Source organism: Streptomyces himalayensis subsp. himalayensis (assembly GCF_013778455.1).
GTDB lineage: Bacteria > Actinomycetota > Actinomycetes > Streptomycetales > Streptomycetaceae > Streptomyces > Streptomyces himalayensis.
The window spans coordinates 228,461-343,476 of sequence record NZ_JACEHE010000004.1; the positions used below are offsets into that span (position 1 = coordinate 228,461).

The following is a 115,016-nucleotide window of genomic DNA, read 5'->3' on the forward strand; positions in this document are numbered from 1 at the left end:
CTGGGGCGGCGGCAGCATCAAGCCGTTCGTCGACGCGGGCCTCCTTCTGCCGCTCGACGACTTCATCGCCAAGGACTCGGGCCTGCAGTCGAACTTCCTGCCGTCGGTGTTCAACGCCGCCGTGGTCGACGGCAAGTCCTACGGCGTGCCCATGCGCGGCACCCAGCCGGTCATTTTGTTCAACAACGGAAATGTGCTCAAGGACGCGGGTGTCGAGCCGCCCAAGACCTGGGACGAGCTGCTGGACGTGGTCAAGACCCTGAAGGACAAGGGTGTGACGACCCCCATCGCCCTCGGCGGTGGCGACAAGTGGCCGACTCTGATGTGGTTCGAGTACGTCTACGACCGCGTCGCGGGCCCCGAGCTGTTCGAGAAGGCGCTGGGCGGCGACAAGGAGGCCTGGGCCAGCGCAGACAGCAAGAAGGCGCTGTCGATGCTCAAGGAGCTCGTCGACACCGGCGCGTTCGGCAAGAACTTCGACTCGGTCAAGTACACCGACCAAGGCTCCGTGACGCTGCTGGCAAAGGGCAAGGCCGCGTTCGAGCTGATGGGCTCGTGGGAGTACTCCCAGCACCAGACCGACAACCCTGAGTTCGCCAAGGACGGCCTCGGGTACACGACCTTCCCCACCATCGAGGGCGGCAAGGGTGACCCGGCCAACGTCGTCGGCAACACCAACAACTTCTACTCGGTGCTGAAGAAGACGAAGCACCCGGAGGCTGTCGCCGACTTCCTGAAGCTCATGTACTCGGACAAGTTCGTGAAGGCGCAGCTGGGCATCGGCAACCTGCCCACGACCACCAACACCGAGAAGTTCCTGGACACCTCCGCCAGCCCGGAGTACTCGAAGTTCCAGTTCGACCTGGTCAAGAAGGCCCCGTCGTTCCAGCTGTCGTGGGACCAGGCGTACCCGCAGTCCGCGGCCGATGCGATGCACACCGCCATCCAGCAGTTCTTCAACGGGCAGCTCGACGCGGACGGCTTCATCAAGGCCATGCAGGCCCTGCCGACGTCGTGAGCCGGACTTCCGAGATGACCACCATCACCACCGTGAAAACCGTGGAAAGGCGGCGGCCCGCGGGCCGGTCCGCCGCCAGGGTGGGCCGCCCGGGCATTGCCTGGGCGGCCCCCGCCGCCGTGTTCTTCGTCCTGTTCGCCATCGTCCCGCTCGTGCTGGTCGCGGTGCTGTCCTTCATGAGCTGGAACGGCATCGGATCACCGCAGTTCGTCGGCTCCGACAACTGGACCAAGCTGTTCGACGACCCCGTCCTGGTCAAGAGCCTCTGGCTGAGCGTGCTGATCACCGTGCTCGGCGTGCTCGTCCAGACCCCGCTCAGCATCGTGCTGGGAGCCTGGGCAGCCGGACAGCAGCGCAACCGTGCAGTGCTGTCGGCGATCTTCTTCGTCCCGCTGCTCCTGTCCGCGACGGCCGTGTCCGTCCTGTGGCGTGCCCTCCTCGACCCGAACTTCGGCGTGCCCGCACAGGCCAAGTGGCTGTTCGGCGACGGCAACCTGCTCGGCATGCAGAGCGGCGCCATCGGCGTACTGGTCTTCGTGGGCGCCTGGCAGTACGTGCCGTTCCACACCCTGATCTACCAGGGCGCGGCGCGGGCGATCCCGAAGGTGCTCTACCAGGCTGCCGAGATCGACGGCGCCGGCAGGGTCCGGCAGTTCTTCCACATCACCCTGCCGCAGCTGCGCAACACCATGATCACCTCCGGGATCATCATGGTCGTCGGCGGCCTCACGACCTTCGACACCGTCCTGATCCTCACCCAGGGCGGCCCCGGCACCGACACCACCATCAGCGCGTACTACATGTACCAAAAGGCCTTCAAGGGCTTCGACTTCGGCGTCGGATCGGCCGTCGCCCTCGTCCTGGTCGTCGTCGCGACCGTGATCTCGCTCGTCATGGTGCGCCTCTCGGGCTACGACAAGATGCGCAGCGCAATGGAGGGCCTGTGATGAAGCGCCGTCCCAACTACCTCGCGGGCCTCGGATCGCTGGTCTGGCTCGGCCTGGTGGCCCTGCCGCTGTACGTCATGCTGTCCGCCACCCTGCAGAGCCGCAGCGACTACACCGCGAACGGCCCGCTGGGCATTCCCGACAACCTCACCCTGGACAACTACACCAACGTCTTCTCCAGCGGCTTCGGGCAGTACTTCCTCAACACGCTGATCGTCACCGTGGCGGTGGTCGCCATCGTCCTGCTGCTGGTGCCGCCGCTGGCGTACGCCATCGTCAGGAGCCGCGGCCGGGTGACCACGGGGGTCTTCCGGCTCTTCCTGCTCGGCCTCGCCATCCCGGCGCAGGCGGTGATCGTGCCGATGTTCTATGTCATCAGCCAGGCCGGGCTGTACGACAACCTCATCGGCGTCATCCTGCCGACGGCGGCCTTCTCGCTGCCGATGTGCGCACTGATCCTCACCGGAGTGATGCGTGACATCACCTCGGATCTGTACGAGGCCATGGCCATGGACGGCGCCCCGACCTGGCGGGTCTTCTTCCAGCTGGTGCTTCCGCTGTCCAAGGGCGGGCTGTCGACCATCACGGTCTTCTCCGCCCTGCAGGCGTGGAACGGCTTCCTGTTCCCGCTGGTGCTGACCCAGTCCGAGTCGACCAAGGTGATCACCTTGGGCCTCTACAACTTCCAGACGCAGTACGGGATCAACATCCCCGGGCTGCTGGCGGCTGTGGTCGTGTCCATGCTTCCCATCCTGCTCGTCTACCTGTTCGCCCGGCGCACCCTGGTCCAGGGGCTCATGGGCGTCGGAGGAAAGTGATCGACAACGTGTCCGTAGAGACAGATTCCGCAACTCCCCTGTGGAGCGACCCCTCCCTCGACGCCGAGACCCGTGCCGACGCCCTCATCGCCGCGATGACCCTTCAGGAGAAGATCGCGCAGCTGTACGGCGTCTGGGTCGGAGCGTCCAACGAGGGCGGGGAGGTCGCGCCGCACCAGCACGACATGGAGGAGCCGGTCGACCTCGACGTCCTGCTGCCGCACGGACTCGGTCAGCTGACCCGGCCGTTCGGTACGGCTCCGGTCGATCCCGCTCTGGGAGCGCTCTCCCTGCTGCGGACCCAGCGCCGGATCGCCGAGGCGAACCGGTTCGGCATTCCGGCCCTGGCCCATGAGGAGTGCCTCGCGGGCTTCGCCACCTGGGGCGCCACCGCCTATCCGGTACCGGTGTCCTGGGGCGCCACCTTCAACCCGGCACTCGTCCGGCGCATGGCCGAGGCCATCGGACGGGACATGCGCTCGGTGGGCGTGCACCAGGGGCTCGCCCCCGTCCTCGACGTCGTACGCGACGCCCGGTGGGGCCGCGTCGAGGAGACGATCGGCGAGGACCCCTACCTGGTGGGAACGGTCGCCACCGCCTATATCCAGGGCCTGGAGTCCGCCGGAATCGTCGCCACGCTCAAGCACTTCGTCGGCTACTCGGCCTCCCGGGCCGGCCGCAACCTCGCACCGGTGAGCATGGGCGCCCGGGAGCGCGCCGACGTCATGCTCCCGCCGTTCGAGATGGCGGTGCGGGAGAGCGGCGTCCGGTCGGTCATGGCCTCGTACACCGACACCGACGGGGTGCCGTCCCACGCCGACGAGCAGCTGCTGACCGGACTGCTGCGGGACACCTGGGGCTTCGCCGGGACGGTCGTGGCCGACTACTTCGGCATCGCCTTCCTCAAGGCCCTGCACGGCGTGTCCGGCAACTGGGCCGAGGCGGCCGGCGCCGCCCTCGCCGCGGGCGTCGATGTGGAGCTGCCCAACGTCAAGGCCTTCGGCCAGCCGCTGCTTGAGGCGGTCACCTCCGGCCAGGTGCCGGAGGCGCTGGTGGACCGCGCCCTGCGGCGCGTACTCATCCAGAAGGCGGAACTGGGCCTCCTCGACCCGGACTGGAACCCGGTGCCCGAGGCGCTGGCGGACGCCGACCTGACGGACCTTGAGGCGCTGCGCGGATCGGTGGACCTGGACACGGCCGCCAACCGCGCCATCGCCCGGGAGATCGCGGAACAGGCCGTCGTCCTGCTCCGCAACGACGGCACCCTGCCCCTGGCGAGCCCGGCCAGGATCGCCCTCATCGGCCCCACCGCCGACACCCCGAACTCGGTCCTGGGCTGTTACTCCTTCCCCGCGCACGTCGGCGTCCACCACCCCGAGGTGCCGGCCGGCATCGAGCTTCCGACGCTGCGCGAGTCGCTTCTGGCCGAGTTCCCCGGCAGCGAGATCGTCACGGCGCCCGGCGCGAGCGTCGACTCCACGGACACCAGTGGCTTCGCCGTGGCCGCCGAACTGGCACGCGGTGCCGACGTCGTCGTGCTCGCGCTCGGTGACAGGGCGGGGCTGTTCGGCCGCGGCACCAGCGGCGAGGGTTGCGACGCGGAGTCCCTGGTGCTGCCCGGCGTACAGCAGCAGCTGCTCGACACGCTCCTTGACACCGGTACGCCGGTGGTCGTGACGCTGCTGGCCGGGCGGCCCTACGCGCTCGGCCGCGCCGTCGAGGAATCCGCCGCCATCGTCCAGTCCTTCTTCCCCGGCGAGGAGGGCACCGCGGCCGTCGCCGGTGTGCTCAGCGGACGGGTCACCCCGTCCGGCAGGCTCCCCGTCAGCATCCCGAGCCGGCCCGGAGTCCAGCCGTCCACCTACCTGGCGGCCCCGCTGGGCCAGATCAGCGATGTGTCCAACACCGACCCCACGCCGGCCTTCGGGTTCGGGCACGGCCTGACGTACACCACCTTCGAGTGGTCGGACCTGACCGTGGACGATGCGCAGGCCACGACGGACGCCGAGGTACGGCTCGCCCTCACGGTCCGCAACACCGGTGACCGCGAGGCCACCGAGGTCGTGCAGCTCTATCTGCACGACCCCGTCGCCTCGGTCGTGCAGCCCGTCCAGCGCCTGATCGGATATGTACGGGTGCCTCTCGCGGCCGGAGAGGCGAGCCGCGTCCATGTCACCGTGCCCGCGGACCTCGCGTCCTTCACCGGTCGCGGCGGGCGGCGGATCGTCGAGCCGGGTGAGCTGGAACTGCGGCTCAGCGCCTCCAGCGCCGAGACGCGGCTGACGGCCAGGGTGACCCTCACCGGACCGGTACGGCAGGTGGACCACACCCGCCGTCTGCACGCGACGTTCAGCGTCTCACCGCACCAGGACCGCTGAAGAAACCACAGGCCGCCGGTGAACTCGCAGGCCACCGGCCGTTGGCGTCAAGCCCATGTCCCGCATGGCGTCAGCGGCCGGGGGCCGTGCGTCGGCTGAACCGCAGGCGACCGGCTGTGGGGTCCGGGCAGCACTGCCACTTCAGTCAATTCCCCCACCCCCGTTGACCCTTCACTCATACGCCTCTAGCGTTCCGGACGCACTCTCGAAACTTTGCAGAAGCCTTCCGGAAACAGCAAGTCACGTGAAGCCATCAGGAGAGGGAAATCCATGAAGCTCCAGTGCTTACGAAGAGCCGCGTTCGGGGTGTCGGCCGCCGCCCTGCTGCTGATCGGAGGAGCTACCTCCGGTCATGCGGCCGAGGCCCCCGTGCTGCGGGACCTCGCCGCCGACAAGGGCATCTACTACGGAACCGCGGTCACCGCGTCCAAGCTCAACGGCACCTACGCGAGTGTCGCCGCCGAGCAGTTCGACTCGATCACTCCCGGCAACGAGATGAAATGGGGCTCGGTCGAGCCGACCCGCGGCAGCTACAACTGGTCCGGCGCCGACAGCGTCGTGAACTTCGCCGAGGCCAACAACCAGAAGGTCCGCGGACACACCCTGGTCTGGCACAGCCAGCTGCCCAGCTGGGTCGAGAACGGCACCTGGACGGCGGACAGCCTCCGCACGGTCATGACGGACCACATCGCCACCGAGGCGGGCCGCTACAAGGGCCGCATCGACCACTGGGACGTGGTCAACGAGCCGTTCAACGAGGACGGCACCCGCCGCCAGTCGGTCTTCCAGACCGCGATCGGCGACTCGTACATCGCCGACGCGTTCAGGGCCGCCCGCGCCGCCGACCCCGACGCCGAGCTGTACATCAACGACTACAACGTCGAGGGCATCAACGCGAAGAGCACCGCGATGTACAACCTCGTCAAGTCGCTGAAGGAACAGGGCGTCCCGGTCGACGGCGTCGGTCTGCAGGCCCACCTCATCCTCGGCCAGGTTCCCTCAAGCCTTCAGGCGAACATCCAGCGCTTCGCCGACCTCGGCGTCGACGTCGTGATCACCGAGCTCGACATCCGGATGACGGTTCCTCCGACAGAGGCCCAGCTCGCCCAGCAGAAGGCCGATTACAAGGCGGTCACCAGCGCCTGCGTCGCCGTCTCACGCTGCAAGGGCATCACCGTCTGGGGCTTCACCGACTCCGATTCCTGGATCCCGGACTTCTTCGACGGATACGGCGCGGCCACCCCGTACGACGAGAACTTCCAGCCCAAGCCCGCCTACTACGGCATCGCGGAGGCCCTCGGCTGGACCGGTGACACCACGCCGACGCCGACGGGCAGCTGCGCGGTCACGTACACCGTGCAGAACCAGTGGAGCACCGGCTTCACCGCCCAGGTGACCATCAAGAACACCGGGACGACCGCCGTGAACGGCTGGCAGCTGGCGTGGAGCTGGCCGTCGGGACAGGGCGTCACCCAGGCATGGAACGCCACCGTCAGCCAGTCCGGCACCGCGGTCACGGCGGCCGACGCCTCGTACAACGCGTCCATCGCGCCGGGCTCCACGGTGACCTTCGGCTTCAACGGTTCGCTCTCGGGCGCCAACACCGCGCCGGCCGCGTTCAAGCTGAACGGGACGGACTGCACCGTCTAGACACGGCTCTGTCCCGAGGCCCGCACGCATGGCCTCGGGACAGAAGCAGCCGAAGCCGCCCGCCGCCTCCCGTGCCGACATCAACCCCGGGAGGCGGCGTGGCCGACGCCGCGCCGGCCTTGTGGAAGGCCTACGTCAGGCCAGGTCCAGCAACGACGCCATGATCTCGTACAGCGTCGCCTCCGGGTCGGCGACAGCGCCCTCCGAACGCCAGGCCACATAGCCGTCGGGGCGGACAAGCACCGCGCCCTGTTCCGTCGTACCGTGCAGCGCGGCCCAGTCGCCGCCCTTCTCGGGGGCGAGATCGGCATCCGGTCCGCTGCCGATCCGGTAGGAGTCGAGGGGTACGGACAACCGCTCGGCGACCCGCTTCGCCGCCATGTGCCACGTACTCGCGGCGCCGCAGAGCAGCACGCAGGAACGCTCGTAGAGATCGAGGGTGGACGTACGAACGCCCGACCTGAGCAGCCACATGTGCGGAGCGCGGCTGCCCGGCTCGCCCGTCAGCTGCATGGTGTCCGGCACCACGGGCTGCGCGGGGTCGGCGCCGATGACGGCGCCGCGGGGGTAGCGGTAGCCCAGAGCCACCTTGAGCACACCGCCCTGCTGTCCGCCGCCCGTACCGGGGGGCGGGGCGAAGCCGGGGTGGCTGTGCTCCACGGAACGGGCCGAGGCACGCGCGCTGGTCACCTGGGCGACCGGCAGGCGCTCCGTCTCATAGGTCGCCAGCAGTCCGGGCCCCGCCCAGCCGTTCAGTACGGCGGCGAGTTTCCAGGCGAGGTTGTGGGCGTCCTGGATGCCCGTGTTGGACCCGAAGGCTCCGGTCGGCGACATCTCGTGGGCGGAGTCCCCGGCCAGGAAGACCCGGCCCGACGCATAGGACTCGGCGACGCGCTCCGCCGCGTGCCACGGTGCCCTGCCGGTGATCTCGACGTCGATGTCCGGCACACCGACGGCCTTGCGGATCTGGTCGATGCACCGCTCGTCGGTGAAGTCCTCCAGCGTCTCGCCCCGCCCCGGCTGCCACGGCGCGTGGAACACCCACTTCTCCACGTTGTCCACCGGCAGCAGCGCCCCGTCCGCCTCCGGGGTTGTCAGGTAGCAGGCGATGAAGCGCCGGTCGCCGACCACGTCGGCGAGCATCTTGGAGTTGAAGGTGATGCTGACGTTGTGGAACAGCTCGCCGGGCCCTGTCTGGCCGATGCCCAGCCGTTCCCGGACCGGACTCCGCGGCCCGTCTGCGGCGACGAGGTACTCCGCGTACACGGTGGTGTGCTCGCCGGTGTCACGATTCTTCACGACCGCGGTGACCCCGTCGGCGTCCTGCTCGAAGGACAGCATCTCCGTGGAGAAGCGGATGTCGCCCCCGAGTTCACGAGCGCACTGCAGCAGCACAGGCTCCAGGTCGTTCTGACTGCACAGACACCATCCGCTCGGGCTGAACCGGGCGAGCCCGCCACCCGGGTCCATCTCCTTGAACAGCCACTCGCCTTCCTCGGCGAGTGACGGTGTCTGCAGGATGCCGTGGTTGTCCGCGAGGATCGACGCGGCCTCCCGGATCCGCTGCTCCGCACCGGCCACCCGGAACAGCTCCATCGTGCGTACGTTGTTGCCGCGCCCACGCGGATGCATCGATGTGGCCGAGTGCTTCTCGACCACCATGTGCTCGATGCCCAGTCGGCCCAGGAACAGCGAGGCGGACAACCCCACCAGGGAGCCGCCCACGATGAGGACCGGTACGCGGTGGTCGACTTCTTCGTTCATCAATGCCTCCAGCTGGGGTCCCCCCACGTTCGGGGATGAAGGTTCCATGCCCTGACAGGGCTTGGGGGGACGGGTTCCTCCGCCCCATTCACCCGGCTGGTTCAGCCGGTTCGCCGCCCGCGTCCCCCGGGTGGTTCAGCCGGGCCCGTCAGGCGCTTCCCCCAGGTGGTTCAGCCGGTTCCTCAGGCGCTTCCCCCGGGCGGTTGAGCCCGGTGTGTCACCCGCTTCGCCGGGGCTGTCACCCACGTGGTTCACGCAACTCGCGCGCCTTCCGGGACCGACCAATGATCGGTTCCGTGCTGATCGTCGCCCTCGCTCTCGGGGGACGACCCTCGGAATCCGCGGGACAGCAACCCGGATTCCAAGCGGCCTGACGTCGCATCAGGAGATGTGGCGTCCTTGCTGTCTCGAAGGAGATGTGTGCTGGATGACGATGACAATCTCGGAACGCGTGTCGCAGTCCGCGTTCGACGGCTCCAGACTTCGGGTCGTCCTGCTGCTGGACCTCTATGACGGTGCCCAGAAGGAGTTCCTGGAGGCATACGAGCGCCTGCGCAACCATGTGGCCTCGGTGCCCGGGCACATCAGCGACCAATTGTGCCAGTCCATCGAGAACCCCTCGCAGTGGCTCATCACGAGCGAGTGGGAGAGCGCCCTGCCGTTCCTGGCCTGGGTGAACAGCGAAGAGCACGTGGAGACGGTGCAGCCCATGCACAGCTGCGTCCGTGACACGCGCTCGATGCGCTTCAGCATCCTGCGGGAGACCGGCAATGTCGCCGGACCCCTGCCCGAGTCGGCCAAGGGACATCTGCAGGTCTCGCCACGGCTGGGCGACGGCGTGGTGCGCCACGCTCTCACCTTCACCGTGAAGCCGGGCAGCGAGCCGATCGTCCGCGAGATCATGTCCGGCTACACCGCGCCGAACCCACACGTCGACGACACCACCAAGCTGCGCCGCACCTCCGTCTACATGCACGGAAACCGGCTGGTCAGGGCCATCGAGGTGGAGGGCGACCTGATGATCGCCCTGCGCTATGTGGCGCGCCAGCCCGAGGTCACGGCGATCGAGGAGGCCATCAACCCCTACCTCGAGCAGGACCGTGACCTCAGCAACCCCGGATCCGCCCGGCTCTTCTTCACACGCGCCGCGCTGCCGTCGGTGCACCATGTGTCGTTCGGCGGTCCGGTCCCCGAGGACGTGCAGCGGCACGCGCTCCTCTACCCCGCGAAGGAGGGGTGCGGTCTGCCCCTGGCACAGCTGCTCGCCCGCCAGGACGAGGCGGCCGCGGACGACCCCACCAGCCCCATTCACAGCAGCACCGTCTTCCAGCGCGACGACATCGTCGTCCGGCTGGTCGATGTGCGGGGTCCCATCGATGCCGATCCCGCCGCGGCCCTCGCTCTCAAGGGCGACCGCAAGGCAGCCGTCCTGGCGCGTCTGCTCGACGGCGATGCCCTCGGCGTGGACGGCGCGTCGGCGGACGAACAGGACATCCTGCGCTTCCTCCAACGCTCCGACATGCAACTGATCACCGACCGCCGCGCATCGGACGCCTGACCCGGACCGCCTCGGCCGTGTCACAGCCGGACGCGCGTACGCCGTCGGCACCCGTCATATGGAGGAAGCAAACATGACCATGCACCGCCCACGCATCGTGGACCTCAGCGAGACTCAGCCCAACACCAAGCGCGGAGGTGATCTGCGCGCCATGCTCACGCCCATGGCGGTGGGCGCCAAGAGCGGTTTCATGGGCCTGGCCATCGTCCAGCCCGGCGACCGCATCGGTGAGCACTACCACCCGTACTCGGAGGAATTCGTGTACGTCGTGTGCGGTGCGCTCGAAGTGGACCTCGATGGGGAGACGCATCCGATCAAGCCCGATCAGGCTCTGCTCATCCCCCCTTATATGCGGCACCGGTTCCGCAACGTGGGGGACGAGGAGGCCCGTCTGGTGTTCCATCTGGGCCCGCTGGCACCGCGCCCCGCGCTCGGGCATGTCGACACAGAGGAAACCGACGCCACGGAAGGAGCCGGACAGGCCAGGACGCCTCAGCGAACCGAGGCCCTGTCATGACCAGGCGCGTGGCGGTCACCGGTGTCGGCATCGTTGCCCCGGGCGGCGTCGGCGTACCGGCGTTCTGGGACCTCCTCGCGGGCGGACGTACCGCGACGCGGGGCATCACGCTCTTCAACCCGGAGGGGCTCCGCTCGCGCATCGCCGCCGAGTGCGACTTCGACCCGGCGGCACACGGAATCGACGTGGCGACGGCACAGCGCGCCGACCGGTACGTCCAGTTCGCCATGGTCGCCGCCCGCGAGGCGGTCCGGGACGCGGGTCTCGACCCCGAGCAGGAGAACCCCTGGCGCATGGGCGTGTCCCTGGGCACCGCGGTCGGTGGCACCACGCGCCTCGAACACGACTATGTCGCGGTGAGCGAGAAGGGCCGGCGGTGGGATGTCGACCACCGCGCGGCCGGCCCTCATCTGCACCGGGCGTTCTCGCCCAGCGCGCTCGCCTCCGAGGTGGCCGAGATGTTCGGCGCCCACGGACCCGTACAGACGGTCTCCACGGGCTGCACCTCCGGCCTCGACGCGATCGGCTACGCCTTCCACGCCATCGAGGACGGCCGGATGGACGTCGCCATCGCCGGAGCCTCCGACTCGCCGATCACGCCCATCACCATGGCGTGCTTCGACGCGATCAAGGCGACGTCCACGAACAACGACGACCCGGAGCACGCATCGCGGCCGTTCGACGCCCACCGCGACGGGTTCGTCATGGGCGAGGGCGGAGCCGTACTGGTGCTGGAGGAGCTCGAACACGCCCGCGCCCGCGGCGCGCACGTGTACTGCGAGATCAGCGGCTACGCCACCTACGGCAACGCCTACCACATGACCGGTCTCACCCGGGAGGGCCTGGAAATGGCCCACGCGATCGACGACGCGCTCGACCACGCCCGTATCGACGGCTCACTGATCGACTACGTCAACGCGCACGGCTCGGGCACCCAGCAGAACGACCGGCACGAGACGGCCGCGGTGAAACGCTCCCTGGGCGCGCACGCCTATGAAGCGCCGATGAGTTCGATCAAGTCCATGGTGGGCCACTCGCTGGGCGCCATCGGGGCGATCGAGGTCGTCGCGTGTGTGCTCGCCCTCGTCCACCAAGTGGTGCCTCCGACGGCGAACTACGAGACGCCCGACCCCGAATGCGACCTCGACTATGTGCCGCGCACCGCGCGCCCGCTCAAGCTCCGCAACGTGCTGTCGGTCGGCAGCGGGTTCGGCGGTTTCCAGTCCGCGGTGGTTCTGACCCGACCCGAAGGGGGCACACGATGAGCTCACAGCCCGGGCGCCGGTCCGTCATCACCGGCATCGGCGTCGTCGCGCCCAATGGAACGACCACCGAGACCTTCTGGAAGTCCACTCAGGCCGGCACCAGTGTCCTGGACAAGGTGACCCGCGAGGGCTGCGAGAACCTGCCGCTCCGCATCGCCGGCGAGGTCCGCGGATTCGAGCCGGCAGATCTGATCGAGGAGACCTTCCTCGTCCAGACCGACCGGTTCAGCCACTTCGCGATGGCCGCGGCCGACATGGCTCGGGAGGACGCCAGGCTCGGCCGCGCCGACACCGTCGACGACCCGTTCGCGGTGGGCGTGGTCACCGCGGCCGGGTCCGGCGGCGGCGAGTTCGGCCAGCGCGAACTGCAGAAACTGTGGGGACAGGGTTCCCGCTTCGTCGGCCCGTACCAGTCCATCGCATGGTTCTACGCCGCCAGCACCGGCCAGATCTCCATCCGGGGCGGCTTCAAGGGACCGTGTGGAGTAGTCGCCAGCGACGAGGCCGGTGGTCTCGACGCGCTGGCGCACGCCGCCGGAGCCATCCGGCGCGGCACCGACGCCGTCGTGGTCGGTGCCGCGGAGGCTCCGCTGGCCCCCTATTCGGTCGTCTGCCAACTCGGCTACGAAGAGCTGAGCGCGAGCGACGACCCCGCGCGCGCATACCGTCCCTTCACCACCGGCGCCAGCGGGTTCGTACCCGCCGAGGGCGGCGCCATGCTCGTGGTGGAGGAGGAGGCGGCGGCCCGGGACAGGGACGTCCGGGCGCGCGCGGTCATCGCCGGTCACGCCGCGACCTTCACGGGCGCCTCCCGCTGGGAGCAGTCCCGGGAGGGCCTCGCCCAGGCGATCCGCGGCGCACTCCAGGAGGCGCAGTGCGCCCCCGAGGAGATCGATGTCGTGTTCGCGGACGCGCTCGGCGTACCGGAGGCGGATCGCGCGGAGGCGCTGGCGATCGCCGACGTACTGGGCTCGGGCGCCACCCGCGTGCCGGTGACGGCGCCCAAGACCGGAATCGGCCGTGCTTACTGCGGTGCGCCCGTGCTGGACACGGCGACCGCCGTACTCGCCATGGAACACGGCCTCGTCCCGCCCACCCCGAACGTGTTCGACGTCTGCCATGACCTCGATCTGGTGACCTCCCGTGCCCGGCCCGCCGAGCTGCGTACGGCGCTGGTCCTCAGCCGGGGCCTCATGGGGTCGAACGCGGCGCTCGTGCTCCGGCACGGCACCGATGCCCTCTCGTGAGAAGGAGAAATCCTCATGAACAGCGAACTGACCGTCCAGGAGCTCACGGCTCTGATGAAGAAGGCCGCCGGCGTCACCGTCGACGCCAAGGACATGGAGCGCCGGCTCGACACCGGCTTCTCGGAGATCGGGCTGGACTCGCTCGGTCTGCTCGGCATCGTCGGCGAGCTGGAGAACAGCCACGGCCGCGCGCTGCCCACCGACGCGGAGCGGTGCAAGACACCGAGGGAGTTCCTCAACCTCGTCAACAGCAGCCTGATGGCGGGAGCCTGACGTGTCGGGACACACCGAGAACGAGATCACGATCGCCGCGCCCCTGGACCTCGTCTGGGACATGACCAACGACATCGAGAACTGGCCGCAGCTCTTCAGCGAGTACGCGTCCGTCGATGTCCTGGAGCGGGAGGGCGACAAGACGACCTTCCGGCTGACCATGCACCCGGACGAGAACGGCAAGGTCTGGAGCTGGGTCTCCGAGCGGGTTGCTGACCGGAACGCGTTGAAGGTCAGGGCCCGCCGGGTCGAGACAGGCCCCTTCGAGTACATGAACATCGAGTGGGTGTACTCGGAGACCTCCGACGGGGTCCGGATGCACTGGACGCAGGACTTCGCGATGAAGCCCGAGGCCCCGGTGGACGACGCGTGGATGACCGACAACATCAACCGCAACTCGGTCGTCCAGATGCAGCTCATCCGGGACAAGATCGAGCAGCGCGCGGCCCAGGCGCGTCCGACCGCCTCCGTCACCACCGACTGACCACATAGTCGCCAGTCGCCCTGCGGACCGTCTTCTGGGCGGTCCGCGCGGCTTGGCGCCACCGAAAGGAAGGAAGCCCCTTGACGCACCAAGCCCTGATCGTGGCCCGGATGGCACCGGGCGCGGCCCCCGACATCGCCAAGGTGTTCGCGGACTCCGACAGCGGCGAGCTGCCGCACCTGGTCGGGGTCACGCGCCGCACCCTCTGGCAGTTCGGTGACGTGTATATGCACCTTGTGGAGGCGGACCGGCCGCCCGGCCCGGCGATCGCCAAGGTGGCGGGCCACCCGGCCTTCCGGGACATCAGCGACCGGCTCTCCGCGTATGTGAGCGCGTACGACCCGGAGACGTGGCGCAGTCCCAAGGACGCGATGGCCCAGCAGTTCTACCTCTGGGAACGGGACGGCTCGGCCTGACGCCCGTACCCGCACGGAAGACACCGTCGCCGGCTCCGCGGACATTCCGCGGAGCCGGCGACGGTGTTCTCCGGTGCAGCGCCGGTCAGCTCGGGACGGTGCATTCGAAGGCGTGCAGATACGGGTTGACCTCCCGGATCTCACCCACCGTCAGACCGGCCTCCTTCATGCGGGTGACCAGGCTTTCCTTGGTGTGCTTGGCTCCGCCGACGTTGAGGAGCAGCAGCAGGTCCATGGACGTGGTGAACTTCATCGACGGGGTGTCGTCGACGATGTTCTCGATGATCACCACCCTGGCGCCGGGTCTGGCCGCCGCCATGACGTTCCGCAGGGTCCTGCGGGTGCTGTCGTCGTCCCACTCGAGGATGTTCTTGATGATGTAGAGATCGGCCTCGACCGGGATGTCCTCCCGGCAGTCGCCGCCGACGATGACAGCCCGGTCCGCGAGGGGACCGCCCTCGCGCAGCCGCGCATCCGCCTTCTCCACCACGCGCGGCAGATCGAGCAGGGTGCCCCGCATGTGCGGGTACTTCTCAAGGAGTCCCGCCACGACGTGCCCCTGGCCGCCGCCGATGTCGGCGACTGTCGACACCCCTGTCATGTCGAGCAGTTCGACGAGGTCCCGCGCCGACTGCATGCTGGATGTGGTCATGGCCCGGTTGAACACATGGGCCGATTCGTGCGCGTCCTCGTGCAGGTAGTCGAAGAACCCCTTGCCGAACAGGTCGTGGAAGACGCTGCCGCCCGACCGCACCGCCTCGTCGAGCCGCGGCCAGGCGGCCCAGGTCCAGGGTTCCGTGCACCACAGGGAGATGAAGCGCAGGCTGTTCGGATCGTCGTCCCGCAGCAGTCGCGACATGGGGGTGTGGACGAACCTGCCGTCCTCGGTCTCGGCGAAGATGCCGTAGCAGGACACAGCCCGCATCAGCCGCCTCAGCGGCCGTGGTTCGACACCCAGCGCGGCCGCCAGTTCCTCCGCGGTGGCGGGCTCGTCCCCCAGCGCGTCGGCGACGCCGAGCTTGGCGGTCGCGCGTACGGCCGCCGCGCAGGCCGCCCCGAAGATCAGCTCCCTCAGCTGCATGGCCGACTGGGGGGCCGTGGCCGGCTGGGGGCGGAGAGTTACCGTGGTCATGTAGCGCCTCGATTCGCTCGGTTCAGCGGGAGCCGGCCGGCCGGTCAGCACAGGCCCGCGGGTTCGGAGACCTCGCACACATTGCCGCTGAAGCGGTTGCCGGTCCCGGTGTCCCGGTTCGCGAGGTCGGCCGTCGTGTTGCCCAGCACCAGGTTGTCGCGGATGACATTGCGCTGGTTGATCGCACCCACGAAGCTCTTGTAGAGCACGATTCCGCCCGAGAAGGTGGACTTGCCCTCGTTGCCGCGGATGATGTTGCCCTCGACGAGCATGTCCTCGGCGCCGGTGAGAACGATGCCCGATCCCTGGATGTACGGCAGGCGGGCTGTCTTCGCGCAGTACTTGTTGTTCGAATAGATCGAGTTGCGCCGGATGGCCATGTCCCCGGCCTGCGGCCGCCCTTCGTCGCCTACGACGAACACCCCGTTGCAGTTCCCGGTGACGCTGTTGTTCGCCACGGTGAGGTTCCGCAGGCGCCTGACCGTGATTCCGATGCGGTTCCGTTGCAGGAGGTTGTACCTGACCACGGTGGACCGAGTGTCCGTGGCCCCGGCCTCGGTGTCGATCGTGTTGGAGAGGAACAGGCCCGACTCGGCGTTGTCCCGGGCGATGTTGCCCCAGAACAGACTCCGCGTGGACCGCTCCTCGGCGATGCCCCACTGGCCGTTCTTCTCGGCGATCACGCCCTGCACCGTCAGCCGGTCGGTCCGTGAGGCCCACAGGGCGTTCTTCTTGAAGCCGGACAGTCTGAGGGAGCGGATGGTGGTGCCCTGGACGGGCTTGGCGTCCGTGCCCAGTACGCACATGCCGTTGCCGGCCGTCGCACAGCGGTTGCCGGCTCCGCTCTTCGGGGGTGTGATCACGGTCCGGCTCCCCGCCCCACGGAGCGTCAGGCCGGACTTGGTGATCAGCACGCTTTCACGGTAGGTGCCGGGTGCGATGACAATGGTGTCCCCCGGCCGGGCGGCATCGACCGCCTTCTGGATGGATTGTCCGGGGAGCACCACGTGACGCGCCGTGGCAGCGGCCGGCGGGGCTGCACCGAGCCCCGAAACCGCGACGGCTGCGACACATCCGAGGTACTTGATCTTTCGAGTCGTCATGAGGCGAAGCTAGATTCCATCAACCCCGTTCGCCACACAGGGTCACCCGTTGAAAGCACTACGTGACCAAATGGCCCAATGCGCTTCCGTATCTCCCCGGGATTTCGGGCTTTCGGGCTCCGTATCGAAGCCTCCTGTCAGGGCTTTGACGGGCCGTCGCCACGCGACGGCGGGCGTCACCTTGGAGGCCTGGCCGGGCGGGCGCGGAACCGTCCGGCCAGAGGCGTGGTGATGACACCACCGGAGTGAACAGCTGATCACCTCCGGGGTGAGCCGACGGGTGGCGCGTCGGTCACCTCCTTACAGTGGGCGCCTCCCTGCACCCAGGGCCTGTGTCGGAAGTGGCGCCTGCCACTTCCGACACAGGCCCTGGTTCCGCGCCGTTCACGGGGGTGAAGACCGTTGCGTATCGCTGTCGTCGGACAGGGCTATGTCGGTCTGACGGGCTCCGTCGCCATGGCGCAACAGGGCCACGACGTCATGGGGATCGAGCGGGACCCGGAGAGGCTGCGTGTGCTCGAGCGCGGCGAGGCGCCCCTGTTCGAACCGGGAGTGGCGGAACAGCTCGCCCTCGCTCTCGCCGGCGGCCGGCTGCGCTTCGCCGCCGAGATGAGCCAAGAGCACCGGCGCGAGCCCTTCGACGCGGTACTGATCGCCGTGGGGACACCGGCAGCACCCGGGGGAGCGGCGGACCTCTCCCATGTCGACGCGGCACTCGAGGACGTGGCGCGCCTGGTCCCCGTACCGTTCGTCGTGCTGAAGTCCACCGTGCCGCCCGGGACCAGCGACGCGCTCGTAGCGCGCCACCCCGAGCTGCGGGACCGCTTCGCGTACAACCCCGAGTTCCTCAACCAGGGCAGCGCCCTGGACGACTGGCTCACCCCGGCCCGGCTGGTCGTCGGCGTCTATTCCGAGCATCATCTCGATGTGCTGCGCCGGCTGTACGGCTCCGTCGCCTGCCCCTGGGTGGTGACCAGTCCCGCCAGCGCGGAGATGACCAAGTACGCCAGCAACGCCTTCCTCGCCACGAAGATCAGCTTCGCCAACGAGCTGGCACGGCTGTGTTCCCTGCCGGGTCTTGACGTCGACGACGTGCTGCGCGGCATGGGCTTCGACCCGCGTATCGGCCATGCGTTCCTGCAGCCCGGGCTCGGCTTCGGCGACTCGTGTCTGCCCAAGGACACCGCCGCGCTCTCCCGTTGGGCCGCCGAGCAGGGAGTCCCGACTCCGCTGCTCGACGCGACCATCCAGGTCAACACCGAACAGCCGCGCGTCGTTGCGCAGATCCTGCAGGAGACGCTGGGCTCGGACCTGGCGCGCTCCGAGATCGCCGTGCTCGGCGTGCGCTACCAGCCCTGGACCGACGATGTGCGTGCGGCGCCCAGCCTCACCGTCATCCCGCATCTCGCGGCGCAGGCGGGGGCCGTACGGGTGTGGGATCCGGCGATCCCCCCGGCCCGGCTCACCGCGTTCTTCCCCGACGCCACGCCCTGCACCGACCTCGAGACGGCGGTGAACGGCGCGAACGCCGTGGTGGTGCTGACCGAATGGCCCGAGGTCATCGAGGCGGACTGGGTCGCGCTGGCGGGTGTCCTCGCCGCCCCGCGTGCCGTGATCGACGGCAAGAACTGCCTGCTGCCCGACCGGATGGCAGCGGCACCCGTGGTCTACCGCAGCATCGGCAACCGGTACCCGCACACGACGAACGTGACGTCACCGCTGACGCCGCAGACGGGGGCGCGAGTCGTCGGCCCGTGAACGGACCGTCAGGACCGACTGCCGAGCCGTCAGGCGTAGAGCGCGGGGCGCTCCACGAGTTCGACCTCCACCCGCCCCCCGTCCGTCTGGGAGCGCACGCCCGCCTCGCAGACCGCCGCCGCCGCGTATCCGTCCCATGTGCTGGGCCCGGTCACCTCGCCGCGCCGCGTGGCGTCCACCCAGGCCTGCACCTCACGGTCGTACGCGTCCTCGAAGCGCTCCACGAAGTCCTGGGCGATGGTGCCGCCCCAGCGGCCGGCCATGTTCGTGACCATGGCGTGGCCGTCGCCGATCCTCGCCGTGCCGCGCTCGCAGACCACCTCGGCCTGCACCTGGTAGCCGAATCCGCAGTTGACGAAGATCTCGACGTCGACGAGTGCACCGCCGTCGGTCTCGAAGATGACGAACTGCGGGTCGTCCAGGCCTTCGGGGGCGTTCTCGGAGGGGGCCGGGCGCAGCACGGTGACGGCGGTGATCTCCTGGCCGAGCAGCCACCGCGTCACGTCCATCTCGTGCACCACGGAGTCGTTGATGAGATTCGCACTGGTGAAACCGGCCGGCGCCGCGGCGTTGCGGTGCCGGTTGTGCAGCATCAGCGGGCGCCCCAGATAGCCGCTGGTGAGCAGCGACCTGAGCTTCATGTACTCGGTGTCGTACCGCCGCATGAAACCGACCTGGATGCGCCGGTGGCCCAGCTTCACCTCGGTCTCCAGCACGCGCAGCGCAGAGGCGGCATCGGGCGTGAGCGGCTTCTCGCACAGTACGGGAAGGTCGTACTCGAGGGCCGTGAGCAGGGCCGCTTCATGGGCGGGCCCCGGCGAGGCGATGAGCACGGCGTCGACGCCGTCCGCCGCCATGGCGGCGGACGGGTCGGTGAACACGGTGCAGCCCTCGATCGCGTTCGCGATCTTCTCGGCCCGCACCTCGTCGACGTCCACGACAGCGGCCACGCGCGCTCCGCTGGTCACCTCGTGGAGGCGGCGTACATGGTCGGCACCCATCTTGCCGGTGCCGACCACAGCAACGCCGAGCGTTCCGCGCTGGGCCATGGCTGTCGTCCCTTCCGGTGGGGTTCCGTCAGGCTCCGCAGGAGCGGAGGAACTTACGGGTGCGCACCGCGATGGGCAGCGGCTGGTCCGGAGGACACGGGTACATGTCCTGCTCGACGATGGCGAAGAGGTCGACCCCCAGGCCCTGCGCCGCCGCCAGCACCGGCTCGAGGGCGGGGACGCCGGCCGGCGGCTCGCACATCACACCGCGCTGGACGGCCGGACCGAAGGGGACCTCGTTCTTGACGACGTCCGCGAGGATCTCCGGGTCGACCTGCTTGAGGTGCAGATAGCCGATGCGCTCGCCGAACGTCTCGATGAGCTTGACGCTGTCGCCGCCGCAGTAGGCGTAGTGCCCCGTGTCGAGGCAGAGGTTGACCAGGTCGGAGTCGGTCGAGTCGAGGAAGCGCTCGACGTGCGTCTCGGTGTCGATGTGGGTGTCGGCGTGCGGGTGCACGACGATGTCCAGGCCGAACCGCTCCCGCACCTCGTGGCCCAGCCGCTCCATGCCCTTCGTCAGGTGCGCCCACTGCTCGCCGGTCAGCTCGGGTGGCTCGATGATCTCGGCGGTCTTGTCGTCCCGCCAGAAGGAGGGGATGACCACGAGGTGCTTGGCGCCCATGGCCTGCGTCAGCCTGGCGACATCGCTGACGTGCTCCCAGGTGGACTCCCAGACCCCGGGCCCCCGGTGCAGCGCCGTGAAGACCGTCCCCGCGGAGACCTTCAGGTTGCGCTTGGTGACCTCGTAGGTGAGCCGGGCCGGGTCGGTCGGCAGATAGCCGTACGGACCCAGCTCGATCCACTCGTATCCGGCCCCTGAGACCTCGTCGAGGAACCTCTCCCAGGGCACCTGCTGGGGGTCGTCGGGGAACCAGACGCCCCAGGAGTCCGGGGCGGAACCCACCCTGATGCGGTCCAGGGGGGCGGGGGCGGAGTTGACGGCAGCCATCGGGACTGTCCTTTCACCCGAGGGGGGCGGGGAGGGGAGGGGCTCAGTGGGACGCCTCGGAGGCTGTCGTGCCTCCGGCTGCGGGGGTCGGTACCTGGAGGTCGGATTCTTCCGGCAGTTCCTCGACGTCGACGCCGCGGACCTGTGCCAGTTCGTGCTTGAGTGCGGCGAGTTCGGCTCCGCCGGCCATGTGGTTGGTGAGTTCTTCGAGGGTGATCTCGCTGCGGGCGGCGGACAGCTCGAGGGTGCCCAGGCGCAGTACGGAGAAGTGGTCGCCGACCATATAGGCGTGGTGGGGATTGTGGGTGATGAAGATGACGCCGAGGCCGCGGTCGCGGGCTGCGGCGATGTACTTCAGCACGACGCCGGACTGTTTGACGCCGAGGGCGGCGGTGGGCTCGTCGAGTATGAGGACGCGGGCGCCGAAGTAGACGGCGCGGGCGATGGCGACGCACTGGCGCTGGCCGCCGGAGAGGGTGCCGATGGGCTGGTCGAGGTCGTCCAGGACGATGCCCATGTTGCGTAGTTCCTCGTCCGCGGTCTTCTTCATCTTCTCGATGTCGAGGCGGCGGACGGGCCAGGGGCCCTTGGTCATCTCGGAGCCGAGGAAGAAGTTCCGCCAGACCGGCATCAGGGGGACGGTGGCGAGGTCCTGGTAGACGGTGGCGATGCCCTTGTCGAGGGCTTCGCGGGGGGTGGTGAAGCGCACCGGCCGGCCGTCGACGAGGAAGTCGCCTTCGGTGTGCTGGTGCAGTCCGGAGATGATTTTGATGAGGGTGGATTTGCCGGCGCCGTTGTCGCCCAGGACGCAGGTGACCTGGCCGGGGTGGACGGCGAGGTCGACGCCGTGGAGGGCGCGGATGTTGCCGTAGGACTTGCCGGCGCCGCGCAGTTCGACGACGGGCGTGCCGTCCTGCGGGGCGCTGTCCTTGAGGACGGCTCCGTCGGGCGTGGCTCCGTTGGTGGTTGTCATGGGATCGGATCACCTCCGGGTCGCCGTGCGGCGGACCCACAGATTGACGAGGGCGGCAACGAGGAGCATCACGCCGAGGAAGGCCTTGAACCAGTCGGGGTTCCAGTTGGCGTAGACGATGCCCTGGGAGACCATGCCGAAGATGAAGGCGCCGATGACGGGGCCGATGGCGGAGCCGTAGCCGCCGGTGAGCAGACAGCCGCCGATGACCGCGGCGATGATGTACAGGAACTCGTTGCCGACGCCCTCGCCGGACTGCACGGTGTTGAACGAGAACAGCAAGTGCATACCGACGAACCAGGCGCCGGCGCCGACGCCCATGAACAGGGCGATCTTCGTGAGGTTGACGGGGACGCCGACCGCGCGGGCGCTGTCCTTGTTGCCGCCGACCGCGAAGATCCAGTTGCCGAACTTGGTGCGCAGCAGCAGCCAGGTCGCGATGGCGGCGAAGACAAGCCAGTAGACGATGGTGATCTTGAAGTTGACGCCGCCGATGCTGAACTCGGACGCGAAGACGCTCTTGGCCTGGTCGAAGCCGTCCATGTCGCTGACGGAGTCGCTGGCGACGTTGCCGGTGAAGATCTTCGTGACGGCGAGGTTGGCGCCCTGCAGGATCAGGAAGGAGCCGAGTGTCACCAGGAAGCTGGGCAGTCCGGTCTTGATCAGCAGGAAGCCGTTGAACGCGCCGACGGCGAGGGAGAAGACCAGCGCGACGATCACGCCGGTCCACACGTTCAGCGACAGCTGGAAGCTGAGGATGGCCGCGGTGAGCGCCGACGTGGTCACCGCGACACCGGCCGACAGGTCGAACTCGCCGCCGATCATCAGCAGGGCCACCGGCAGCGCCATGATGCCCATCACCGAGGCCTGGTAGAGCACGGTGGACAGGGCGCTCGCATCGCGGAAGGAGGGGGCGGCGGCGAAGAAGAAGATGTAGACGCCGACGGCGGCGATCAGCGCGCCGACCTCGGGGCGGGCCAGCAGCCTGCGCCCCAGGGACCGCTGGGCGGTGCGGCCGTCCTTGGGGGCGGCCGGCGAGGCCGGCGACGAGGGACTCGTCGCCGGTGCCGTTGCTTGGGTCATCGTCCTCACCGGGTGCCCTTCGCGGCGAACTCGGCGACGGTGTCGACGTTGCTCTTGTCGACGAACGCCGGACCGGTCAGCACCGGGGCCTCGCCGCCGCCCATGTAGTTGCCGTTGTTCTTGTAGAGCCACAGCGAGTCGACCGCCAGGTAGCCCTGCAGATAGGGCTGCTGGTCCACGGCGAACTCGATGTCGCCGTCCTTGATGGCGCTGGTCAGCTCCTTGTTGAGGTCGAAGGTGGCGACCTTGGCCTCGCTGCCCGCGTCGGAAACCGACTGCACCGCCGTCAGCGCGAACGGAGCACCGAGCGTGACGACCTCGTCGATGGAGCTGTCCTGCTTGAGCTTGGCCGTGATCGTCGACTTCACGGACGGCATGTCGGTGCCGTTGACGTAGAGGTTCTCCGTCTTGCCCTTGAAGGTCTTCTTCACACCCGCGCAGCGCGCCTCCAGGCCGACGTGGCCCTGCTCCTGGATCACACAGACGGCGTTCTTCGCCCCCGTCTCGTTGAGCTTGTTGCCGAGTGCCTCACCGGCGACGCCCTCGTCCTGGCCGAAGTACTCCATCAGGCCCAGGGACTTCCAGTCGTCCACGCCGGAGTTGAGGCCGACCACGGGTATGCCCGCCTTCGTCGCCTTGGCCACGACGTCCTTCATGGCGTCCGGCTTGGCGAGGGTGACCGCGATGCCGTCGACCTTCTGGTCGATGGCGTTCTGGACGAAGTTGGCCTGGGTGCCGGCGTTCGGGTCACTGGAGTAGATCAGCTTGACGTTGTCCTTGGCGGCGGCGGCCTCGGCGCCCTTGCGGACGATGTCCCAGAACGTGTCGCCGGGGGCCTGGTGGGTGACCAGCGCGACCGTCATACGGGGAGTGCTGGCCTTGCCTGCCGAGGCGGTCCCGCTGTCCTCCTCGGCCTGCTTGCCGCCGGAGCTGCTGGAGCATCCTGCGGCGAGGAGCGCTGCAGCCGCGGTTGCGGCGGCGATTGCGGCGTATCTACGGGGACGGCGGCGGGACGTGCGGTCCATCTTCCGGCACCTCACTGTGTGACAGAGGGGGTTGGGGGGTAGCGGCCTGGGCTGGGAGGCCCGGGTCGTTCGTACCGATGACGCGGCTGTTTCGCTGGGATGGGATACAAGCCCGTGGTGCGCCCCACTGTCAATACTTTGTTAAGACATCATTTCACGTTCAGGTTCGAATGTCAGAACAAACTATTGACACCTGCTCGCTGTGAGACCTACACCTATGAGACGCCAGGGGCTACGCCCCGGCAGTGCCGGGTTGCCCCGGACACCTGTACCCCCCTCCTAGGAGCGTCGCGCATGGCTGAATCGTTCGAGCCGTTTGATCTGATCACCATGGGCCGCATCGGCGTTGATATCTACCCCCTGCAGACGGGTGTTCCCCTGCCAGAGGTTGAGACCTTCGGAAAATTCCTCGGCGGTTCGGCGACCAACGTGGCGGTGGCCGCCGCGCGCCGGGGCTGCTCCACCGCGGTGATCAGCCGCACCGGCCGGGACCCCTTCGGCACATACGTCCGCCAGGCGCTCAAGGAGTTCGGCGTCGACGACCGCTGGGTCACACCGGTCGACGCATACCCGACGCCGGTCACCTTCTGCGAGATCTTCCCGCCGGACGACTTCCCGCTGTACTTCTACCGGCAGCCCAAGGCCCCCGACCTGGAGATCAGGACCGAAGAGCTCGACCTCGACGCCATCCGCGCGGCCCGTATCTTCTGGATCACCGGCACCGGGCTGAGCGAGGAGCCCAGCCGCTCCGCCACCCTTGCCGCGCTCGAGGCCCGCGCCAAGTCCGGTATCACCGTCTTCGACCTCGACTGGCGCCCGATGTTCTGGCGCAATCCCGACGAGGCCCGACCCCACTACGCCGAGGCGCTGCGCCACGTCACGGTCGCCGTCGGCAACCTCGACGAGTGCGAGGTCGCCACCGGCGTACGCGAACCGCGTGCCTGCGCCCAGGCGTTGCTGGACGCCGGCGTGGAACTCGCCGTCGTCAAGCAGGGCCCCAAGGGCGTGCTCGCCGTGCACCGCGACGGCACCACGGCCGAGGTCCCGCCCGTGCCCGTCGAGGTCGTCAACGGCCTCGGCGCGGGCGACGCCTTCGGCGGTTCCCTCTGCCACGGTCTGCTCGCCAACTGGGAGCTGGAGAAGGTGATGCGCCATGCCAATGCCGCCGGAGCCATCGTCGCCTCCCGCCTCGCCTGCTCCTCCGCGATGCCGACCTCGGCCGAGGTCGAACAGCTGATCGCGCGCAGCTGACCTCCACCGAACGGAAGAAAGGGAGCCTCCCTTGGCCATCAGCATCCCCGACATCGTCACGATGCGGGCCCGGCAGCCTGAAGCGATCGCCGAAGCGGCAGCCCATCGCACCCGCCGCCCCCTGATCGGGGAGAGCGGCCGCCTCATGATCGTGGCCGCCGACCATCCGGCGCGCGGCGCGCTCGGTGTCGGCGACCGGCGCCTGGCCATGGCCAACCGGGCCGACCTGCTGGAACGGCTCTGCATCGCGCTGTCCAGGCCCGGCGTCGACGGCGTCCTCGCGACCGCCGACATCCTTGAGGACCTGCTGCTCCTGGGCGTCCTGGACAACAAGATCGTCATGGGCTCACTGAACCGCGGCGGTCTGGCCGGGGCCTCGTTCGAGATGGACGACCGCTTCACCGGACACCGCCCCCAGGACATCCAGCGGTTCCGCTTCGACGCGGGGAAGCTCCTGCTGCGCATCGACTACGACGACCCGGGCTCCCTCACCACTCTGCAGTCCACCGCCCGCGCCATAGACGACATGGCCGCGCTCAGGCTGCCCGTCTTCGTGGAGCCGTTCATCTCGCGCCGCGTCGACGGGGCCGTACGCAACGATCTGAGCGCCGAGGCCGTCACCCGGTCCATCGCCATCGCCTCGGGTCTGGCCGGCACGTCCGCTTACACGTGGCTGAAACTGCCCGTCACGGAGGACCCCGACGACATGGCCGAGGTCCTTGAGACCTCCACGCTGCCCGTCGTGCTGCTCGGCGGCGAAGTGGGCAGGGACCAGGAGGGCGCGTACGAGAAGTGGCGCAAGGCGCTGCGGCAGCCCACCGTCCAGGGGCTGGTCGTCGGCCGGTCGCTGCTCTACCCGGCCGAAGGCAGTGTGGAGACCGCGGTGGACACCGCCGTCGGCCTGCTGTGAAGCAATCGCCGGTGGAGAACCCACCGGCTGTTGTGAACTGATCGCCCCTTGTGAACCGATCACCTGTTGTGAACCGATCGCCTGTTGTGAACCGATCGCCCGTCGTGAACGCACCCGGAGGAGCCACATCATGACCGCCGCGCAGCACCGGCAGTACCACCTGCCCACGGGGAAGGCCACGGGCGGCCCGTACACCGTGGACATCAGCCCCGAGACGGCCGGCTGGGGCTACTCCAGCCTGCGCATCCTCGAACTCCCCCCCGGTGGCTCACACACCTTCGCCACCGAGGACAGCGAGTGGATCGTGCTCCCGCTCAGCGGCGGCTGCACCGTGGTCTGCGAGGGCGAGAGCTTTGAACTGCACGGTCGGGAGAGCGTGTTCAGCGGCGTCACCGACTTCGTGTACGCACCGCGCGACAGCCACGCGACCATCGCTTCCGGCGCAGGCGGGCGGTTCGCCCTGACCGGCGCCCGCTGCACCCGCCGCCTGCCCGCCCGCTACGGCCCGGCCTCCGCCGTGCCCGTCGAGCTGCGCGGCACCGGCAACTGCAGCCGCCAGGTGAACAACTTCGGCGCTGCCGCCCCCGCCGGAGGCGATGATGGATACGGTTTCGAGTGCGACAAGCTGATCGCCGTGGAGGTGATCACGCCGGGCGGCAACTGGTCCTCGTTCCCGCCGCACAAGCACGACGAGCACCGCCCGGGCGAGGAGTCCGAACTCGAGGAGATCTACTACTTCGAGATCGCCGACCACGACGGCACCCCCGGCCTCGGCTACCAGCGCGTCTCCCCGTCCGGCCGCGGCCAGGGCACCGACGTACTGGCCGAGGTGCGCGGCGGCGACGTCGTCCTCATCCCGGACGGCTGGCACGGGCCCTCCATGGCCTTGCCCGGCCACGACATGTACTACCTCAACGTCATGGCGGGCCCCGGCGCCGACCGCGACTGGCTGATCTGCGACCACCCCGACCACGCCTGGATCCGCGGCAGCTTGGCGGACCAGCCCGTCGACCCGCGCCTGCCCCTGTACTCCGCCCCGTCCCCCGTTCGTTCAGAGAGCCAGTGAGGTACTGATGAGCCACCCGAGCCAGCCAGTGTGTCGCCTGACCGTCGCCCAGGCGCTGGTGCGGTTCCTGTCCGCGCAGTACACCGAGCGCGACGGCGTCCGGCGCCGGCTGATCGCCGGCACCTGGGGGATCTTCGGCCACGGCAACGTCGCCGGGCTCGGCCAGGCGCTGCTCGAGGCCGGCGAGGAGACCATGCCGTTCCATCAGGGCCGCAACGAGCAGGCCATGGTGCACGCCGCCGTCGGCTACGCCCGCCAGCTCAACCGGCTCTCCGCCCAGGCCGTCACGACCTCCATCGGCCCCGGCGCCACCAACCTGGTGACCGGCGCGGCCCTGGCCACCGTCAACCGCCTCCCGGTCCTGTTGCTGCCCGGCGACTACTTCGCGACCCGCACCGCGGACCCGCTGCTCCAGCAGCTCGAACACCCGGTGTCCGCGGACATCTCGGTCAACGACGCGCTGCGGCCGGTCTCCCGCTACTTCGACAGGATCAACCGGCCCGAGGCGCTGATCCCGTCCTCGCTGAACGCCATGCGGGTGCTCGCCGACCCAGCCGAGACCGGCGCTGTCACCCTCGCCCTGCCGCAGGACGTCCAGGCCGAGGCCTGGGACTGGCCGGAGGAGTTCTTCGCCGAGCGTGTCTGGCACGTACGACGCCCGGCGCCCGATCCCGCGGAGCTCGCCGCCGCGGCCGCGCTCGTACGGGGTGCCCGGAGGCCGCTGATCATCGCGGGTGGCGGCGTCCACCACAGCGAGGCCGAAATTGCTCTCAAGGCGCTGGTGGACGCCACCGGCATTCCCGTCGCCTCCACCCAGGCCGGCAAGGGCTCCCTGCGCCACGACCACCCCGCCGACCTCGGCGGCATCGGCCACACCGGCACCGCGGTCTGCGACGACATCGCTCGCACCGCCGACCTGGTCATCGGCGTCGGCACGCGCTACACAGACTTCACCACCGCCTCGAACACGCTCTTCGCCGAGCCGGGGGTTCGCTTCCTCAACCTCAACATCACGCCCTTCGACGCCCACAAGCTGGCCGCGACGACCGTCGTCGCCGACGCCCGCGCCGCGCTGGAAGCGCTCTCCGACGCGCTGGCCGAGTACCGCGTGGACGCGTCGTACGAGGCCGAGTACGCCGCCGGCAAGGAGCGCTGGGAGCGCGTCGTGGACGCCGCCTACCGGGCCGACGACGACTCCGCCGTCCCCACCCAGACCCAGGTGCTCGGCGTCCTCGACTCCGTCGTCGGCGACGACGACGTGGTCATCAACGCCGCCGGCTCGCTCCCGGGCGACCTGCACAAGCTGTGGCGCGCCCGCTCGCCACGCCAGTACCACCTGGAGTACGGCTACTCCTGCATGGGCTACGAGATCCCCGGCGGCATCGGCGTCCAGCTCGCCGCACCGGACACCCCCGTCTGGTCGCTGGTCGGCGACGGCACGTACCTGATGATGCCCACCGAGATCGTGACCGCCGTGCAGGAGGGCCTGCCGGTCAACATGGTCCTCATCCAGAACCACGGCTACGCCTCCATCGGCGGACTGTCCGAGGCAACCGGCGGCGAGCGCTTCGCCACCGCCTACCGCTACCGCGCCGCCGACGGCACCTTCACCGGCGATCCGCTGCCCGTCGACCTGGCCGCCAACGCCGCCAGCCTCGGCATGGACGTCATTCGCGCCAAGACAGTGGGCGAGCTGCGCGAGGCCCTGACCGCGGCCCGCGCCTCGGACCGGCCGACCTGCGTCTACGTCGAGACCGACACCAGCAACCCCAACGCGCCCGGCGCCGAGGCGTGGTGGGACGTGCCGGTCGCCGAGGTCGCATCCCGCGAGGCGGCCGTCGAAGCCCGCAAGACCTACGACCAGCACGCCGCCGACATCCGCCGCCACCTCTAGCTCCGCTGGAAGTGCCGCGATGTGCCGTCGGCCGTCTGCGGCACCGTCGTGGCTGGTCGCTCCCCCAAGTTCTCGACTGCGCTCGAACAGGGGGGACCCCCATCGCGGCGGAGCCGCATGTCGATACAGCCCCGCGCCCCTTCGGGGGCGCTGCCGAACCGCAGCGGACTTCGCCCGACCTGCGCCATCGGATCCGGCACCACAAGGCCCGGCCGCCCTCGGACCCCCGACCCTCCCGCCCCACGAAAGGCCCCGCAAGAACATGAAGACCATCAACCACTGGATCGGCGGGAAGCCCGTCGAGGGCACGTCCGGCCGCTTCGGCCCCGTGTTCAACCCGGCCACCGGCGCCCAGGAGAAGCAGATCGCCTTCGCCACGGTCGACGAGGTGGACGCCGCCGTCGCCCACGCCAAGGCCGCGTTCGAGAGCTGGGGCACGGCCTCCCTCGCCAAGCGCACCGCCTTCCTGTTCAAGTACCGCGAGCTCCTGGACGCGCACCGCGACGAGATCGCCGCGCTGATCACCGCCGAGCACGGCAAGGTGCACTCGGACGCGCTCGGCGAGGTCGCGCGCGGCATGGAGATCGTGGAGCTGGCCTGCGCCATCCCGGAGAAGCTGAAGGGCGAGCTGTCGACCCAGGTCTCCACCCGGGTCGACGTCGCCTCGATCCGCCAGCCGCTGGGCGTGGTGGCGGGCATCACGCCGTTCAACTTCCCGGCGATGGTGCCGATGTGGATGTTCCCCCTCGCGATCGCCTGCGGCAACACCTTCGTCCTCAAGCCGAGCGAGAAGGACCCCTCGGCCTCGTATCTGCTGGCGGAGCTGGCCTCCCAGGCCGGGCTGCCGGACGGTGTGCTCAACATCGTCCAGGGCGACAAGGTTGCCGTGGACCGGCTCCTCGAGCACCCGGACGTCGCGGCGGTGTCGTTCGTCGGCTCGACGCCGATCGCGAAGTACATCCAGCTCAAGGCCGTCGAACACGGCAAGCGCGTCCAGGCGCTGGGCGGCGCCAAGAACCACATGCTGGTGCTGCCGGACGCCGACCTCGACTTCGCCGCCGACCAGGCCATCAACGCCGCCTACGGATCGGCCGGTGAGCGCTGCATGGCCGTGTCGGTCGTGGTCGCGGTCGGCGACACCGGCGACGAACTCGTCGGGAAGATCGCCGAGCGTGCCAAGGGCCTGAAGATCGGTCCGGGCACGGATCCGTCGAGCGAGATGGGCCCGCTGATCACCCGCGAGCACCGCGACAAGGTGGCCTCGTACGTCACGTCCGCGGCCGAGCAGGGTGCCGAGGTCGTCGTCGACGGCACCGGCTTGCGCGTAGAGGACCACGAGGACGGGTTCTTCCTCGGCGTCTCACTCCTGGACAGGGTGCCGGTCACCGCGGACGCGTACCGGGACGAGATCTTCGGTCCGGTCCTGTGCGTCGTACGGGCGGATACCTACGACGACGCGATCAAGCTGATCAACAGCTCCCGCTGGGGCAACGGCACCGCGATCTTCACGCGGGACGGCGGCGCCGCCCGCCGCTTCCAGCTCGAGGTCCAGGCCGGCATGGTCGGCGTCAACGTCCCCATCCCGGTGCCGGTCGGCTACCACTCCTTCGGCGGCTGGAAGGACTCGCTCTTCGGCGACCACCACATCTACGGCAACGACGGCATCGCCTTCTACACCCAGGGCAAGGTGATCACCACCCGCTGGCCGGACCCCTCCGACGGCGGCATCAACCTCGGCTTCCCCAGCCACTCCTGAGGCCGCGGCGGCGCCGGGCGGCGCACACAGCCGCCCGGCACCCCCGACGGATGCATATTGTCCGGACAAATCGCCTGACAGGGCTTCCTGTCGCTCCGACGGACGGATAACCTCCCCTCGTGACCACTTCCGCGCCCTCCTCCTCCCTCGATTTCGCACTGGACCGCACAAGCCCGGTGCCGCTCTACTACCAGCTCGCCCAGCAGCTGGAGTCGGCGATCGAGCACGGCGCGCTGGCCCCCGGCAGCCTGCTGGGCAACGAGATCGAACTCGCCGGCCGGCTCGGCCTGTCCCGGCCCACGGTCCGGCAGGCCATCCAGTCCCTGGTCGACAAGGGCCTGCTCGTACGCCGCCGGGGTGTCGGCACCCAGGTGGTGCACAGCCAGGTCAAGCGCCCCCTGGAGCTGAGCAGCCTCTACGACGACCTGGAAGCCGCCGGGCAGAGCCCCGCCACGCGCGTACTGCGCAACGAGGTGCAGCCGGCGTCCGCCGAGGTCGCGGCGGCCCTCGGCATCGCCGAGGGGAGCGACGTCATCGTCCTCGAACGGCTGCGTTTGACCCATGGCCAGCCCATGGCGTTCCTCTGCAACTTCCTCCCGGCGGGCCTGCTGCAGCTCGACACCGCCAAGCTGGAGGCGACCGGTCTCTACCGCATGATGCGTTCGGCCGGGATCACCCTGCACAGTGCCCGGCAGTCCATAGGCGCGCGTTGCGCCACCGTCGATGAGGCCGAGCGTCTCGAGGAGACGGAGGGGGCCGCCCTGCTCACGATGCAGCGCACGGCTTACGACTCCACCGGCCGTATCGTCGAGTACGGCACCCACATCTACCGCGCCTCGCGCTACGCGTTCGAGTTCCAGCTGCTGGTCCGGTCCTGACGGGCAGGGAGAACCAGGTCCCGCCTCTTGTCTGTTCAGGCGCCCGGGACGGTGTGGTGGACCTGGCGGATGAAGGCGGCGTTGTCCGGGGTGTGCCGGATCCTGTCCATCAGCGTCTCCAGTGCCGCCTGACCGTCGCGGGTCTGCAGGGCGCGCCGTAGTCCTCGTACCGCTGTCAACTCGCCTGCCTGGAGCAGGAGTTCTTCGCGTCGGGTTCCCGAAGGTGCGATGTCGACGGCCGGGTAGATGCGCTTGTCCGCGATTGCGCGGTCCAGCCGGAGTTCCATGTTGCCGGTGCTCTTGAGCTCCTCGAAGAAGTAGTCGTCGGCGCGGGAGCCGGTCTCCACGAGGGCCGTGGCGAGGATGGTCAGGGAGCCGCCCTCCTCGGCCATGCGTGCCGCTCCGAAGAGGCGCTTGGGCCCGTGGAGTGCCGCAGCGTCGACGCCGCCGCTGAGGGTGCGGCCGCCTCCCGCCGATGCGTTGTTGTGGGCCCGGCACAGACGGGTGAGGGAGTCCAGCAGGATGACGACGTCCTGCCCCTGTTCGACAAGGCGCTTGGCGCGCTCCACCGCCAACTCGGCGAGAGCGATGTGCTCCTTCGCGGGCCGGTCGAACGTCGAGGCGAGCACCTCGCCCCGTACCGAACGGCGCATGTCGGTGACTTCTTCGGGGCGTTCGTCGAGCAGTACCACCATCAGATGGCACTCGGGGTGGTTCTCGGCGATGGCGGCGGCGAGGTGTTGGAGCAGCACCGTCTTGCCGGTCTTGGGGGGCGCCACGATGAGGCCGCGTTGTCCCTTGCCGATGGGTGCGATGAGGTCGACGATCCGGCCTGTCAGGCTCCCGGCGGCGCTTTCGAGGCGGAGCCGCTCTCGCGGGTGCAGCGGGGTGAGGTCACGGAAGTGCGGCCGGGCGCGCAGGGCTTCGGGCGGGCGGCCGTTGATCCGCTCGACGGAGCCGAGTGAGCATTGGCGGCCGCGGCCGCCGCGCTCGGCGACGTCGCCTTCGACGACATCACCCTTGCGAAGGCCCATCCGACGGATCAGGGAGGAGGACACCTGCGCGTCGCCGGGGGCCGGCAGGCAGCCCTTGCCCCGCAGAAAACCGTGCCCGTTGTGGGCGATGTCGAGGACACCGGCGATTCGGACCGGGGCGCCGGAGACCCCGGGGGCGCTCGTGGGGGCTTGGGGAGGGGTTTGTTCGAGAGTGCTGGTCATGTGAGTCCTTTCGCGGACACGGACAGATCGACAGGGAATGGCGAGAAGGGGAGGACTGGCTGCGAGGGGGGCGGTGAACTCACGCCCTGTACAGCGGGGAATTCACGCGTGTACGGCCAACTCGCGTACGGCCGACAACCTGTGCGCGGGCGGGCGCTCTGGCCCGTACGACCCATGGGAAAGCCCGAAGCCGGTGCAGACGCAGTGATGTGCGGAAGCTGGATCGCCGGTCAGGAATGACGGGCGCAACAGCGGAGATTCAGAGAGACGGCACCGGCGCCACAACATGGGCGAACACAAGTACCGATTGCACTGTACCACTCCGGATCGGGGGCCGGGCGGCGGCTGCACCTGGCGCCGAGACTTCGCGGCCGGCAGCCCCCGGCCAGGGCCTGCGTCCACTGCGCGACCCGGACGTGCCCGTGGCCCTGCTTGGACCGCGCCGATACCGGGAGTCGCCGGCCTCGATGAGCTCGTCGAGCCGGACGCGTGTTGTCGCGCGCCTGGATGTGGTGCGTGAGCGGGTCGCGGGGCAACTGGAGCGGGGGACTCGCGGGCCGCGGAGGTGCGCGCCATGCGCGCCGCGCCCGTTGGCTCGTGGGGCGCCATGACCCGCGCCAGCCGCACGACCGCGCCAGCCGCACCACCGCGACCGCCGCACGACCGCGACCGCAGCAGTCCCGCGACCGCCGCCGCAGGCGCATTCCCGTGTCACCCGTCGTACGACCCCAGCACCAGCACCTGAATCGCCAGCACCGCGGCCCCCCGCGCCCAGTCGTGGAAGTCCGACACCTTCGTCTCCAGGGGCACTGGGTCGGCGAGCGGGTGGCGGTGGGCGCGGATCGTCTCCCTCACCCGCTCTCCGGCCACGTCCATCAGGCCAACGCCCTCTCCGGCGAGCAGGATCTTCTGCGGCATGGCGAAGTTGGAGATCTGGGCCACCAGCGTGCCCAGGGCGCGAGCCGCCTCGTCGATGACACGGGCGGGCATGGGCTCCTCCCTGGCGGCGCCGGCGAGGATTTCCTCGTACGTCAGGTCGCGGCCGGTGGCGGCCCGGATCTGGTAACGGATGCTGGGGATGGTCAGCAGCGAGACGGCGCTGCCGCGTTCTCCGTCGGGGGTGAGCGGACCGTTGGGGTCGACGATCCAGTGGCGGCCGAAGCCGCGGTCCTCCTCGGCGCAGGGCACCCGCTTGCCGCCGAGGACGAGCCCGTAGCCGATGCCGGCGCCGATGGTGAGGACGACGAAACGGTCGAGGCCGCGGCCGGCGCCGAACCAGGTCTCGGCCTCGACGAGGGCGGCGACATCGTTCTCGACGACCACCGGCAGCCCGGTGCGCTCCTCGACGAGTTCGGCCAGACGGACGTCCCGCCACGACAGGAAGGGTGACTCCCCGACCACTGCACGGTCCTGGACGAGGCCGCCCACGCCGATGCCGATGCCGGCGAGCCCAGGGTGGGAGTCGGCGAGCTCGGCAGTCATCTCGCCCAGCTGATCGGCGACCTCGCCCGGATCGTGCGTGGTGAGCGGGCGGTCGTACCGGGTGACGATCTCGCTCCTGAGTGTGGTGACGACGCCGTACACCATGTCCTCGGTGATCTTGAAGCCGACGAAGGAGCGGGACTCGGCGACGATGTCGAGGGGCTGCGAGGGGCGCCCCTGCCGGACCTCGGCGAACGCGGCGCCCTCGGGAACCTCGACGAGGAGGCCCGACTCGATCAGCGGTTTGGTCAGCCTGGTGAGGCTGCCCGCCGAGAGGCTGAGCCGCCGGGCGATCTCGGTGCGGGACAGTGGGCCGTGCACGAGCACCTCGAGCGCCACGGCGCGTTCCCCTGCGCTGAGCGGCAGCCAGCTGGCGACACGTGTGGTCATGAAGGTCAGACTCCTCCAAGATTTCTTTCACCCTAGAAGTAACGCCCTCACTCTATGTCGCCTGTGCTCCTTGCAGAAGATATCTGCACGACCCTTGACGCGGTAATTCTTCCGCCGCAAAAGTAAATGGCCTGAGGACGAGCCGCCGATGAGGGAGCCCCCCGATGACCGTCGCCTCCAGCAGTCCACCATCCCGCCTACCTCTGACCGGCGCCGAACCCCTGGTGCCGACCAAGGGGGCCAAGGCCCGCGCCCGCGGTGACGGCGCCCTCGCGGCCGTCTTCATCGCACCCGCGATGCTGGGCTTTCTGGTCTTCCTGTGCTGGCCCACGATCCGGGGCATCTGGCTCAGCTTCACCCGGTTCAATCTGCTCACCCCGGCCGAGTGGGTAGGGCTCGACAACTACATACGCATGGTCAACGACCCCATCTTCTGGAGTTCGTTGGGCGTCACGGTCGAGTACGTGGTCATCAACATCGGTGTGCAGACGGTGTCCGCCCTGGCCATCGCCGTACTGCTGCAGCGGCTGACCCAGTCGTCCCTGCTGCGCGGCATCGTCCTCACCCCCTACCTCATGTCGAACGTCGTCGCCGGCCTCGTCTGGCTGTGGATCCTCGACACCCAGCTCGGCATCGGCAACGAGATCATCACCGCCATCGGGTTCGACCGCATCCCCTTCCTCGCCGACGAGACCTGGGCGATCCCCACCATCGCCCTGATCAACGTCTGGCGGCACGTCGGCTACACCGCTCTGCTCCTCTTCGCCGGTCTCCAGGCGATCCCGAACGACATGTACGAGGCGGCCAAGGTCGACGGCGCGAGCGAGTGGCGGATGTTCTGGCGGATCACCATGCCGCTCCTGCGGCCGGTGCTGGCGGTGGTGCTGATCATGACCGTGATCGGTTCGTTCCAGGTGTTCGACACCGTGGCGGTGACCACCGCGGGCGGTCCGGCGAACGCGACCAACGTGCTCCAGTACTACATCTACGGCTCCGCCTTCGGCCGCTTCCAGTTCGGCTACGCCTCGGCGATGTCCGTCGCCCTGCTGGTCGTGCTGAGCGCGATCACCGTCCTTCAGTACCGGCTCACCCGGGCCGGCCAGAGCGACCTCGGCTGACGGAAGGGAGACACCGACATGGCTGCCGTGACAACCACTACGACCGGGGCACCCGGGATACGACCGAAGCGGCGCAGGTTCTCCTTCGGGCGGGCCGCGGCCTGGACCGGGATGGGCCTGATCGTCCTCATCACCCTGCTGCCCTTCTACTGGATCCTGCGCACCGCACTCTCCACCAACGCGGGCCTGGGCGCCGACCCCACCAACCCGCTGCCGGCCGACCTCACCACCAGCGGCTTCGAGCGGGCCCTCGGTCTGCAGTCGGCCGAGGAGGCGGTAGCGCAGGGCGGCGCAGGCGGCGGGCTCGACTTCTGGCGCTATCTGCTCAACTCGGTGCTGGTCTCGACGCTGATCACCGGCTGTCAGATCTTCTTCTCGGCGATGGCCGCGTACGCCTTCGCACGGCTGCGCTGGCGCGGCCGGGACAAGGTGTTCGGCCTGTTCCTGGCCGGGCTGATGGTGCCGACCATCTTCACGCTGCTGCCGAACTTCGTGCTCATCAAGCAACTCCAGCTGGTGGACACGCTGTTGGGCATCGCGCTGCCGACGATGTTCATGACCCCGTTCGCGGTCTTCTTCCTGCGGCAGTTCTTCATGAACATCCCCCGGGAGGTCGAGGAGGCGGCCCTGCTCGACGGCGCCGGAAAGATCAAGATCTTCTTCCGGGTCATCCTGCCGATGGCGTCCACACCGATCATCACGCTGTCGGTGCTGACGTACATCACGTCCTGGAACGACTACTTCTGGCCGCTGATGGTCTCCTACAGCGACAGCTCGCGCGTGCTGACCGTGGCGCTGGCGGTCTTCCGGGCGCAGACCCCGGCGACCGGCGTCGACTGGTCCGGGCTCATGGCGGCGACGCTGATCGCCGCGCTCCCGATGCTGGGGCTCTTCGCCTGCTTCGCCCGCCGCATCGTCAGCTCCATCGGCTTCACCGGGATCAAGTGAGGGAATGACCATGCGACTTCGTACGCTGACCGCGCTGGTCGGAGCGCTGGGACTGTCCCTGGTGACCGGCTGCGCACAGGGCGGTTCCGCCGGCTCGTCCGCCAATACGGTGACGTACTGGCTGTGGGACGCCAACCAGCTGCCCGCCTACCAGGCCTGCGCGAAGGGGTTCGAGAAGGAGAACCCCGGGCTGAAGGTCAAGATCACCCAGTTGGGCTGGAGCGACTACTGGACCAAGCTCACCGCCGGCTTCATCGCGGGCACCCAGCCGGACGTGTTCACCGACCACATCCAGAAGTTCGGCCAGTTCGCCGATCTGCAGGTGCTGGAGCCGCTCGACGACCTCGGTATCAAGGACGACGCCTACCAGCCGGGGCTCGCCGCCAACTGGATGGGCCAGGACGGCCACCGCTACGGCGCCCCCAAGGACTGGGACACCGTCGCTCTCTTCTACAACCAGAAGCTGGCGAAGGACGCGGGACTTAACCCCGAGGAACTCAACAACCTCGCCTGGAACCCGAAGGACGGCGGGACCTTCGAGAAGGCGATCGCGCACCTCACCATCGACAGGAACGGCAAGCGGGGCGACGAGCCGGGCTTCGACAAGAACAACGTCAAGGTGTATGGGCTGGCCACCAACGGCGGCGGCTTCGGCGACGGCCAGACGCAGTGGAGCCCCTTCACCGCCTCCGCCGGGTGGGACTACACGGAAAAGCCGCGTTGGGGCACGGACTACCAGTACGACAGCCAGACCTTCCAGTCCGTCATCGACTGGTACTTCGGCCTGGCGGAGAAGGGCTACATGCCGCCTCTGTCCGACTACAACATCCAGTCCAACCAGGCCAACACGCAGTTCGCCGCGGGCAAGGCCGCCACCGCCATGGACGGTGCCTGGATGATCTCCACGTACCACGGTTTCAAGGGCATCGACGTCGGCACCGCCTTCACCCCGGCCGGCCCGACCGGCAAGCGCGCCACCATGATGAACGGCCTCGCCGACTCCATCGCCAAGGGAGCCAGGAACAAGGAGGGCGCCCGGAAGTGGGTGGCCTACCTGGCTTCCGACAAGTGCCAGACCGTCGTCGGCAAAGCCGGCGTCGTCTTCCCCGCCACACCGGCCGGCACCGAGGCCGCCATTGCCGCGTACAAGAAGAAGGGCATCGACGTCACGGCCTTCACCGAACCCGTGGCCGATAAGAAGGACTTCCGGACCTTCTCCTATCCGATCACCAACTACGCGGCGGACGTGACCGCGCTCATGCAGCCCGCCATGGAGGACGTCTTCGGCAACGGCAAGCCGGCGAGCAGCCTCGACGAGACCAACGACCAGATCAATTTCATCCTCAACCAGTGAAGGACATAAGCCACATGACGTTCTCCCTCGGCATCGTCGGCGCCGGGCAGTTCGCCGGCCAGTTCGCCAAGCTGTTCCAGGCGCATCCGGGCGTCGGCGACGTCTTCGTCACGGATCTGCTCCCCGAGCGCGCCGGGCAACTCGTCGCCGACGAGGGGCTGGCGGGGACCTACCCGTCGTACACGGCAATGCTGGAGTCCAAGGCCATCGACGCGGTCGCGATCTTCACCCAGCGCTGGACGCACGGGCCCCTCGTCGTCCAGGCGCTGCGGGCCGGCAAGCACGTCTACTCCGCGGTGCCGATGGCGATCACTCAGGACGAGATCGCGGAGATCATCGACACCGTACGCGAGACCGGCCTGACGTACATGATGGGCGAGACCAGCCACTACAACCCGGCCACCGTGTACGCCCGCAACCAGATCGCGGAGGGCGCCTTCGGCCGGCTCTTCTACGCCGAAGGCGACTACGTCCACGACATGGACCTTGGCTTCTACGAGGCGTACCAGTACAGCGGCGGCGAGAACTGGAAGGCCACCGCCAGCTATCCGCCGCTCCTCTACCCCACGCACTCGGTGGGCGGGGTGCTCGGCGCCTGGCAGACGCATGCGGTGAGCGTGTCGGCGATCGGTGTGCCGGACGAGCGCGGGGACGGCGTCTTCGACAAGGAGGTCAGCCAGTTCGGCAACGACTTCTCCAATGCCACCGCCCTGTTCGAGGTCGCGGGCGGCGGAACGTTCCGCACGAACGAGTTCCGCCGGGTCGGCTACCCCTCCCACATCCGCGAATCGCGGTTCCGCTTCTTCGGCACGGACGGCAGCTTCGAGCAGCTCGCCACGTACAGCCTCTGGCAGGACAAGAAGGGGATCACGGACGTCACCGAACACCTCCAGCCCAAGCCCACGATGTCGCCGGACGACCCCTCGCTCCAGCACATCGCCCCGGCCCTGCGGGACGCCTTCACCTCCGGCTCGGCGCCCGTGCACGACCGGGCGCGCTTGCCCAGGCAGTTCGACCACATGAAGAACGGCCACGAGGGGAGCCATCACTTCCTCGTCGACGACTTCGTCACCGCGGTCAACACCCGGACACTGCCGCCCGTGAACGCCTGGGTCGCGGCCCGCTACACCCTGCCGGGGATCATCGCGCACGAGTCCGCGCTGCAGGGCGGTGTCCGCCTCGAGATACCGGACTTCGGGGACGCGCCTGCGGTGTAGGCGGGCGGTTGGTACGACGGGCCGGTTGTTCCCCGCTCCCCCGGGGGGCAACCGGCCCGTCTGTCTGTCCGCTCGACTGGTCGGCTCATGGCTGGTGCGATCACCTCGTCGGCCGCCCGGCCCGCGGTTATCCGGCCTCAGGCACCTCGACCAGGGGGGCGGGTGAACGCAACTCCCGCACCATCCGTACCTAGGGCCGGACTTGCTCAACCGGAGCGCAGGCCGGAGAGCGGGCCGTCGTCCCAGGACCCCGCCACCCCCAGGAGGTCGCGAGTTGAGTCACAAGCGAGTGCCCAAGCGAAAGGTCGTTCTGGCCGTCGGTGGAGCCGGTGCCCTGGCGGCAGCGGCCATCCTGCTGCCCCAGGCCAACGCCTCACAGACGGACCCGGAGCCCACTCCCAAGGCGCTGAGCCCTGCGGCAGCGTCGGAGCTGGCCTCCCAGCTGGCCTCCCGGCTCGGCTCGGCCTTCGGCGGGGCGTACTACGACGCCGACCAGCAGCAGATCATCGTGAACGTCGTCGGGAACGACAACAACGTCATCGTGCAGGCCAAGAAGGCCGGGGCGGCCGTACGGAGCGTCCAGAACAGCCTCAGCACGCTGAAGTCGGGCGCGCAGACGCTGAAACAGCAGGCCGCCATTCCGGGCACTGCCTGGGCCGTCGACCCCAGGACCAACCAGATCCTAGTCACGGCGGACCGGACGGTGACCGGGGAGAGCTGGGACACGCTCGAGTCGACGGTGCGGTCCTTGGGCGAGGGCGTGGCCCGGATCCAGAAGTCGGCCGGGGAGTTCAAGACCTTCGTCGAGGGCGGCGACGCCATCTTCGGGGGCGGCGCGCGCTGTTCCCTCGGGTTCAACGTCACGACCGAGGACGGCAGCCCCGGCTTCCTCACCGCGGGCCATTGCGGCGTCGCTGCGGAGCAGTGGTCCGACGCGCAGGACGGTGCCCCGATCGGCACCGTCCAGGCCGCGACGTTCCCCGGAGACGGGGACTTCGCGCTGGTCACGTACGACGATCCGGCGACCCAGGCGGCGAGCGCCGTAGACGTGGGGAACGGGCAGCTCGTCGAGATCCAGCAGGCGGCCGAAGCCGCCGTCGGGCAGCAGGTGTTCCGCATGGGCAGCACCACCGGCCTGCGGGACGGCACGGTCACCGGCCTCGACGCCACCGTCAACTACCCGGAGGGCACCGTCACCGGGCTCATACAGACCGACGTCTGCGCCGAACCCGGCGACAGCGGTGGGGCCTTGTTCACCGAGGACGGCAGTGCCATCGGCCTGACGTCAGGTGGGAGTGGCGACTGCACCATCGGCGGCGAGACGTTCTTCCAGCCGGTGACGACGGCGCTGGCGGCGGTCGGCGCGCAGATCGGTGCCGGGGCCGAGGGCGGCGGGGGTGCTGTTGAGGGCGGCGGTGCCGAGGACGGCGGGAGCGTCGTCGATGACGGCATCGGCTGACGCAGTGTCGACCGAGAGGTACGGCCCCAGCCCTCGGCGCTGGGGCCCTATCCCTTCCTGTCTGGCTCCCTGCGGCCTCAGCGCCGCGCAAGCAGCGTACGCACCGACTCGGCGTTCAGTGCCAACGCATCCGGATCTCCGGCGTCCACGACCAGCGACAGCTCGTCCGTCGGCCAACGCGCGGCGATCACGCCCAACGGCACGCGGCGGTACGCCGGGATGTCCGGCAGCGTCCTGGTCATCCGCGGCTCCGAGGTGAAGACGGGTACGACCTGGGCGCCGTCGGACTGCTCGACGACCGGCAAGGTCAGGGTCATCCCGTCGTCGCCCCCCTGCGGCTCGTCGCCGATGGGAGCGGGCACCGGTACGAGGACCTCGGTACCGGCCAGCGTGTCCACGGCGGTCCGTATCTGCGACTCGTCACCGGTGTTGTCGACCAGCACCTTGAGGGCCTGCTGAGCCTGCTCCGGGTTCGGGGAAGGGAAGTCAGTCACGTTCTGTCCTCATCGTTGCGGCGAGCACAGCGCGTCGCGGTGCCCGCCCGGGCATGGGCCACGGTCGCTTACCCAGCCTCCTGCGGGCCATGCCTGACTCCTATGTCTCCAGGAACAGCGATCCCGCCTCCCGGTGGTGTGCCACTAATCCCTGGTCTCCAAGGCGAGCCACCCACCCGCAGCCCCGCGGCGCCGGTGCGTGCGCCGGTGCGTCACAGTCGCGCCGGCAGCCACCGCAACTGCTCCGCCTGGTGGAACGGGCCGCCCCCTTCATGGTCGTTGAAGTCGTACACCGCTATCTCCTTGTCGGAGTGGGCCCAGGCGTTGAAGGCCGCGTACACGGTGGACGGCGGGCAGGTCTGGTCCTCCAGGGCGACCGAGAAGAGGGCCGGGGCGCGGCCCCGCGCGGCGAAGTGGGCGCCGTCGAAGTAGGCGAGCGTACGCATCACCTGCTCGGTGCGGCCGCGGTGGACCTTGAGGTACCTGCCCACTTCCCGGTACGGATCGCGGTCGGTGATCGTCGTCGCGCGCGGGAAGTCGCACAGGAACGGAACGTCCGGAGCGATCGCGGCGAGGTCCGGCACCAGTCCGCCGACGGCCAGGGTGATGCCGCCGCCCTGGCTGGCGCCCACGGCCGCGGTGCGGGAGGCGTCGACGAGCGGATGGGAGCGCGCGGCCTCGACCGCTCGTACGGCGTCGGTGAACACCCGCCGGTAGTAGAAGCCCTCGGGGTCCTCGATACCGCGGGTCATGAAGCCGGGGTGCGCGGGGCCGCTGCCCACGGGGTCCGGGGTGTCGCCGCCGGACCAGCCGCTGCCCTGCCCGCGGGTGTCCATCACGAAGTGCGCGAAGCCGGCCGACGCCCACAGCAGATGCGTGTGGGGCAGCCCGCGGCCGCCGCCGTAGCCGATGAACTCGACGACCGCAGGCAGGGCCTCCGTCGTCCCGGCGGGCAGCGTCAGCCAGCCCTTGACGGGATGCCCGCCGAACCCGGCGAACGTCACATCGAACACCTCGACGTTCTTGAGACCGGTCTCGACAGGCTCGAAGCGGGCGTCCAGGTCATGGACGCGGGCCTCCTCCAGCGTCTTCGCCCAGAAGGCGTCGAAGTCGTCGGGTTCGACCGACGCGGTGCGATAGCTGCGCAGCTCATCGAGGGGCAGGTCGAACAGGGCCATGCGGGGCCGCCTTTGCTACTCGGGGAGCGGAACGATCACACCGTACGAGCCGCGGCCCGGCTGGAGAAGAGGTGCGAAAGCGCTTTCTCTGCAGAGATCTCCACGGGCCACGACAAAGCGGCCGGCGACCCGGCGTCGGTGCGACGCAGATCACACATTTCTCCCGGAACTCGCGCCCGGTCCGGCACGACTGCTGGTGCGGTACGGCTCACAACCGACCGCCCACCCCCTCGATCCAGGAGACCGCCGCCACGATGTCCGCTCAACCGCCGCCACCAGCCCCCGCTTCCGTCGCCGGCGACGGGCAGCCGCCGTTGCAGGAACTGCCGGAGGCCGCGCCCTCTGGAATCCGGTCGGGATGGGCCGCGCTGCGCCCGCTGGTGCTGCGACTGCACTTCTACGCGGGCCTGCTCGTCGCGCCGTTCCTGCTCGTCGCAGCCACCACAGGGTTCCTGTACGCCTGCTCGTACCAGGCCGAGAAGATCGTGTACGCGGATCAGCTGGGGGTCCCCGTCGGCCGCAGTGAACTGCCCGTGTCCGAGCAGGTGGCCGCTGCGCGCAAGGAGCACCCGGAGGGCTCGGTGAGTGCGGTGCGGCCCTCCCCGGAAGACGGGGCGACCACCCGCGTGCTGCTGTCAGGCGTTCCGGGCGTGGACCCCGACCACACGCTGGCCGTCTTCGTGAACCCGTACACGGGCGAAGTCCGAGGGGCATTGGAGCAGTACGGCTCGACCGGGGCCCTGCCGCTGCGTACCTGGATCGACGAGCTCCACCGCGATCTGCACCTGGGCGAACCGGGCCGCCTCTACAGCGAGCTCGCGGCGAGCTGGCTGTGGGTGATCACGGGTGGCGGGCTGGTGCTGTGGTTCGGACGGCGCAGCGCGCAGCGCAAACTCCGCGGTACGACCGGGCGCCGACGCGCACTGACCCTTCATGGCACGGTCGGGGTGTGGGCGGCCGCCGGGTTGTTCTTCGTCTCCGCCACAGGGCTGACCTGGTCGACGTACGCGGGCGAGACCATCAGCGATCTGCGCGAACAGCTGGGACAGTCCACCCCGTCCGTGACGGCGACCGCCGCCGGCGGTGAGCACGCCGAGCACCAGGCGGGGAGCGGGACCGGCGAGCACGGTGTGGGACTCGACGCCGTCCTGAAGGCCGCCCGGTCGGAAGGCCTGTCGAACCCGGTGGAGATCGTCCCGCCGGCCGACGCCTCGTCCGCGTACGTCGTGAAGCAGATCCAGCGGAGCTGGCCGGAGAAACAGGACTCCGTCGCCGTCGACCCGGCCACCGGCGAGGTCACGGATGTCCTGCGGTTCGCCGACTATCCGGTGCTGGCCAAGCTCACCCGGTGGGGGATCGACGCGCACACGGGCGTCCTGTTCGGGCTCGTCAACCAGATGCTGCTCGCCGCACTGGCCGTCGGGCTGATCACGCTGATCGTGTACGGCTACCGCATGTGGTGGCAGCGCGGCCGCGGCTCCGCCTTCGGCCGCCCCGTGCCGCGCGGGGCGTGGCAGCACGTTCCGGCCTACGTCCTGGTACCCCTGGTGGCGTGCCTGGCCGTGCTCGGGTACTTCGTCCCGCTGCTCGGTATCCCGCTGGTGGGCTTCCTTGCTGTGGACATCGTGCTGGGCGAGATCGCGTACCGGCGGGGGAGGCGGACGTACGCGTAGAGGACGGCCGTGGCGCGGGCGGTACGGGCCGTAGGGCCGGGCCGCACGCTGACACCCCAACGGCCCGGGCCGCACGCGGACGCCCCAACAGGCCAGGCAGTACGCGCAGTTGCGTACCGCCCGGCCCGGTGGCCCGAGACGTGTGTCAGCTCGGTGAGGTGACCTTCACCGGCTCGGTGTCGGCCCCACTGTGCCGTTCGGCCCAGTTCTCCAGGGCCGTGCGGCAGGCGTGGTCGAGGTGGTGCAGCCCGGTCAGGTGCAGCTCGACCGGGCGGTCCTGCGGCAGCGACTCCAGGGTGTCCAGGATCTTCGGCAGCCGCAGGAACGTGGCGTTGCCTGTCAGGTAGGCCTGGATGGGCCCGGCGCCCTTGTCGACGACCTCGAGCCGTACGTGAGAGGCCTCCCAAGCCGTCTTGACGATCGCCAGGGCGAGACCGATGAGCACGCCCTCGAACATGCTGACCGCGACGATCGACACGGCAGTGGCGACCAGGATCAGCGCCTCGCCGCGGTGTTCGCGCCACAGGCCCACGAGTTCGCGGGCCGGAATCAGCTTGAAGCCCGCGTGGACGAGGATGCCGGCGAGTGCCGCGACAGGGATGACGCCGAGTGCGGCCGGCAGCAGGGCGGCGAACAGCAGCAGCCATACGCCGTGCAGCACGCGGGACGCCTTGGTCCGCGCGCCCGCCTGGACGTTGGCCGCGCTGCGCACGATGACCGCCGTCATCGGCAGCGCACCGAGCAGTCCGCACACCGCGTTGCCCGCGCCCTGCGCCATCAGTTCCTTGTCGTACTGGGTGCGCGGACCGTCGTGCAGCCGGTCCACGGCGGCGGCGCTGAAAAGGCTCTCAGCGGAGGCGATCAGGGTGAACGCGAGCACCGTGCCGATCAGGCCGATGTTCGCGAGCTCCCCGAACTCGCCGAGGCCGGGCGGCTGAAGGGACTCGACGAGCCCCTTCACCTCGACCTTGGCGACGGGCAGTCCGAGCAGCGCCGAGGCGAGCGTGGCCAGTCCGACGGCGGCCAGCGGTGCCGGGACGACCTGCACCGGCTTGGGCAGCTTCTTCCACAGCACCAGCACCGCGATGGTGCCGGCTCCGAGGCACAGCGCGGTCCGCGCCTGCGGCGATGCGACCACGTCGGCGAACATCCCCGGCAGTCCGGCTATCTTGCCCAGGCCCGACGACGGGGCTTCGATGTCCGCCAGCGAGTAGAGCTGCCCGGCGATCAGGACCAGGCCGATGCCCGCCAGCATGCCCTCGACGACCGAGACGGAGATCGCCCGGAACCAGCGGCCCAGCCGCAGCCCGCCCATGAGGAGCTGGAGCAGTCCCGCGATGAGGACGATGACACCGAGAACGGGCAGCCCGTACGCCTGCACCGCCTCGTAGACGAGGACGGTCAGCCCGGCGGCCGGGCCGCTCACCTGCAGGCTGCTGCCGGGCAGCATGCCGGTGACGAGGCCTCCCACGATGCCGGTGACCAGGCCGAGTTCGGCCGGTACTCCGGAGGCGACGGCCACGCCCACGCACAGCGGCAGGGCGACGAGGAACACGACGAGTGAGGCGGTGAAGTCCTGCCGCCAGGCAGAGCCTGGCGCGGCGAGGCGGCCGCGCAGACGGCCGGCGGAGCGGTCGGCGGATGTCGTACGAGAGGTGTCCGTGTGCGAGGTTTCCATGGGCGCGCTCACAGGGCCGTGAAGGTGTCGGCGTCCGGATCGTGGGCGAGCACGGTTCCGGTGTGGACTTCGTAGTACCAGGCGTGCAGCCGCAGTCGGCCGTCCTCCAGCCGCCGGGCGACAGCGGGGTAGGACCGCATCCGGAGGATCTGCGCCAGCACGTGGTTCTGCACGGCCTGTGCCACGGCCGGGTCGTCCTGGGTGCCGTCCGGGCGGGGCGCGGCCTGGGTGAGCCAGTCGCGCACCGCGGGCACGGACGTCAGGTCGTCGCCGCGCACCAGCGCGCCGACGGCACCGCAGTGCGAGTGGCCGCACACGACCACGTCCGCGACGCCGAGCACCTCCACGGCGTACTCGATGGTGGCGGCCTCGCCGGTCGGGTGCCCGGACGCGTAGGGGGGAACGATGTTGCCCGCGGTGCGCAGCTCGAAGAGCTCGCCGGGGCGGGCCCCGGTGATCAGTGCCGGGACGACCCGGGAGTCGGAGCAGGTGATGAACAGGGCCTGCGGCGACTGGCCTTGTGCCAGGCGCGCGAACTCCTCCGAGCGGGCAGCTGACTGCTTCCGGAAGGAGCGTGCGTGATCGATGAGGGGCTGCATGAGGAATGCCTCCAGCGCGCCCCGGGGGGCGCGTCGTCGTACGAATGCGGAGTGTCACTGGCGGCGGGCAGGAGGGAGCGACCCCGCGCGGCGCACATGGGCGCACGGGGCGAGAGGGGCATGGCGGCGCCGGAAGATGGAGGGCGGGAACCGTCCCGGACTCGCTCCTGACCTGGTCCGGTCAGCAGCGGAAGACCTGGAGCACCGCGGGAGATCTGTCCGTCGCCGGTCTCGGCAGACGGTGGGAGGGTCCGGCGGGGACACGGGATGCCGACACCGCCGAGGCTGCGGGGTCACGCGACTCTGCGCCGTGTGGAGGGCTCTGCGTCGAGAACTCCTCGGCGCGCTGCCGGTCGCGGGCATACGCGGGTCGTGCGTCGGTCTCCACGGGGTGGGCGTCACCGCAGTTGGCGGAACTGGCGACTTCGGCCTCGGTGGAGGCGACGTGCGCTTTGTGCCCCGTGGCCGCCGACGCGGAGAGCGTGAGCGGATGGAGTGCGAAGAGGACGCCGGCGAGCACGCTGAACAGGGCACGCAACGCCGTACCTTGCAACATGCGGTAGCTCCCGGTCGGGCCTGCAACTGCACCGGCCGCAACGGCGTTGTTGACGTGCGCGAGTGCCGTAACTCCTTTGGAGGATTAGTACCTTAACCCGGCATCGCGCCCGAATGGTTACCGAAAGGTTTCCCTCCGGTGAGGGCCCGGCGAGGGCGATGCGGGCAAGCGGTGGGTCGATTCCGATAAGTCCGGATTGGTCAGACGAAAAGCCTATTGGGGCGATCGGGTGGCTTGAGCGCCGAATGAGCAACCGGTCCCTCTACTGTGGCACTCCTCCACGGCACAGTCCGATGCAGTCCTTGCTCCCTCTCTGGAGGCGTCATGTCTCTTGGTCAGCTGGCCGATTCGCGCTCGACGACGTTGTCGGCATGCGCGGGCGACGCCGATTCCCGCCCTGCGCCCGCCGAGGCCGCGGCGAGCGACGATCTGCTCGCCGCACCCGATCCGTGCGGCTGCGCGGACGCCACTCCACTCGAGGCGGAGAACCCGCGCCTCGACGCCCTGGACGACCCGCACCTCGGGGCCGAGGACCCGTGTTTCGAGGCGAAGGACCAGCGTCTCCCGGCCCAGGACCAGCGCGTGGTGGACCTCCACACGGCACTCACCGCGGCCGGTGTTCCGCCGGAGGCGGGGGACACCACCGCCATCCATGTCCTGGCGGCCCTGGACGACGAGACGGTGCACGCGGTCATCCGCTGGGTGAGCCGTAGATTCGCGGTGTGACGGTGACGGAGCCACTCGGGCCGGTCGCGGCCCGGTGTCCGGCACCGCGGACGTGGTCACCGCCGCCCTGCGCACCACCGCCTCCCCTCAACCGCCCTGGCGCACCACAGCCCCGCCCGCAGTCGTCTCCCGGAGCGTCATGGACACCGCCCGCTTCCGCTCGGTCCTGGTCGTCGAACGTCTTGTCGCGATCGTGCGGGGCAGCGACGCCGAGGCGTCGCTGAACACCGTGCTGGCTCTGGCCGACGAGGGTGTGGCGCTCATCGAGGTGTCGCTGCGGACCACGGAGGCCCTGGACGTCATCGCACGTGCCGCTGCCCGCCTGGGCCCTGACATCGTGATCGGCGCGGGCGCCGTGCTCACGGCGGACGACGTACGCCGTGCCCAGGACGCCGGTGCAGGTTGGGTGGTCACCCCGGCCGTCACCGAGGCGGTCGCGGCGTCCGCGCTGGCCGGAGTGCCGGTACTCGCGGGGGCGCTGACCCCGACGGAGACCGTCCACGCGATCCGGCTGGGCGCCGGCGCCGTGCAGCTGTTCCCTGCCTCTCTCGGCGGCCCCCACTACCTCGCCGCCCTGCGCGAACCGCTGCCCGACGTCCCCTTCGTCCCGGCCGGCGGAGTCGACGTCGGTGCCGCAGAGGAGTACTTCACCGCCGGAGCCGTCGCCGTGGGCGTTGGCCCGCCCCTTGTCGGTGACGCCGCCGACGGCGGCGATCTCGGGGCACTGCGCCATCGCGCCCGGCGCTATGTGACGGCCTGCCGCTCCGGGAGCACGGCATGACACGGGCGCCGTCCGGGGGGACGGCAGATCCGCTGACCGCGGAGCGCGTGAGGCCGCGTGGCACCGGGAACAGTCCTGTGTCGTCCGTGGTTCGCCTGTCCGGAGGCCGAGGCAGCTGAGATCCGCCGGACCGGTCACAAGATCAAGCAGAGGATGGGCCCCTCGTGGAAGACAGGTCGGCCCCTCGCGGGGACACACGGGAACGCCCGACCAGCGAAGGTGTTGCGTATGCGCCGGAGGCCACGGGGAGTCCGTGGCGGACCGTGGGCCCTGCGAGTGGCCTCGGCAGACCGGCCCGACAGGCCCGAGTTGCGCGGTCGGCCCGGTCGGCTGGGCGGCCAGCCCCTGGTTGGCCGGCGAGGAACCCGGCCACCCGGCCAGAGTGGGTCCGCAGGCGATCCCCGAGACGATCGGCGAGGGTAACAGCGTGAACGTGACGCGGAATCTCCCGCCGGAGCGCAACCTGGAAGTCAGGAGCCCCCGCCTCGACGGCCGATGCACCCGGCGGCCGCGGCAGCCCGCCCCACCACGACCGGCACGAGCCCACGGCAGCGGCGGCCAGGGCACTCGAACATCTCGCCCGAAGGAGGCCTGACCTCATGTCAGAGACCAGCGGCTGGGAGAACCCTCTGCGCGATCCGCTGGACCGGCGGCTCCCGCGCATCGCGGGGCCGTCCGGCCTCGTGATCTTCGGTGTCACGGGTGATCTGTCCCGGAAGAAACTGATGCCCGCCATCTACGACCTGGCCAATCGGGGACTGCTGCCCCCGGGCTTCTCTCTCGTCGGCTTCGCCCGCCGCGACTGGGCCGACGAGGACTTCGCCCAGGTCGTGCACGACGCGGTCGAGCAGCACTCGCGCACCCCGTTCCGTGAGGAGGTGTGGCAGCAGCTGGCCGAAGGGATGCGCTTCATTCCCGGCGATTTCGCCGACGACACCGCCTTCGAACGGCTGCGCGCCACGATCGAGGAGCTGGACAAGGCGCAGGGGACGGGCGGCAACTTCGCCTTCTACCTCTCCGTACCGCCGAAGTTCTTCCCCACGGTCGTCGAGCAGCTGAAGCAGCACGGGCTGTCGGACGCTCCCGCGGGGTCCTGGCGTCGGGCTGTGATCGAGAAGCCGTTCGGGCACGATCTGGCCTCCGCCAAGGAGCTCAACGCGATCGTGCACGAGGTGTTCGCGCCCGACGAGGTGTTCCGGATCGACCACTATCTGGGCAAGGAGACCGTCCAGAACATTCTGGCGGTGCGCTTCGCCAACACGATGTTCGAGCCGATCTGGAACCGGTCCTTCGTCGACCATGTGCAGATCACGATGGCCGAGGACATCGGGATCGGCGGCCGCGCCGGCTACTACGACGGCATCGGTGCCGCCCGCGACGTCATCCAGAATCACCTGCTCCAGCTCCTCGCCCTGACGGCGATGGAGGAGCCGTCGGGCTTCGACGCCCCCTCGCTGGTCACCGAGAAACTGAAGGTCTTCAAGGCCGTGGATCTCCCGGAGGACCTGGGCGCGTCCACCGTGCGTGCCCAGTACTCCGCCGGCTGGCAGGGCGGTGAGAAGGTCATCGGCTATCTGCAGGAGGACGGCATCGACCAGCAGTCGAAGACCGACACCTACGCGGCGATCAAGCTGGAGGTCAACAACCGCCGCTGGGCCGGGGTGCCGTTCTACCTCCGTACCGGAAAGCGCCTCGGCCGCCGCGTCACCGAGATCGCCGTTGTCTTCCAGCGCGCCCCGCACTCGCCCTTCGACTCCTCCGCCACCGCGGAGCTCGGGCAGAACGCGCTGGTCATCCGCGTGCAGCCGGACGAGGGCGTGACGGTGCGGTTCGGCTCCAAGGTGCCCGGCACGTCGATGGAGCTCCGCGACGTGACGATGGACTTCGCGTACGGCGAGTCGTTCACGGAGTCCAGCCCGGAGGCGTACGAACGGCTGATCCTCGACGTCCTGCTCGGCGACGCCAACCTCTTCCCGCGTACGGAGGAGGTCGAGGAGTCGTGGAGGATCCTCGATCCGATCGAGGAGTACTGGCGCAGGCACGGAACACCGGCACAGTATCCGGCGGGCACATGGGGACCCGAGGAAGCGGACGAGATGCTCGCACGAGACGGACGGAGCTGGCGCAGGCCATGAAGACCGACCTCACCAACACTAATGCCAGCAAGATCAACAAGGCGCTCATCGAGGCCCGCCGCGCCATCGGCACCCCGGCGGTGGGCATGGTGCTGACCCTCGTCATCGTCACCGACGAGGAGAACGCCTACGACGCCCTGAAGGCGGCCACCGATGCGTCCCGCGAGCACCCCTCGCGCACCCTCGTCGTCATCAAGCGCCACGTCCGCTCCCCACGCGACCGCCACGGCACGCGCCTGGACGCCGACGTGCGGGTCGGCACCGACGCGGGCGCCGGCGAGACGGTCGTGCTGCGCCTGCACGGTGAGCTGACCGATCGCGCGGACTCGGTGGTGCTGCCCCTGCTTCTGCCCGACGCGCCCGTGGTCGTGTGGTGGCCCGTCGACGCCCCGGCCGTGCCCGCCAAGGATCCGCTCGGCGCGCTCGCGCAGCGGCGCATCACAGACGCATACGCCGTAGAGCGGCCGCTCCAGGAACTGGAGGCGCGCGCCGCGGGATACTCGCCCGGGGACACCGACCTGGCATGGACCAGGCTCACACCGTGGCGCTCCATGCTCGCCGCAGCCCTCGACCAGTCGCGATCGGAGATCACCTCCGCCGTGGTGGAGAGCGAGGCGGAGAACCCGAGCGCCGAACTGCTGGCCCGCTGGTTCGCGAACCGGCTCGGCGTACCCGTCGAGAAGGTCGTCACCGACGGCCCCGTCATCACCGCGGTACGGCTGAGGACCGCCGACGGTGAGATCCACATCGACCGGCCGGCAGGTCCCGTGGCCCGGCTGTCCATCCCCGGTCAGCCGAGCCGTGTTCTGGCCCTGAAGGTACGTACCACCGCCGAACTGATCGCGGAGGAGCTGCGCCGGCTCGACCCCGACGAGGCGTACTGCGCCGCGCTGCACACGACGGTGACCGTGCTCGGCTCGTCGAACGAGACAGCAGCGACAGCCGACGTCACATGAACGGCGGGGCGGCGGCGCTGGTCACGGTGCTTGCTTCCGCCCGCGCTACTCGATGTTCTCGGTGTCGATCCGGGCGTCTATCTGCTTGTACGCGGCGGGGGTCCGGGTCAGTACGGGCAGGCCGAGGCCGAGAGCGAGGTGGGCGGCGTGGGCGGTCGGCAGGTCCGTGGCGCGCTCGCGGGCGATCTGGGCGACGGCCCAGCAGGACGGCTCGTCGAGGGGACGGAAGATGAAGCAGGGCGAGGCGAGAGCGTCCTGCAGCATCTGGGTGACCTCGCCGAGAGCGCTCTCGGCAAGTCCCTGGGCGAAGGAGCCGGCCGGTACATACAGCGGCTGGGCGATCTCCGCGGAGTGGTGGACGCGCGCGGCCATGTAGATGCTGCCGTGCGCGAGGGCGCTGACCGCGGTGTGGTCGAGAACGTATCCCGTGCTCACGCGGCGCTCTGCCCCTGGGCGGCAGGGTAGCCGCGGCGGGCATCGGCCTCACGCACGGCCTCCAGGGCCGTGTCCCACTGGCCGGGGTGCTCGGTGCGGGCGCGCCCGGCGAACCAGTCGATGGCACGCTGAGCACGCTCGGCCTGCTCGAGCTTCTCCTTCACGGCCTCGTCGATCCAGCCCGAGACCTGCCCCTTGCCGGCGATCTCCTCGATCGCGGCGAGGCGGTCGCTGTCGATGGTGATGGTCACCTTCTTCTTCGCCATACCGACACCATACCGACGCCATACCACTTGGGGGAGTTCGCGCCTCAACCTTTGCGCCTGAAACACCGCTCCGAAGGGAAGTCCTCAGGAGTACGAGGCCCGGCCCATGGGCGCCGCCCCTCACCCACGCCCCAGGCGCCCATGGAGCACGGGGACGCATGGCGCGCCGCCCCAGGGTCCGCGTACCCGCCCACCGTTCCGCTGTCGCCGACAGCCCGGGTCTACTCCGCCGCGGGCTGCGGGGAGCGGCGGCTGTCGCCCAGGGGTGTGTGGAGCCGCCCGTTGAGCGAGCGGAGGGGTGTCACTCTGCTTTTTGCGCTCTGCTCGCCCTGTGTGTCCTTCGTGTTCTTGGCGTCAAGTGGGGCTCGATTGCTCATGATGCGATGATCGGCCAGGGGGCGCGCCGCAGCCACTCCCTGCCTTTCCTGGTGTTGCGCATCCTGGTGCTGCGACTCCCAGGCAGACTCCCAGGCAGAGGAACGGACGGCCGCCGTCGCGCCCCTGCCGCAGCCGAGGCCCCGCTCCCGGTTGCGGGCCGGAATCCACGATGCTCTGGCGATCACATCCAGGGGAGGCCGTGATGGTGACGGATGGCGAGTTGCGGCACCTGCGCCGCTGTGTGGAGCTGGCGGCCGAGGCGCTGGAGGAGGGCGACGAACCCTTCGGTTCCGTGCTGGTCGGCGGGGACGGGACCGTGCTCGGCGAGGACCACAACCGGGTGGCGTCGGGCGACCGCACGCGGCATCCCGAGTTCGAGCTCGCTCGTTGGGCGGCGACGCACATGACCCCGGAGGAACGGGCGGCCGCCACCGTCTACACCTCCGGAGAGCACTGCCCCATGTGCGCCGCCGCGCATGCCTGGGTGGGGCTGGGCCGCATCGTCTACGTCAGTTCGTCCGAGCAGCTCGTCTCATGGCTCGCCGAACTGGGAGTCCCCGCACCTCCTGTGCGGCCGCTGCCGATCCAGGACATCGCCCCCGGCGTGACGGTGGAAGGCCCGGTTCCGGACCTCGCGGAGGAGGTACGGGCACTGCAGCGCCGCTTCCACGGCACCTCGTGAGGGCGTCTGCCGATGGGTTGGCGGCCGGGACGGAGGAGGGCCCCACCGCGATGGGGGAACGCGGCGGGGCTCGTCATCGTGCCCGGTGACCGGCCGGTCATGCCTGCATACGAGGACCGGATCGGGCCACGCTGCGCAGGCCGTCTCCGATGGCCGCCACACCCCCGCCGATGAGGGTCGTCGTGGTGGCGGCATAGCCGAGGACGAGCCCGGGCGGGTGCGGGAGTTGGGTGTGCCATGAGAGCGGTTGCACCTTCACGCCCCGCGCGAGCGACGCCGTCGCCAGATCGGTGTCGTCGAACTCGGCGTCGAACGTGACCGTCAGGTGCAGGCCCGCCGCGGCGCCGTGCACCACCGCCCGCGGAAGGTGCCTCCCGATCGCGTCGATCATCGCGTCGCGGCGCCGGCGGTGGCGCTTGCGGAGAAGGCGTAGATGGCTCTCCAGCTCGCCCGACTCCATCAGTCGCGCCAGGACCAGTTGCGGCAGTGCGGCGTTGCCGAGGTCCGTGAAGCGCTTGGCGCTCACGAGGGCCTCCCGGTACCGGGCCGGCGCGACCACCCATCCCGTACGCAGGGCCGGCGCGAGGAGTTTGGAAACGCTCCCGGCGTAGCAGACGTGTTCGGGGAGCATGGGCTGCAGTGCGGGGACCGGAGGACGGTCGTAGCGGTGCTCGGAGTCGTAGTCGTCCTCGAGGACGAGGCCGCCCGCCCGCGCCCAGTCCATCAGTTCGCGCCGCCGTTCGCCGGTGAGCACCACCCCGGTCGGGAACTGGTGGGCCGGCGTCAGCAGAACGGCCCGTACGCCCGTGGCGCGGAGTTCGTCGATGCGGAGGCCCGCGGAGTCCACCCGTACCGGTGGAGTGCGCAGCCCCTCGCTGCCCAGCTGCTGGCGGGCCCCTAGCGAGCCCGGATCCTCCACCGCCACGGCGTCGATGCCGTCGCGCCGGAGCACCCGCGCGACCAGCCCGAATGCCTGGGCCGTGCCGGCGACGATCAGCACCTCGCCGGGGTCGGCCTTGATACCGCGGTTGCGAGCGAGCCAGTTGGCGACGGCGAGCCGCAGCGCCGGTGTGCCGCGAGGGTCGCCGTATCCGAAGTCCGACGCCGACAGTTCCCTCAGGACGATGCGTTCGGCGCGCAGCCACGCTGCCCGCGGGAACGCGGTGAGGTCCGGGACACCGGGTGACAGGTCGATCCTGGCGGGCATCGACCGCAGGGTCTCGAACACGTCCGGGCCGGGCGCGGCGGCGAACGGAGTGCCCGGTGCCGGGGGAGCAGCAGGGGCCGGGGCCGGCGGGGCGACCGTCGTCCCGACGGGGGCGGCCACCACGACCGTTCCGTTGCGGCCGCGACCGGCGACGTGGCCGTCCTCGATCAGCCTCTGGTACGCCTCGGTGACCACTCCTCGAGAGACCCGCAGATCACTGGCCAGGACCCGGGTCGCCGGAAGCCTGCTGCCGACCGGCAGTCGGCCGTCCGCGATGGCGCGCCGCAACTGCACGGCCAGCCACTCGGCGCGCCCGCCCGCCGGAGCGTCGTCGATGTTCAGCTGCAGGAAGTTGGACCCCGGCATTTTGGTCCTGTTGAGAGCGTCATCTTTGGACCTGTCCATAGAGCCATTGTGGCAGCAGGGTGAAGGCATGAACACAACCGCGCAGCACTCCGGGGCTGTTGGACGGCCGGGCGCGCGACGGCCGGGCTCGCTACGGCCTGCCGGCGGCCGCGATGACGAAAGCGGGGGACAGACGATGACCACAGTCGGTTACGTGCACGGTTACTCGGCGCACGAGACGCGTCGCCTGGGCGATCAGGCGGACACGCTGGCACAGTTGCTGCATGCCGGCACCACATATCCGGCGGGCAGCCGGGTGCTCGAGGTCGGCTGCGGCACGGGCGCCCAGACGGTCCACCTGGCGGCCGGAAGCCCAGGCGCGCACTTCGTAGCGGTGGACGTCTCCGACGCCTCACTTGCACAGGCGCGCGCCCGCGTGGCGGCCCGGGCCCCGTGGGCGCGGGTGGACTGGGTGCGCGCGGACCTCCACGACCTGCCGTTCGCCGACGCGGAGTTCGACCACGTCTTCGTGTGCTTCGTGCTGGAACACCTGCCGGACCCGGCGCGGGCACTGGCCGGGCTCCGGCGCGTATTGCGCCTGGGCGGCACCGTCACCGTGATCGAGGGCGACCACGGCTCCGCCCTCTTCCACCCCGACAGCTCCTACGCCCACGCAGTGATCGGCCACCAGGTGCGCCTGCAGTCCGCCGCCGGCGGCAACGCGCTGCTGGGCCGGCAGCTGCAACCGCTGCTGACCGGTGCCGGCTACGCGGACGTGGTCGTCGAGCCGCGGACGATGTACGCCGATGACACCCGGCCCACGCTGGTCGACGGCTTCACCCGGAACACCTTCATCGCGATGGTCGAATCCGTCCGTGACGAGGCACTCGCCGCGGGCCTCACCAACCGGGCCGACTGGGACCGCGGCATCGCCGACCTGCACCGGACCGCAGCTGACGGCGGCACGTTCCTCTACACGTTCTTCAAGGCCGTCGCCGTGAACCCGGGAGCGGGGCGGCCGTCATGACCGCCTCACTCATCGCCCTGGCCCTGCTGGCGCTCCTCGTCTGCGGTCTGGAGCCCAGCCACCGCCGCCGGCCCCACCCGCGGCCCCGCTTGTACGGCAGCGCGGACGGCGAGGACCGGGACGCCGTACGGGTCCGCGACGAAATCCGGACCGCAGCCGATCGCAGCTCCGGGGCCGCGGCCGACGGCGGCTCGGGGGCCCGGGCTGACGGCGGCTCGGGGGCCCGGGCTGGCGGCGGCTCGGGGGCCGCGGCTGACGGCGGCTCGGGGGCTGGAGCCGACGGCAGCTCCGGGGCCACAGCTGACCGCAGCCCGAGGGCTGGAGCCGACTGCAGCCCCACGGGCGGAGCCGACCGCAGCCCTGGGGCCGCAGGCGACGTCGGCTCCGACACCGCAGCCGACGCCGGCCCCAAGCAGCACGTACGCCCGACTGGGCTGGAGGCAAGGCGAGTCACCCGGCACCCGCGCCCCCGCCTGCGGCGTCGCGCCGCCGCCATGCCACCCGAAGGCTAGGCGTCCCGAAGACTAGGCCTCCTGCTGTTCGACCTCCAGCGGATCGAAGGCGACCCGGGTGAGGGACCCGTCCTCCGCCCACCGCACCTCCATCCGGTCCGACTCGACCACCACCGCCGTCACGGCGGCGGACAACGGCGCCGGATCGGGCTCCGCCGAGAGCATGGCCAGGGCGGCGTACAGCCCCGTACCCTCCGCACCGGCCGTCAGGCGCGGAACGCGCGCCCAGCGGGTGAAGGCCGTGCCCTGCGGCGCGCGAGCCTCGTCGAGGTCCCGCCAGCCGTGCAGCGGATGGAGGGCAGACACGAGCGGCTCGTCGGGGCCGGTGGCCCAGCCCGTCTGTACGAGGCGGGCCCCCGGCGGGGCACCGATAACGCGGTGCACCCGCAGTTCGTAGCGTCCCCGCACCACCGTGACGCTCTCCACCCGCAACCCCGGCACCATAGGCGGACCCGAGACGAACACCGGAAGGTGCCAGGAGGCCGCCCAGCCCCAGCCGTCGCCGTGCCCCGCGCCCAGCGGCCGGATGCGGCGGCGGACGCTGCGGACCCCGGCGACCTCCACGGACAGGTGGTTGTCGTGGACGTTGGCGGTCGCCGTGGGCCCGGTCCGTGTCGAGTACGCCTGGCGGCCGTAGTGCGGATCGTCCGCGGCAGCCGACTCGCCCTCGTGCGGGCGGACATGGTCGCTGCCGTGGTTGTGCAGTCGCACGATCCCGTCCGCGCGGGTGCTCTGCACGAGCAGGCCGGGAGCCGGAAGCGCCAGTACGCGGTCGGCGTCCTCGCTGGGAGCGCTCTCTTCGGTCGCCGTCCACAGCGGATGGTCCGCGGGGGCGAGCAGCGACACGAAGGCCTTCGACGCCCAATACGGCGACGAGGGGCCCGAATAGGTCTGCAGCGTCGCCTCGTGCGGGCCGTGCCAGCCCAACGTGAGCAGGCCGTCCTCGTCGACCGCCCCGCGGTCGAGGAAGTAGCGCAGAGATCCGCTCAGCAGCCGCCGCGACGTTCCCGGTGTGAGCGGGGTATGGCCCGTGACCGCGCCCAGGCCCACCGCCGCACCGGCGGCGAAGCGGTACGACAGCGAGCGTCCGTAGTGGAGCGGGGCGCCGTCGGCGCCGAAGAACAGCCCGAAACCCTCCAAGTGCTCGCGCAGCCGGGCACCGTGGAGCACCGACATATCCGTGTCCTGCGCCAGGTGCGCGTGGAGCACGGGATAGAGGTGCAGAGCCCAGCCGTTGTAGTGGTCGAAGGCGCGGCCGTCGCCGTCGGCGTACCAGCCGTTGCCGCGGTACCAGGTCTCCATCAGGTCCAGGGCCCGCTCGTGGGCGCGGGCCGTCTCCGCGTCGCCGCGCCCGACCGACTCCAGGAAACCGGCCACGGTGAAGGGGAACAGGTACCAGTTGTTCGGCGCGGGGACATGGCGGATAGCGCCGCGCAGCCACTCCTCGGCCCGGTCCTGCACGTCCGGCTCCAGCCGGTCCCACAGCCACGGCCGGGTGAGCCGCAGCCCGAGGGCCACGGAAGCGGACTCGACCATCGGCTGGCCCTGCACATCGTGGTCCAGGATGAGCGGCCAGGACTCGGTGTCGTCACGGCCGGGGGTGCGCGTTCCCGCGGCGATGCCGTCCGCGTACCGGTCGAGCCACCCGTGCGGGTCCTTGCCGTCCGCGCCTGCCACGCGGAACGCGGCGGCGAGGAACGTCCGGGCGTAGCCCTCCAGGCCGTCCGACCGCACACCTGACCGTGACGGCCTCCCCGGCAGGTCGAGCAGGGCGCCGCCGGGCGTGGCCCACCGCCATGCGGCGCGCAGCAGTCCGTCGGCCGCGGCTTCCCAGTGGGCCCGGGTGTAACCGGTGTACGGGCTCAGTTCACGGTCGTCTTCGGGGAGTTGCAGCGGCGAGCTCATGCCAGGAATGCCAGCCTTTCGCGTCGTACGGGATGGGCGAAGCCGTCGCCCGCGGCCCAGCGGCCCGCCTCGCTGACGGCCAGCTCGGCGAGCCGCCGCCACTCGTTGCCCTGGGAGCCGGCGAGGTGCGGGGTGAGGAGAGCGTTGTCGCAGTCCCACAGCGGATGGCCGGGCGGCAGCACCTCGGGATCCGTGACGTCCAGAACAGCACGGATCCTGCCCTCCAGCAGGAGATCCGTGAGCGCGCCCTGGTCCACGACGGCACCGCGCGCGGTGTTGATGAGCACACTGTCCGGGCGCATGGCCGTGAGCAGTTCGCGGCTGACCAGCCCTCGGGTGGAGGGCAGCAGCGGGGTGTGGACGCTCACGATGTCGGACTGGGCGAAGAGTTCGGCCGGTCCGACCGGGCGGGCACCCAGTGCGGTCACCTCGTCGTCGGGGACGTACGGGTCGTGCAGCAGGATGCGCAGATCGTACGGGCGCAGCAGGTCGATCACGCGGCGGCCGACGAGCGAGGCGGAGAGGATGCCGACGGTGCGCTGGTAGTTGCCCACGCCGGAGGGCGTGTGCAGCCAGTTGTCGCGCCGCCGGGTCGAGCGGAAGTCGCGGGCCCGCTCCAGGACGCGCTTTCCTGCCAGCAGGATCATCGCGACCGTGTACTCGGCCACCGGGAGAGCGTTTGCAGAGGCCGCCGACGACACCTCGATGCCGCGCTCCCAGCAGGCATCGGTGATGTGCGGGCGGACCGAACCGGCGGTGTGCACGACGGCACGGAGCCGGGGCGCGGCATCGAGTACGGCCTGGTCGAGGCGCGGGCAGCCCCAGCCGGTGACGAGGAGCTCGACGTCCGCGAGGACGGTACGGGCGTGCTCGGTGGTGAAGTCGTCGAGCACGGGCAGCGGAGCGAGGTCGCACACCTCGCCGAGCGCGGCCAGGGACGGCGGATCGAGGACGGCCGCCGCGGCGTCCCGCGACATGGCGAGGGCGGCACGCGGACGGGGCCGGGCACTTGTGCCTGGTACTGAGTTGGGCATGTGACTCCTGGAACTCCGTTCCCCTGGAACTGCTGTGTCTCTTGGAACTGCTGTCTCCTGGAACCGCGGGAGTGCTGTGGACGGTCGGCGGATGTGGAACCACGGCCCCAGTGCGGCTATTTGACGGACCCCGCCGTGAGGCCCGACCGCCAGAACCGCTGCAGCAGGGCGAAGGCGAGGATCAGCGGCACGATCGCGAGCAGCGAGCCCATGATGACGACCGGGTAGTACTCGGGCGAGACGGTGGCCGAGCTGTTCCACTGGTAGAGGCCCAGGCTCACCGGATAGAGCTCCTGGTCGGAGAGCATCACCATCGGCAGGAAGAAGTTGTTCCAGATGGCGGTGAGCTGGAAGAGGAAGACGGTGACCAGTCCGGGCCCCAGCATCCGCAAGGAGACCCGCAGATAGGTCGTCAGTTCGCCCGCGCCGTCGACGCGCGCCGCCTCCAGGACCTCGTCCGGTACGTAGCCCTGACTGAAGATCCGCCCGAGATAGACGCCGAACGGGTTGAACAGGACGGGGATGAACACCGCCCAGAAGGTGTTCACCAGGCCGGCGCCCGAGGCCATCAGATACAGCGGAAGCGCCAGCACGGTCTGCGGCACCATCACCGCGGCGAGGACCAGCCCGAACAGCTTCTCCTTGTGCCGGAAGCGGTACTTGTCGAAGGCGTAGCCGCAGGCCACGCTCACCAGGGCGCCCACTGCGGCCCCGACGACGGCGTACAGCAGGCTGTTGACGTACCAGCGTCCGTACAGCCCGCCGTCCATCGCGAACAGGTCGCGCAGATTCTGCACGAAGGAGAAGTCGCCGAGCGACAGCAGGTCGCTGCCGAAGAGCGCGTCCCGGTTCTTGGCGGCTGCCAGCACCAGCCAGAGGACCGGCAGGAGCGTGTAGAGGACCGAGAGGGCGACGACGGCGTTGACGGTCGAGCGGCCCAGCAGCCGGGGACGTAGCGCGGTGGTGTGGGATGCGCTCATCGGGTTGCCTCCTCGGCGGAGCCGGCGCGGCTGGTCCAGCGGGTGACCCCGTACGACAGGGCGATCGTGCAGATCAGCAGCACGACGGAGGCGGCAGCGGCCAGGCTGTAGTTGTTGCGGGTGAACGCGGCGTCGTAGATGTACATGCTCGGCGAGAAGCGCGAGTTGATCATCGGTGAGGACTGGCTCAGCAGCATCGGCTCGGTGAACAGCTGCAGCGCCCAGATGAGGGTGAACATCGCGACCATCACGATCGACGAGCGCACCAGCGGCGTCTTCACCAGCAGCGCCGTACGGACCGGTCCCGCGCCGTCGACCACCGATGCCTCGATGACCTCGCGGGGGACGGCCTGCAACGCGGCGTAGAAGACCACCATGTTGTAGCCGAGGTTGCTCCACAGCGCGATGTTCACGATGGACGGCAGCACGGTGTGCACGCCGAGGAAGTCGATCGTGATGTCGGCCTTGCCCAGCAGTTCGATCACCGGGCTGATGCCGGGGGTGTAGAGATACAGCCAGATGAGGGCGGCGATGATCCCCGGCACGGCGTGCGGCAGGAACAGTCCGAGCTGTGCCCAGGACCTCAGACGGACCACTCCGGAGTCGAGCAGCAGGGCCAGCGCGAGGGCGCCGATCACCATCAGCGGGATGTAGATCAGGCAGTACAGGGCGACCGTGCCGAGCCCCGACAGGAAGGTCGGGTCGGTCAGCACGGCGGCGTAGCTGCGGAGCCCGACGAAGACGGTGCGCTCGGGGCCGAAGCCGAGGCCGGGTTGGTCGTCGCTGAAGAAGCTCAAGCCTACGGCGGTCCCGACCGGGATCAGGAAGACCGTCAGCAGCAGGAGGAAGAACGGCGTCATCAGCACACCGGCCGCGGCGAGTTGACGGCGGCGGGCGGCCTTGCGGGAGCCGTGCGCGACCGCGCGGCCGGAGCGGGCGGCGCCGCGGGAAGCGGCCGTGGCGTGGGACGGGGCTGTGGTGGTCATGGGGATGTCACCTGCCTTTCGAGCGGGCGCAGGGAGAGGAGAGGGCTCCGGTGCTCATGGCAACCGCGCGTCTCATGTGCTGTGCTCGGTCGTGGAAAGCCCCAGCGCCTTCAGGTCGGGCATGGTGCCGTCCTGGGCCGCGCGTACGGAGCCGATGAGCGAACCCTGGCCGCCGCTCGCCCTGGCGAAGCCGTCCTGCATGACCCGCTGGGTCGCCGTCATACGCGGGCCCCAGACCCAGCCGTCGCGGATCGCGGCCGCCTGCTCCTCGAAGAGGGTGTAGATGTCCTGACCGCCGTAGTACGAGCGGTCGAAGGCTTTCCGGCCGACGGCGACGAGATCCGGGGCGGCCGGGTACTGGCTGCTGGTGCCGCTGGACAAACGGGCACGGAGCGCGTCGGGGTGGGAGACCTGCCACTCGATGAACTCCATGGCGGCCTCGGGGTGCTTGCTGTCCTTGGTGACGGCGAAGGTGGAGCCGCCGTGGGTGCCGACGACCGGCCGGTCAGGGTCCCACTGGGGGAGTGGTGCGATCTTCCACTGGCCCTTCTGGGCCGGGCGGGCGTTCATCTGCGCACCCGCGTCCCAGGCGCCGCTGAGCCGGGTCAGCACCAGCCCTTCCCCGATCTGGGCGTCGCTCTGCCGGCTCTCGACCGCGTTCATGAAGACCACGTCGTCGTCGACCAGCCGCTGCCAGTACGCGGCGACGCGCCGGGTCGGCTCGTCGGCGAGCGAGACGTTCCAGGCACCGTCGCGGGTGTCGAACCACTGGGCGCCCGCCTGCCAGGAGTAGGCCGCGAACTGCATCGCACCGTCCGTGGGGAAGAGCACGAGCCGCCGGTCGCCCGCCTTGCGCCGCACCGTCCGCGCCGTCTCCGCGAACTCGTCCCAGGTGCGGGGGACCTCGAGGCCGTACTCGTCGAAGAGATCGGTGCGATAGTGCATGACCATCGGCTCGACATCCAGGGGGACGCTGTACTGACGTCCCTGAAATGTCGTCAGGCCCAGTGCCTGTGGCAGCAGCTTGGCGCGCAGCCGGTCGCTGACCAGCGAGGTGATGTCACGGGCGACGCCGTCGATGGCGAAGCCGGGCACCTGCGGGTACTCGATGGTGGCGACGTCCGGGGCGTTGCCCGCGCGGGCGGCGTTGCTGAGCTTGGCGTAGCCGCCCTGGCCGCCCGAGGGGATCTGCTGGAAATCGACCTGGATGCGGTCGTGCGTGCGGTTGAACGCGTCCACGACCTCCTGGCTGCCACGCAGGGCTGACCAGAAGGTGATGCGTGTGGTCCTGCTGGTGCTGCGCGATCGACCGTTTCCGTCGCTTGTGCTGCAGGCGCCTACGGCACCGGTCAGCGGCAGGGCGGTGATCGCGGCGAGCACGGATCGACGGCTCTGTCGACCGGGCATGAGTGCCTCCCGCGGCTCCTCTTCGAGACACGGGAATACTGATCGCATGAACGGTCTGGGTCAATAGATCGATCAGAAGATCGTTGAAACGGTCAAACGCTCAGTCCGGAACGGGAATCGGCGGTAACGGGAATCGGCAGTGCGGAGCCGCGCACCTTGAGCTCGGGCAGCAGCTCGATCCTGCGCGCCGGCTCGGCCCCCGCCGCGTGCGGCCGCGTCAGCCGGTACAGCAGCAATTCGGCGGCCGCGCGCCCGATCGCCGCCTTCGGCGGGGCCACGGCCGTCAACGGCGTACTGCCGAGGGCGGCCACCACGTCGTCGTACGCGACAACGGAGCAGTCCTGCGGAACCTTCACGCCGCTGTCCATGAGGTGCTGAACGAGCATCAGAGCGTCCACGTCGCCGTGCAGCAGGGCGGCGGTCGCGCCGCGCTCGCGCAGCAGGCCGGCGAGATCTACGTGCGTGTTCTCGGCTGCGGAGGCGGTGGCCTCGCCGGGGGATGTGCCGGAGCCGTGGGCAGGGACCGTGCGGCCGCCGTCCGGTGCGGGGGCGCCCTGCGTATGTGCCCCGTCGGCCGACGCGCCGGTGCCGCCGGACGAAGCCGCGCCCCCGCCGGCCGAAGTCATGCTGCTGCTGGACGAGTTCGCCGGCCCGACGGCCGCGTAAGGGCCCGGGCCACCCAGCTCGGGCACGGCATCCGGGGAACTCAGGGTGATCGCCCAGTCCTCGATCTCCGGTCGCCCGGCGGCGATGTCGGCGAAGGCCGCGCGGATGGCGCGCGCCGTCGGGCTGTCGTTCCGCGCGGCGAGCACGATCCGCCGGTGACCGAGCGAGACGAGGTGGTCCACGGCGAGATGGATCCCGTACCAGTGGTCCGAGCACACCGAGTCCAGCGCGTGGAGCGCACTGCCGCGCCGCGGCCGCCGCTCCATCAGCACCGTCGGCACGCCCAGCCCCGACAGCCAGCCGTAGTCCGCCTCCTCGGCGGCGGCGCTGCGCCACCGGGGAGCGATCAGCAGCCCGCGCGCGCCGCCCGCCAGCGCGCGCTCCACCAGGGGGCGTTCCGCCCCGGGCACCTGCGGCGCGATGTGCAGGGCGATACGCAGCCCGGCCTCCTCGAGGACCGGCCGCGCGCCGTGCAGCGTCTCGAAGAGATACGAATGGCGCTCCGGTACGACCAGGGCGACCGTGTCACCGTCCGCGGGCGGTTCGTCGGGCGCCGAGCTCTCCTCGACGGGCACGGCCGACCGGGCCACCCCGTGTCCGCGGCGCAGTTTGCCGGCTCGCGCGAGCTCCTCGACGTCCCGGCGGACCGTGACCACCGAGACGTTCAGCTCAGCCGCGAGATCGGTGACGCGGACCGCGCCGCGCGACTGGACGACCGCCAGGATCCGTTGACGCCTCAGTTCGACCGGCTCCCGCATGACGGCCCCCTCGCCGAGTCCGTGCGCATTGTGCGTTTGAACGCTTTGGGGCGCAGCATAACGATCGGTTGCCCCTCGCTGTCCACACACAGACGCGGCCGGCCATCGCGGCTTTGCCGGTCACGCAGGCTCCCCGCCTCCGGCCTGCTGCTTGTTCCGGCGCCGGACCATCACGAGGACACCGGTCGCCAGCACTCCCGATACCAGGACGGCCGAGCCGGTGCCGGCGATCGCCAAGACGGGCCAGGCCGGCTCCCCGGGGCGGCCGCCCTCAGCCTTCTCGGCCCTCTGGTGCTGCGTGGCCTGATCGGTCGGCTCGGCGGCGGCGGCCGGGCGCGCCGCCGACGGAGGCAGCAGCGATCCGACGGGCCTGACGCCGCCGCCCACCGCGTCGAACCCCCAGTCCAGCAGCTCCCTGGCCTCCTCGTACACCGCCTGCCCGTCGTCCGACTGAGGGTTCATGACCGTCACCAGCAGGGTGCGCCCCTCGTGGCGGGCCGCCGCGATCAGGGTGTATCCGGCGTTGCTGGTGTATCCGTTCTTGACGCCGATCAGTCCGGGATACCGGCCCACACCGTCGGCACCGGTGAGCAGCCGGTTGGTGTTCGTGATCGGGTACGAGTAGCCGTCACCGGGGAAGTCGGCTTCGGCGGTCGAGCAGTACCGGACGAAATCCGGATCCAGCAGCCCCGCCCTCCCGAAGACGGCAAGGTCGTACGCGGAGGACACCTGCCCCGGCTCGTCATAGCCGTCGGGAGTCACCACGCGGGTGTCCCGGGCGCCGAGGGCGCGCGCCTTTTCCTGCATCTGCCGGACGGTGGTCTCCAGCCCGCCGTTCATGGCCGCAAGCACACGCACGGCGTCGTTGCCCGACATCAGGAACACTCCTCGCCACAGGTCCGCCACCCTGTACGTCAGTCCGGGCGAGACGCCGACAAGGCTGCTGCCCTCGCCGACGTCGGCGAGTTCCTCGTCGGTGGCCGTGTGGCGTCTGCGCGGGTCGAGATGTGGAAGGACGGTGACGGCGAACAGCGTCTTCAGCGCGCTGGCGGGCGGCAGTCGGCGATGGGCGTTCCGAGCGGCGATCACCTCACCCGTGTCCGCATCGGCCACGAGCCAGGACAGGGCGGACAGATCCTCGGGCAGGTCCGGTGTGCTGCGGGTGACCCGTACCTTCGTTCCCGGTCCGTCCAGCAGGGAACGCGGGGGAGCGGGCCGGGGTCGGGGAGGCGCGGGCTCGGCTGCGGACAGCGCCGCCGCCGGCGCGGGCAGGAGGATGAGTGCGCCGGTGGCCAGGGCAACGGCACGGATGACGTAGGAGCGCAGCAAGTGTCTGACTGCCATTCAGCCACCGTAGGAAGACGGGGCGAAGTTCGCAGATCGGCTTGATCCGGGTGGCTGCGTCCGGGAGGGGGAATGGGGTGGGGGTTGCGTCCTTGCCCGGCCGCGGCCGGCGGGTGGCCGCCACAGCCCGGCCGGCGGGTGGCCGCCACAGCCCGGCCGGCGGGTGCGTCCGCCGGAAGCTGTGCGCGGTAGCCGTACCCGAATCGGCAGGAGGACCACAGAACGCCTCGCCTCCGACCCCGCCGGGGGGTGGATCATGGCCCGCCTGCGGCGCGCGGAGAGCCTCGCGTAGCAGACTGTGCCGGTGACCAAGAGAGAACGCCCGGCCCTGGCAGTGCAGTTGAACCTGGAGCCGCACCCGGAAGGCGGATGGTTCACCGAGACGTGGACCGCCCGTCACATGTTCCGGCCCGACGGCTATACGGGCACCAGGCCGGCCGCCACGGCCATCTACTTCCTGCTCTGTCCGGGCGAGGAATCCCGCTGGCACACGGTCCGCTCGGACGAGTTGTGGCTGTGGCACCGCGGCGGGCCGCTGGATCTGTTCCTCGGCGGGGACGGTGCCGAGCCGGGGAGCGAGTCCGAGACGGTCCGGGTGGGGCCGGGCATTGAGCAGGGGGAGCGCCCGCAGGTCCTGGTGCCGGGCGGCGTCTGGCAGTCGGCGCGTCCGGCAGGGGACGAGCCGGTGCTGGTGAGCTGCGTCGTCGCGCCCGGCTTCGACTACGCGGACTTCCGCCTGCTGGACTGAGCCGAGGCTTGCCCTCGCTGGCCGGAGGGGTTTCTCCAATCTCCGGCCCTCTGACCGCTGTTGGTCAGCCGCCCCGGCCCTCTCAGGGCCAACTCCGTTGTCCCCACTCCAAGAAGTTGTTCGTCGAGAGTCTTCTACCGGTCGGTTACCTGCCGGTAGCCTCGCGTGCACCCGAGATCGTGAGCATGACAGCGACGTGCGAGGGCGAAGTGGTCGCGCTCGCCGACCCCCCACTTCAAGGAGCAGCGGACCATGACAGGACGCGGTGTGCGTCAGCGGATCGGCGCGGTTTCGGTCGTTGCGGCCCTGGGCCTGGGGGTGAACGCCGCCGCCACCGTGCCGGCGGCCGCCGCGGCCCCGGCAGCGACGACGACCGCCGCCTCGGCACTGCAGGCCGAGGTCGATCACGCCACCTGGCAGAACGACGTGCGGGCAGTGATCGACCAGGCGCTGCCCTATGTCCAGCAGCGCACCGCCAACGCCGCCGGGCAGAAGCTCGCCATCGTCTTCGACGTCGACAACACGACGCTGGAGACGGACTTCCACCCCTGGTACGAGCTGCCCACCCCGGCCGTCAAGCCATCCCTGGAGCTGGCCCGGTACGCGAAGTCCCGGGGTGTCGCCGTCTTCTTCGTCACCGCACGGCCGGGCATCATCAAGAGCCTCACGGAAGCCAATCTGAAGGCCGTGGGCTATCCCGTCTCCGGCATTTACGTACGCGACCTTCCTGACCTGTTCGACGAGGTCAGTGCCTACAAGACCAGCAAGCGGGCCGAGATCGAGGCGCAGGGCTACACGATCATCGCAAACGTCGGCAACCGCGAGTCCGACCTCGTCGGCGGCCGCGCCGAGCGGACCTTCAAACTGCCCGACTACGACGGGCAGTTGTCCTGAGGCGCCTCGGTTCCGGGGGCATGAGCAGCTCGCAACGGGTTACGCGTCCCGGCCACGCTCCTTTCGCGACCGGGTGGGCGGCCACGCCTCGCCCTTCTCGACCGGGGTCAGCCGCGCCAGCGCCTCGGTCAGCCGTCGGCAGACCTGTTCGATCTCCCGGCGGGTGCGGTCCCGCTCGGTGATGGTGACCGCGAGCAGCAGGGCTGTCAGGGCGACGGACCCGTTGAGGGCCTGCAGGGTGACCATTTTGGCGAGGAGGTCGTGCCCGGAGAACGGGCCGACCCCTTGCGTGCCCGCATCGATCGCGATGACCGAAACGATCAGTACGCAGGGAGCGGCGCCGGCCAGCTGGAAGCGGAACGCCGCCCAAATCAGGCAGGGGAACACGAGGAAGAGCAGGCCGAGGGTGCTGCGGGTGGCCACCGCGCCGACGACGGCGGTTCCGGCCAGCAGGGCCGCTGCCTCGGCCCACCGGTGGACGGGAACGCCACGTGGCCACCGGTAGGTGCGGATGGCCAGCAGGAGCGGTGCGACGACCAGCACGCCCATCGCATCGCCCGTCCACCACACCGACCAGGCAGGCCAGAACTCGTCGGCCGCCAGGGCGCCGGAGAGCACCAGCACCCCCGTTCCGAGGGTCGGACTGATCAGCATTCCTCCCAGCGCGCCCAGGAAGACCAGGGCGAGCGCGTCCCGCAGCCGGTCCATCTCGATGCGGAAGCCGGCCCGTCCGAGCAGCAGATACGCGCAGACCGGGGCCAGTGTGTTGCCGACCGCGATCGCGACCACCGGAAGAATCGAAGGACCGAGCGACACATTCACCAGGAACGCGCCGATAGCGATCCCCGGCCAGATCCGTATGCCCCAGAGCAGGAGGCCGACCAGGGCGATACCGGTCGGCGGCCAGAACGGTGTGATCTGCCCACGGACCAACTCCTGCATCAGCCCGATCCTGGCGGCCGCGTAGTAGACCGCCGCGACGGCAGCGATCCGAAGGCCCAGCGCGGCGCAGTGCCGGAGCCGTTCGTTGCTGCGCGCCACAGCGGTCATGGCCTTACCTGTCGTAGGTGAGTACGAGCACGGCGGCGTCGTCGCTGTGGCCGGTGAGGTCCGCCACCTTGATCACTTCGGTGGCCAGGGTGTCGGGGTCTGCTCCGCACGCGGCACGTACCAGTGCGGCCACCCGGTCGAGGCCGTCCTCGATCTCGTAGCTCGGGCCTTCCACCACGCCGTCCGTGAGCAGGACGAAGGCTCCCTTGCCCGTCAGCAGGCGGTGCGTCGACGGGTACTTCTCGTCGGACACGATGCCCAGGGGCAGACCGCCGTCGGCCATGACGACCTCGCAGCGGCCGTCGGTCGTCGCCCAGACCGCGGGAATGTGTCCGGCGCGGGAAACCGTCAGCTCGCCGGTCGCCGGCTCGAAGCGCAGGAACAAGCAGGTCACGAAGAGCTCGGAGCCCATGGAGACCAGCAGGTCGTTCGTGCGGCGCAGCACCTCGGCCGGGTCAGTGGTGGCCACCGCGACGGCGCGCAGGCAGGTGCGTACCTGCCCCATGTAGGCCGCGGCCTCGACATCGTGGCCCTGTACGTCTCCGATCGCGGCCCCCACCGAGCCGTCCGGCATACGGAAGACGTCGTACCAGTCGCCGCCGATGTCCAGACCGTCCCTGGCGGGTGCGTACCGTCCCGCGACCCGCAGACCCGGCAGGGGCGGTATCTCGGTGGGCAGGCATTGGCGCTGCAGTGCGGCGGCCAGCTCCACGCGGGCCTGCTGCAACCTGATGCGCTCGAGTATCTGGCCGGTGAGCTCACCGAGCGTGCGCAATCGCTCTTCGGCGCTGGTGGGCGGACCAGTACGGCGTCTGGGCATGGCATAACACTCCGGTGTTTGTCGGAGTTGCGCCACATATCACGTTACCGCTGTTACAGGTGTCTTTTGCTGGTTGATTCTGGTGACCATGCGGTGGGACGGCGCGCGTTCCGACGGGGGACATGAGGGGTACCCCGGTGCCATGCCCCTCGTCCCGGTCGCCGCCGCGGCGCCGAAGGGTGAGGCTGTAAAGGGGCAGAGCGTCCTGTGAGGAGAGGAGCGAACCGAGGGTGAACAGCACTCAAGCGCATGAGCCAGAGGTCCAGGCACATGAACCAGAGGTCACGGTGGAGCTCAGCGAATGCTCGGCGCAGGACGCTCACACCGTCTTCTCCGCCCTGCGCACATCCTTCGGATGCGACCGCCGGCCCAATGAGGTGCCGCACGAGGCCCACGCCACCCGCCCGACCGTCTGGAACGCGACGTTCGACGTGTGTGAGCCAGGGGCCGCCGGAAAGCTGGGCGCCGTGGCCGAACCCGCGGAGCTGAGCGGTCCCGTCGTCGCGAACATCCAGGGCGGCTACCACGCGGTCGACCGTATGCGCGACACCCTGGGCGCCGTGTTCGCCGTAGAGGTGGTCGGCAAGGTCTCCGGCGACCAGGAGACCGAGGTCCAATTGCGGCTGACGACGAAGTAGCCGGCCGCAACCGGCCCGCGGGGCCGGGCCGACGCGCGCCCGGCCCGCAGCCGCCGGACACCGTGATGTCGGATACGAGACCGCGATACGGCGGTGCCCCGGCGGTAGTCGTTCAGTGCGGGGGAATCTCCGACAGGGCCGCACGGCAGCGGTTGAGGTAATCCGCCAGATTGCGTCGTTGAGCGGGGGTCAGGCCGGAGAGCATCCGCTCCTCGAGCTCCCTCACTGCCTCCTCGTACGTGTCTAGCAGGTCCCGGCCCGCCTCGGTGAGGCTGAGGAGCAGGACCCGCCGGTTGTCCGGGTTGCGGCGGCGGGTGATCAGGCCGCGCCGCTCCAGGGCCGTGACCATGTCCGCCATGGACTGCGCCGTGACGAACGAGTTGCGGGCGAGCTGCGCGGAGCTGATCCCGTCGCGGCGGCGGAGCACCGTGAGCGCGGTGTACTGCAGCGCGGTGATACCGGCCGGCTTGACCAGCTCGTCCAGGTGCGAGCGGGTCACCAGCTCGACCTGCTTGATCGTGTACAGCAGGGTCGGATGCGGGACCTCCGCGATGCCCGTCGCTCCTCCGTCGCCGCTCCTGCTGGCTGTGCGCGCCACGTGGCTCCTCCGCCGTCTTCGACATTCAGGTTTCCTGATTATGCCCAGGCTCTTGCCATCGGCGCCATGGGGCGTAATCATCAGGAAACCTGTTGGTCGCAGTGGTGCGGCCACCATCTGTGCGGTGCGGCGAGCGGCCGCGCCGGGAAGGCGAGCGGGCCATGTCCCTTTCCGAGGAGCAGAACGCCTCCACCGTGCGCAGGCCGCACATCGAACCGGGCAGGCTTTTCATCGACGGCGAGTGGCGCGAAGCGGACGCCAAGGGCCGCCGGGACGTGATCGATCCGTCCACGGGCCAGGTACTGACGACCGTCGCGGAGGCCGACGCCGCCGACCTCGACGCCGCCGTCGCGGCAGCGCGCAAGGCGTTCGACGAGAGTGGCTGGGCGCAGCTTCCGGGCCGCGAGCGAGCCCGCATCCTGAACCGCGTGGGCGACATCATCCGCCGCCGCGCGGACGAACTCGTCGCCACCGAGAGCGCGAACGTCGGCAAGCCGGTGTCGCTGTGCCGCGTGGTCGACGTCGCCACCGCCGCCGAGGAGTACGAGTACTGCGCGGCCCTGGCCCAGACCATCGAGGGCTCCACCCGGCAGATCCCGATCCCCTCGCACGCCTACACCCGCCGTGAGCCGCTCGGCGTGGTCGGCGCGATCACTCCCTTCAACTTCCCGTTGATCCTCAGCAGTTCGAAGATCGCTCCCGCGCTCGCCGCCGGCAACACCGTGGTCCACAAGCCCGCCGAGGACACCCCGCTCAGCGCCCTGCTGATGGCGGAGATCCTGGCCGAGGCCGGAGTCCCGAACGGCGTGCTGAACGTCGTCACCGGCAGCGGCACCGCGGTCGGCGAGGCGCTGCTCCGCCACCCCGGCATCGACAAGGTCGCCTTCACCGGCTCGACGAAGATCGGCCGCCATGCCGCCGCCGTCGCCGGTGAGGCCCTCAAGCCCGTCACCATGGAACTCGGCGGCAACGCCGCGCACATCGTCTTCGAGGACGCCGACCTGGAGAAGGCGATCGGCGCCGCCATCAAGGGCTTCGTCTTCAACACCGGCCAGTTCTGCATGGGCGGACCGCGCCTGCTGGTGCACAGCTCCCTGTACGAGGCCGTGGTGGGCGCGCTCGCCGGGGCGGTCCCCGGTGTGCCGGTCGGCGACCCGTTCGACCCGGCGACCGTCATCGGACCGATGGCCGGCGAAAGGCACCTCGCCAAGGTCGAGGAGTACGTCCGCATCGCCAAGGAGGAAGGCGGCCGCATCGTCGCAGGCGGCGAGCGGCTCGGCCTCGACGGCGGCTACTACTACAAGCCGACCGTCATCGCCGACCTGGGCAACGACTCGCGCGCCGTGCAGGAGGAGATCTTCGGGCCGGTCCTGACCGTGCAGTCCTTCGAGACCGAGGACGAGGCCGTGGCCATGGCCAACAGCACGCCGTACGGCCTGGCCTCCGGCCTGCAGACGTCGGACCTGGCCCGCGCGCACCGGGTGGCGGCCAAGCTGCAGGCGGGCATCGTCTGGGTCAACGACTGGGCGATGCTCGACCCGGCGATCCCCTTCGGCGGCGTCAAGCAGTCCGGCTTCGGACGCGAGTACGGGCCGGAGGCGCTGGAGGCGTACACCAAGGTCAAGTCCGTGGTGATCTCGCTGGCCTGACGGGCTGTTCCCCAGCACGGCAGGACCCGCGGGTCGCCGGCGCCCGTACAACCTCATGTCCGCACCCCGCACCACCCCGGCTCGGCCCGTTCACGCCCGGTCGGCGCGCGGCCCGGCCTGCCCACCCCCCTGGCCGGACCACCGCTTGGCCGGTCCGCCCGCGCCCGTGCCGGCGAGAGTCCTGGACCGGCTCACTAGACTCTTGCTCTTCCCCGGCGAGGGCTTCCCCACCCGGTGGGGCTTCGTCCCTCCCCACTCGGTGGGGCCTCGTCCCTCCCCTGCGAGGCCCCATCCCACTCGATCGGCATCCCATCCGATCGGCATCGCACTCGATCGGCCTTCCACACTCCCCGACCGGGTCACTTCCCCGGCCGGCCCGCGCCGTCCGCAAGGAGCTTGCACATGACCACCACCACTGCCGCGGCTGTCGTCGAGTCGGCAGGCGCCGGCTTCTCCCTCTCCGAGGTCGAACTCGCCGAACCCCGCCCGGACGAGGTCCTCGTACGCATGGTCGCCGCGGGCGTCTGCCACACGGACCTGGGTGTCGCCGCGGGTGGGCTGCCCTTCCCGCTGCCCGGTGTGCTGGGCCACGAGGGCGCGGGTGTCGTGGAGGCCGTCGGCTCCGCCGTGAGCCGGGTCAAGCCCGGTGACCACGTCCTGCTGTCCTTCACCTCCTGCGGCCGATGTGCCAACTGCCGCGACGGTCACCCCGCGTACTGCGAGGCCTGGCTGCCGCTGAACCTGCTGGGCGGATCCCGCGCGGACGGTTCGGCCACACTGACCCGCGGCGGTGAGGCCATCGGCGGGCACTTCTTCGGCCAGTCGTCCTTCGCCCGGCACGCGCTGGTCGACGAACGGAGCCTGGTCAAGGTCCCGGCCGACGTGCCGCTGGAGCTCATGGCGCCGCTCGGCTGCGGCGTGCAGACCGGTGCGGGCGCCGTGTGGAACGTACTGAAGCCCCGGCCCGGCGCGAGCCTCGTCGTCACCGGCGCCGGCGCGGTCGGCCTGTCCGCGGTCATGGCGGCCCGCCTGACCCCCGCCACGCGCATCATCGCCGTCGACCGCGTGCCCGCCCGGCTCGAGCTGGCGCGCGAGCTCGGCGCGACCCACACCATCGACACCACCAGCGACGACCTGAACGAGACCGTTGCCGAGATCACCGGTGGCCAGGGCGCTGACGGTGTGGTGGAGACGACCGGCAACATCCAGGTGGCGGGCGCGGCGATCGGCTCTCTGGCCGCCCGCGGCACGGCGGTCCTGGTCGGAGCCCCGGCCTTCGGCTCGACCGTGCCGGTGGACGTCAACTTCATGCTGCCGGGCCGCCAGGTGGTCGGTCTGACCCTCGGCGACAGCGAGACGGAGTCCCTCATCCCGGTCCTGGTCGAGCTCGTGGCCTCCGGCCGTATGCCGGTCGACCGGCTGGTCAAGCACTACAAGTTCGAGGAGATCCAGCGAGCCGTCGGGGACGTGGTGTCCGGCGAGGCAATCAAGCCGGTCCTGAAGTTCTGATCCATCCGGAACGCGCAGGACCACCGGGCCGCCGCGGCGCCGCACGCCGCGGCGGCCCTTTGCGTTGAGGCACGCCCGCGCCTCGAATGTGCTTCTCGCTGCGGGGCGGCAGGAGCTCGTCCATTGTGGAAACGGCAGGCACGGTTCCGACGCGGACCGGTGCCGACGGCAAGCCGCGACGGGCAAGGGGCAGGACGTGAACAGTGCGGATGTGTTGCGCGACGGCTACGGCCGCATCCAGGAGGCGGTACACGCCGCCGTCGAAGGGCTCTCGCCCGAGGAGCTCACCGCCCGGATCGATCCCGAGGCCAACTCGATCGCCTGGCTCGTGTGGCACCTGACCCGGGTTCAGGACGACCACATCTCCGACGTCGCAGGCGTCGAGCAGGTATGGCTGTCCCAGGACTGGGCAGGCCGTTTCGGACTTCCCTACGCGAAGCGGGCGACCGGGTTCGGCCACAGCAGCCGACAGGTCGGGAAGATGAAGGTCGAGTCGGGCGAACTGCTGCTCGGGTACTACGACGCCGTGCACGAGCAGACCCTCGACTTTCTCAGCGGCCTCCAGGAGGGCGACCTCGACCGCGTCGTGGACGAGAGCTGGACCCCTCCGGTCACCCTCGGCGTCCGCCTGGTCAGCGTCATCGAGGACGACCTCCAGCATGCGGGCCAGGCGGCTTTCGTACGCGGCGTGCTGGAGCGTCATCAGGAGGACTGACCAACGTGCCGTGAGCCCCTGCGTCGTCACAGGCGCAGAATGACCAGAGCCGTGTCGTCGGTGTTCCCGGTGCTCGGAAGCAGATCGGTGAGGAGGACGTCGGCCAGTTCCTCGGCCCCCAGGGCCCGGTGCCTCGTGAGGCAGTCGGCGAGCCGGCCGAGGCCGGCGTAGATGTCCTCGCCCCGACGCTCGATGAGGCCGTCGGTGTACAGGACGAGGACGGATCCTTCTGCGAAGTACGTGCGGGCCTGCGGCCGGGGCACATGCTTGACGCGGGCACCGAGCGGAGGGTCGGTTGCTTTGTCGAGGAAGCGCACGGCACCGGTGGGGTCGAGAACGGCGGGCGGCAGGTGCCCGGCGCTGCTGTAGGTGACGGTCCCGGCTTCGTGGTCGATCGCGGCCAGGACCGCGGTGGTGGACTCGGCGCCCTCCACCGATCTGGCGTACAGACCCAGCGCGTCCAGGGCCTCCGCGGGCCCCTCCGCGACCCGCACGGCGGCAGACAACGCGCTGCGCAGCTGCCCCATGACACACGCCGCCTCCAGACCATGACCCACGACGTCGCCGACGGTCACCGCGATCCGGCCCTCCTCCAGATCGACGAGGTCGTACCAGTCGCCGCACACGTTCAGCGTCCCGACGGCAGGCCGGTAGCGCACCGCCACACTGTGGCGCCCAATATGCTCGGGCGACGGCAGCATGGCCCGCTGCAGCGCCAGGGCCACCCCTCGTTCCCGCGAGTGGGCCTCGCGCAGCCGCTCGTTGAGCTCCTGCAGCTCCCGGGCGCGGGTGAAGAGGTCGGCCTCCATCAGCCGCTGCTGGTCCCCGCCGTCCGCCTGCCCACGGGCGCGCATGAGCTCGGTGACCTCCTCGACCCGGTGGACGAGCAGCACCACCTTCCCGTCCTGATCCAGAACGGGAGCGTTGATCGGGCTCCAGTACCGCTCCTCGAACACGCCGGGCCGGTCGGGTACCTGCACGTCGTAACGCTGGAGCGCCATGCTGTCGGGCTGCCCGGTGGCCGCCACCCGTTCGAGGGACGCCCGGAGGTTGCGCGTTCCGGACGCGGCGGGATCGGCTGGATTGTCGGGGAAGACGTCGAACAGGTGGCGGCCGATCAGCCGGTCGCGCCGAAGCCCCGACTGGCGCTGATATGCCTGGTTCGCGTCAAGGATGACGAGCTCCGGATCGAGCACCAGCGCGGCGCTGGGAAGCGCCTGGAATACGCCCTCGTAGTCGATACCGGACTCTCGCATGATCTGCCCGCCTGAACCGACGCCCATTCCGATCTCCCGGAGCTCCCAGAATAGACAGGAAGCCCTCCTCGGACGGACGGAAGCCTCGTCCGGCCAATTCCCGTGGGAATACCGGCGCCTTTCCACGTCCGCCGGAGCGGTTTCCTCCTGCCCCCTCCGGGGCCTCACTCGTGCGGCCGGGCGGACCATCGTTCCTGGTCCGATGGGGCGTAGCCGAGGTGTTCCCGCGAACGGAACGCGGGGGTTCCCGTGCGGAGGGGTTTCACTGTCGTCCGGACGGGTCTTCGTACGGGAGGGGAAGGCCTCGGAACGCACAGAGGAGCAGCGAAATGGGACACGGCGGAGACGTCATCGCCGAATTGATCACCGACCACGAGGAAGTCGAGGAGATCTTCGTCAACATCGAGGGGCTGCCGTCCGGCGACACAATGCGGAAGCAGCACGCGGACCGGGCGACCATCGAATTGGTCCGGCACTCGGTGGCGGAGGAGGCGTATCTCTATCCGGCCGTACGCGAACACGTCCCGGGCGGTGGCGAAATCGCGGACAAGGAGCTGGAGGACCACGCCCGCGCCGAGCGCACGATGAAGGAGCTGGAGAGCTGCGAGGCCGATGATCCCCAGTTCGACACGCTGATCACCCAGCTGATCACAGAGATCCGGGAACACATCACGGACGAGGAGGAGAACCTCTTCCCACGGCTGCGCGAGTCCTGCAGCACGGAGACGCTCAACGAACTCGGGGACAAGTTCAGGCAGGCCAAGAAGACGGCGCCCACCCGCCCGCATCCGTCCGCTCCCGACCAGCCGCCCCTCAACAAGCTGCTGGCGCCCGGCGTCGGACTGGTCGACCGGCTGCGCGACACGCTGACCGGACGCGGCAAGGAGTCCTGAGAGCGGCCGGAGAGCGTTCTGAGAGCGGGGATCTGCCCGGCCGTGGATCGTCCACGTGCCGGGCAGAGGCGTGCCAGGGTCCTGCGGCCGTGGCGTCACCAGAGCGCCCCACGGTCGCGGCCTCACCAGGGCGCTTACGGTCGTGGCGTGCACAGGGCCGACGCGGCCGCGGGGGCGCGGGGGCGTGCCGTGGCGTGCGCAGCGGCGTCACGGCGTGTCCTCCCGCGATGGCCGGTCGCTGCCGAGCCGGTGGCGGATGCGGGCCAGCCACGGGTGGCGCTCCCGCTGCTCGCGCGCGTTGCGGTCGAGCTCCTCAAACAAGCGCTTGGAGCGGTGCTCCATGTCCAGCTCGTCGAGGATCCGGTTGACCTCGGTGAGCAGCGCACCGTGGAGGTGCCAGTTGCGGGGGTCCTGCTGCACGCCTTCCAGCAGTACGAGTGCCAGTTTGTCGCGGCTCGCGTTGGCCGCCGCCAGTTCGCCGGCCAGTCGGGCCTCGGCGGCCTCGGCGTTCTCGCTGACCTGAGTCGTGACCAGCACCGCGAAACTGACCACGGCATCGGCGACATGTCCCAGCAGCTCCTGCAGGGCCACACCGATGTCCCGCCGGAGGAGCGGCTCGTCGGTCCTCCGTATCTTGGCAAGATCGGTGAGGGTACGGGCCAGCACACGCAGCACGACCGTGCAGATCTCCAGGGTGTCGAGGCCTGTCCGCAGTACGACGCGGTGGAGCAGCCCCTCCTTCACCCGCGGGTTGAGCCGCAGGCTGTCCTCGGCCTGCCGCAGTGCCGCGTCGACGTCGGCGATGTCGTGGTCGAGCCGACGCGCCTCGTGCAGCTGGTCGGCGGCCTGGTCGGGCGGCGTGGGAGAGGTCAGCTGCTCGCAGCTGCGGAGCATCAGCCGGCGCATACGGCGGGCCAGGTCCTCGATCGAGGCGCCCGCTTCGCCGACCCAGACGGGCGGGGCCAGCAGAAAGTTGAAGGCCAGGCCCACCGCGGCGCCGATCAGAGTTTCCAGCACCCGGTCCCACGCGGTGTCTGCCACCCGGGTCACGCCGACCACGAGCATGGCGCTGATCGCCACCTCGGGGACGAACTCACTCACGCGGACGAAATGGCCGACGGTGAGGGACGCCAGGATGATCAGGCCCAGGCTCCACCAGGTCAGCCCGACCAGCGCGCTGAACCCGATGGCGATCAGCACGCCGACCACGACGGAGTTCACCCGGCGGATGCCGGTGGTCAGCGTGGCGTAGAGAGTCACCTGTACGACCAGCAGTGCGGTGAGCGGAGCGGTCAGCGGCGCCGGCTCGCTGCTCAGCTGGAGGGCGACGACATAGGCGATGGTGGCTGCCGCGGTGGAACGCAGCGTCTGTACGACGACAGGCTCGCGGCTCCGCTTCACGAACTCGGCCACCGGTGCAGCCACTGCTGCACCACGTACTTCAGGCATCCTTGGTCACTTCCCGGCTCTGCGGCACCACAGACCACCAACGTGGTACAGGGTGCCGCAGCGCGTGGGGGAAGCGTGGCTGTGACCGAGGGGCGGGACGGAGCCGGTGGTCGTACGGGTGGTCCTACTCGCCGGCGTACGCCTTCTCCAGGGCGGCGATGTCGAGCTTGACCATCGAGAGCATCGCCTCGGTGGCGCGCTTCGCCTTTGCAGGCTCTGGGTCGCTGATCATCTCGATGAGGCCGGCGGGGATGACCTGCCAGGACACGCCGTACTTGTCCTTGAGCCAGCCGCAGGCGACTCCCTGGCCGCCTTCGGAGAGCCTGTCCCAGTAGTAGTCGAGCTCCTTCTGGTCGTCGCAGAAGATCTGGAACGAGATGGCCTCGGTGAACGCGAACTCCGGCCCGCCGTTCAGCGCGACGAACTTCTGGCCGTTGGCCTCGAACTCGACGGTCACGACAGAGCCGGCGGGACCCGGCCCGGCCTCGCCGTAACGGACGATCCTCCCCAGCTTGGAGTCCTTGAAGATCGAGATGTAGTGGTTCGCCGCTTCCTCGGCCTGCCCGTCGAACCACAGGCACGTGGTGAATCCCTTTGCTGCCATCGGTACCTCCTCGCAGATGAGCGTGTGCACCTGTACCGACCCGTCCGGGGCCGGAAACTCATCGGTGCCCGGCGGGTGTCTGGTTCGTCCATGTGGAGCTCGCCGTTGGGCCGCCGCCCGTATCTACCGATCTTGGGCACGGTCCTGACCGGACCAGTGTCGTCCGGAACCAGTGTCAGCGGCCCGATCGGGGGCACCCAGCACCGCATCAGGGTGTTCCAGCTGGTGAGGTCTAGGCGGTGGGAGCCATGGAGCTGCCGGTGGTCGTGGGCGTGGATGGGTCTGAGCCGAGTCTTCGGGCCGCCGAGTGGGCCGCCGACGAGGCCGTGCTGCACGGGGTCCAGCTGCGCGTCGTGCACGCGTCGCTGTGGGAGAAATACGAAGGGGCTGCCCTCGCCGAGGAACTGGGCCGCCCCTCCGAGCGGGTGATCGCCGAGAACATCGTCGGCGCTGCGGCCGAGCTGGCCCGGCAGCGGAATCCGGAGGTGAAGATCTCGACGGCCGTACTGCCCGAGGACACGGTGACCGCCCTGCTGCGCGCGGGCCGGAACGCCTCGGTGCTGGTCACGGGCTCGCGTGGGCGCAGTGGTCTGGCAGAGCTGCTGCTCGGCTCGGTGAGCCTGGCGGTCGCCGCACATGCCGACTGCCCGGTGATCGTGCTGCGCGGCATCCACGATCCGCACAGCGTGCACCGGCGTGTCGTCCTGGGCGTGGGTGAACCGCCCCGGGGTACGGCCGCCGTACGTTTCGCGCTGGAGGAGGCCGAGGCCCGCGGTGCCGAGCTGTACGCCGTACGGGCCTGGCGGCGCCCCGCGCATGAGACCCCGAACCATCCGCTGATGGTCGGCGACCCGGCGCACTACCACGAGACCCGGGCCGCGGAGATCCTCGACGAGGTGCTGGAGGAGGCCGAGCAGGACCATCCCGGTGTCACGCTGTGTCGCCGGACCGTCGAGGGGACGGCCCGCAGGGTGCTTCGCGAGGCGTCCGCCATGGCCGATCTGCTGGTCGTCGGTGCCCAGCGCCATCACGGTAATTTCGGCCTCCAGCTGGGCCGGATCGCCCACTCGGTGCTGCACCACGCCGCGTGCCCCGTCGCCGTCGTACCGCAGCGGGCCTGAGCCGTGGCCGGCTTCTCACTCCGTAAGGGTCGCCGCGTGGTCGGGGACGTATGTCTGCAGATCGCGCGGCGGGCGCTCGTAGCCCTTGGACGGGGGCCTGGGCGGGAGTTCGAGGTCCGGATACGGCACCTCGTGGTAGGGGACGGAATCGAGCAGATGGGCGATCATATTGATCCGGGCCCGGCGTTTGTTGTCACTCTCGACCACGAACCAGGGCGCCTCGGGGATGTCGGTGTGCACCATCATGTCGTCCTTGGCGCGCGAGTAGTCCTCCCAGCGGGTGATCGACTCCAGGTCCATCGGCGAGAGCTTCCACCGCTTCGTCGGGTCCTCGAGGCGCTGGCGGAAGCGCCTCTCCTGCTCGGCGTCGCTCACCGAGAACCAGTACTTGCGCAGCAGGATCCCGTCCTCCACCAGCATCCGCTCGAAGATCGGGCACTGGTGCAGAAAGCGCTGGTGCTCCTCCTTCGTGCAGAAGCCCATGACGTGCTCGACGCCCGCGCGGTTGTACCAGCTGCGGTCGAAGAGCGAGATCTCGCCCGCCGCGGGCAGATGCGCGACATACCGCTGGAAGTACCACTGGGTCCGTTCGCGCTCGGTGGGCGTGGGCAGCGCGACGATCCGCGCGACCCGCGGATTGAGGCGGTCCGCGACCCGTTTGATCGTGCCGCCCTTGCCCGCGGCGTCCCGCCCCTCGAACACCACCACCAGCCGGGCACCCTCGGCGCGCACCCACTCCTGGAGCTTCACGAGCTCGGTCTGCAGCCGCAGCAGCTCGCGCTCGTAGACCTTCCGCGGCAGGGCTGCCGACTCCTCCGGCTTCGTCCCGGCCATACCGCCTCCTCACCCCGACGACGCTCACCTACGACGTTACGGAGTCATTCATGCGCAAGGTCAAGCGCCAGGACAGCACGGTACTGACCGACGACGAACTGAGCAGCCTGGACGCCCACTGGCGGGCCGCCAACTATCTGTCCGCCGGCCAGATCTACCTGATGGCGAACCCGCTGCTGAGGGAGGCGCTGCGCCCCGAGCACATCAAGCCACGGCTGCTCGGTCACTGGGGCACCTCGCCGGGCCTGAACCTCGTCCACACGCATCTCAACCGCGTCATCAAGGCCCGCGGCCGCGACACGGTGTGCATCTGGGGCCCCGGCCACGGCGGCCCGTCGGTCCTCGCCAACTCCTGGCTGGAGTGCAGCTACACCGAGACCTACCCGGATGTGACCCGGGACGAGGCCGGGATGGAGCGCCTCTTCCGGCAGTTCTCCTTCCCGGGCGGCGTGCCGAGCCATGTCGCTCCCGAGACGCCGGGTTCCATCCATGAGGGCGGCGAGCTCGGGTACGCCCTCACGCACGCGTACGGCGCGGCGCTCGACCATCCCGGTCTGCTCGTCGCCTGCGTCATCGGCGACGGCGAGGCCGAGACCGGCCCGCTGGCCGCGTCCTGGCACTCCAACAAGCTCCTCGACCCCGTCCACGACGGCGCCGTACTGCCGATCCTCCACCTCAACGGCTACAAGATCGCCAACCCGACGGTCCTGGCACGGGTCCCCGAGAGCGAACTCGACGAGCTGCTGCGCGGGTACGGCCACGAGCCGATCCATGTCGCCGGCGACGAGCCCAAGGCGGTGCACCGCGCCATGGCTGAGGCCCTCGACCGGGCACTTGACCGCATCGACAGCGTTCAGCGCGCGGCCCGCGAGGACGGCGCGACCGAGCGCCCCCGCTGGCCCGTCATCGTGCTGCGCACGCCCAAGGGCTGGACGGGACCCGCCGAGGTCGACGGCGAACCGGTCGAGGGCACCTGGCGCTCCCACCAGGTGCCGCTCGCCGGAGTGCGCGAAAACCCGGAACACCTGCGGCAGTTGGAGGCCTGGCTGCGCTCGTACCGGCCCGAGGAGCTCTTCGACGAGAACGGCAGGCCCCGCGAGCAGGTCCTCGCCTGCATTCCAGAGGGCGACCTGCGGCTCGGTTCGACGCCGTACGCCAACGGCGGCCTGCTCGTACGTGAACTGCCGATGCCGGAGCTGGAGCGCTTCGCCGTACCCGTGGACAAGCCGGGCGCGACCCTGCACGAGCCCACCCGGGTCCTCGGCGGTTTCGTCCAGCAGATCATGGAGGCCACGCAGGAGCGGCGGGACTTCCGGGTCGTGGGCCCCGACGAGACCGAGTCCAACCGGCTCGGTGCCGTCTACGGCGCCACCGGCAAGGCCTGGCAGGCCCAGGTCCTGCCGTCCGACGAGCACCTGTCCCGGCACGGCCGGGTCATGGAGATCCTCTCCGAACACCTCTGCCAGGGCTGGCTGGAGGGCTATCTGCTCACGGGCCGGCACGGCCTGTTCTCCTGCTACGAGGCGTTCGTGCACATCGTCGACTCGATGGTCAACCAGCACATCAAGTGGCTGCGGACCTCGCGGCAGCTGACCTGGCGGGCCCCGATCGCCTCCCTCAACTACCTGCTGACCTCGCATGTATGGCGCCAGGACCACAACGGCTTCTCCCACCAGGATCCCGGCTTCGTCGACCATGTCCTCAACAAGAGCCCCGAGGTCGTACGGGTCTATCTGCCGCCGGACGCCAACACTCTGCTGTCGGTCGCGGACCATGTGCTGCGCAGCCGTGACTACGTGAATGTGATCGTCGCCGGCAAGCAGCCCTGCTTCGACTGGCTGTCGATGGACGAGGCGCGAGTGCACTGCGCGCGCGGCGCCGGCATCTGGGAGTGGGCGGGCACCGAGAACGGCGGGCGCGAACCCGACGTCGTCCTCGCCTGCGCGGGCGATGTGCCCACCCAGGAGGTGCTGGCCGCGGCCGGGCTGCTCCGCCGCCATCTGCCCGACCTCGTCGTGCGCGTTGTCAACGTCGTCGACATCGCCCGGCTGATGCCGCGTGAGGAACACCCGCACGGCATGAGCGACTTCGAGTTCGACGGCCTCTTCACCCGCGACAAGCCGGTGATCTTCGCCTATCACGGGTACCCGTGGCTGATCCACCGGCTGGCCTACCGACGGGAGGGCCACCACCACCTGCATGTCCGCGGCTACAAGGAGCGGGGCACCACCACGACCCCGTTCGACATGGTCGTCAGCAACGACATGGACCGCTACCGGCTCGTCATGGACGTCGTCGACCGGGTTCCAGGCCTCGCGGTGCGCGCCGCCGCCGTGCGCCAGGAGATGGCCGACGCCCGGACCCGGCACCACGACTGGATCCGTGCGCATGGTGTCGACATGCCCGAGGTCGCGGAATGGACCTGGGCAGGATGAGCACACGAATCCACACAGCGCGCGTGTCCGTACCCGCACGCGCGCGTGCAGCCGTCTCGTTTCCGAGCCGGTCTGCGCGCCCGTATCCCCTTTTCGACGACAGGGGGCTCAGCATGACGGCAGAGGCCCTGCCCCGGGTCCTGCGCGGCATGGCGGCCGCGATCCTGGACACCGACGGTGTGATCACCGACTCCGCGCGGATACACGCCGCCGCGTGGAAGACGGCCTTCGACGCCTGCCTGCGCGACCATCGGCCCCCGGACCCCGCCCAGCGCCGCCCCTTCGACGTACGCGACGACTATCTGCGGTACGTCGACGGCAAGTCCCGCCTGGACGGGGCAGCGGACTTCCTCGCGGCCCGCGGCCTCCACCTGCCTCCCGGCGATCCGGCGGACGAGCCCGGCACGGGCACCGTGCGGGCCGTCGCCGCGCTCAAGGAGAGGCTGTTCACCGAGCTGCTGCGTGAGCAAGGCGTCGATGCCTATCCGGGCACTGTCCGGCTGCTGGACGTGCTGCACGCCGCCCGGTTCCCGCTGGCGGCCGCGTCCGCATCCCGGCACGCCCGCGAACTCCTCGAACACGCAGGCGTGCTGGACCTCCTCGACGCTCTCGTCGACGGCGGCGAAGCGGCTCGGCTGCACCTGCCCGGCAAGCCCGATCCCGCTCTGTTCCTGGAGGCGTCGCGGCGCCTTGGCGTCCCGCCGGGCGCTGCCGCCGTCGTCGAGGACGCCCTGGCCGGCGTCGAGGCAGGGCGGCGCGGCGGCTTCGGACTGGTCGTCGGCGTGGACCGCGCGCGCACCCCGCAGACGCGTGCCGGCCTGCTGAAGCAGGGAGCGGACCTGGTGGTACAGGACCTGGGGGACCTCCTCACCGAAGAAAGCCCGGAGAACTGACCATGAGCCACTTGACCTGGGAGTACGAGGGCTACGACCCGGCACAGGAACGGCTGCGCGAATCCCTCTGCACCCTCGGCAACGGCTATTTCGCGACCCGGGGCGCTGCCCCCGAGTGCTCGGCGGATGCGATCCACTATCCCGGCACCTATGTGGCGGGCTGCTACAACCGCCTGACGTCGGCGGTGGCCGGGCGGCGCGTCGAGAACGAGGACATGGTCAACATGCCCAACTGGCTGCCGCTGCGCTTCCGTATCCGCCCGGACACCGAGGAGGGATCAGACCTGGCGGGGTCGTCAGGGCGATCCGAGTGGTCCCAGGGGTCCGGGCCCCCCGGTCCACTCGGCCGATACGAGGCCTCTTCGGCGCCCTCAGAGGCCCTCGACGCCGCATGGACCGGCAAGGCCACCCGGACCCTCGAGGCGGCCGGTGCTCTGCAGACCGCCGAGGCCCCGCAACCCGCCGAGACCGACCGCGCACGATGGTTCTCCCCGGAGACACACCGGCTTCCCTACCACCGCCAGACGCTGGACCTGGACTCCGGCACGCTCGAGCGCGTGTTCCGCTACGAGGACGAGCTGGGCCGGCGCGTCGCGGTGCGGCAGCAGCGCCTTGTCCACATGTCCCAGCCCCATCTGGCACTGCTGCGCACCCAGTTCACCGCGGAGGGATGGGAAGGGGACCTGGAGGTCGAGTCCGCCATCGACGGGTCGGTGGAGAACACGGGAGTCGAGCGGTACCGGCAGCTGAACACCCGCCACCTCACCCACGTCCACACCGGCTCGTCGGCCGCCGACACGGTGTGGCTGCGCTGCCGTACCCGCACCTCCGACATCCGTGTCGGTATGGCGGCCCGTACGATCGCGGACGCGCCGTCCGAGTCGGTCATCCGCCACGAGGGCATGCGGGTCCTCCACGTCCTGCGCTTCCCGCTGGTTCCGGGGCGCACCGTCACCGTCGACAAGACCGTGGCCCTGGACACCTCCCGGGACCGGGCCATCAGCGACCCGCTGCACGCCGCGGTCGACCGGATCCGCCGCGCCCCGTCCGCCGAGGCGCTGCTGGCCTCCCAGTACACCGCCTGGCAGCAGTTGTGGAGCACGGCGGAACTGGACGTGCCGGGCGCGTCCGGCTCCATCCTGCGCCTGCACCTCTTCCACGTCCTGCAGACCCTGTCGCCGAACACCGCGGACCTCGATGTCGGCGTGCCGGCCCGTGGCCTGCACGGGGAGGCCTACCGGGGGCACGTCTTCTGGGACGAACTGTTCGTGCTGCCGTATCTGAACCTGCACTTCCCCGAGGTCTCGCGGGCGATGCTCGACTACCGCCACCGCCGCCTCGAACGCGCCTGCTGGGCCGCCCGGGACGCCGGCCGCGCCGGAGCCATGTACCCGTGGCAGAGCGGCAGCAACGGTCGTGAGGAGACGCAGAAGCTGCATCTCAACCCGCGCTCGGGGCGGTGGCTGCCGGACCACTCGCACCTCCAGCACCACGTCGGTTCGGCGATCGCGTACAACATCTGGCAGTACTGCGAGGCCAGCGGCGACATGGAGTTCCTCCACACCAAGGGCGCCGAGATGCTGCTCCAGATCGCGCGGTTCTGGGCGAGTTCCGCGACGTACGACGAGGCGCTGGGCCGGTACCGGATCCTGGGTGTCGTCGGCCCCGACGAGTACCACGAGGCCTACCCGGGTGCGAAGGAACCGGGCCTGGACGACAACGCGTACACGAACGTCATGGCGGCCTGGGTGCTGGCGCGGGCGCTCGACGTGCTGCACGTCCTGCCCGAACCCCGGCGCCGGCAGCTCCTCGAACGCATCGGTCTCGAACCGGAGGAACCGGACCTGTGGGAGGACGTCTCCCGCAAGCTGTACGTGCCCTTCCACGCGGGCGTGATCAGCCAGTTCGAGGGCTACGGCGATCTCGCCGAGCTCGACTGGGAGGCCTACCGCAGGCGCTACGGGGACATCCGGCGCCTCGACCGGATCCTGGAGGCCGAGGGCGACTCGGTCAACCACTACCAGGCCTCCAAACAGGCCGACGTGCTGATGCTCGGCTATCTCTTCTCACCCGCCGAACTCCAGGGCCTCTTCCGCAGGCTCGGTTACCGCCTCGACGAGGACGACTGGCACCGCACGGTCGACTACTACCTGCACCGCACGAGCCACGGCTCCACGCTCAGCAGCCTCGTCCACGGCTGGGTACTGGCCCGGGTACAGCGCGCGGAGGCGTGGATGTACTGCCAGGAGGCGCTGGCCGGGGACATCGCCGACGTCCAGGGCGGGACCACGGGAGAGGGCATCCACCTCGGCGCGATGGCCGGCACCCTCGACTTCGTCCAGCGCGGACTGACCGGCTTGGAGACCCGGCGAGGCGCCATGTGCCTCGATCCTGTGCCGCTCCCGGAGCTGTCCGAGTACGGCTTCGCCGTCCGCTACCAGGGCCACTGGGGCGTGCGGTTCGTGCTGCGCCCGGGACAGCTGGAGGTCACCGTGCCGGACTCCGACCGCGACCCGATCGACATCACCCTGCCGGACCGCACGGTGGCCGTGGCCCCCGGGGAGTCCTGCACGCTGATGCTGCCGCACGGGTGACCAGCGGGCTCTGCGCGATGGGCCCGACGTTGGCGCGCTCCCGGCCGGGCGCACAGAGAGACGAGGACCAGGCGCACATATGGATCAATCGTTAGAATTCCGGCATGGGAGAGCGATCTGTCGCGCCCACTGCGCCCGAACTCGTCATCGAGACCGAAACGGGCTCGACGGTGATGACGCCGAACCGGGACTATCACGTCGGGCGGGACCCGTCGAGCGACATCGTCCTCGACGACGCCCGGGTCTCGTGGCACCACGCGGTGCTGCGGGCCGAGGCCGGATGCTGGACGATCGAGGACACGGGCAGCACGAACGGCACGTACACCGAGGGCCGGCGGGTCCTCCGCGTGCAGGGAGTGGGCCCGGGCAGCGTCATCCGCTTCGGCAACCCTGCCGACGGACCGCGCGCGGTGCTGGTCGGCCGGGAGGCACCGGGTTCCGAGGGTGATGGTCCTGCGGGTGCCTCCGCAGAGGCCACCGCCGTCCATGAGCCGGTCCATGAGCCCGAGCGGCCGTCCGCCGTCCTCGCTCCGGCCGCGACGGGGACCTTCCGGGAACCGACCATGGTGCTGTCGCTGCCCGCGCGCACCGTGCGGATCGGCCGCGCCGACGACAACGACCTGGTCATCGACGACCTGGTGGTCTCACGCAGGCACGCCGAACTGCGTGTGCACCATGACGGGACGTACGAGATCGTCGACCTCGGCAGCCACAACGGGACCTTTCTCAACGGCCAGCCGGTCGACCACGCCCAGGTCTCGCAGGGCGACATCGTGGGGATCGGCCACTCGGCGTTCTGCCTCATCGGCGACCAGTTGCAGGAGTACGTCGACACCGGAGAGGTCTCGCTGAACGTCCAGGATCTGACTGTCTCGGTCGACGGGGGCAGCCAGACACTCCTCGACGGGGTCTCGTTCCCCGTCGGCGAGAAGTCCCTGATCGCCGTGGTGGGCCCCAGCGGCGCCGGGAAGTCCACACTCCTGAACGCACTGACAGGGCTGCGCCCCGCCGACCACGGCACAGTGCTGTACGACGGCCGCGACCTGTACCGCGACTACGCGGAACTCCGCCAGCGCATCGGCCTCGTACCGCAGGACGACATTATGCACACGCAGCTGACTGTGCGCCGGGCGCTCGGATACGCGGCCGAGCTGCGCTTTCCCCAGGACACCGCGCCGGCGGAACGCTGGGAGAGGGTCGACGAGGTCATCCGCGAACTCGGCCTGGGGGAGCGCGCCGGCCAGCCCATCCACAGCCTTTCCGGCGGCCAGCGCAAGCGCGTGAGCGTCGCGCTCGAACTGCTGACCAAGCCGTCGCTGCTCTTCCTCGACGAGCCGACATCCGGACTCGACCCGGGCATGGACCGCTCGGTGATGCACATGCTGCGCGGACTCGCCGACCACGGCCACACCGTCATCGTGGTCACGCACAGCGTGCTCAGCCTCGACGTGTGCGACCGGCTGCTGGTGCTCGCCCCCGGCGGAAAGATCGCCTATTACGGCCCGCCGCGGGACACCCTGCGTTTCTTCGGCTTCAGGCAGTGGCCGGAGGCCTTCGAGGCCTTCGAGAACGACCGGGGGCGCGACTGGGCGGCGGAGTACCGGCGCTCGGCGTTCCAGCTGACGTACATCGGTGATTCCACCTCGCAGCCGCGCGCACTATTGGCAGCCGGGGCCCCGGCCGTCGGAGCGCCGCCGAAGGCCCAGAGCTGGGGGGCTCAACTGCGCACGCTGGTGCGGCGGTACTCCGCCGTCCTCAGCGCAGACCGGATCTTCCTCGCCATCATGATCGCGTTGCCGTTCGTGATGGGCGCGATGGCCCGGGCTCTCGGAGGGAGCCGGCTGACCTCGGCGACCACGATCAACGCGCTGCTCATCCTCTGTGTCGGTGCGGTTCTGACGGGTGCCGCCAACGCGGTGCGCGAGCTGGTCAAGGAACGCGTGATCTATCAGCGCGAACGCGCGGTCGGCCTGTCCAGATCGGCGTATCTGATGTCCAAGGTCGTCGTGCTCGGGGCCGTCACGGTGCTGCAGGCCGTCGTGCTGACCCTGGTGGCGTTGTTCGGCGTCGATCTGAACGCGCCGCGCGACCAGGGGGTGCTCATGCCGCCGCTGCTGGAGATCACGGTGGCCGTGGCCCTGCTGGCGTTCACGTCCATGATGCTCGGCCTCATGGTCTCCGCACTGGTGCGCAAGGAGGAGGTGACGATGCCGCTGCTGGTGCTCCTCGCCATCGTCCAGGTCGTCTTCTGCGGTCTGCTGCTCGAGGTGGACGGGGTTCCCGGCCTCGAGCAACTGGCGTGGCTGATGCCCTCCCGGTGGGCGGTGGGTGCCATGGCGGGAACCGTGGGGCTGGCCGAGATCGTCCCGGGCGACCTGACGAAGGATCCGCTGTTCGACCACACGGCTGAGGCATGGCTGCTGAACATGGGCATGCTCGTCGTGCTCGCGGCCCTCTTCGGGTTCGCCGTCATGCGGCTGCTGCGGCGGCGCGAACCCGCCCTGATGCGGAAGTAGGAGCACGCGCGATGACCACTACGGACTTCCGCCCCACACATGTGGTCCCCCAGGACGGACTGCCCGCCTGGGAGACCCCGGACGCGACGCGTCCGACGGCCGCGCTCGACGCGCTGTTGCCGGTCCAGCTGGTCGACCGGCGCGGCGACTGGGGCCGGATCCTCTGCTCCAACGGCTGGTCGGGCTGGGTCGACGGCCGGCTCCTGGTCGCCGTACCGCAGGAGCCGCCGGCCGCGAGCAGCCCGCTCACCCGCACGGCCGACCCGCGCCCGCTGCTGTCCAGGGTCGACGACCAGCTGGGCCGCTACCGGCGCGCGACGGAGGAGCTGATGACCGGCCGCATCGACGGCGAGGCCTTCCGAAAGCGCACTCGGGGCCTGCGTGTGGGGATGGTCGTCGACGGCGAGTCGGCCTGGCTGTACGACGCCGAACACGAGCGCTGGGTCTACAGCGACGGCGCGCATCTGAGCACGTATGCGACCTCAGGCGAGCCCCTGGGCCATGAGGGGGAGGACGAACCGGCCGGAGGTGCGGAAACACAGTCCGGGATGGAGTGGGGCGGAGCCGCGCACCCCGAGGCGCCGGTGGAGGCAACGCGGGCGGCCGGGAGCGAGCCGGTCGGTACGGATGAGGTGGACGTCCGTCGCGAGCCGACCCGCGTGATCCCCCCTGTGACGGACGGTCCGGCGCCCCCACGTGATGACCGGCCGGGTCGGGGGTGACGCCTCATGAGCTCGGCATCGCATGACATGAGCGTGTACTCGGGCCGGCCATCCGGCCTGATCGGGACCCAGATCGCCGGCTACCGGGTGGAGCGCGAGATCGGCCGCGGCGGCATGGCCGTCGTCTTCTGCGCCAAGGACCTGCGCCTCGACCGCACCGTCGCGCTCAAACTGCTCGCCCCCGAGCTCGCCCGCAACGACACCTTCCGTCGCCGCTTCACGCACGAGTCCCGTGTGGCCGCCGCCATCGATCATCCCCACATCGTGCCGATCTTCGAGGCCGGCGAGACCGAAGGCGTCCTGTACATCGCCATGCGCTATGTCTCGGGCGTGGACCTGCGCGCCATGCTCGACCGGGACGGCGCACTCCCCGCCGCGACCGCGATCCGCATCGCCGCCCAGGTGGCGTCCGCGCTCGACGCCGCCCATGAACACAACCTGGTCCACCGGGACGTCAAGCCCGGGAACATCCTGGTCGCCAAGGGCACCGACAGCGATCACCCCGAGCACGTCTATCTCACGGACTTCGGGCTGACGAAGAAGTCGCTGTCGCTCACCGGGTTCACCACCGTGGGCGAGTTCGTCGGCACGCTCGACTATGTCGCGCCGGAACAGATCTCCGGCCGCCCGGTGGACGGCAGGTGCGACGTCTACAGTCTCGCCTGCGTCGTCTACGAAACCCTCACCGGGAAGCCGCCCTTCCAGCGCGAGGAGGACATGGCGCTGCTCTGGGCACACCAGTACGACCAGCCGCCTCCGCTGACCGAGAAGCAACCGGACCTGCCCCCTGCCGTCGACGGCGTCATGGCGAAGGCCCTGGCCAAGACTCCCGACGACCGTTACGGTTCCTGCCTCGAGTTCGTGGCCGCCCTGCGGGCCGCGGCGACGCACACCGGCAAGGCCGGCCATGCGCCGACCGAGGTCGACATGCGGATCGTCGCAGCGCCCGCGCACCCCGGACCGCCTCCGGAACCTCCCCGCTGGGCCCGTCCCGTCTTTCCGTATCTGCCGCGCTAGCCGGGGCGGGGAGTCGTCCGCGCGGGCCGCCCGGCGGCTGTGGTCGGTCCAACTATCCAGAAATGCAGCTGATTTGACGCTCTGTCACTGATGTCCGATCTTCATGGCGTGTTCATGCCATGTCATGTATGCGCCATGCAAATACCTTGATCGCGGCGGCTGATCACCCGAGGATCATCACGATCTCTCCACCTGCTCACGCTCCTGACCGTCCACCGACGGCCGCTTCGGCGTGCGCGGGTGACCCGCAACGCCGTACTTGCACCACTCACGTTTCCGGCACACCCAAGGCGGGCCACCCCCGCCGACGTAGTCAAGGAGACCCGTGGCAAGACAGAGAAGACCGTTGCAGGTGGCCCTCGCGGCCCTGACCTCCCTCGTGGTGATGCCGCTCGCCGGCGGCACCGCGCTCGCCCAGCAGGACCCAGGCGCGGGCATCAGCGCGGTCGAGCAGAAGGCCGAGGCCAAGCTCCTCGACCAGCTCGAGGACAAGAAGAAGGTCACCTTCTGGATAGAGCTCGACAGCGACGCCGATCTCCAGGCGGCGGCCCAGGCCGAGACCAAGGACAAGATGGCCGCCGAGGTCTACGAGGCCAAGAAGCGGCACGCCAAGGAGTCCCAGGCGGACGTGGTGGAGCTGCTGAAGTCGGCGGACGTCGACTACACCTCCTTCTGGATCGACAACTCCGTGAAGGTCGTGGGCGGCGAGGAACTCCTCGGGAAGCTCGCCGAGCTCCCCGAGGTCGAGCGGATCACCGCGGACGACAAGATCACCATCGACGAACCGATCAAGGGCGACACCGAGCCCACGGTCGACGCCGTCGAGTGGAACATCGACCGCATCAACGCCCCCAAGGTCTGGAGCGAGCTCGGGGTCCGCGGTGAGGGCATCGTCGTCGCCAACATCGACTCCGGCGTCCAGTACGACCACGCGGCGGTCAAGAACCAGTACCGCGGCCTGAACGGCGACGGCACCTACGACCACGACTACAACTGGTTCGACCCGGCCGCCGTCTGCTCCACCGCGGTGCCCTGCGACAACAACGGCCACGGCACCCACACGATGGGCACGATGGTCGGTGACGACGGCGCCGACAACAAGATCGGCGTGGCGCCCGGCGCCAAGTGGATCGCCGCCAAGGGCTGCGAGTCCAACTCCTGCTCCCGCACCTCCCTGCTCGCCTCCGGGCAGTGGATCGTCGCCCCCACCGACCTCACCGGCGCCAACCCGCGCCCGGACCTGGCCCCCGACGTGGTGAACAACTCCTGGGGCGCCAACACCTACGACCCCTGGTACGGAGAGGTCGTGTCCGCCTGGCGCGCCGCCGGAATCTTCCCGGCGTTCTCCAACGGCAACGCAGGACCGTCCTGCAACACCGCCGGGTCGCCCGGCTCGTACGTGAGCAGCTACAGCTCCGGTGCGTTCGACAGCAGCAACGCCATCGCAAGCTTCTCCGCCCGGGGCTCGGGCGAGAACGGGGCGATCAAGCCGAACCTCGCAGCCCCGGGCGTCAACGTCCGCTCCAGCGTTGCCGGCGGCGGCTACGCCTCGTACAACGGCACCTCGATGGCGTCCCCGCACACCGCGGCCACCGTCGCGCTGATGTGGTCCGCGGCCCCCGCCATCGCGGGCGACATCGCCCAGACCGAGGCGCTGCTCGACGGGACCGCCATCGACGTCGACAACACCACCTGCGGCGGCACCGCGGCCGACAACAACGTCTTCGGCGAGGGACGGCTCGACGCGCTCGCAGCCGTCACCGCCACGCCGCGCGGCGCGACCGGAGGCCTGAAGGGCACGGTCACCTCCGGCGGCGAGGGTCTCGGTGGCGCGAAGGTCGTCGTGGACGGCCCGATCGACCGCACCGTCAACACCGCCGCGGACGGCACCTTCGCCCTGCCTGTGCTCTCCGTCGGCGACTACACGGTCACCGTCACGAAGTTCGGCTACCTCAAGGGGGCCGGAGATGTGAAGATCGCCGAAGGCGAGACCGCAACCCGTGACATCGCGGTGGACCGGGCCCCGTCGGCGAAGCTCTCCGGAACCGTCACCTCGCACACGGGCCCCGTGGCCGGCGCCACCGTCACCGTGAAGGACACCCCCCTGACCGCCACGGCGGACGACAAGGGCCACTACGAGGTCACCCTGCCGCTGGGTGAGTACGACCTGGCCGCGTCCGGCCCCTCCAAGTGCACCACCGAGGGCGCGGCGCAGGCCGCGGTGACCGCTGACACCACCGCGGACATCGCCCTGCCGGACGTCGTCGACACCTTCGGGTACGCGTGCGTGGCCGCCAAGGACGACTACGTCGCGGGCACGGACAAGACGACGCTCTCCGGCGACACCGCGACCCTCGCCGTCAGCCTGCCCTTCCCGGTCCCGCTGTACGGCAAGACCTACACGTCCGGGTGGGTCAGCACCAACGGTGCCCTGATGTTCGCCTCCAGCTCCACCACGGGCACCAACAACACCATCCCGCGCACGACCACACCCAACGCGGCGCTCTACCCGTTCTGGGACGACCTGGTCGTGAACGCGAGCACCGCGGGCGTCCACACCGGTGTCATCGGCACCGCCCCGCACCGCTCGTTCGTCGTCGAGTGGCGCAACGTGGCCCACTACTCGGCTCAGTCCGAGCCGTTCTCCTTCTCCGCCGTGATCGGTGAGGACGGCAAGATCTCCTACCACTACAAGGACATGTCGGGGATCAGCTACGAGTCGGGCTCCAGCGCCACAGTCGGTGCGGAGAACGCCACGGGCACCGACGGCTTCCAGTACTCCTACAACACGGGCGGCACCCTCTCCGACGGTCTCGGTATCGACTTCCGTACGACCAAGACCGGTGTGGTGCGCGGCTCCGTGCTCGACGCCAACGACGAGAAGGCCGTCGAGGGCGCCACGGTCACCGTCGGCACGGGCAGCACGGCCGTCACCGCCACCACCGGGGCGGACGGCTCCTACGTGGCCCAGGCCCCCGCCGGCGAGACCTCGGTGAAGCTCACCGCTCCCGCGTACCAGCCGGTCGAGAAGGCCGTGAAGCTGGCGGCGGGCGGCGTCGAGTCGGTCTCCGACTCCCTGAAGACGGGCAAGGTCGCGGTCTCCAAGGAGCAGTACGAGATCATCGTCCCCGAGGGCGAGAAGCGCGAGCGTGGCTTCGACCTCTCCAACTCCGGCTCCGCGACCGCCTTCACGGTCACCGAGGACGCTTCATGGCTGTCGGTCAGCCTGACCGACGGAAACCTCGACGCGGGTACGGATACCTCCGGCACGCTCTCCGTCGACACGGCCGGACACGAGCCGGGCGAGGTGCTCACCGCCGACGTCCAGGTGAAGTCCGACAGCGGCCGCGCACCGGTGGTCACCGTGCCGGTGAAGGTCGTCGTGCCGCGCTACCAGGCGGCGCTCGACACGGGCGCCTCGGGCGAGGGAGTCGTGGACGCTCTCGGCGACACCTGGCAGGCGGACCAGGAGTACACCGAAGGCTCCTTCGGCTTCCAGGGCACGTCGAGCACCAGGTCGACGACCGACGCCATCGCCGGCACCGACGAGCCGGAGCTCTTCCAGAACGCACGGGAGGGCATGTACGAGTACCGGTTCGACAACGTGCCCGACGGCGTCTACACGGTGGAGCTCGACTTCGCCGAGCTGTCGACCACCAAGCCGACCAAGCGCGTCTTCGACGTCCTCGCCGAGGGCACCGAGGTGGTGTCGTCCCTCGACATCGCGCTCGAGGCCGGCACCTACAAGGCGGTGAAGCGCACGGTCACCGTCACCGTCACCGACGGCGTGCTCGACGTGCGGTTCGTGGCGACCGCCGGCAAGCCGCTCGTCAACGCGATCCGCGTCACCGACCGGCCTGACAAGGCCTGACGGGACGACAGAAAGGCCTGCCGGACGATCAGAAAGGCCGACGAAAGGGCCTGTCCCGCCGTAGGGCGGGGCGGGCCCCTCGTCGTTCCACTCCGAAGGGCGGGGCAGGCCCCCTCGTGCCTCGTATCAGGCTTTGGGCGCCGCGGTGGGGCGGACGGCAGCCCGGACCTCGCCCCGGCGCTGAACCCGCCCGGCGAGCAGGCCACCCAGAAAGCCGCCGACGAACCCCCACAGCAGGGCGAAGCCGAGCGCGGTCCACAGCCGGGGGCGCAGCGACACCTCTCCGGACAGGCCTCCGCCGAGGTCGCCGAAGCCCAGGACCGACAGGGCGAAGTGCGCCGAGACCCGCGCGACGAGACAGATGGTGAGCACGGTCAGTGCGAGCGCCACCGCCATGTGCACGGCATGCCGCCAGGCCCGCAGACGGGCCGGTGACCGCACCGCCATCAGAAAGGCGCAGGCCAGGACGAGGATCCCGGCGAGAACCGCGAGCCACCACCAGCGGCCGTCGACATCCGTGAGGCTGCGCAGACTGAGGGGCGAATCGTCCGCATCGCGCAGTACGGTGTCCAGCGCCTGCGGCATCGGAAGGTCGAAGGGCTGCCCTTCGACTCTGCCTTCCCAGGAGGTGCCGAGACCGATGGTGAGGGCGAGCCACGTCAGGTTCGGCAGGCAGAGCAGGAGCACGGCGAGCTTGCCGGCGGCACCTCCTTGGATCGCCGCCGAGAGCAGCCCGATGACCGCTCCCCCCGCAACCCACACCAGGAGCAGCACGACCATGGTGAACGCGGCCGGCCGTACCGACTCCTGGAAGCGCACGAGATGCGCCGGAAGGGGCGCCCTGCGGGACACCAGCAGCGTCAGTACGAAGAGGCCGACGAGCCACAGCAGTCCGAAGAGGAGCGTGACGGGCAGATCCGTCTCGAAACCGATCCTGGGGGAGACGTCCAGTAGGTCACCGAGCTCGCTGAGCGTCTCGCTCCCCGCCGGCACGGCGAACGTCGCACGCGCCAGGAGCGACAGGCCGATCAGGGCCAGGGCCCACAGGACCGCGAGACGGCCCGCCCACCCCGCCAGCTCGCGGGAGCCGGCGACGGCCCGGTGACGCAACGGCCGGAGGATTCCGGCGGCGATCACCAGGGCCCCGGCGAGCGTCACCGACAGCGGGATCACGGACAGCTCCGCACGCGTCTCGGCGAGCGCGCCGGCGTCACCCGAGAAACGGACGGAGCCGCCGACCGCCATCACGACGACGGCCGCGACGACACGGGGGAACGCCGCACCCGGAAGGCCGGCCGCCCCGGCGGCCCACAGGCCGAGGGCGGCGACGACGGCCATGACGAGGAGCCCGGCGAGCACCACCGCAAGGGCCTCGAGCCAGCCGTGACGCGCCTGCCGGTGGTGGGAGGCGCTCCTCGGCTGGTGGGAGGCGATCCCGCGCTGGTGGGAGTCATGCTGAGCGCCTGCCCGGTCGGGCGGTGTCTTGCGGCTCACCCTGTCACGCTAAGCAGCACGTGGCCGACCCGCCCCTCGGGAGAGCCGACCGCGTCGACTTGCGGGCCGAGCAGAGGCCGACTTGCGGGCCGCGCAGAGCGAGAGCACACAATGGAAAGCAGAGGGAAGAGTGACGCATGGCCGCACGGCCGCATGTGTCGCCGGCTTCCTCGGCCCGGTTGATCGGCCGGCTTTCTGGGCCGGAATCCGTGCCGCAGGACCTCTGCTGCGGAGGACCGTTCCCCTCCTCGGGACGCTTCCGCCTCGGGACGCTCCCGTCGCGAGCCCTTGCGCCGTGAACTGCCGCCGTCCCGCCGCGGGAACTCCGCAGGCCGTACACGGCCTGAAGAACCGCAGGCCCCCAAGCAGCTCCGAAGCAGCTCCGCAGTAGCTCTCAAGCAGGGAAGACGAGCTCGTGAGCGTCGAACCGCCGCCGTCCGAGCGCCCCACCGGACCCCCCGCAGGACCCCCGTCAGGCCCGCTCTCGGGCCCCTCGCAACGGCATCGCACACCGCCGCCGCCGAGCGGTGGCCGACCCCCCGGTGAGCCGCCGGGCGGAGGAGGCCGGGGCCGCGGCCGTGGGGGCGGCGCCGGCGAAGGACCCCAGCGCCCCTGGTGGAAGTCCGTGCCCCAGGTAGCGGCCATCGCTGCCGCGATCGTGGCAGCGGTGGCCCTGATCGTCACCTTCACCCGGCCCGACGGCACGTCGAACCAGCAGCAGGGTGAGATCTTCCTCCAGTCCGCCGCGAGCTCCGGGCCGGACCCGTTCACGGAGTCGACGGCTCGGGAGACCACCCCGCCGCCGTCGACGCCCTCGCCGACCAGTACGCCGACGGGGACGGGCAACGTGGCCCAGGGCGTGGACGGGCATGCCCCCGGCCTCTACGGGGGTACGCGGAACGTGGCGAGCTGTGACGTCGAGAAGCAGATCAAAGTACTCAACGCGGATCCGGCGAAGAACAAGGCCTTCGCCTCCGCGTTGGGCATCCAGCCCGCCAACGTCCCGTCCTATCTGCGGGGGCTCACACCCGTGCAGCTCAGGGCCGACACCCGTGTCACCAACCACGGCTACCGGAACGGCTCCGCCACCAGTTATCAGGCGGTTCTGCAGGCCGGCACCGCAGTCCTGGTCGACGACCGCGGCGTACCGCGGGTGCGCTGCGCGTGTGGCAACCCGCTCAAGCCGCCGGTCGCGAAGCAGGCCGATCCCAAACGCACCGGGGACGCGTGGCCCGGCTACCAGCCGACGAACACCGTCGTCGTGGTGCCCGCGCCCAAACCGGTGAAGGAGTTCGTCGTCCACGACCCGGAAAACGACGAGTGGTTCGCCCGGAAGAAGGGGGACAAGTCGGGGTCGCAGGACAAGAAGACCGAGCCGCCGCCGAAGACCGCGTTCCCGCCGGGGAAGGACGGCGAAGAACCGAAGCCTGACGAGCAGAAGCCGAAGCAGGAGGAGGAGCAGAAGCGGCCTGAGGAGGAGCCGAAGAAGGACGGGGAGGAGGAGCCGAAGGAGGACAGGGAGGAGCCGAAGGAGGAGCCGAAGAAGGACGGGGAGGAGGAGCCGAAGGAGGACAGGGAGGAGCCGAAGGAGGAGCCGAAGGAGGACAGGGAGGAGCCGAAGGACGAGCCGAAGGAGGACAGGGAGGAGCCGAAGGACGAGCCGAAGGAGGACAGGGAGGAGCCGAAGAAGGACAGGGAGGAGGGGCCGGTGGAGCCTCCGATGACGGAGGGGCCGGTGGAGCCTCCGATGACGGAGGGGCCGGTGGAGCCTCCGATGACGGAGGGGCCGGTGGAGCCTCCGATGACGGAGGAGCCGGTGGAGCCACCGAAGACGGAGGAGCCGGTGGAGCCACCGAAGACGGAGGAGCCGGTGGAGCCTCCCAAGACGGAGGAGCCGGTGGAGCCACCGAAGCCGGAGGAGCCCGCGGAGCCTCCGCCCGCGGAGCCTCCGGGCGGCGACGGAGACGGCGGCGATGGCGGCGACGGCGGTGACGGGGGCGGCGACGGCGGTGACGGGGGCGGTGACGGCGGCGGCGATGGCGGTGGCGGCGGCGAGGGCTAGGCACTCGAAGGTGCGCTCGGTCCACCCGAACGTGCGGCTCGGTCCTGCGGCGGCCCGACGGGGACCCGCCACGGCTGCCGAGGAACCCACGTATGCGCGCCCGGATGCGAGCCGCGCGTGGGGCGGTGAACCTGGAGTGGTGGGGGGCCATCTCCGAAAGAGGATCAGCCATGTCCATGATGGACAAGATCAAGCAGATGCTGAAGGGCCGCGAGAGCCAGGTCGACCGGGCCGTCGACAAGTCGGGTGACTTCATCGACGACAAGACCCAGGGCAAGTACAAGGGTCAGGTCGACGCGGCCCAGGAAAGGCTCAAGGACGAGTTCGGCACGGGCCGGGACCAGCAGCAGCCGCCGCCCCAGAGCTGACGGTCACCGGGGAGCCTGCGGGCGGCGTCTGTACGAACCGACGTCGAGTTCGACGGCGAGCGCCCGCCGACCTGTCGGCCTGACCCGCCCCAGGGGCGCGTAGCTGTGCGCCCCTGGGGCGGCGATCTTCTCCCTGTTCGTCGGTGACCGCTGGGGACACCTCCTCGGCCGCGCGCGGGGACATCCCGCCGGTGCCTTCGCAGATCAGAGGCCGCTTCCGCTGTGCGGAGGCGGCCTTTTCGCGGGCTTTTACCCGCAGTCCCCCGCTCCGTCAAGTCCCGATTCCTCGGAACATGACCATGCCCTGCGATTCCGGCCTAATTGAAGCGCGGGCCCCCAAACGAAAAGGGTCGGCACATCGCAGGGGAATCGGTGAGGATTCCCTTCCTTATCGAAAAGGCCGGTTTTTCCGGCAGAGCGGTCCCGGGTCGGAGCGGATCCTTTGGTCATCATCCCTGACTTCCCGAGGGTCGCAGAATCCTCTTCATGTTAAAAGGAGAAAAGACATGGTTCATATTCTTCATTCACACGACGACGCCCGGCCGAAGCGGCGGGGGCGCCGCCTCGCGACAGTCGTCGCCTCGGCCGCTCTCATCACCGGGGGTGTCGTCCTTCCGGCATCCTCCGCCTTCGCGGACGGTGGTGCTGGCGGCGCTGGTGGTGCCGGCGGCGTCAGCGTCAACGGTCCTGGTGGTGCCGGCGGTTCCGGGGGCGCGGGTGGCGGCAGCGTCAACGGCAAGGGTGGTACCGGTGGTACCGGTGGTACCGGCGGCGGCAGCGTGAACGGCCCCGGTGGTGCCGGCGGTTCCGGGGGCTCCGGTGGCGGCAGCGTCAACGGTCCTGGTGGTACCGGCGGAACTGGTGGCACCGGCGGCACCAGCGTCAACGGCCCCGGAGGCGGCGGTGGCGGTGGCGGTGGCGGCGGCGGAAGCGTCACCGGCTCCGGTGGTACGGGTGGCTCCGGCGGTCAGGGTGGCAACAGCACCAACGGCAACGCGGGTGGCGGCGGCAACGGTGGTGGCGGCGGCAGCAGCACCACGGGTTCCGGTGGTACGGGTGGCGCCGGCGGTCAGGGCGGCAACAGCACCAACGGCAACGGTGGCAACGGTGGCTCCGGTGGCCCCGGTGGCGGCAGCGTCACTGGTCCGGCCGGTGCCGGTGGTGCCGCCGGCGCCGGAGGCACTGGGGCCTGACGGCCACACCCGGCGGCCCTCACATGTGTGGCGGCGGCCCCCACGTCCCGCGGCGCTCGGGGCCGCCGAGCCGCTCATCGCGGCGGGGTGGAGGTCTTCGGCGACCTTCACCCCCCGCCCCCGACTTCCCTCTCGTTACTCGTGATCGGCTCGGTCGGCCGACACGGTATCCGGGCCCAGCGCTCACAGAGGACGCCCTCGTCATGGAAACGGAGAAACCCCAATGCCCCGAATGCTCTGGCAACGTCCCCTCATCCTTGCGACAGCCGCACTGGCCGTCGCCTCCGGCACCGCGTACGCCACACAGGCCCCGCAGAGTGCCGTCCAAGCCACAAACTATTCCGCGAGTGTCAACGACCTTCTCGGCAGCGACTCGGACTGCGCAAAGGGCGGGGAAGGTGGCAAGGGCGGTGAGGGCGGCAAGGGCGGCGAGCCGGGTAAGCCGGGTGAGCCCGGTAAGCCGGGTGAGCCGGCTCAGCCCGGAAACCCTGGTCAGCCGGGTGAACCAGGTCAGCCGGGTGAGCCGGGTGAGCCGGGTGAACCAGGTCAGCCGGGTAAGCCGGGTGAACCAGGTCAGCCCGGTAAGCCGGGTGAACCAGGTCAGCCCGGCAAGCCGGGTGAACCAGGTCAGCCCGGCAAGCCGGGTGAGCCCGGTCAGCCCGGCAAGTCAGGCTGTCTCGAGCTCGAGGATCTTCCCGATAAACCGGAGGAAGAACTCACGGCGGCGGACAAGATGCAAATCGTGATGGCCGTGCTGTCCGGGCAGGTGTCGAAGGCCGAGGTGGCGAAGAAGTACGACGTCTCGGAAGAGGAGATCGACACCTGGGAGAAGCAGTTCCTCGAGGGTGACTGGGCGGCGCTGGCTGCAGAGGACAGCTTCCCCCGGAACCCCTGACCGCAGCTGCGGACCCGGCCGTCCCCTCGACGGGTCTCAGCCCGGGGCGCTCCGACCCGATTCGGGCGGGGCGCCCACCTGGCGATCCCGCGAGGTCGCGTGGAAAGGGGGCGCGAAAATCCGAGCCTTCTCGGGAACCCTTTTTGGAAGAGAGAACTCCATGCGTATCAACTCCTGGAAATTCCGTCTCGTTGTCGCGGCCACGACCGCCCTGATCGGCGGGGGCGCGCTGGCACCAGCCGCGACGGCGGCACCGCTGCCACAGGCCGACGCGCACCAGACGAGTGCCGGCCAGCGTCTCCCCACCGGGGACGATTCCAACGATGCGTTCGGCGAAGTCACAGTGGGCGAGGACAACGCCCGTCTCGGCGATCGAGCGTGTGCGGGCAACTGCAACGGGACCGTCAACGGCACCAATGGGAGCGATGGCGGGATCTGCGCCGGGCTCTGCAACGGCAGTGCGAACGGCGGCCGCGGCACCAATGGCGGGCCAGGCCAGAACGGCACCAACGGCGGCAACGGCGGGGTCTGCGTCGGGGTCTGCGGCGGGAGTGCCAACGGGGGCGACGGTGGCGATGGCGGGGACGCGGTCGACGGCGGAGACGGCGGCGACGGTGGGACGGGCGGCGACGGCGGGCTCTGCGTCGGCGTGGGCTGCGAGACCAGTGGTCAGGGCGGCCGCGGTGGCAACGGAGGCCAAGGCTGATGTCTACGGTTCCGTGCCCCGCCAACCGGACCGGCCCCTCCGGCCGGTCCGGTTGGCGCGGCGTACGGCTGGCCGCCACCAGGCGCCCGCAGTGCCGAGAGGCGCGGTGGAAGTTGTGTCCGACCCGGTCAGGCACCCGCAGAAGTGCCTCAGACCCCGGCAAGCGACTGCTCGGCCCAGATGGTCTTGCCGATGGGGGCATGCCGAGTGCCCCAGCGCTGCGAGAGCTGGGCGACCAGCAGCAGGCCCCGCCCCCCTTCGTCGAAGGTCCGGGCGCGCCGCATGTGCGGGGTGGTACTGCTCGAGTCGGAGACCTCGCAGATCAGGGTGCTGTTCTCATGGATCAGCCGCAGCTGGATGGGCGGATGGCCGTAGCGGATGGCATTGGTGACGAGCTCGCTGACCATCAACTCGGTGATGAAGATCGCGTCCTCCAGCCCCCAGGCCTCCAGCTGGTCGGTGGCGTTCTTGCGGGCCTGTGAGACTACGGCGGGGTCGGAGGCCAGGTCCCAGGCGGCGACGCGGTCGGCGTGGAGGGCCCTGGTGCGGGCGACGAGCAGGGCGATGTCGTCATCGGGGCGGTGGGTCAGCAGGGACGCGAGAACCCTGTCGCAGACCGTTTCCAGCGTCGCGGCGGGGAGCGCGAGGGCCGCGAACATCTTGTCCAGGGCTTCGTCGATGTCGTGGTCACGCGGCTCGAGCAGACCGTCGGTGTACAGCGCCAGGACGCTGCCCTCGGGCAGTTCCGTCTCGAAGGTCTCGAAGGGGAGGCCGCCCAGACCCAGCGGCGGTCCTGCGGGGACGTCGAGGAAGTAGACGGCGCCCTCAGGGGTGACCACGGCGGGCGGGGGATGGCCGGCCCGGGCGAGGGTGCAGTGCCGGGAGACCGGGTCGTAGACCGCGTACAGGCAGGTGGTGCCGATGCCCCCGGCGGTTTCGGCGGCGGGGTCCGCGCTGCCCTCGTCGGCGGACAGATGGATGACGAGGTCGTCGAGGTGGGTGAGCAGTTCGTCGGGCGGCAGGTCGACGTCGGCCAGCGTGCGCACGGCGGTGCGCAGCCGGCCCATGGTGGCGGAGGCACGGATGCCGTGGCCGACCACATCCCCCACGACGAGGGCCACCCGCGCTCCGGACAGCGGGATCACGTCGAACCAGTCGCCGCCCACGCCGGCCCGGGTACCGGCGGGCAGATATCGGAAAGCGATCTCGAGTGCGGCCTGATCGGGCAGCGTGTGCGGGAGCAGGCTGCGCTGCAGGGTCATCGTGCTGGTGCGCTCCCGGGTGTACCGGCGGGCGTTATGGATGCTCACCGCCGCTCTGGCCGTGAGCTCCTCGGCCAGCAGCAGGTCGTCCGACTCGAACGCCTCCCGGCGCCGGTGACGGCTGAACAGTGCCACGCCGAGAGTGGTACCACGGGCACGGAGCGGCACGACCATCACCGAGTGCGTCCCGTAGTCCCGGATCCAGGCGGCTCCGGGGTCCTGTGCCGCCCATCGGGCGATGGCGGAGTCGGTCATCTCGTACAGCGCGGGACGGCCCGTTGCCAGGCACTCGGCCGGAGGCGAGAGCGCCGGGTATGCGCTCGTGTCGCCCACCGCGACCAGGGACTCCGGGCTCTCCTCGACGACCGACCGCAGCGCGGTGCGGCGCATGGTGACCGGGCCGGGCGACGCGGCGGACGCCGGCTCGTCGGCCTGCTGGGGGATGTCGAGCAGGTCGACGGCTGCGAAGTCCGCGAGCCGGGGGACGGCGACGTCGGCCAGGTCCTGCGCGGTGTGTGCGATGTCCAGAGTGGTACCGATACGGGCACCGGCCTCGTTCAGCAGCATCATCCGCTGCCGGGCGAGGTATTCCCCGGACCTGTCGTGTGCCGTCAGGCAGACCGCGCACACCCTGCCTTCGGGGTCCTTCAGTGGTGCGAAGGAGGTCGACCAGCCACGCTCCGGGCTCACACCCGTCGGCCGGATGTACGCCTCCACGTACTGCGGCTCACCTGTCTCCAGCGTCTGCCGCATCTTCCTCTCGGCCTCGTCGCTCACGGGATACGGCGCGATCTCCGGCAGGTGCAGCCCCTGCATCTGGGCCTCGGTGAGCGACATGGCGCGCTCCATGCCGGCGTTGGCCCCCACCAGCCGCAGATCGGTGTCGAAGATCGCCAGGATGTCGGGGGACTGGGTGAACGTCCATTCCCTCAGCGCCTGGCCTCCGGGCGTGAGCGGCCGCCCCGCCACGGCGGACACCACAAGCCATTCGGTGATCCCGGTGTCCGTCGACCTGCGGTGCGCGAGCAGTACCGTCTCCAGCCGGTGGCCGTCCCGGTGCCGCAGCGCCACGCTGCCGCTCCATCGTTCCTGCCCGGCCGGGGTTCTTCGGCCTGCCGTTTCCTTGGCCTCATCGGCGAGCAGGCTCGCGGCCGGCCTGCCCACGATCTCGGAGGGCACGTAGCCGAGCAGCCGCCCGGCACCCTCGCTCCACCCCGTCACGATGCCCTGCTCATCGATGGTGGCAGTAGCCGTGTACGCAGAGTCGAGCGAGGCGTCCGACTCGTCGGGCCGCTCGTCAGGAGGCTCGTCAGGAGGGGTGGGAAGTCGCTCCATCGCCGCTCATCTCGCCCTTGCTCGGTCCTTTCCCTGCTGTCCCCACGGGACTCTGCACGGCCAGGGCTCCAGCTCCACTGACCAGCATGATCCTGCCGGGCGTGGAGCACCAACGCAGCGTTGCCACAAGGCTCTGACCTGCTCAGAGGGGACGGCGCACGGTCGTCGGCTCGGAAGCCCTCGGGCGGGGTTGGAAAAATGTTCAGAAAGTGTGCAACGGCATGGAACCGGCCTCCGGACTCTTGGCGTGAATACGTGCAATAGCGACATTCCGGTCTTTCTCACCTGCTTCCGAGGGCGCGAGCAGCGAAGGCAAGCCGATCCGTCGGAGGACTCCCATGAGCTTCACCACCACGCCGCACACCGAAGCGCCCGCCGCCACGCAGCCCGCGCTGGACGCACTGGCCCCGCGTGAGCAGGAGACACTGCGACACATCGCCGCAGGGCACACCTACCTGCAGACAGCCCGCCACATGGGGCTCTCGAGGCACACGGTCGACGCGTACCTCCGCCGTATCCGGGCCAAGCTGGGAATCAACAGCACGGCGGAACTCACACGGCTCGCCATCTCCCTCGGGCTGTGATTCCAGTGAGTCGGCCCGTTCCGCCGGCGAGGAGGAGCTCGTGACGCTCGAACCGCCATCGTCCAACCCTCCCGAGGGTCCGCCGCCCGGTCCGCTCGCGAGTCCCTCCGGGCCGAACCCGTCTCCGCCGCCGGCTCCGCCGGGCGGGCAGCCCAGCGGCGGAGGCCACGGCGGTTCGGGGAAGCCGGGCAAGGACTCGGGGAACCAAGGCCGTCCCAGGTGGAGGCCGTCGCGCAGGGTTTCGTTGATCGCCGTGGTGATCGCGGCCGTCGTGGCCCTTGCCGCTGTCCTGACCCTTCCCGGCGGCGGCTCGCAGAACCAGGGTGAGGTCTTCCTCCAGGCCGCAGGGACGACGGGCCCGGACCCGTTCACGGAGTCGACGGCGCGGGACAGCTCCCCACCGGCCTCGCCGCCCTCCCTGCCAAGCCCCACGGAGACGCCCGAGGCGACACGAGGCGTGGAAGGGTCCGCTCCCGGCCTCTACAGCGGGACGCGGAACGTCTCCAGCTGCGATGTGGAGGGGCAGATCGCCGCGCTCGACGAGGATCCGGAGAAGAAGAAGGCGTTCGCCTCGGTTCTCGGCATCGAGCCCTCCGCGGTGCCCGACCATCTCCGGTCGCTCACACCCGTACAGCTGCGGGTGGACACCCGCGTCACCAACCACAGCTACCGCGACGGCTCCGCGACCGGCTATCAGGCGGTCCTGCAGGCCGGTACGGCCGTCCTCGTCGACGACCGCGGTGTCCCGCGGGTGCGATGCGCCTGCGGAAACCCGCTGCTGCCGCCGGTCGCGCACAAGAGCGCACCCACAACGACCGGCGACTCCTGGCCCGCGTACCGGCCGTCGAACGTCGTGGTCGTGACACCCGCGCCCCAGCCGGTGGACGTGTTCGTCATGGTCGACCCGGACGAGGACGACTGGTTCTCGCGCCGACCGGGCGACACAGGCGCCCACGACCAGAAGACATCCCGGCCGACGAGTCCCACCATGCCGACTCCGCAGGCGACCGACTCCACTCCACCGGCCGAGGAACCGACGCCGACGACGGGCACGCCCTCCCCGAGCACGGACGCGTCGTCGCCGGACACCTCGTCTCCGGAGGCGCCGGAGTCCCCGGGGTCCGCGGAGTCCGCGGGCGAGTCCCCCGAGTCGCCGGGGGAGCCTCCTGAGTCGCCGGGCGAGTCCCCAGAGACGCCCAAGTCCCAGTCTCCTGAGCCCACTGAGTCCCCCGAATCGGCACGGTCGCCGGGCGAGTCGCCGCAGTCTCCTGACGAGGGTGAGTCGCCCAGTTCGCCGGCATCTCCCGAGTCGCCGGACTCGAGGGAGGCATCGGATCCGCCGTCGTACTCGGATGAGCCATCGGACTCGGATGAGCCATCGGATTCGCGGGAGTCCGGGAAGTCGCCACAGTCGCAGAGCTCGCCGGACGCGGGAGAGACGCCCGGGCCGACGCAGTCGCAGCAACCTCCGCAGCAATCGGGAGGGGTCCCAGGGTCATCGGCGTCCCCGGAGTCTCCGGACTCGCCGAAGACCCCGGGCTCATCGGACTCCGAGGGCGCGACGAACGCCGCACCCGACACTCCTGGTCAGCCCGCCTCGACCGTTCCCTGGGTGTCGAAACGGTCCGGGAACGACTCCGGACCTCCCCAGGAGTCGATCAGAGGGTAGACCCTGAAGTCGCATTTCACGCCGGACAAAGGGCGTTCAGGCGGCCCGGGGGACCGGACCAAGCATGTGACAGACCACCGGGGCGGCGGTGCCCCTTCAGCGCCGCCGTCGGATCGCGACGAAGATCAGCGCGGCCACCGCGGCCGCGGCCAGCACCGCGGCCACCGCGCGCTTGGCGACGGGCAGGCCCGCGGTCCGTACCAGGTCGATCGGCTCCGCCTCGACGGGAGCGGGGCGCTCAGCCACGGCGGCCTCGGTAGCCTCCGCAGCCGCCGGGGCCCCCGCACCCGCCACGGCCTCCGCGGCCGCCGCCGGAGGCGCCGTGAGCTGCTCCGACAGGCAGTCGGCGAACTGGCCGACGAGTTTCTCGCCCACCTCGGCCATGACGCCGCGCCCGAACTGAGCCGGCCGCCCGGTGATCGCTAGGTCGGTCCGTACCGAGACATGGGTGGCGCCGTCCTGCTCGGTCAGCGTGCCGGTGACGGTGGCCCTGGCCGTGCCCGGCCCGCGGGTCTCCCTGCCGCTGGCGCCCAGGACCAGTCGGTGCGCGCTCTCGTCCAGTTCTTCGAAGACGGCTGTACCCCGGTACGTGACCGTGATCGGGCCGACCTTCACCTTGACCGTGCCGGTGACGGTCTTGCCGTCGAACTCCTCCACCGTCGCGCCGGGCATGCAGGGCGCCACGCGCTCGATGTCCAGCAGCACCCGCCATGCCTCGTCGACCGCGACGGGGACGGTGAACTCGTGGTGCAACTCCATGCTGTCCTCCTGGCGTTCCTCGCTCGCTCGACGCGTTCCTCACCACTGCACTCACTGCAGCTCACTGCGGCTCACTGCGGCGCAGTGTCCGACTGCGGTGCCGTGTTCCGGGGATGGATCGCCCCGGCCGTCGCCGTCAGCGGAGTGCCGGTACCGCCCCAGCGCAGGGCGACGATCTCCGCAGCGACGGAGACGGCCACCTCCTCGGGCGTACGGGCCCCGAGGTCGAGGCCGACCGGCGACCTGAGCCGGTCCAGCTCCTCCTCGCTGACCCCCGCCTCCCGCAGCCGCTTCATACGGTCGTCGTGGGTGCGGCGGCTGCCCATCGCACCGATGTACGCCGCCGGTCGGCGCAGCGCCTCCTCCAGTAGCGGCACGTCGAACTTCGGGTCATGGGTGAGCACACAGATCACCGTGCGGTGGTCGGTGTCGGTGCCGCTCAGATAGCGGTGCGGCCACTCCACGACGACCTCGACGCCCTCGGGGAACCGCTTCGGCGTGGCGAACACCGGCCGGGCGTCGCACACCGTCACCCGGTAGCCGAGGAAGTCGCCGATGCGGGCCACCGCCGCCGCGTAGTCGATCGCGCCGAAGACCAGCATCCGCGGTGGTGGGGCGAAGGAGTGGAGGAACACCGTGACGGCGTCCTCCCGCCTCTCCCCGTGCGGGCCGTAGTGCCGCTGCCCGGTGGCGCCCTGCGCCAGCTCGCCCCGCGCGTCCGCGGTGACGGCCACGTCCAGTCCGGTCGAGCCCAGTGACCCGGACACCCGGTCCGGCCACACGGCCAGCGTGGCGCCGAGCGGCGCCGGGCCGTCGATGACCGTCGCCACGGTGACCGGCCGGCCCGCGGCGACCGACTCGGCGACATCACCGAACGAGGGGTCCGTTTCCGGCGACACGGACCGTACGAGCAGCGTGATCTCGCCGCCGCAGGTGAGGCCGACGGCGAACGCGTCGTCGTCGCTGTAGCCGAACGTCTCGAGTTGTGCCTCGCCGCTCTCCACGACCTCCTGGGCCAGCTCGAAGACGGCGCCCTCCACACAGCCGCCCGAGACGCTGCCCACGACCTCGTCACCCGGGCCCACCGCCATCGACGCCCCGGGATCGCGCGGTGCGCTGCGGCTGACCGCGACGACGGTGGCCAGCCCGAACGGCGACCCCTGCGCGTACCACTGGCTGAGCGCCGGAAGGATCTCACGCATAGTCCGCTCCTCTCACCACCGCCGCCAGACGCTCCAGCGCGGCCAGGCTGTGTCCCTCGACGAAAGCGTCCACGCTCGGCAGCGCCGCCGCCATACCGGCCGCCAGCGGTGCGTAACCGGGCCGGGCCTTCCGGGGATTGGCCCAGACGACCCGGTGCGCCAGCCGGTGCAGCCGCCGCATCTGGCCGGCCAGCAGCGCAGGGTCCCCGCGCTCCCAGCCGTCGGAGAGCACGACGACGACCGCGCCGCGCGCCATGCCGCGCTGCCCCCACCGGTCGAGGAAGCCGCGAAGCATCTCGCCGAGCCGGGTGCCGCCGCGCCAGTCCGGTACGGCGGCCGCGACCGCGTGCATCGCCATGTCGGGGTCCCGGTGGGCCAGTTCACGGGTGACCCGCGTCAGCCGGGTGCCGATCGTGAACACCTCCGTACGGGCGCGCTCCCGGGCCGGTGCGCCATGCGTGGCGGCGTGCGCGAACCGCAGCAACGCATCCGCGTACGGGGCCATCGAACCGCTGACGTCCACGAGCAGTACCACCCGGCGCGGCCGGTCCGCCCGGGCGTGGCGGCGCAGCCGGGCGGGTTCCCCGCCGCGGCGCAGCATTTCCCGTACGGTCCGGCGCGGGTCGACGGTTCCGCGCCGCGCCGGGCGGAGGCGTGCGGTGCGCCGCGGCTCGCCGTGGAGCGCGAACGCGGCCAGCAGCCGCCGCAACTGGTCGCGTTCGGCCGCCGTCAGCTCGGCCAGGTCGCGGTGGCGCAGCACCTCGGTGGAGCTCGCCAGCGCGGCCGCCGGAGGAGCGTCCTGCTCGGTGCGTGGCGCGGGAGCAGGCGAGGGGCCCGTGTCCCGTACGACCAGCCGCAGCCGTGGCGGGGGAGTGGGACGCGGGAGACGGCCCCGCGCGTCGGGCCCGGGGCCGAAGTACGCGCCGAAGACGCGGTCGTAGCGCTCCAGGTCGTCCCGGTTGCCGCACAGGGTGAGCCTCCCTGCCCAGTACACGTCGGAGCGCAGCCCCGGACGCAGGACATCCAGCGCGCCCAGGAACGCCTGGACACGGTCGGGCCCGGCGTCCACGCCGGCCGCACGCAGCGCGCGGGCGAACCCGACCAGTACCGCGGGGCCGTCGGCTGTCGTCGTCACCGTACTCACGCCCCGCGTGCCGCCAGGATGGCGGTCATGTCGAGCCCGCGGGCGCGCTCGGCGTCCTCGCGGTACTTGAGTACCGATCCGAGCGTGGCCACCGCCAGTTCCGCGTCCAGCTCGGTGGCGCCCAGCGCGTCCAGGGCCTCGGCCCAGTCGATGGTCTCGGCCACACCGGGCGGCTTGAGCAGGTCCTCCGCGCGCAGGGCCTGCACCAGGGCCGTCACCTGCTCGGCGAGCCGCAGTGTCACGCCGGGAAGTCGTCTGCGGACGATGGCCAGTTCGCGGGCGAATCCGGGATGGTCGAACCAGTGGTACAGACAGCGCCGCTTCAGCGCGTCGTGCACCTCCCGGGTCCGGTTCGAGGTGAGCACCACGACCGGCGGGGACTCGGCGTACAGTGTGCCGAGTTCGGGGATCGTGACCGAGTACTCCGACAGCAGCTCGAGGAGAAAGGCCTCGAACTCGTCGTCCGCCCGGTCCACCTCGTCGACGAGCAGCACCGACGGCTGTGTCTCCAGGGCCCGCAGCAGGGGCCGGGCCACCAGGAACCGCCGGTCGTAGAGTTCGCCTTCCAGCCGGTCGGCGTCCGTGATCCCGGCGGCCTCGGCGGCCCGCAGATGCAGCAGCTGCCGGGGGAAGTCCCAGTCGTACAGGGCCTGGGAGACGTCGATGCCCTCGTAGCACTGCAGCCGGATCAGCGGGGCGCCGAGTATCTGGGCGAGGGCGGACGCGAGCGAGGTCTTGCCCACGCCCGCGTCGCCCTCGCAGAAGATCGGCCGGTGCAGCTTCAGGGCCAGGAAGCAGGCGATGGCCAGCCCGTCGTCGACGAGATAACCGGTCTCCTCCAGCCGGGTCCGCACCTCGTCCGGACCGGTCGGCAGGCCCTCGCCGGCACCGCCTGCTGCTCGGCTCATCCGCATGTTCCGCTCATCGGCCCGTTCATCGGGGCGATCCGCTCATCCGTCCGATCGGCCCCTCACTCCATCCTGGCCGCGGCCAGGACCGCACGCCGCGTCAGAACTCGGGCGAGGTGCTCGCGGTACTCGGGCGACGCCGACACATCGGACGACGGGTGCGTGCCGTCCGCCGCGGCCTCGGCCGCCCGCGCCACCGGGTCCGGCTCGGCCGCGGCGCCCACCAGCGCCGCCTCCGTCGCCTCCGCACGCACCGGGGTCGTGCCCATGTTCGTCAGCCCGATACGGGACTCGGTGATACGGCCGTCGTCGCGCCGCACCATGGCCGCAACGCCGACGATCGCCCAGGACTGCGCGACCCGGTGGAACTTCTCGTAGTGGAAGCCCCAGCCGTCGGCCGCGGCCGTCTTCGGCAGGCGTACCTCCACCAGCAGTTCGTCCGGCTCCAGAGCGGTCTGGAGGTAGTCGGTGAAGAAGTCGCGCGCCGGAATGGTGCGCCGCCCCTGCGGACCAGCGGCGACCAGCTCGCCGTCGAGGGCCAGCACGACCGCGGGCAGATCGCTTGCGGGGTCGGCGTGAGCGAGTGAACCGCCCAGGGTGCCCCGGTGGCGTACGGCCGGATCGCCGACCTCGGCGGTCGCCTCGGCCAGCAGCCCGGCGTACTGCCGTACCAGCGGATCGTGGATGACGGCGTGGTGCGTGGTCATCGCGCCGATGACCAGCTTGTCGCCGTCCTCGCGTACGCCGCGCAGCTCCGGGATCCGGCCGATGTCGACGACGAGATCGGGGAAGGCGAGCCGCAGCCGCAGGATGGGCAGCAGGCTCTGGCCGCCGGCCAGGACTTTCGTCTCGCCCCGCGCGTCCGCGAGGGTGCGTACGGCCTCGTCGACCGTCTCCGGCCTCGCATAGTCGAATGCCGCGGGAATCATACCGTGGCCTCCTTCGCTGCCCGCGCCTGCCTGATGGCCTGCCAGACCCGCTGTGGAGCGCAGGGCATCGGCACGTCCGTGACGCCGAGCGGCCGCAGCGCGTCGACGATCGCGTTCACGACGGCCGGGGTCGAGGCGATGGTGCCCGCCTCGCCGACTCCCTTGACGCCGAGCGGGTTGGAGGCGGCCGGGGTCTCGGTCCGGTCGGTGACGAATTCGGGCAGGTCCGGGGCGCCGGGCACCAGGTAGTCCGCCATCGTGCCGGAGACCAGGTTGCCCTCCTCGTCGTACACCGCCTCCTCGTACAGCGCCTGCGCGATGCCCTGCGCCAGGCCGCCGTGCACCTGCCCCTCGACGATCATCGGGTTGATCACGCGGCCCACGTCGTCCACGCAGACGTAGGACCGGATCCGCACGTGCCCTGTCTCGGTGTCGACCTCGACCGCGCACAGGTGGGTGCCGTGCGGATACGAGAAGTTCTCCGGGTCGAGCAGATGCTCGGCGTTGATCGTCGGCTCCATGCCGTCCGGCAGGTCGTGCGACGAGAACGTCTCGAACGCGATCTCCTGGATGGTCTTGCGCGCCTCCGGGGAGCCCTTCACGGAGAAGACACCGTCCTTGAAGTCCAGGTCCCCTTCGCTGGCCTCCAGCAGATGTGCGGCCACCTTCCGGGCCTTGGCCACCACTTTCTTGGCCGCGTGATGCACCGCGGCGCCGCCGACCACCAGCGAGCGGGAGCCGTAGGTGTCCATGCCCTGCGGGGAGGTCAGCGTGTCGCCGTGCAGTACCTCGACGTCCTCGAAGGGCACCCCGAGCACGTCCGCGGCGATCTGGCTCCAGGAGGTGACATGCCCCTGCCCGTGCGGGCTGGTGCCGGTGACCACCTCGACCTTGCCGGTCGGCAGCATCCGGATGCTCGCCGCCTCCCAGCCGCCCGCCGCATAGCGCAGATCGCGCAGCACCCGGCTCGGCGCCAGACCGCACATCTCGGTGTACGTCGACACGCCGATGCCCAGCCGCACCGCGTCACCGCTCTCGTTGCGTTTCTGCTGCTCGGCACGCAGGTCGTCGTATCCGAAGCGGGCGAGGGCCTTCTCGGTGGCAGCCTCGTAGTTGCCGCTGTCGTAGGTGAGGCCCGCGATCGTCGTGTACGGGAACTCGTTGTGCTCGATCCAGTTGCGGCGGCGCAGCTCCACCGGGTCGAGGTCGAGTTCGGCCGCGAGCTCGTCCATGATCCGTTCGATGGCGAACGTCGCCTCGGGCCGGCCGGCGCCCCGGTAGGCATCGGTGGGCGTCTTGGTCGTGAAGACGCCGGTACAGGTGAAGGAGTACGCGTCCATCTTGTAGATCGCCGGGTACATGAACGCGCCCAGGATCGGGATCCCCGGCGTGACCAGCATCAGATACGCGCCCATGTCCGCCAGCAGGTCGACCTTCAGGCCGAGCAGCTTGCCCTCGCGGGTCGCGGCGACCTCGATGTCCTGGATCTGGGCGCGGCCGTGGTGCGTGGCCAGATAGCCCTCGGAGCGGGACTCGGTCCACTTCACGGGCCTGCCCAGCTTCCGGGCGACGGCCAGCGCCAGCGCCTCCTCGCCGTACACCTGCAGCTTGGAACCGAAACCGCCGCCTACGTCCGGCGCGATCACCCGCAGCTTGTGCTCGGGGACGCCGGTGACGACGGACAGCATGATGCGCAGGATGTGCGGGATCTGCGTGGCGGAGTAGAGGGTGTACTCGCCGGAGGCGGCCTGCGGGCTTACGACGACGGCACGGGGTTCCATGGCGTTGGGGATCAGCCGCTGGTGCGTGTAGCGGCGCTTCAGGACGACATCCGCCCGTGCCCTGACCTCGTCGTAGTTCAGCCCGGTGGCCAGGGGCCAGACGTAGCAGCGGTTGGTGCCCTTGTCGGAGTGGACCAGCGGGGCGTCGTCGGCGAGGGCGTCCTCCAGGTCGAGGACCGGGGGCAGCGGTGTGTAGTCGACCTCGACGGCCTCCAGGGCGTCGGCCGCCGCGTACCGGTCGCGTGCGACGACGACGGCCACCGGGTCACCGGCGTAGCGGACCTCGTCGACGGCGATCGGCGGGTGGTCGGGCAGGACGATGTCCTCGGTCACGGGCCAGGCGCAGGGGAGCGAGCCGAGCCCCTCGGCGAGATCGCGGCCGCTGAAGGCGGCGATGACTCCTGGGCGTTCCCGGGCGGGCGCGACATCGACGCGGTCGATCCGCGCGTGGGCCATCGGGCTGCGCAGGATCGCCATGTGGAGCAGTCCGGGCACCGTGATGTTGTCGGTCCAGTTGGTCTGTCCCGTGACGAGACGGGCGTCCTCCTTGCGGGGGCGGGCGCGGCCGACTTCGCGCTGGTCCACGCGGTCGGTGAGCTGGTCGGTCATACGGCCGCCTCCTTGACCGAGGTCTCCTGACCTTTCTCCTGACCTGAACCTGTGCCGTGCGCGGAGCCGTTGCCCGCGGCGGCGAGGACCGCGTTCACGATGTTCTGGTAGCCGGTGCACCGGCAGAGGTTGCCCTCCAGCCCGAGGCGCACCTCGTCGGCGGTCGGGTGGGGGTTCTCCTCGAGCAGATCCCGGGCAGCCATGATCATCCCGGGTGTGCAGAAGCCGCACTGCAGCGCGTGCTGCTCGTGGAACGCCTTCTGGAGCGGATGCCAGTCGCCGTCCGTGGCGAGGCCCTGGATCGTCGTGACGGCGCATCCGTCGGCCTGGACGGCAAGTACCGTGCAGCTCTTGACGCTCTCTCCGTCCAGGTCGACCGTGCACGCCCCGCAGTTGGTCGTGTCGCAGCCCACGGGGGTGCCGGTCAGGCCCAGCCGGTCGCGCAGATAGTGGACGAGGAGCAGCCGGGGTTCCACATCGTCCTCGTACGTCGTGCCGTCCACCTTCACCGAAATGCGGGTCATATGTGTCCTCCCAGAGGACCGGGCGAGGGGTATCAGCTGTCTGGACGTGATGTACGTCACTCTAGGACCGGCCCGTGGGGGGCGCGAGTGTTGCGGCAGGCATTTCCCCGGCGCCGGGGAGCGCAGTTGGGCCAAGCGGCGGCGGCTGACGCGGGGGCAGAAGAAGGGGCTCTGTGGTGTCGTGCGTGGCTGGGGGAGGGGGCCGGCGGGGCCTGTTGCGAGGGCATGATTGTCATGTACGGTGCACCCGCTCCCGCATGGCTCAACCACTCGTCGACCCCTCGGGTCTACGCGCGAAGACCCGAGACCCGCACCGCTCCTTCCCCCACCCCTCACGGAGGTATGCCGGATGCTCGGATCCAGAAGATCCCGCCACAGATTCTCTGTCACCGCGGTCCTGGTCGCCTGCGGACTGCTGTCCTGGGGCACGGCCGCGGGCACGGCAGGCGCCGCCCGGGCAGATACGGCGTCCACGCAGTCCGCCTCGGCTGCCGCGGCCATCCCCCACCGCGTCCTCTTCGACAACTCCAAGGCCGAGACCGCCGGCAACGCCGACTGGATCATCAGCACCAGCCAGCCCGACCCGCTCGCCCAGGACTCCACCCCCACGGCGGAGACCGACTGGACCGGTGCCCTCTCCTCCTGGGGCGTCGCCCTGCAGCAGACCGGCAACTACTCGCTCAAGACGCTGCCTTCGGGCAGCACCATCACCTACGGCACGTCCGCGGCGCTCGACCTGCAGAACTTCGACACCTTCGTGCTGCCCGAACCGAACGTCCTGCTCACCAGCGCCGAGAAGACAGCCGTGATGAACTTCGTGAAGAACGGCGGCGGGCTCTTCGTCATCCCGAACCACAGCGGCGCCGACCGCAACAACGACGGCTACGACGGCGTCGAGGTCGTCAACGACCTGATGAGCAACAACAGCGTCGACAGCACCAACCCCTTCGGCTTCACCGTCGACTCCCTCAGCATCAGCAGCGAGAACCCCAAGGCCATCACGGACACCGCCGACCCGGTGCTCAACGGATCCTTCGGCAAGGTCACCGGCAGCATCATCCGCAGCGGTACGACCGTCACCCTGAGCCCGTCCGCGAACTCCTCCGTCAAGGGCCTGGTCTACCGCCCCGGCTACTCGGGCAACACCGGCGCCTTCTTTGCGACGAGCACCTTCGGCAGCGGCCGTGTCGCGTTCTGGGGAGACAGCTCACCCATCGACGACGGCACCGGCCAGTCCGGCAACACGCTCTACGACGGCTGGAACGACACCGCCGGCACCAACGCCGAGCTCGCCCTCAACGCGACCGAGTGGCTGTCGGGGGGCGAGGGCGACGGCGGGGGCGGCGGCACCAGCTGCACGGCCCGTCAACTGCTCACCAACCCCGGTTTCGAGTCCGGCGCCACCTCCTGGTCCGCCACCAGCGGTGTCATCACCAACGACTCCGGCCAGGCCGCCCGCACCGGCTCGTACAAGGCCTGGCTCTCCGGATACGGCTCCGCGCACACCGACACCCTGTCCCAGTCGGTGACCATCCCGTCCGGCTGCTCGGCGGCCCTCAGCTTCTATCTGCACATCGACACGGCCGAGACCACGACCACCACGGCCTACGACACCCTGAAGGTCCAGGTACTCAACAGCAGCGGCACGGTCCTGTCCACCATGGCCACGTACTCCAACCTCAACGCCGCGACCGGCTACACCCGCCGGAGC

95 protein-coding genes and 2 pseudogenes (2 of these 97 running past the window's edge) are annotated in these 115,016 nt (G+C 70.3%); 55 read left to right on the forward strand and 42 right to left on the reverse strand.

The window, feature by feature from the left end; translation table 11 throughout:
• The 5 genes from H1D24_RS09315 to H1D24_RS09335 all read left to right on the forward strand — a co-directional run.
• Positions 1-1,018, forward strand: the 3' portion of a protein-coding gene (locus H1D24_RS09315) for an ABC transporter substrate-binding protein (protein WP_181656937.1). It extends 290 nt beyond the left edge of the window; 1,018 of the gene's 1,308 nt are visible here — the last part of the coding sequence; its start codon lies off the left edge, out of view; it ends in the stop codon at positions 1,016-1,018.
• Between the two features lie 14 nt (positions 1,019-1,032).
• Positions 1,033-1,965, forward strand: a complete 933-nt coding sequence (locus tag H1D24_RS09320) for a carbohydrate ABC transporter permease (protein WP_181656938.1) — start codon at positions 1,033-1,035, stop codon at positions 1,963-1,965.
• On the forward strand, positions 1,965-2,783 hold the full coding sequence (locus H1D24_RS09325) for a carbohydrate ABC transporter permease (protein WP_181656939.1): 819 nt from the start codon (positions 1,965-1,967) through the stop codon (positions 2,781-2,783). The genes H1D24_RS09320 and H1D24_RS09325 overlap by 1 nt, the downstream gene beginning before the upstream one ends.
• An 8-nt stretch (positions 2,784-2,791) precedes the next feature.
• Entirely contained in the window at positions 2,792-5,161 is a 2,370-nt protein-coding gene (locus tag H1D24_RS09330; protein WP_374064194.1) for a beta-xylosidase/alpha-l-arabinosidase, read from the forward strand.
• Positions 5,162-5,431: 270 nt separating this feature from the next.
• Positions 5,432-6,811, forward strand: a complete 1,380-nt coding sequence (locus tag H1D24_RS09335; RefSeq protein ID WP_181656941.1) for a glycoside hydrolase family 10 protein — start codon at positions 5,432-5,434, stop codon at positions 6,809-6,811.
• Between the two features lie 135 nt (positions 6,812-6,946).
• Here the strand turns inward: H1D24_RS09335 and H1D24_RS09340 are convergent, their stop codons facing one another.
• On the reverse strand, positions 6,947-8,575 hold the full coding sequence (locus H1D24_RS09340; protein WP_181656942.1) for an FAD-dependent oxidoreductase: 1,629 nt from the start codon (positions 8,573-8,575) through the stop codon (positions 6,947-6,949).
• A 427-nt stretch (positions 8,576-9,002) separates the two neighbouring features.
• Between H1D24_RS09340 and H1D24_RS09345 the strand changes: the two genes are divergently transcribed.
• The 7 genes from H1D24_RS09345 (at position 9,003) to H1D24_RS09375 (ending at position 14,335) form a co-directional block, all read left to right on the forward strand.
• Positions 9,003-10,133 (forward strand): SchA/CurD-like domain-containing protein, encoded by a 1,131-nt coding sequence (locus H1D24_RS09345; protein WP_181656943.1) that lies wholly within the window; start codon positions 9,003-9,005, stop codon positions 10,131-10,133.
• Positions 10,134-10,206: 73 nt separating this feature from the next.
• Positions 10,207-10,650: a cupin domain-containing protein gene (locus H1D24_RS09350; protein ID WP_181656944.1), complete on the forward strand. Its 444-nt coding sequence runs from the start codon at positions 10,207-10,209 to the stop codon at positions 10,648-10,650.
• On the forward strand, positions 10,647-11,915 hold the full coding sequence (locus H1D24_RS09355) for a beta-ketoacyl-[acyl-carrier-protein] synthase family protein (protein ID WP_181656945.1): 1,269 nt from the start codon (positions 10,647-10,649) through the stop codon (positions 11,913-11,915). Before H1D24_RS09350 ends, H1D24_RS09355 begins: the two co-directional genes overlap by 4 nt.
• Complete coding sequence (locus H1D24_RS09360; protein ID WP_181656946.1) at positions 11,912-13,162, forward strand: ketosynthase chain-length factor; 1,251 nt, start codon at positions 11,912-11,914, stop codon at positions 13,160-13,162. Before H1D24_RS09355 ends, H1D24_RS09360 begins: the two co-directional genes overlap by 4 nt.
• Before the next feature lie 15 nt (positions 13,163-13,177).
• Positions 13,178-13,435, forward strand: a complete 258-nt coding sequence (locus H1D24_RS09365; protein ID WP_067284952.1) for an acyl carrier protein — start codon at positions 13,178-13,180, stop codon at positions 13,433-13,435.
• A gap of 1 nt (position 13,436) precedes the next feature.
• Complete coding sequence (locus tag H1D24_RS09370; RefSeq protein ID WP_181656947.1) at positions 13,437-13,919, forward strand: SRPBCC family protein; 483 nt, start codon at positions 13,437-13,439, stop codon at positions 13,917-13,919.
• 80 nt (positions 13,920-13,999) lie between these two features.
• Entirely contained in the window at positions 14,000-14,335 is a 336-nt protein-coding gene (locus H1D24_RS09375) for a TcmI family type II polyketide cyclase (RefSeq protein ID WP_258563956.1), read from the forward strand.
• 85 nt (positions 14,336-14,420) lie between these two features.
• On the opposite strand, the gene H1D24_RS09380 is transcribed toward H1D24_RS09375, so the two are convergent.
• Together H1D24_RS09380 and H1D24_RS09385 are read right to left on the reverse strand one after the other, a co-directional pair.
• Positions 14,421-15,467, reverse strand: coding sequence for a methyltransferase (locus tag H1D24_RS09380; RefSeq protein ID WP_181656948.1), 1,047 nt, complete (start codon positions 15,465-15,467; stop codon positions 14,421-14,423).
• 44 nt (positions 15,468-15,511) lie between these two features.
• Complete coding sequence (locus H1D24_RS09385) at positions 15,512-16,570, reverse strand: right-handed parallel beta-helix repeat-containing protein (protein WP_181656949.1); 1,059 nt, start codon at positions 16,568-16,570, stop codon at positions 15,512-15,514.
• A gap of 402 nt (positions 16,571-16,972) precedes the next feature.
• Between H1D24_RS09385 and H1D24_RS09390 the strand changes: the two genes are divergently transcribed.
• Positions 16,973-18,328, forward strand: a complete 1,356-nt coding sequence (locus H1D24_RS09390) for a UDP-glucose dehydrogenase family protein (protein WP_181656950.1) — start codon at positions 16,973-16,975, stop codon at positions 18,326-18,328.
• Between the two features lie 29 nt (positions 18,329-18,357).
• On the opposite strand, the gene H1D24_RS09395 is transcribed toward H1D24_RS09390, so the two are convergent.
• The 5 genes from H1D24_RS09395 to H1D24_RS09415 are packed head-to-tail and all read right to left on the reverse strand — an operon-like array spanning position 18,358 to position 23,407.
• Positions 18,358-19,377, reverse strand: a complete 1,020-nt coding sequence (locus H1D24_RS09395; protein ID WP_181656951.1) for a Gfo/Idh/MocA family protein — start codon at positions 19,375-19,377, stop codon at positions 18,358-18,360.
• 28 nt (positions 19,378-19,405) lie between these two features.
• On the reverse strand, positions 19,406-20,326 hold the full coding sequence (locus H1D24_RS09400; protein WP_181656952.1) for a sugar phosphate isomerase/epimerase family protein: 921 nt from the start codon (positions 20,324-20,326) through the stop codon (positions 19,406-19,408).
• A gap of 43 nt (positions 20,327-20,369) precedes the next feature.
• Positions 20,370-21,299 (reverse strand): ATP-binding cassette domain-containing protein, encoded by a 930-nt coding sequence (locus H1D24_RS09405; RefSeq protein WP_181656953.1) that lies wholly within the window; start codon positions 21,297-21,299, stop codon positions 20,370-20,372.
• Between the two features lie 9 nt (positions 21,300-21,308).
• The gene (locus H1D24_RS09410; RefSeq protein ID WP_181656954.1) at positions 21,309-22,382 is read right to left on the reverse strand and encodes an ABC transporter permease; all 1,074 of its coding nucleotides are present in this window, start codon (positions 22,380-22,382) and stop codon (positions 21,309-21,311) included.
• Positions 22,383-22,387: 5 nt separating this feature from the next.
• Entirely contained in the window at positions 22,388-23,407 is a 1,020-nt protein-coding gene (locus H1D24_RS09415) for a sugar ABC transporter substrate-binding protein (RefSeq protein ID WP_181656955.1), read from the reverse strand.
• Between the two features lie 294 nt (positions 23,408-23,701).
• Here H1D24_RS09415 and iolC point away from each other — a divergent pair, with 294 nt between their 5' ends.
• The 6 genes from iolC (at position 23,702) to H1D24_RS09445 (ending at position 31,162) form a co-directional block, all read left to right on the forward strand.
• Positions 23,702-24,658, forward strand: a complete 957-nt coding sequence (gene iolC, locus H1D24_RS09420; RefSeq protein ID WP_181656956.1) for a 5-dehydro-2-deoxygluconokinase — start codon at positions 23,702-23,704, stop codon at positions 24,656-24,658.
• A gap of 31 nt (positions 24,659-24,689) precedes the next feature.
• Entirely contained in the window at positions 24,690-25,568 is an 879-nt protein-coding gene (locus H1D24_RS09425) for a Cgl0159 family (beta/alpha)8-fold protein (protein ID WP_181656957.1), read from the forward strand.
• A 130-nt stretch (positions 25,569-25,698) separates the two neighbouring features.
• The gene (iolB, locus tag H1D24_RS09430; protein WP_181656958.1) at positions 25,699-26,634 is read left to right on the forward strand and encodes a 5-deoxy-glucuronate isomerase; all 936 of its coding nucleotides are present in this window, start codon (positions 25,699-25,701) and stop codon (positions 26,632-26,634) included.
• 7 nt (positions 26,635-26,641) lie between these two features.
• Entirely contained in the window at positions 26,642-28,528 is a 1,887-nt protein-coding gene (gene iolD / locus H1D24_RS09435) for a 3D-(3,5/4)-trihydroxycyclohexane-1,2-dione acylhydrolase (decyclizing) (protein ID WP_181656959.1), read from the forward strand.
• Between the two features lie 262 nt (positions 28,529-28,790).
• Positions 28,791-30,284 carry a CoA-acylating methylmalonate-semialdehyde dehydrogenase gene (locus H1D24_RS09440; protein WP_181656960.1) on the forward strand — a complete coding sequence of 498 codons (1,494 nt, stop codon included), beginning with the start codon at positions 28,791-28,793 and terminating at the stop codon, positions 30,282-30,284.
• 119 nt (positions 30,285-30,403) lie between these two features.
• The gene (locus H1D24_RS09445) at positions 30,404-31,162 is read left to right on the forward strand and encodes a GntR family transcriptional regulator (RefSeq protein WP_181656961.1); all 759 of its coding nucleotides are present in this window, start codon (positions 30,404-30,406) and stop codon (positions 31,160-31,162) included.
• Between the two features lie 35 nt (positions 31,163-31,197).
• Here H1D24_RS09445 and rho read toward each other — a convergent pair whose 3' ends face one another.
• Both rho and H1D24_RS09455 read right to left on the reverse strand, forming a co-directional pair.
• Positions 31,198-32,379 (reverse strand): transcription termination factor Rho, encoded by a 1,182-nt coding sequence (gene rho, locus H1D24_RS09450; protein ID WP_181656962.1) that lies wholly within the window; start codon positions 32,377-32,379, stop codon positions 31,198-31,200.
• 711 nt (positions 32,380-33,090) lie between these two features.
• Complete coding sequence (locus H1D24_RS09455) at positions 33,091-34,251, reverse strand: ROK family transcriptional regulator (protein WP_181656963.1); 1,161 nt, start codon at positions 34,249-34,251, stop codon at positions 33,091-33,093.
• Between the two features lie 164 nt (positions 34,252-34,415).
• On the opposite strand from H1D24_RS09455, the gene H1D24_RS09460 reads away from it, so the two are divergent.
• The 5 genes from H1D24_RS09460 (at position 34,416) to H1D24_RS09480 (ending at position 40,347) form a co-directional block, all read left to right on the forward strand.
• The gene (locus H1D24_RS09460; RefSeq protein ID WP_181656964.1) at positions 34,416-35,369 is read left to right on the forward strand and encodes a carbohydrate ABC transporter permease; all 954 of its coding nucleotides are present in this window, start codon (positions 34,416-34,418) and stop codon (positions 35,367-35,369) included.
• Positions 35,370-35,387: 18 nt separating this feature from the next.
• Positions 35,388-36,317 carry a carbohydrate ABC transporter permease gene (locus tag H1D24_RS09465; protein ID WP_181656965.1) on the forward strand — a complete coding sequence of 310 codons (930 nt, stop codon included), beginning with the start codon at positions 35,388-35,390 and terminating at the stop codon, positions 36,315-36,317.
• Positions 36,318-36,327: 10 nt separating this feature from the next.
• A complete protein-coding gene (locus tag H1D24_RS09470) occupies positions 36,328-37,671 on the forward strand; it encodes an ABC transporter substrate-binding protein (protein WP_181656966.1) in 1,344 nt (447 codons plus the stop codon).
• Positions 37,672-37,685: 14 nt separating this feature from the next.
• A complete protein-coding gene (locus H1D24_RS09475; RefSeq protein WP_181656967.1) occupies positions 37,686-38,888 on the forward strand; it encodes a Gfo/Idh/MocA family protein in 1,203 nt (400 codons plus the stop codon).
• Between the two features lie 274 nt (positions 38,889-39,162).
• Positions 39,163-40,347: a S1 family peptidase gene (locus H1D24_RS09480; protein WP_181656968.1), complete on the forward strand. Its 1,185-nt coding sequence runs from the start codon at positions 39,163-39,165 to the stop codon at positions 40,345-40,347.
• 77 nt (positions 40,348-40,424) lie between these two features.
• Here H1D24_RS09480 and H1D24_RS09485 read toward each other — a convergent pair whose 3' ends face one another.
• Both H1D24_RS09485 and H1D24_RS09490 read right to left on the reverse strand, forming a co-directional pair.
• A complete protein-coding gene (locus H1D24_RS09485; RefSeq protein ID WP_181656969.1) occupies positions 40,425-40,841 on the reverse strand; it encodes an SseB family protein in 417 nt (138 codons plus the stop codon).
• A 212-nt stretch (positions 40,842-41,053) separates the two neighbouring features.
• The gene (locus tag H1D24_RS09490; RefSeq protein WP_181656970.1) at positions 41,054-42,019 is read right to left on the reverse strand and encodes an acetylxylan esterase; all 966 of its coding nucleotides are present in this window, start codon (positions 42,017-42,019) and stop codon (positions 41,054-41,056) included.
• Between the two features lie 254 nt (positions 42,020-42,273).
• Between H1D24_RS09490 and H1D24_RS09495 the strand changes: the two genes are divergently transcribed.
• Positions 42,274-43,692 (forward strand): PepSY-associated TM helix domain-containing protein, encoded by a 1,419-nt coding sequence (locus H1D24_RS09495; RefSeq protein ID WP_181656971.1) that lies wholly within the window; start codon positions 42,274-42,276, stop codon positions 43,690-43,692.
• Between the two features lie 145 nt (positions 43,693-43,837).
• On the opposite strand, the gene H1D24_RS09500 is transcribed toward H1D24_RS09495, so the two are convergent.
• The 3 genes from H1D24_RS09500 to H1D24_RS09510 all read right to left on the reverse strand — a co-directional run bounded on the left by H1D24_RS09500 (position 43,838) and on the right by H1D24_RS09510 (position 46,525).
• Entirely contained in the window at positions 43,838-45,370 is a 1,533-nt protein-coding gene (locus tag H1D24_RS09500) for a SulP family inorganic anion transporter (RefSeq protein WP_181656972.1), read from the reverse strand.
• Between the two features lie 8 nt (positions 45,371-45,378).
• On the reverse strand, positions 45,379-45,969 hold the full coding sequence (locus H1D24_RS09505; RefSeq protein ID WP_181656973.1) for a carbonic anhydrase: 591 nt from the start codon (positions 45,967-45,969) through the stop codon (positions 45,379-45,381).
• A 181-nt stretch (positions 45,970-46,150) separates the two neighbouring features.
• Complete coding sequence (locus tag H1D24_RS09510) at positions 46,151-46,525, reverse strand: hypothetical protein (RefSeq protein ID WP_181656974.1); 375 nt, start codon at positions 46,523-46,525, stop codon at positions 46,151-46,153.
• Between the two features lie 324 nt (positions 46,526-46,849).
• On the opposite strand from H1D24_RS09510, the gene H1D24_RS09515 reads away from it, so the two are divergent.
• The 4 genes from H1D24_RS09515 to opcA all read left to right on the forward strand — a co-directional run bounded on the left by H1D24_RS09515 (position 46,850) and on the right by opcA (position 51,123).
• On the forward strand, positions 46,850-47,251 hold the full coding sequence (locus tag H1D24_RS09515; RefSeq protein ID WP_181656975.1) for a hypothetical protein: 402 nt from the start codon (positions 46,850-46,852) through the stop codon (positions 47,249-47,251).
• A gap of 139 nt (positions 47,252-47,390) precedes the next feature.
• The gene (locus H1D24_RS09520) at positions 47,391-48,032 is read left to right on the forward strand and encodes a bifunctional 4-hydroxy-2-oxoglutarate aldolase/2-dehydro-3-deoxy-phosphogluconate aldolase (RefSeq protein ID WP_181657095.1); all 642 of its coding nucleotides are present in this window, start codon (positions 47,391-47,393) and stop codon (positions 48,030-48,032) included.
• 599 nt (positions 48,033-48,631) lie between these two features.
• Positions 48,632-50,167 carry a glucose-6-phosphate dehydrogenase gene (gene zwf, locus H1D24_RS09525; RefSeq protein WP_181656976.1) on the forward strand — a complete coding sequence of 512 codons (1,536 nt, stop codon included), beginning with the start codon at positions 48,632-48,634 and terminating at the stop codon, positions 50,165-50,167.
• Positions 50,164-51,123: a glucose-6-phosphate dehydrogenase assembly protein OpcA gene (opcA, locus tag H1D24_RS09530; protein WP_181656977.1), complete on the forward strand. Its 960-nt coding sequence runs from the start codon at positions 50,164-50,166 to the stop codon at positions 51,121-51,123. Before zwf ends, opcA begins: the two co-directional genes overlap by 4 nt.
• Before the next feature lie 45 nt (positions 51,124-51,168).
• Here the strand turns inward: opcA and H1D24_RS09535 are convergent, their stop codons facing one another.
• The 3 genes from H1D24_RS09535 to H1D24_RS09545 form a co-directional block, all read right to left on the reverse strand.
• Positions 51,169-51,558: a hypothetical protein gene (locus H1D24_RS09535; protein ID WP_181656978.1), complete on the reverse strand. Its 390-nt coding sequence runs from the start codon at positions 51,556-51,558 to the stop codon at positions 51,169-51,171.
• Positions 51,555-51,824 carry a hypothetical protein gene (locus H1D24_RS09540; protein ID WP_181656979.1) on the reverse strand — a complete coding sequence of 90 codons (270 nt, stop codon included), beginning with the start codon at positions 51,822-51,824 and terminating at the stop codon, positions 51,555-51,557. Before H1D24_RS09540 ends, H1D24_RS09535 begins: the two co-directional genes overlap by 4 nt.
• 221 nt (positions 51,825-52,045) lie before the next feature.
• Complete coding sequence (locus H1D24_RS09545; protein WP_181656980.1) at positions 52,046-52,201, reverse strand: hypothetical protein; 156 nt, start codon at positions 52,199-52,201, stop codon at positions 52,046-52,048.
• Positions 52,202-52,401: 200 nt separating this feature from the next.
• On the opposite strand from H1D24_RS09545, the gene H1D24_RS09550 reads away from it, so the two are divergent.
• The gene (locus H1D24_RS09550) at positions 52,402-52,884 is read left to right on the forward strand and encodes a nucleoside deaminase (protein WP_309484261.1); all 483 of its coding nucleotides are present in this window, start codon (positions 52,402-52,404) and stop codon (positions 52,882-52,884) included.
• 97 nt (positions 52,885-52,981) lie between these two features.
• Here the strand turns inward: H1D24_RS09550 and pdxR are convergent, their stop codons facing one another.
• Complete coding sequence (gene pdxR / locus H1D24_RS09555; RefSeq protein WP_181656982.1) at positions 52,982-54,496, reverse strand: MocR-like pyridoxine biosynthesis transcription factor PdxR; 1,515 nt, start codon at positions 54,494-54,496, stop codon at positions 52,982-52,984.
• A gap of 136 nt (positions 54,497-54,632) precedes the next feature.
• Here pdxR and H1D24_RS09560 point away from each other — a divergent pair, with 136 nt between their 5' ends.
• Together H1D24_RS09560 and H1D24_RS09565 are read left to right on the forward strand one after the other, a co-directional pair.
• The gene (locus tag H1D24_RS09560; RefSeq protein ID WP_181656983.1) at positions 54,633-55,463 is read left to right on the forward strand and encodes an L-histidine N(alpha)-methyltransferase; all 831 of its coding nucleotides are present in this window, start codon (positions 54,633-54,635) and stop codon (positions 55,461-55,463) included.
• Positions 55,460-55,975 carry a hypothetical protein gene (locus H1D24_RS09565; protein WP_181656984.1) on the forward strand — a complete coding sequence of 172 codons (516 nt, stop codon included), beginning with the start codon at positions 55,460-55,462 and terminating at the stop codon, positions 55,973-55,975. Before H1D24_RS09560 ends, H1D24_RS09565 begins: the two co-directional genes overlap by 4 nt.
• Before the next feature lie 12 nt (positions 55,976-55,987).
• On the opposite strand, the gene H1D24_RS09570 is transcribed toward H1D24_RS09565, so the two are convergent.
• From H1D24_RS09570 to H1D24_RS09600, 7 genes are all read right to left on the reverse strand, one after another.
• Entirely contained in the window at positions 55,988-57,880 is a 1,893-nt protein-coding gene (locus tag H1D24_RS09570; protein ID WP_181656985.1) for a DUF2264 domain-containing protein, read from the reverse strand.
• Complete coding sequence (locus tag H1D24_RS09575; RefSeq protein ID WP_181656986.1) at positions 57,877-58,914, reverse strand: hydroxyacid dehydrogenase; 1,038 nt, start codon at positions 58,912-58,914, stop codon at positions 57,877-57,879. Before H1D24_RS09575 ends, H1D24_RS09570 begins: the two co-directional genes overlap by 4 nt.
• A gap of 116 nt (positions 58,915-59,030) precedes the next feature.
• Positions 59,031-59,894, reverse strand: a complete 864-nt coding sequence (locus H1D24_RS09580; RefSeq protein ID WP_181656987.1) for a carbohydrate ABC transporter permease — start codon at positions 59,892-59,894, stop codon at positions 59,031-59,033.
• A complete protein-coding gene (locus H1D24_RS09585; protein WP_181656988.1) occupies positions 59,891-60,880 on the reverse strand; it encodes a carbohydrate ABC transporter permease in 990 nt (329 codons plus the stop codon). Before H1D24_RS09585 ends, H1D24_RS09580 begins: the two co-directional genes overlap by 4 nt.
• 72 nt (positions 60,881-60,952) lie before the next feature.
• The gene (locus H1D24_RS09590) at positions 60,953-62,287 is read right to left on the reverse strand and encodes an ABC transporter substrate-binding protein (protein WP_181656989.1); all 1,335 of its coding nucleotides are present in this window, start codon (positions 62,285-62,287) and stop codon (positions 60,953-60,955) included.
• A 92-nt stretch (positions 62,288-62,379) separates the two neighbouring features.
• A complete protein-coding gene (locus H1D24_RS09595) occupies positions 62,380-63,711 on the reverse strand; it encodes a substrate-binding domain-containing protein (protein WP_181656990.1) in 1,332 nt (443 codons plus the stop codon).
• A 120-nt stretch (positions 63,712-63,831) separates the two neighbouring features.
• On the reverse strand, positions 63,832-65,055 hold the full coding sequence (locus H1D24_RS09600) for a D-alanyl-D-alanine carboxypeptidase family protein (RefSeq protein WP_181656991.1): 1,224 nt from the start codon (positions 65,053-65,055) through the stop codon (positions 63,832-63,834).
• 304 nt (positions 65,056-65,359) lie between these two features.
• Between H1D24_RS09600 and H1D24_RS09605 the strand changes: the two genes are divergently transcribed.
• Both H1D24_RS09605 and H1D24_RS09610 read left to right on the forward strand, forming a co-directional pair.
• On the forward strand, positions 65,360-65,803 hold the full coding sequence (locus H1D24_RS09605) for a cupin domain-containing protein (protein ID WP_181656992.1): 444 nt from the start codon (positions 65,360-65,362) through the stop codon (positions 65,801-65,803).
• A 252-nt stretch (positions 65,804-66,055) separates the two neighbouring features.
• On the forward strand, positions 66,056-66,697 hold the full coding sequence (locus H1D24_RS09610; RefSeq protein ID WP_181656993.1) for an HAD family acid phosphatase: 642 nt from the start codon (positions 66,056-66,058) through the stop codon (positions 66,695-66,697).
• A 39-nt stretch (positions 66,698-66,736) separates the two neighbouring features.
• On the opposite strand, the gene H1D24_RS09615 is transcribed toward H1D24_RS09610, so the two are convergent.
• Together H1D24_RS09615 and H1D24_RS09620 are read right to left on the reverse strand one after the other, a co-directional pair.
• Entirely contained in the window at positions 66,737-67,747 is a 1,011-nt protein-coding gene (locus H1D24_RS09615; protein ID WP_181656994.1) for an MASE1 domain-containing protein, read from the reverse strand.
• Between the two features lie 4 nt (positions 67,748-67,751).
• Entirely contained in the window at positions 67,752-68,567 is an 816-nt protein-coding gene (locus H1D24_RS09620; protein WP_181656995.1) for a PP2C family protein-serine/threonine phosphatase, read from the reverse strand.
• A 230-nt stretch (positions 68,568-68,797) separates the two neighbouring features.
• Between H1D24_RS09620 and H1D24_RS09625 the strand changes: the two genes are divergently transcribed.
• The gene (locus H1D24_RS09625; protein ID WP_181656996.1) at positions 68,798-69,205 is read left to right on the forward strand and encodes a hypothetical protein; all 408 of its coding nucleotides are present in this window, start codon (positions 68,798-68,800) and stop codon (positions 69,203-69,205) included.
• 112 nt (positions 69,206-69,317) lie between these two features.
• Here H1D24_RS09625 and H1D24_RS09630 read toward each other — a convergent pair whose 3' ends face one another.
• Entirely contained in the window at positions 69,318-69,758 is a 441-nt protein-coding gene (locus H1D24_RS09630) for a MarR family winged helix-turn-helix transcriptional regulator (RefSeq protein WP_309484266.1), read from the reverse strand.
• A gap of 206 nt (positions 69,759-69,964) precedes the next feature.
• On the opposite strand from H1D24_RS09630, the gene H1D24_RS09635 reads away from it, so the two are divergent.
• From H1D24_RS09635 to H1D24_RS09645, 3 genes are all read left to right on the forward strand, one after another.
• The gene (locus H1D24_RS09635; RefSeq protein WP_181656998.1) at positions 69,965-71,452 is read left to right on the forward strand and encodes an aldehyde dehydrogenase family protein; all 1,488 of its coding nucleotides are present in this window, start codon (positions 69,965-69,967) and stop codon (positions 71,450-71,452) included.
• Between the two features lie 402 nt (positions 71,453-71,854).
• Positions 71,855-72,961, forward strand: coding sequence for an NAD(P)-dependent alcohol dehydrogenase (locus H1D24_RS09640; protein ID WP_181656999.1), 1,107 nt, complete (start codon positions 71,855-71,857; stop codon positions 72,959-72,961).
• Between the two features lie 196 nt (positions 72,962-73,157).
• Positions 73,158-73,676, forward strand: a complete 519-nt coding sequence (locus H1D24_RS09645) for a mycothiol transferase (RefSeq protein WP_181657000.1) — start codon at positions 73,158-73,160, stop codon at positions 73,674-73,676.
• 26 nt (positions 73,677-73,702) lie between these two features.
• Here H1D24_RS09645 and H1D24_RS09650 read toward each other — a convergent pair whose 3' ends face one another.
• A complete protein-coding gene (locus tag H1D24_RS09650) occupies positions 73,703-74,932 on the reverse strand; it encodes a PP2C family protein-serine/threonine phosphatase (protein ID WP_181657096.1) in 1,230 nt (409 codons plus the stop codon).
• Positions 74,933-75,261: 329 nt separating this feature from the next.
• Between H1D24_RS09650 and H1D24_RS09655 the strand changes: the two genes are divergently transcribed.
• Positions 75,262-75,825, forward strand: coding sequence for a hemerythrin domain-containing protein (locus H1D24_RS09655; RefSeq protein ID WP_181657001.1), 564 nt, complete (start codon positions 75,262-75,264; stop codon positions 75,823-75,825).
• Positions 75,826-76,032: 207 nt separating this feature from the next.
• Here H1D24_RS09655 and H1D24_RS09660 read toward each other — a convergent pair whose 3' ends face one another.
• Positions 76,033-77,274 (reverse strand): FUSC family protein, encoded by a 1,242-nt coding sequence (locus H1D24_RS09660; protein WP_181657002.1) that lies wholly within the window; start codon positions 77,272-77,274, stop codon positions 76,033-76,035.
• Positions 77,275-77,398: 124 nt separating this feature from the next.
• Complete coding sequence (locus H1D24_RS09665; RefSeq protein WP_181657003.1) at positions 77,399-77,878, reverse strand: VOC family protein; 480 nt, start codon at positions 77,876-77,878, stop codon at positions 77,399-77,401.
• A 248-nt stretch (positions 77,879-78,126) separates the two neighbouring features.
• Between H1D24_RS09665 and H1D24_RS09670 the strand changes: the two genes are divergently transcribed.
• The gene (locus tag H1D24_RS09670; RefSeq protein ID WP_181657097.1) at positions 78,127-78,999 is read left to right on the forward strand and encodes a universal stress protein; all 873 of its coding nucleotides are present in this window, start codon (positions 78,127-78,129) and stop codon (positions 78,997-78,999) included.
• A 15-nt stretch (positions 79,000-79,014) separates the two neighbouring features.
• Here the strand turns inward: H1D24_RS09670 and ppk2 are convergent, their stop codons facing one another.
• Entirely contained in the window at positions 79,015-79,833 is an 819-nt protein-coding gene (gene ppk2 / locus H1D24_RS09675; RefSeq protein WP_181657004.1) for a polyphosphate kinase 2, read from the reverse strand.
• Between the two features lie 50 nt (positions 79,834-79,883).
• Between ppk2 and H1D24_RS09680 the strand changes: the two genes are divergently transcribed.
• The 7 genes from H1D24_RS09680 (at position 79,884) to H1D24_RS09710 (ending at position 93,881) form a co-directional block, all read left to right on the forward strand.
• Positions 79,884-82,268: a phosphoketolase family protein gene (locus H1D24_RS09680; RefSeq protein ID WP_181657005.1), complete on the forward strand. Its 2,385-nt coding sequence runs from the start codon at positions 79,884-79,886 to the stop codon at positions 82,266-82,268.
• A 113-nt stretch (positions 82,269-82,381) separates the two neighbouring features.
• On the forward strand, positions 82,382-83,161 hold the full coding sequence (locus H1D24_RS09685; protein WP_181657006.1) for an HAD family hydrolase: 780 nt from the start codon (positions 82,382-82,384) through the stop codon (positions 83,159-83,161).
• A 2-nt stretch (positions 83,162-83,163) separates the two neighbouring features.
• Positions 83,164-85,755, forward strand: a complete 2,592-nt coding sequence (locus H1D24_RS09690; RefSeq protein ID WP_258563957.1) for a glycoside hydrolase family 65 protein — start codon at positions 83,164-83,166, stop codon at positions 85,753-85,755.
• Between the two features lie 104 nt (positions 85,756-85,859).
• The gene (locus H1D24_RS09695; RefSeq protein WP_181657007.1) at positions 85,860-88,271 is read left to right on the forward strand and encodes an ABC transporter ATP-binding protein/permease; all 2,412 of its coding nucleotides are present in this window, start codon (positions 85,860-85,862) and stop codon (positions 88,269-88,271) included.
• A gap of 11 nt (positions 88,272-88,282) precedes the next feature.
• Positions 88,283-88,993, forward strand: coding sequence for an SH3 domain-containing protein (locus H1D24_RS09700; RefSeq protein ID WP_181657008.1), 711 nt, complete (start codon positions 88,283-88,285; stop codon positions 88,991-88,993).
• 6 nt (positions 88,994-88,999) lie between these two features.
• A complete protein-coding gene (locus H1D24_RS09705; RefSeq protein ID WP_181657009.1) occupies positions 89,000-90,010 on the forward strand; it encodes a serine/threonine-protein kinase in 1,011 nt (336 codons plus the stop codon).
• 325 nt (positions 90,011-90,335) lie between these two features.
• On the forward strand, positions 90,336-93,881 hold the full coding sequence (locus H1D24_RS09710; protein ID WP_309484263.1) for a S8 family serine peptidase: 3,546 nt from the start codon (positions 90,336-90,338) through the stop codon (positions 93,879-93,881).
• A gap of 126 nt (positions 93,882-94,007) precedes the next feature.
• Here the strand turns inward: H1D24_RS09710 and H1D24_RS09715 are convergent, their stop codons facing one another.
• Positions 94,008-95,315 (reverse strand): streptophobe family protein, encoded by a 1,308-nt coding sequence (locus H1D24_RS09715; RefSeq protein ID WP_181657100.1) that lies wholly within the window; start codon positions 95,313-95,315, stop codon positions 94,008-94,010.
• Positions 95,316-95,790: 475 nt separating this feature from the next.
• Here H1D24_RS09715 and H1D24_RS42255 point away from each other — a divergent pair.
• The 5 genes and pseudogenes from H1D24_RS42255 to H1D24_RS09740 all read left to right on the forward strand — a co-directional run.
• A pseudogene (locus H1D24_RS42255) lies at positions 95,791-96,777 on the forward strand (DUF6777 domain-containing protein); the annotation flags it as partial.
• An 830-nt stretch (positions 96,778-97,607) separates the two neighbouring features.
• A complete protein-coding gene (locus H1D24_RS09725) occupies positions 97,608-97,805 on the forward strand; it encodes an antitoxin (protein ID WP_181657011.1) in 198 nt (65 codons plus the stop codon).
• Positions 97,806-98,311: 506 nt separating this feature from the next.
• The gene (locus H1D24_RS09730) at positions 98,312-98,998 is read left to right on the forward strand and encodes a hypothetical protein (RefSeq protein WP_181657012.1); all 687 of its coding nucleotides are present in this window, start codon (positions 98,312-98,314) and stop codon (positions 98,996-98,998) included.
• Positions 98,999-99,230: 232 nt separating this feature from the next.
• Positions 99,231-99,893, forward strand: coding sequence for a DUF1153 domain-containing protein (locus H1D24_RS09735; RefSeq protein WP_181657013.1), 663 nt, complete (start codon positions 99,231-99,233; stop codon positions 99,891-99,893).
• A 160-nt stretch (positions 99,894-100,053) separates the two neighbouring features.
• Positions 100,054-100,599, forward strand: a complete 546-nt coding sequence (locus tag H1D24_RS09740; protein ID WP_181657014.1) for a hypothetical protein — start codon at positions 100,054-100,056, stop codon at positions 100,597-100,599.
• Between the two features lie 149 nt (positions 100,600-100,748).
• Here H1D24_RS09740 and H1D24_RS09745 read toward each other — a convergent pair whose 3' ends face one another.
• Complete coding sequence (locus H1D24_RS09745) at positions 100,749-103,196, reverse strand: SpoIIE family protein phosphatase (RefSeq protein ID WP_181657015.1); 2,448 nt, start codon at positions 103,194-103,196, stop codon at positions 100,749-100,751.
• A 338-nt stretch (positions 103,197-103,534) separates the two neighbouring features.
• Between H1D24_RS09745 and H1D24_RS09750 the strand changes: the two genes are divergently transcribed.
• Together H1D24_RS09750 and H1D24_RS09755 are read left to right on the forward strand one after the other, a co-directional pair.
• Positions 103,535-103,780 (forward strand): response regulator transcription factor, encoded by a 246-nt coding sequence (locus H1D24_RS09750; RefSeq protein ID WP_181657016.1) that lies wholly within the window; start codon positions 103,535-103,537, stop codon positions 103,778-103,780.
• Between the two features lie 40 nt (positions 103,781-103,820).
• Positions 103,821-105,077 (forward strand): annotated as a pseudogene (locus tag H1D24_RS09755) (DUF6777 domain-containing protein); the annotation flags it as partial.
• A 468-nt stretch (positions 105,078-105,545) separates the two neighbouring features.
• On the opposite strand, the gene H1D24_RS09760 reads toward H1D24_RS09755, so the two are convergent.
• The 7 genes from H1D24_RS09760 to H1D24_RS09790 form a co-directional block, all read right to left on the reverse strand.
• Positions 105,546-106,208: an SRPBCC family protein gene (locus H1D24_RS09760; protein ID WP_181657018.1), complete on the reverse strand. Its 663-nt coding sequence runs from the start codon at positions 106,206-106,208 to the stop codon at positions 105,546-105,548.
• 71 nt (positions 106,209-106,279) lie between these two features.
• The gene (locus H1D24_RS09765) at positions 106,280-107,410 is read right to left on the reverse strand and encodes an XdhC family protein (RefSeq protein ID WP_181657019.1); all 1,131 of its coding nucleotides are present in this window, start codon (positions 107,408-107,410) and stop codon (positions 106,280-106,282) included.
• On the reverse strand, positions 107,403-108,554 hold the full coding sequence (locus H1D24_RS09770) for a vWA domain-containing protein (protein ID WP_181657020.1): 1,152 nt from the start codon (positions 108,552-108,554) through the stop codon (positions 107,403-107,405). The genes H1D24_RS09765 and H1D24_RS09770 overlap by 8 nt, the downstream gene beginning before the upstream one ends.
• Positions 108,551-109,462 (reverse strand): AAA family ATPase, encoded by a 912-nt coding sequence (locus tag H1D24_RS09775; protein WP_220136543.1) that lies wholly within the window; start codon positions 109,460-109,462, stop codon positions 108,551-108,553. The genes H1D24_RS09770 and H1D24_RS09775 overlap by 4 nt, the downstream gene beginning before the upstream one ends.
• A 62-nt stretch (positions 109,463-109,524) precedes the next feature.
• Positions 109,525-110,391, reverse strand: coding sequence for an FAD binding domain-containing protein (locus H1D24_RS09780; RefSeq protein WP_181657021.1), 867 nt, complete (start codon positions 110,389-110,391; stop codon positions 109,525-109,527).
• The gene (locus H1D24_RS09785; RefSeq protein ID WP_181657022.1) at positions 110,388-112,781 is read right to left on the reverse strand and encodes a xanthine dehydrogenase family protein molybdopterin-binding subunit; all 2,394 of its coding nucleotides are present in this window, start codon (positions 112,779-112,781) and stop codon (positions 110,388-110,390) included. The genes H1D24_RS09780 and H1D24_RS09785 overlap by 4 nt, the downstream gene beginning before the upstream one ends.
• Positions 112,778-113,305: a (2Fe-2S)-binding protein gene (locus H1D24_RS09790; RefSeq protein WP_181657023.1), complete on the reverse strand. Its 528-nt coding sequence runs from the start codon at positions 113,303-113,305 to the stop codon at positions 112,778-112,780. Before H1D24_RS09790 ends, H1D24_RS09785 begins: the two co-directional genes overlap by 4 nt.
• Positions 113,306-113,654: 349 nt before the next feature.
• On the opposite strand from H1D24_RS09790, the gene H1D24_RS09795 reads away from it, so the two are divergent.
• Positions 113,655-115,016, forward strand: the 5' portion of a protein-coding gene (locus tag H1D24_RS09795; protein ID WP_181657024.1) for an immune inhibitor A. Its footprint extends 114 nt past the window's final position; 1,362 of the gene's 1,476 nt are visible here — the first part of the coding sequence; the start codon lies at positions 113,655-113,657; the stop codon falls past the right edge of the window.

What these genes read in the sequence shown, in the direction of transcription:
- H1D24_RS09455 (WP_181656963.1), bottom strand. Translation starts at nt 34,251, where the DNA reads ATGACCACACGTGTCGCCAGCTGGCTGCCGCTCAGCGCAGGGGAACGC.
- H1D24_RS09365 (WP_067284952.1), top strand. Translation starts at nt 13,178, where the DNA reads ATGAACAGCGAACTGACCGTCCAGGAGCTCACGGCTCTGATGAAGAAG.
- iolC (WP_181656956.1), top strand. Translation starts at nt 23,702, where the DNA reads ATGGCTGAATCGTTCGAGCCGTTTGATCTGATCACCATGGGCCGCATC.
- H1D24_RS09785 (WP_181657022.1), bottom strand. Translation starts at nt 112,781, where the DNA reads ATGACCGACCAGCTCACCGACCGCGTGGACCAGCGCGAAGTCGGCCGC.
- H1D24_RS09680 (WP_181657005.1), top strand. Translation starts at nt 79,884, where the DNA reads ATGCGCAAGGTCAAGCGCCAGGACAGCACGGTACTGACCGACGACGAA.
- H1D24_RS09670 (WP_181657097.1), top strand. Translation starts at nt 78,127, where the DNA reads ATGGAGCTGCCGGTGGTCGTGGGCGTGGATGGGTCTGAGCCGAGTCTT.
- H1D24_RS09325 (WP_181656939.1), top strand. Translation starts at nt 1,965, where the DNA reads ATGAAGCGCCGTCCCAACTACCTCGCGGGCCTCGGATCGCTGGTCTGG.
- H1D24_RS09400 (WP_181656952.1), bottom strand. Translation starts at nt 20,326, where the DNA reads ATGGCTGCCGTCAACTCCGCCCCCGCCCCCCTGGACCGCATCAGGGTG.
- H1D24_RS09360 (WP_181656946.1), top strand. Translation starts at nt 11,912, where the DNA reads ATGAGCTCACAGCCCGGGCGCCGGTCCGTCATCACCGGCATCGGCGTC.
- H1D24_RS09505 (WP_181656973.1), bottom strand. Translation starts at nt 45,969, where the DNA reads ATGCAGCCCCTCATCGATCACGCACGCTCCTTCCGGAAGCAGTCAGCT.
- H1D24_RS09735 (WP_181657013.1), top strand. Translation starts at nt 99,231, where the DNA reads ATGCTCTGGCAACGTCCCCTCATCCTTGCGACAGCCGCACTGGCCGTC.
- H1D24_RS09640 (WP_181656999.1), top strand. Translation starts at nt 71,855, where the DNA reads ATGACCACCACCACTGCCGCGGCTGTCGTCGAGTCGGCAGGCGCCGGC.
- iolD (WP_181656959.1), top strand. Translation starts at nt 26,642, where the DNA reads ATGAGCCACCCGAGCCAGCCAGTGTGTCGCCTGACCGTCGCCCAGGCG.
- H1D24_RS09705 (WP_181657009.1), top strand. Translation starts at nt 89,000, where the DNA reads ATGAGCTCGGCATCGCATGACATGAGCGTGTACTCGGGCCGGCCATCC.
- H1D24_RS09745 (WP_181657015.1), bottom strand. Translation starts at nt 103,196, where the DNA reads ATGGAGCGACTTCCCACCCCTCCTGACGAGCCTCCTGACGAGCGGCCC.
- H1D24_RS09495 (WP_181656971.1), top strand. Translation starts at nt 42,274, where the DNA reads ATGTCCGCTCAACCGCCGCCACCAGCCCCCGCTTCCGTCGCCGGCGAC.
- H1D24_RS09500 (WP_181656972.1), bottom strand. Translation starts at nt 45,370, where the DNA reads ATGGAAACCTCGCACACGGACACCTCTCGTACGACATCCGCCGACCGC.
- H1D24_RS09580 (WP_181656987.1), bottom strand. Translation starts at nt 59,894, where the DNA reads ATGAGCGCATCCCACACCACCGCGCTACGTCCCCGGCTGCTGGGCCGC.
- H1D24_RS09335 (WP_181656941.1), top strand. Translation starts at nt 5,432, where the DNA reads ATGAAGCTCCAGTGCTTACGAAGAGCCGCGTTCGGGGTGTCGGCCGCC.
- H1D24_RS09740 (WP_181657014.1), top strand. Translation starts at nt 100,054, where the DNA reads ATGCGTATCAACTCCTGGAAATTCCGTCTCGTTGTCGCGGCCACGACC.
- pdxR (WP_181656982.1), bottom strand. Translation starts at nt 54,496, where the DNA reads ATGGACAGGTCCAAAGATGACGCTCTCAACAGGACCAAAATGCCGGGG.
- H1D24_RS09685 (WP_181657006.1), top strand. Translation starts at nt 82,382, where the DNA reads ATGACGGCAGAGGCCCTGCCCCGGGTCCTGCGCGGCATGGCGGCCGCG.
- H1D24_RS09575 (WP_181656986.1), bottom strand. Translation starts at nt 58,914, where the DNA reads ATGCCCAACTCAGTACCAGGCACAAGTGCCCGGCCCCGTCCGCGTGCC.
- H1D24_RS09405 (WP_181656953.1), bottom strand. Translation starts at nt 21,299, where the DNA reads ATGACAACCACCAACGGAGCCACGCCCGACGGAGCCGTCCTCAAGGAC.
- H1D24_RS09350 (WP_181656944.1), top strand. Translation starts at nt 10,207, where the DNA reads ATGACCATGCACCGCCCACGCATCGTGGACCTCAGCGAGACTCAGCCC.
- H1D24_RS09765 (WP_181657019.1), bottom strand. Translation starts at nt 107,410, where the DNA reads ATGCGTGAGATCCTTCCGGCGCTCAGCCAGTGGTACGCGCAGGGGTCG.
- H1D24_RS09415 (WP_181656955.1), bottom strand. Translation starts at nt 23,407, where the DNA reads ATGGACCGCACGTCCCGCCGCCGTCCCCGTAGATACGCCGCAATCGCC.
- zwf (WP_181656976.1), top strand. Translation starts at nt 48,632, where the DNA reads ATGTCAGAGACCAGCGGCTGGGAGAACCCTCTGCGCGATCCGCTGGAC.
- H1D24_RS09695 (WP_181657007.1), top strand. Translation starts at nt 85,860, where the DNA reads ATGGGAGAGCGATCTGTCGCGCCCACTGCGCCCGAACTCGTCATCGAG.
- H1D24_RS09465 (WP_181656965.1), top strand. Translation starts at nt 35,388, where the DNA reads ATGGCTGCCGTGACAACCACTACGACCGGGGCACCCGGGATACGACCG.
- H1D24_RS09780 (WP_181657021.1), bottom strand. Translation starts at nt 110,391, where the DNA reads ATGATTCCCGCGGCATTCGACTATGCGAGGCCGGAGACGGTCGACGAG.
- H1D24_RS09475 (WP_181656967.1), top strand. Translation starts at nt 37,686, where the DNA reads ATGACGTTCTCCCTCGGCATCGTCGGCGCCGGGCAGTTCGCCGGCCAG.
- H1D24_RS09610 (WP_181656993.1), top strand. Translation starts at nt 66,056, where the DNA reads ATGACAGGACGCGGTGTGCGTCAGCGGATCGGCGCGGTTTCGGTCGTT.
- rho (WP_181656962.1), bottom strand. Translation starts at nt 32,379, where the DNA reads ATGACCAGCACTCTCGAACAAACCCCTCCCCAAGCCCCCACGAGCGCC.
- H1D24_RS09725 (WP_181657011.1), top strand. Translation starts at nt 97,608, where the DNA reads ATGTCCATGATGGACAAGATCAAGCAGATGCTGAAGGGCCGCGAGAGC.
- H1D24_RS09665 (WP_181657003.1), bottom strand. Translation starts at nt 77,878, where the DNA reads ATGGCAGCAAAGGGATTCACCACGTGCCTGTGGTTCGACGGGCAGGCC.
- H1D24_RS09600 (WP_181656991.1), bottom strand. Translation starts at nt 65,055, where the DNA reads ATGGCAGTCAGACACTTGCTGCGCTCCTACGTCATCCGTGCCGTTGCC.
- H1D24_RS09690 (WP_258563957.1), top strand. Translation starts at nt 83,164, where the DNA reads ATGAGCCACTTGACCTGGGAGTACGAGGGCTACGACCCGGCACAGGAA.
- H1D24_RS09655 (WP_181657001.1), top strand. Translation starts at nt 75,262, where the DNA reads ATGGGACACGGCGGAGACGTCATCGCCGAATTGATCACCGACCACGAG.
- H1D24_RS09760 (WP_181657018.1), bottom strand. Translation starts at nt 106,208, where the DNA reads ATGGAGTTGCACCACGAGTTCACCGTCCCCGTCGCGGTCGACGAGGCA.
- H1D24_RS09590 (WP_181656989.1), bottom strand. Translation starts at nt 62,287, where the DNA reads ATGCCCGGTCGACAGAGCCGTCGATCCGTGCTCGCCGCGATCACCGCC.
- H1D24_RS09730 (WP_181657012.1), top strand. Translation starts at nt 98,312, where the DNA reads ATGGTTCATATTCTTCATTCACACGACGACGCCCGGCCGAAGCGGCGG.
- H1D24_RS09510 (WP_181656974.1), bottom strand. Translation starts at nt 46,525, where the DNA reads ATGTTGCAAGGTACGGCGTTGCGTGCCCTGTTCAGCGTGCTCGCCGGC.
- ppk2 (WP_181657004.1), bottom strand. Translation starts at nt 79,833, where the DNA reads ATGGCCGGGACGAAGCCGGAGGAGTCGGCAGCCCTGCCGCGGAAGGTC.
- opcA (WP_181656977.1), top strand. Translation starts at nt 50,164, where the DNA reads ATGAAGACCGACCTCACCAACACTAATGCCAGCAAGATCAACAAGGCG.
- H1D24_RS09775 (WP_220136543.1), bottom strand. Translation starts at nt 109,462, where the DNA reads ATGAGCCGAGCAGCAGGCGGTGCCGGCGAGGGCCTGCCGACCGGTCCG.
- H1D24_RS09460 (WP_181656964.1), top strand. Translation starts at nt 34,416, where the DNA reads ATGACCGTCGCCTCCAGCAGTCCACCATCCCGCCTACCTCTGACCGGC.
- H1D24_RS09545 (WP_181656980.1), bottom strand. Translation starts at nt 52,201, where the DNA reads ATGAGCAATCGAGCCCCACTTGACGCCAAGAACACGAAGGACACACAG.
- H1D24_RS09700 (WP_181657008.1), top strand. Translation starts at nt 88,283, where the DNA reads ATGACCACTACGGACTTCCGCCCCACACATGTGGTCCCCCAGGACGGA.
- H1D24_RS09570 (WP_181656985.1), bottom strand. Translation starts at nt 57,880, where the DNA reads ATGAGCTCGCCGCTGCAACTCCCCGAAGACGACCGTGAACTGAGCCCG.
- H1D24_RS09355 (WP_181656945.1), top strand. Translation starts at nt 10,647, where the DNA reads ATGACCAGGCGCGTGGCGGTCACCGGTGTCGGCATCGTTGCCCCGGGC.
- H1D24_RS09615 (WP_181656994.1), bottom strand. Translation starts at nt 67,747, where the DNA reads ATGACCGCTGTGGCGCGCAGCAACGAACGGCTCCGGCACTGCGCCGCG.
- H1D24_RS09585 (WP_181656988.1), bottom strand. Translation starts at nt 60,880, where the DNA reads ATGACCACCACAGCCCCGTCCCACGCCACGGCCGCTTCCCGCGGCGCC.
- H1D24_RS09540 (WP_181656979.1), bottom strand. Translation starts at nt 51,824, where the DNA reads ATGGCGAAGAAGAAGGTGACCATCACCATCGACAGCGACCGCCTCGCC.
- H1D24_RS09440 (WP_181656960.1), top strand. Translation starts at nt 28,791, where the DNA reads ATGAAGACCATCAACCACTGGATCGGCGGGAAGCCCGTCGAGGGCACG.
- iolB (WP_181656958.1), top strand. Translation starts at nt 25,699, where the DNA reads ATGACCGCCGCGCAGCACCGGCAGTACCACCTGCCCACGGGGAAGGCC.
- H1D24_RS09750 (WP_181657016.1), top strand. Translation starts at nt 103,535, where the DNA reads ATGAGCTTCACCACCACGCCGCACACCGAAGCGCCCGCCGCCACGCAG.
- H1D24_RS09595 (WP_181656990.1), bottom strand. Translation starts at nt 63,711, where the DNA reads ATGCGGGAGCCGGTCGAACTGAGGCGTCAACGGATCCTGGCGGTCGTC.
- H1D24_RS09385 (WP_181656949.1), bottom strand. Translation starts at nt 16,570, where the DNA reads ATGACGACTCGAAAGATCAAGTACCTCGGATGTGTCGCAGCCGTCGCG.
- H1D24_RS09320 (WP_181656938.1), top strand. Translation starts at nt 1,033, where the DNA reads ATGACCACCATCACCACCGTGAAAACCGTGGAAAGGCGGCGGCCCGCG.
- H1D24_RS09650 (WP_181657096.1), bottom strand. Translation starts at nt 74,932, where the DNA reads ATGCGAGAGTCCGGTATCGACTACGAGGGCGTATTCCAGGCGCTTCCC.
- H1D24_RS09380 (WP_181656948.1), bottom strand. Translation starts at nt 15,467, where the DNA reads ATGACCACGGTAACTCTCCGCCCCCAGCCGGCCACGGCCCCCCAGTCG.
- H1D24_RS09520 (WP_181657095.1), top strand. Translation starts at nt 47,391, where the DNA reads ATGGACACCGCCCGCTTCCGCTCGGTCCTGGTCGTCGAACGTCTTGTC.
- H1D24_RS09560 (WP_181656983.1), top strand. Translation starts at nt 54,633, where the DNA reads ATGACCACAGTCGGTTACGTGCACGGTTACTCGGCGCACGAGACGCGT.
- H1D24_RS09635 (WP_181656998.1), top strand. Translation starts at nt 69,965, where the DNA reads ATGTCCCTTTCCGAGGAGCAGAACGCCTCCACCGTGCGCAGGCCGCAC.
- H1D24_RS09490 (WP_181656970.1), bottom strand. Translation starts at nt 42,019, where the DNA reads ATGGCCCTGTTCGACCTGCCCCTCGATGAGCTGCGCAGCTATCGCACC.
- H1D24_RS09660 (WP_181657002.1), bottom strand. Translation starts at nt 77,274, where the DNA reads ATGCCTGAAGTACGTGGTGCAGCAGTGGCTGCACCGGTGGCCGAGTTC.
- H1D24_RS09340 (WP_181656942.1), bottom strand. Translation starts at nt 8,575, where the DNA reads ATGAACGAAGAAGTCGACCACCGCGTACCGGTCCTCATCGTGGGCGGC.
- H1D24_RS09620 (WP_181656995.1), bottom strand. Translation starts at nt 68,567, where the DNA reads ATGCCCAGACGCCGTACTGGTCCGCCCACCAGCGCCGAAGAGCGATTG.
- H1D24_RS09410 (WP_181656954.1), bottom strand. Translation starts at nt 22,382, where the DNA reads ATGACCCAAGCAACGGCACCGGCGACGAGTCCCTCGTCGCCGGCCTCG.
- H1D24_RS09470 (WP_181656966.1), top strand. Translation starts at nt 36,328, where the DNA reads ATGCGACTTCGTACGCTGACCGCGCTGGTCGGAGCGCTGGGACTGTCC.
- H1D24_RS09565 (WP_181656984.1), top strand. Translation starts at nt 55,460, where the DNA reads ATGACCGCCTCACTCATCGCCCTGGCCCTGCTGGCGCTCCTCGTCTGC.
- H1D24_RS09515 (WP_181656975.1), top strand. Translation starts at nt 46,850, where the DNA reads ATGTCTCTTGGTCAGCTGGCCGATTCGCGCTCGACGACGTTGTCGGCA.
- H1D24_RS09395 (WP_181656951.1), bottom strand. Translation starts at nt 19,377, where the DNA reads ATGGCCCAGCGCGGAACGCTCGGCGTTGCTGTGGTCGGCACCGGCAAG.
- H1D24_RS09790 (WP_181657023.1), bottom strand. Translation starts at nt 113,305, where the DNA reads ATGACCCGCATTTCGGTGAAGGTGGACGGCACGACGTACGAGGACGAT.
- H1D24_RS09345 (WP_181656943.1), top strand. Translation starts at nt 9,003, where the DNA reads ATGACGATGACAATCTCGGAACGCGTGTCGCAGTCCGCGTTCGACGGC.